This window comes from Pseudomonas sp. DD1 (assembly GCF_044510355.1).
Taxonomy (GTDB): domain Bacteria; phylum Pseudomonadota; class Gammaproteobacteria; order Pseudomonadales; family Pseudomonadaceae; genus Aquipseudomonas; species Aquipseudomonas shahriarae.
In genome coordinates, this window is the sequence record NZ_MSAJ01000033.1 from 341239 (window position 1) to 454733 (window position 113495).

The window sequence follows — 113495 nt, forward strand, 5'->3', positions numbered from 1 at the left end:
GAGCTCGGAGTTCCTATTATATTAGATAGGCAGTTGGAACTCTCGGAGGGTAGTACTTCGTATGTCCGCCTACTAAAAAACGACTCTTCAGGGATGTGTTTCTATCACTACGATAATAATAGCCTGTTCTGCTTCGGCCTCAGATAGACACGTCGACGATGTCGAGCGCCAAGTGTCCTTAGACGCTTGGCGCCCTGAGTGGGCCCAGCGTTTTCCGGCAGGATGCGCTCTACAGGCGGCTACACGCCGAACAGGTCTTCGGTGTACCTCGGGCTCTCGGAGCTAAATAAAAGCCTGAAGACCCGGTGAAGCCAGTCAACGCCTTGTTCCGCAATCTGAGCAGTTATACCTAGTTCTAAAGCGTTTTGCTGCTCAGCCCAAAGAGTCATCTCCATCACTGCCGCTTCCAGAGCCAGTTGATTTTGATAAAGCCGTTCCAGCACGTCCGTCAGTGAGTACTGGCCTGCCATGGTATGCGATTCGTTTTGAAAGAAATCAAGCATAGCAGTGGCAACTCTCGGAATTGCGAAAGCCAGCGAAAAAGGTGCGGGGCGTCAGTACGTGGGAGCAGTGCTGGTATGAAAGTGGTACAGATGGGTGACGAAGGCGCTGCAGTTCCTGTTCTGTAAGGCCTACAGGCTTAGTAGTTCCAATCCATCATGGGGGCGACGGAGAAGCGACGGGAGAAAGCTTGTGGTGGAGCTGTGTGTTGGGGCATGAGGATCTGAGGTGAGCTTTGCGAAGGGGAGCCTCTTGGGGAGGGATTGTTGGAGTTAAATAAATCTGTCTCCTTTCCATGTTCAACGATCAGTATGTAGTCAGTGGTGGGCAGCCGATGGAGGCGTTTGTTCGCGCGATTCGGCAGATCATCCGTGAGACTAAGGCTGACCGCTGATCGTTATCTGCGGGTTTTTTCCCACTCAGTGGGAATCTGGTTTCAGTTAATGGAAAACTCGGTGCACCATGCCCGCAAGAGCATGAGGCCGATATGAACTACAACACGCCCACTGATCGCTTGCTGCAAATCCTCGTCACTCTGGGGCAATCCAGCGAGGCGATCTCCGCCAAAGAACTGTCCGAGCAACTGGCACAGCCGCTCAGCAGCACTTATCGCCATCTCAAGACCCTACTGCGCTGGGGGCTTGCCGAAGAGAACGGTCAGGGTCGCTATTTGCCAGGGCCAACCTGTTTGCAACTGGCCAAGAAATTCGACCGCGAAGCCGTGCTGGTGACCCTCGCCAAGCCGGAACTCAAGCGCCTGGCCGAGCAAAGCCAGGAAAGCGTGGCGTTAATGGTGCCCAGCAATGGCCAGGCGATTTGCATCGAGCTGGTCGATAGCCCACAACCGCTGCGTTGCTGCTACCAAAAAGGGCTGGCCCAGCCGCTGTTGGTCGGTGCATCGGCGAGAGTGCTGTTGGCCTATATGGATGAGGCGCAAAGCCTGTCGGCTCTGTTGGCGCAAGGCGTCGAAAGCGAGGAAGTCGCCACGTACCAGCGCAGTTTTGCCGATATCCGCGCTGCCGGTTATGCCGTGAGTGTGAGTGAAATCGACGACGGCATTTGGGGTATCAGCGCGCCGTTGCTCGACAGCCGCAATCGCCTGCTAGGCGCCATCAGCCTCATGGCTCCTGCCTCCCGGGCGCACACCCGCAGTGAACGCCTGATCCGCTGGACCCAGGACGCGGCCCTGCGCCTGAGTGCTCGGCTCGACTGAATTTGACTGGAGTTTCAAGCATGACTGCTGTTTCTGACATACCCCTGTGGACAGGTCGTATCGACGCTGGCGAAGGGCAGGCTGCGCTGCGCTGGCATCAATGGGTCAAGCCCTTCTGCGAGGGTCAGTCTGCGGGTGCAGCACTGATTGGGCTGGCCTGTGATGAAGGAGTCAAACGTAATCAAGGACGCACCGGCGCCCGTCTTGGCCCGTCAGCACTGCGCAAGGCGCTGGCCAACCTGGCGTGGCATGGCCGGGCGCCGCTGTATGACGCGGGCGATGTGAGTTGCACCGACAGCAACCTCGAAGGCGCGCAGCAGATTTACGCTCACCACGTCAGCTATCTGCTCAACCAGGGGCATTTGCCGTTGGGGTTGGGTGGCGGCCATGAAATCGCCTTTGCCAGCTTTAGCGGCCTGGCCGATCACCTGCGCCAGGCCACCCCGCATGCGCGGATCGGCGTTCTCAACTTTGATGCCCACTTCGATCTGCGCCATGGTGAACAAAGCAGTTCGGGTACCCCTTTTCGCCAGATAGCCGAGTACTGCCAGCGTGCACGGATGCCGTTCACCTATTGCTGCCTGGGTGTCAGCCAGTTGAACAACACCCAGGCGCTGTTTGAGCAGGCGCAGCAACTGAATGTGCGTTACCGCCTCGACCGGCAAATGAACAGCTGGGACATACCCGCCTGCGAAGCGATGATCGATGAGTTCTTGCAAGACGTCGATCACCTCTACCTGACCATCTGCCTTGATGTCCTGCCCGCCAGCCAGGCGCCCGGTGTCAGTGCGCCGTCTGCCCATGGCGTGGACATGCAGATCGTCGAGCATCTGATACGCCATGCCAAGGCCAGCGGCAAATTGCGCATGGCCGATATCGCCGAACTCAACCCCGGCCTGGATATCGACAATCGAACCGCCCGCATTGGTGCGCGTCTGCTTGCCAGCCTGATCGATTAAGTTTTTCCGTAAATCCCTGAAACCGCTTGTTGAATCATAAGAAAAAGAGAAATTCGCCATGCTGACATTCGAACTGGATGCGCTGAGCACCCTCGCTCTCGCGCTGCTCCTGCTGGGCCTGGGTGCCCAACTGAAAAAACGTAGCTACTGGCTGCGTCACCTGTGTGTACCTGCACCGGTGATTGGTGGTTTTGGTTTTGCCTTGGTGATCTGGCTGTTACGTGATCAACAGCTGCTCAACCTGACCCTCGACACCAGCCTGCAAACCCCGCTGATGGTGGCGTTTTTCACCACTGTCGGTTTGGGGGGTAGCCTGGGTTTGCTGCGCAAGGGGGGCAAATTGCTGTTTATCTACCTGGGTGCGTGCTGGGGCCTGGCGCTGGTGCAAAACGTGGTGGGTGTCAGTGTCGCCAAGCTGCTGGGCATCGATCCGTTGCTGGGCATCATGGCCGGCGCGGTGTCACTGGAAGGCGGTTTTGGTGCGGCGGCAGCTTTCGGGCCGATTGCTGAAAACCTCGGTGCGGTCGGTGCGACCACTGCAGCGCTGGCAGCTGCAACTTTTGGCATGGTGGCAGGCGGCTTGCTGGGTAGCCCGCTGGCGCGCTGGTTGATCGAGCGCAACAAACTCGTGGTCAAGGCCGAAGCCGTTGGTAGCCTCAAGGCGTTCGAAGAAGTGGTCCATACCCCGCCGCCCGCGCTGGATGCTGCCACCTTGTTGCGCTTGTTGACCTGCATTGTGGTGATCATGGTGCTGGGATTCTGGCTGGGCTCCAGCTTGCAACAGCATCTGGGTATCGTGCTGCCGAGCTATGTGGGCGCCATGTTCGTCGCGATCATCCTGCGCAACCTCAATGACCGTGCTCAGGTTATCGAGATGCCCGACCAGGCCGTCAGCACCATCGGCGATGTGTGCCTGGGCATGTTCCTGACCATGGCAATGATGAGTCTGAAGTTTTGGGAGCTGGAGAAGCTCGGCTTGCCGCTGCTGGTGATTCTGGTGGTGCAGGTGGTGATCATGATTTTGCTGTGCGTGTTCGTCCTGTTCCGCCTGTTTGGCCGCAACTACGACGCGGCAGTCTTGTGCGCGGGCTTCATGGGGCATGGGCTGGGCGCGACGCCCAATGCAGTGGCCAACATGGGCGCCATTTGTGACCATTACAAGGTGTTCTCGTACAAAGCCTTCATCATCGTGCCGCTGTGCGGTGCCGTGCTGATCGACATTGTGGCTATCCCGATGATCACCTGGTTTATCAACGCATACAGTTGAGAATCACCTGGTTGCTTCATTGCTAAAGCGCGCCGAAGCCATCGCCGGCAGGGCGGCTTCTGTGTTGTGGGAGCCGACTTGCCGGTCAGGCGCCGATTGCCCGGCGTTTGGCCAGCGGCCGGGCCACGCGCATAGACATGCAGGACCCGAGCCCCGGGCCCGAAGCTGCGCCGGTGGTCCACCGAAAAAACCTGGAAGCGCTTCACCCAACGCCTGGCGCAACGGCCCCTGCCAACCAATGCGCGCCCGGAAATTTTCTTCGTTGGCTCCGGTGACTATCATCACCTCACGCTGGCGTTTATTGCCGACTTGAAAGCGCCCATCAGCTTGATCCACTTCGATAACCACCCCGATTGGGTAGGCTTTGCGCCCAAGCGGTATTGTGGTTCGTGGGTCAATCGCGCGCTGAACATGCCGGCGCTCAAGCGCATTGAACCGCCCCGGGGGGCGCGGGGATAACGAAACCCTTCAGAGATGTGGAAATCTTTGGATAAGTCCTGACTCTGTGTTTAACAACGCGGGCCGCTATCCGTAAGGCCTAAGCAACCTGACAGTGCCCCTGGAACACCTGATGGTGGATGACAGCATAGTGCGCGTTCATCAGCATGGTGCGGCAAAAAACCATGTCAGAACGCCGAAGCCATGGGCAAGTCCAGAGGCGGACTGAGCACCAGGATTCATGCTGCCGTCAATGCCCTGGGGAACCCGGTACGCCTGCTGCTGACGCCCGTACAAGGCTCTGAATATGGCCAAGCCGACGCGCTGATCGAAGGTTTACAAGGTTATGACTCAGATGCCTTCGTGGAGTTGATACAGCGCAATGGGGCTGAAGCCGTCATCCCCTCAAGAGGGAATCGTCTGACGCCCCGAAAGCTGGATCGACCTACCTACAAGGCACGTAATCTGGTGGAGCTTTTTTCTGAGGGGAGTACGGTTCCGGTGCCTTCCCACATCACTCGACGCGCCCCGGCATCATCCCCGCCAGTACCTTGTCCTTATCAACAAAATGATGCTTCAGCGCCACCCCCACATGCCCACCTACCAGAGCGCCGCATAACCACGCGCTGTAGGTGTGAATCGCTTTTGCCAGGTCATAGAGGCTTTTATCCGGCTCCACCAGCGGTGGCAGCAGGAATAGGCCCGCCACCAGGATGGGTTTGTCAGCCACCGAGCTCCAGTACCAGCCGGATATCGGCAATCCGAGCAGTGCCACGATGTACAGCAACAGGTGGCCAATAAACGCTGCACGCTTGAGCAGTGGTGTCATCGTATCGGGCATCGCCGGTGCTGCATGGGTCAGGCGCCAGGCGATGCGCAGGACGATAAGCAATAGTAGGGTGCTAGCCATCGCTTTGTGTAAAAACGTGAGTTGATGCTGCGGGTTGAATTCATCGCGCCAGTGAACGGCGACAATTCCCACCAGCCAGGCGGCAATCCAGATGAGTGCCATGCCCCAGTGCAGCCATTTTGCGGTGGCCGTATAGCTTTTTGTCTGTGTCATCTGGATGCGCGCCTGTGTTTTGGGTAGGCGCGATTATCGACAATTGGGCAGGGCGGAAAACCGTAAAAACTCGATGATTCCCATCGGCTTTTCTGATTTTCAGCATTTCTCTCCATCCTGCCGGGACTACAAACGCCGGGTCACAGGATGCCCTATTCCTCCGGTGGCGCTGAACCTGTCGCGAAGACGACCACCAAGTCCAGAACAGACGCCCGATCCCGCCGGAGCATGATATTCTGCGCGCCATCTTGGTCTATCCTTTCTCTGGTACGCACTCCCGAATGCGTACCGGCAGAGAGCTGTCGCCGAGGTAGCTGAAGCCAATAATGATAAAAAGTCAGCGCAGAAGGGACATAAAAGTGAGGTCGATACGTCGGCCTTGTGTGCCCACCCTGCAGTTCTTGCGAGTACGGGACCCAGCCAAGCATTGCCTGATGTTTGGCGCACCACGGTTGCCGGAAGGTCAAGGACGGTAGGGCGGAAGGCGTTTTATCATAGGTGCTACGATGTTTAAAAAAGTGAACACTGCCCTGCTGGGGCTGGCTTTGTCGATAGGGATTACTTCCGTCCAGGCGGAAGAGGCAAAGAAAGTTGATGTGCTATTGATCGGCGGCGGCATCATGAGCGCGACCCTGGGTGTGTGGCTCAATGAGCTGCAGCCGGATTGGTCGATGGAGATGGTTGAGCGCCTGGACGGTGTCGCCGAAGAAAGCTCCAACGGTTGGAACAATGCCGGTACCGGTCACTCGGCCCTGGCTGAGCTGAACTACACCCCGGAAAACAAGGACGGCACCGTTGAGATCCCGAAAGCGGTCGAGATCAACGAAGCGTTCCAGATCTCCCGCCAGTTCTGGTCGTGGCAGGTTCAGCAAGGCGTTCTGAAGAACCCGCGCTCGTTCATCAACTCCACTCCGCACATGAGCTTTGTGTGGGGCGATGACAACATCAAGTTCCTGAAAAAGCGTTACGAAGCGCTGCAGGCGAGCCCGCTGTTTGCTGGCATGGAATACTCCGAAGATCCGGTACAGATCAAGAAGTGGGTTCCGCTGATGATGGAAGGGCGTGACCCGAACCAGAAAATCGCTGCGACCTGGTCTCCGATCGGCACTGACGTGAACTTCGGCGAGATTACCCGCCAGTTCGTCGCTCACTTGCAGACCACGCCCAAGTTCGACCTGAAACTGTCGAGCGAAGTGCAGGACATCACCAAGAACGCCGACGGTTCGTGGCGCGTCAGCTACAAAAACCTGAAAGACGGTACCAAGACCGAGACCGACGCCAAGTTCGTGTTTATCGGCGCGGGCGGCGGTGCCCTGCACCTGCTGCAAAAGTCGGGCATTCCTGAAGCCAAGGAATACGCCGGCTTCCCGGTGGGTGGCTCGTTCCTGGTGACCGAGAACCCAACGATTGCCGAGCAACACCTGGCCAAGGCCTACGGCAAGGCATCGGTTGGCGCGCCACCGATGTCGGTTCCGCACCTGGACACCCGCGTGCTGGATGGCAAGCGCGTGATCCTGTTTGGCCCATTCGCGACCTTCTCCACCAAGTTCCTCAAAGAAGGCTCGTACCTGGACCTGCTGACCAGCACCACCACCCACAACATCTGGCCAATGACCAAAGTCGGTATTCGTGAATACCCACTGGTCGAGTACCTCGCCGGCCAGTTGATGCAGTCGGATGACGACCGCTTCAAGGCGCTGCAAGAGTACTTCCCGAACGCCAAGAAAGAAGACTGGCGCCTGTGGCAAGCCGGTCAGCGTGTGCAGATCATCAAGCGTGACGAAGAGCAGGGCGGCGTCCTGAAACTCGGTACCGAAGTGGTCAGCTCCGCCGACAACACCATCGCCGGCCTGTTGGGTGCGTCGCCAGGTGCGTCCACCGCAGCGCCGATCATGCTGACGGTGCTGGAAAAAGTGTTCAAGGACAAGGTCGCTACCCCGGCCTGGCAGGAGAAGCTTAAGCAGATCGTGCCGAGCTATGGCACCAAGCTGAACGGCAGCCCTGAGCGCGTTGCGCAAGAATGGGCCTACACCGCCAAGGTGTTGCAACTGACGCCTCCGCCAGCCATGCCGCAAATGGCTGCTCCACAGGCGACCGAGGCTGCCAAGCCTGCGGCCGAGCCGAGCAAGCCGGCGGCTGACATTGCGCTGTAAGCGGTTGACGCAGTCCTGAGACAGGATTGAATCGACAGTTAAAAACCCGCTGAACCGGTAACGGTCAGCGGGTTTTTTGATTGTGGCTATTCGGTCTGCTCAAAAGGGCCGAATACTGAACCCTTTTTTGATCTGCTCATGTAGGTGCAATGCCAGATGATTAGCGCTATCAGAAAGTAAATAAAGCTGATGCGGCGGCAGCCCAGGTAACTGTATTCCGGGGATGAGTTTGGTCAGCCCGGTGGGTTTGAAGAGGCAGGCGATGGTGCGTGCGTCGTAAACATCATGCCCAGGTCGCCTGGATAGGGTTCTTCAGGTCGGCTTTTTGGTTCCCAGCAGCCGCACTTCCTTGAGCAACGCCGCGCCCAATTGCTCCGTTCCCAGTTCCTTGTACCCAACCGCCTTGATCTCACCGTTCTCTTCCGCCTGGATGATGATCACCGGCGTTTCCTTGCCTGTGCCCGCTTCGACGTGCATGGCGTATTGGGGGATCTCCAGCTTGATGGGCGTGCCTGCCGCCTTGCCTTTCACATTGATCAGAAACGCCGCACAGCCATTGTCGACATCGTCGTTGGTGGCCGACCGGCCGCTGACGAAACAGGTCTCTGGAAGGTCCGGCCAGGCGATGGTTTCTGCCAGGGCGAGGGTGGGTGTCAGGAGCAGGGCTGCGAGCAGAAGCGTGCGCACGTTGGGCGGTCTCTCAAGGGGCAGTGGAATACAGGTTTTACCAAAGCAGGTCCGTTGCAGCAACGCCAGGATTCAGCCCAGGCGACGCATGCCGACGGCTTTCGCGGCGTCGATATCAAAGGTGGCGGTGTATTCGCACCCGGCAGCGTGGGCACAGCGTTCGATCAAACAGTCGGCGAAGTCAGCCTTGGTCGTGGTAAATCGGCGCACGGCCTGCCAGATGAGTTCGGCATCTTCGATGATCAGTTCACGGGTGCGCAGCAGGGTTTCCAGAACCGCCACCAGTTGCGTCTTGGTGCATTGGTAGCAGCTCTGTAATACCCATACCAGCTCCACGACCGAGACCAGGCTGACGAAGCCCGGTGAAACAACGGTCAGGGATTCGATCAGGTTCGAGGCCGTGGCCGATTGAACCGGATCGTCCTGAGTGACATAGCGCACCAGCACATTGGTATCCAGGCCAATCATCCCGCTTTCGCTCCCTGCGCGGCGATGGCCTGGTTCATTTGTTCAATGCTGACGGCCTTGGCGGGCTTGCGGATCAGGCCCTTGAGGTCCTGGACGCTGTGGTTGGCAGCGATAATGGCAAACTTGCCATCTTCCATTTCGACAAACTCCACCCGGTCTCCAGTGTCCAGGCCCAACGCGCTGCGGACTTGAACGGGGATGGTGATTTGCCCTTTTGAGGTGAGTGTGGCGGTGGCCATAATGAAGATCTCCATCGGGATATTCCTTACCTTAGGGTAAGGAATAATGGAGGACAAGATCCGTTGGTCCATAGGTCGCTCTGCTGGTAGGTGTCGGTGGTCGGAATAGATAAAACCCTAGTCCGCTTTCGCTCCCTCGACACCCCTCAGATGGCTCTAAAGCAATACAACCTATGACCTGGCAATCTGCCTTATTGCACCACGCGATAGCACGGCACATACGCCGCGCCGCCAGGCAGTTTCATCCGGTGCTGCTCCACAAACGCCTTCAACAGCTCATCCAGTGGTTTCATGATGGTCGGGTCGCCGTGGATCTCGTACGGGCCGTTCTGTTCGATCAGGCGGATACCCTTGTCCTTGACGTTACCCGCCACGATCCCCGAGAACGCCCGGCGCAGGTTGGCCGCCAGTTCATGGGGCGGCAGGGCATGGTTCAACTGCAGGCTGGCCATGTTGGCATGGGTTGGGTCGAACGGACGCTGGAAGCCTTCGTCGATCTTCAGCAGCCAGTTGAAGTGGAAGGCGTCGTTGCGCTCGCGGCGGAACTGTTTGACGTCCTTCAGGCCCGCGGTCATCTGCCGGGCGACTTCGGCGGGGTCATCAATGATGATCTGGTAGTGGGCCTGGGCCGCTTCACCCAGGGTCGCGCCGACAAACGCATGCAGCTGTTGCAGGTACGGCGCCGCCTGTTTGGGCCCGGTGAGGATGACCGGGAAGGGCACGTCACGGTTGTCCGGGTGCATCAGGATGCCCAACAGGTACAGGAACTCTTCAGCCGTACCGGCGCCGCCGGGGAAGATGATGATGCCGTGCCCGACACGCACGAAGGCTTCCAGGCGTTTTTCGATATCCGGCAGGATCACCAGTTCGTTGACGATCGGGTTTGGCGCTTCGGCGGCGATGATGCCCGGCTCGGTGAGGCCCAGGTAGCGCCCGCCGGTGATGCGTTGCTTGGCGTGGGAAATGGTCGCGCCCTTCATCGGGCCTTTCATCACGCCCGGGCCGCAACCGGTGCACACGTCGAGGCTGCGCAGGCCCAGTTCGTGCCCGACTTTCTTGGTGTATTTGTATTCTTCGGTATTGATCGAGTGTCCGCCCCAGCACACCACGATCTTCGGCTCGACACCCGGGCGCAAGGTACGCGCGTTGCGCAACAGGTGGAACACGTAGTCGGTGATGCCCTGGGAGGTGCTCAGGTCGATGCGTTGGCTATCGAGTTCGTTTTCGGTGTAGACAATGTCGCGCAGGGCGCTGAACAGCATTTCCCGGGTGCTGGCGATCATTTCGCCATCTACGAACGCGTCGGCTGGCGCGTTCAACAGCTCCAGGCGCACGCCGCGATCCTGTTGATGGATGCGGACTTCGAAGTCCTTGTAGGCGTCGAGGATGGTCTTGGCGTTGTCGATATGGGCGCCGGTATTGAGGATGGCCAGGGCGCACTGGCGGAAAAGCGTATAGATGCTGCCGGAGCCGGCTTCGCTCAGTTGCTGGACTTCACGTTGTGACAGCGTTTCGAGACTGCCCTTGGGGCTGACGGAGGCATTGATGACTTGGCGTTGAGGCATTCTTATTCCCTGAAAACGCAGCCACCGGGCGATGGACAGCCAGTGGCTTGAGGATGACGAGCGCCGAATACGGTCGCACAGGACGGGCATTTTCCCTGCCCTAAAGGCAGGACGCAAACTCTGTCCTGCCTCATCATGCCGCAGAACTTGCTGAATTCGCGCCCTTGTCGGAAAAATATAGTGCCTTTGGCCGGTGTGGATTGGATTTTGCGAACAGAAGAATTGCGACTATCGTGACGCTTCGGTTTTTCGGACGTCATAGACCAGTACGATTGACGCCGTAATGGCCACCATTGGCCATCGGCACCTTGGAAGAGGCAGAAATTTTATGATCATCAAACCGCGGGTTCGTGGCTTTATCTGTGTGACCGCCCACCCTGTTGGCTGCGAAGCGAACGTCAAAGAGCAGATCGACTATGTGACCGAACACGGTGCCATCGAAGGCGGCCCGAAGAAAGTCCTGGTGCTCGGTGCGTCCACCGGTTACGGCCTGGCTGCGCGTATCAGTGCCGCGTTTGGTTGTGGCGCCGACACCCTTGGCGTGTTTTTTGAAAAAGAAGGCGAAGAAGGCAAGCTCAGCTCTGCCGGCTGGTACAACAGCGCCGCTTTCCACAAGTTTGCCGCCGAAAAAGGCCTGTACGCCAAGAGCATCAATGGCGATGCGTTCTCTGACGAGATCAAGCGCCTGACCATCGAAACCATCAAGAAAGACCTGGGCAAGATCGACCTGGTGGTCTACAGCCTGGCCGCGCCGCGCCGTACTGACCCGCAGGGCGTGGTGCACAACTCCACCCTCAAGCCGATCGGCAAGGCTGTGACCCTGCGCGGGATCAACACCGACAAGGGCGTTGTGGTCGACACCACGCTGGAGCCGGCGACCCAGGAAGAAATCGACGGCACCGTCAAAGTGATGGGCGGCGAAGACTGGCAGCTGTGGATCGACGCCCTGCGTGACGCCGACGTGCTGGCCGAAGGCGCCAAGACCACCGCGTTCACCTACCTGGGCGAAAAACTGACCCAGGATATTTACTGGAACGGCTCCATCGGCGAGGCCAAGAAAGACCTCGACAAGAAAGTCCTGACCCTGCGCGACAACCTCGCCGCACTCAAGGGCGATGCCCGCGTCTCGGTGCTCAAGGCCGTGGTTACCCAGGCCAGTTCGGCGATCCCGATCATGCCGTTGTACCTCTCGCTGCTGTTCAAGGTGATGAAAGAGCAGGGCACCCACGAAGGCTGCATCGAGCAGGTCTACGGTCTGTTCAAGGACAGCCTGTACGGCAGCGAGCCGAAGCTTGACGCCGATGGCCGCCTGCGTGCCGACCTGGCGGAGCTGGAACCGAAAGTCCAGGACGCCGTGGCGGCGCTGTGGAACCAGGTGACCGATGACAACGTCAACGAAATCAGCGATTTTGCCGGCTACAAGGCAGAGTTCCTGCGCCTGTTCGGTTTCGAGATTGATGGCGTGGATTACGACGCGGACGTCAATCCGACCGTGAAGATTGAAGGTCTGGTTCAGGCTTAAGCTCTAACAAACGAAGCGAAACCCTTGTGGGAGCTGTCGAGCCCCGGCGAGGCTGCGATAGCGGTGGTTCAGGCAACATAATGTTGCAGTGCCGCTGCTATCGCAGCCTCGCCGGGGCTCGACAGCTCCCACATTTGCTTCATGCTGGGTGTTCCAGTGACCACACTCGGCTAACGGAGGATCTTCATGACGATTCGTGCAGTAGTTTTTGATTTCGGCGGTGTCCTGTTTGATTGGAGCCCGCAGCATCTGTACCGCAAACTGATTACCGGTGACGAGGAGCGCCAATGGTTCCTCGAGAACATCTGTACCCAGGCCTGGAACACCGAACAGGACGCTGGGCGCACCTTGGCTGAAGCCACCCACAGCCTGGTCGCCGAACACCCGCAGCATGAGGCCCTGATCCGGGCCTACTACGACCGCTGGCATGAAATGCTGCGCGGCCCGCTCGCCGACGGCGTAGCGATTCTTGAAGACCTGCATGAGGCCAAAGTGCCGCTGTTCGGCTTGACCAACTGGTCCGCTGAAACCTTCCCCTATGCTCGCGCCAACTACCCCTTCCTGAAGTACTTTCGCAATATCGTGGTGTCCGGCGAGGTAAAGCTGATCAAGCCCGACCCTGCGATCTACCGCGCCAGCCTTGACCAGGTGCGCGCCCATTTGCCGGATATCCGCCCCGAAGAACTGGTGTTTATCGACGATGTGGCTGAAAACGCCCACGCTGCCAGTGCTGTGGGCTGGCGGGGTATTCATCATGTATCACCCGAGCAGACCCGCGGTGAGCTGAAGGCCCTGGGGGTGAATTTCTAACGCGCCCATTGTTCGATCACGAAGTCGACGAAGGCCCGCAGCTTGGGCAGGCGGTAGCGGTCCTGTGCATATAGAAGGTGCATGGAGCGCGAAGGTGACTGATAACCTGGCAGTAGCGCCACCAGTCGGCCCGCCAGCAGGTCGGCGGCCACCAGGGCGTCGGGTAGCATCACGATGCCCATGCCTTCGACGGCCGCGCGCTGCAGGGCCTGGGAGCTGTTGATGGTCATGGGCCCGGACACGGCGACTTCGACTTCACCCTCGGCCCCCCGTAGGCGCCAGAGCTTGTCGGCGTTGCGCCAGTCATCGGTCGATGGGTAGGCGAACGCCAGGCAGTCGTGGTTCTGCAAATCCATGGGTTGCTGGGGTGTACCCCGGCGGGCCAGATAATCCGGCGATGCGCACAGGGTCATGGTGTAGTCCTGCAAGGGCCGGGCGATCAGGCTCGAAGGTTGCAGCTCACCCAGGCGGATCGCGACGTCGAAGCCACTGTCGATCAGGTCCATCGTTTGATTGCTCAACACCACGTACAGCTGGATCAGCGGGTAGCGGCGGGAAAACTCACTGAGCGCGGGTGCCAGGCGCTCGGCCCCGAACGCGGGCGGTGCGGTGATGCGCAGCAACCCTTGGGGCGCCTCGCGGTGGACCTGTTCCGCCAATTGCTCGGAGTTGGCCACCAGCCCCAGGACTTCTAGGCAGCGCTGGTAATACAGGCCGCCGAACTCAGTCAGGCTTTGCTTGCGGGTCGTGCGCTTGAGCAGGCTGACGCCGAGGCGTTGTTCCAGGGCGCGCAGGTGGTTGCCGACCATGGTCGTAGACAGGCCGCAGAGCTGGGCCGCTGCGGTCATGCTGCCGGTTTCTACCACTTTGACGTAGACGCTCATTGCCTGGAACAAGTCCATTATCAAGTCCTGATTTAAAGTCATTGCAGATATGTGCAGTTTATCCAGCTTGAGTGGCTAACGATACTAAGGCCATGACCTTGATGGAGCCCGATGCCATGACCGCCGCTTGCCTGATGACCACCTACCAACCTCTGGCCCTAAGCTTTGCCCGTGGCTTGGGCACCCGCCTGTGGGACCAGCAAGGCCGTGAATACCTTGACGCGGTGGCCGGGGTTGCCGTGACCAATGTCGGTCACTCCCACCCGCGGCTGGTGACGGCAATCAGCGAGCAAGCCGGGTTGCTGTTGCATACCTCCAACTTGTACGGCATCGACTGGCAGCAAAGGCTGGCCCAACGCTTGGCCCGGCTATCCGGCCTGGATCAGGCGTTCTTTAATAACTCTGGCGCCGAGGCCAATGAAACCGCGTTGAAACTGGCGCGCCTGCACGGTTGGAAAAAAGGCATCGAGCAGCCGCTGGTGGTGGTCATGGAGAACGCCTTCCACGGCCGCACCCTGGGCACCATGGCCGCCAGTGACGGGCCATCGGTGCGCCTGGGGTTCCAGCGTTTGCCGGGGGATTTCATCAAGGTCGGCTTTGGCGACCTGACGGCATTGGACGCAGTGACCCGTGAGTTTGGCGCCCGGATAGTCGCGGTATTGCTGGAGCCGATCCAGGGTGAAAGTGGCGTGCAACTGGCCCCGCCGGGCTATCTGAAAGCCTTGCGCGCCCACTGCAGCCAGCACGGTTGGTTATTGATGCTCGATGAGATCCAGACCGGCATTGGCCGTACCGGCACCTGGTTTGCCTTCCAGCAGGAGGGGATTGTCCCGGACGTCATGACCCTGGCCAAAGGCTTGGGCAACGGCATTCCGATTGGCGCCTGCCTGGCCCGTGCCTCGGTGGCCAAGCTCTTCACCCCAGGCAGCCATGGCAGCACCTTTGGCGGTAACCCGCTGGCGTGCCGGGTGGGCTGCACGGTGCTGGATATCATCGAGGAACAAGGTTTGCTGGAGAACGCCGCACGCCAGGGCGAGCGGCTGCTGGCGCGGCTGCGAGTGGAATTGAGTGAGCATCCGCAGGTGCTGGCGATCCGTGGTCGTGGCCTGATGATCGGCATTGAACTGGCCACGCCGCAGCGCGACCTGGCCGAACGGGCCGCACGGGAGCAGGGGTTGTTGCTCAACGTTACGCGGGGCAAGGTCATTCGCCTGCTGCCGCCCCTGACCCTGGACAGCAAGGAAGTGGAGATGATTGTGCGGGCCATCGCTCGGTTACTGTGAAGCGGGTCCGTTCAGCCACTCCTGGTTCAGCGTCTGGCTATCCCCCAGGTAGTCCAGGAGCCAGGCCATGGCGGGTGACAGTTTGTTCTGCGCCCAGGCCACGCAGGACGGGCTGGCCGGGAAGGGCCGGGACAGTTGCAGGGCCGCCAGCTCACCGCTGTCGATCAATGGCTGCACCAGGTGCGCCGGCACCATGCCGACGCACAACCCGTCCTGCAGGCAATCCATGGCCGATGCCCAGTTGGGGACCACCAGGCGCCGCTGGTTATCCAGGGTCCAGGTGTCGCGCTTGGGCAGGTTGCGCGAAGTGTCGGTCATGCACAGCGACGCAAAGGGTCGCAGTTGATCGTCACTGAGCAAACCGTCGAGCTGGGCCAACGGATGCCGGGCGCTGACCACGCACAGCCAGTTCAACAAGCCCATATCACGAAATGTGAAGTGGCTGGCCACCGGCACCGCGCTGGTGGCGCCGATCACGATATCGGTGCGCTCGTCCGCCAGGGCGTCCCACACCCCGTTGTACACCTCGTACTCCAGCAGCAGCTCCACTTCCGGGAACTGGCGATAGAAGTCCAGCACCAGTTGCCGGCAACGCTGCTGTTTGACGATGGAGTCCACCGCCACCTTCAGCTGGCCGCTCCAGCCATTGGCCACCTGCTGGCACAGTCGGCGGGTGCCGAGCATGGTTTTCATCACGCCACGGGCTTCGTCGATAAACAGGCGGCCGGCGGGAGTCAGTTCTACATCGCGGTGGCGGCGGATAAACAGCGGCACTGCCAGCCATTCTTCGATTTGCCGCACGGTGTAGCTGATGGCCGAGGGTACGCGGTGCAGTTCCTGGGCGGCAGCGCTGAAGCTACCGTGACGGGCCACGGCATCCACCACATCCAGGGAGTATTCGGACCACATGAGGGGTGCCTTCAAAAATATTGATAAGAGCGTCCAATTATTATCGCTTCACAGGGCAACTGCCAGCTTCATAATAGGCGCCAGTCAGCAAATTGTTTGATGGCAGTACTTACAAGGCTTCAATGAAAAACTCTTTTGGTTTTACCTGGTACCTGGCGGGGCTGAGCATGCTCGGTTATCTGGCCATGGATATGTACTTGCCCGCGTTCGGCGCCATGGGCGAACACCTGCAAATTTCCCCCGGTGCGGTGGGGGCCAGTTTGAGTATCTTCCTCGCCGGTTTTGCCGTGGGGCAACTGCTCTGGGGGCCGCTGTCGGACCGCCTGGGGCGCAAGCCGATCCTGCTGGCCGGCCTGAGCCTGTTTGTACTCGGCTGCCTGGGGATGTTCTGGGTCGAGACCGCGCCGCAACTGCTGGCGTTGCGTTTTGTACAGTCGATTGGGGTGTGCAGCGCCGCAGTCAGCTGGCAGGCGCTGGTGATTGACCGGTACCCGGCCGACAAGGCGCACCGAGTGTTTGCCAGTATCATGCCGCTGATGTCCCTGTCACCGGCGCTGGCACCGTTGTTGGGGGCGGTGGTGTTGAATCACTGGGGCTGGCAGGCGATCTTTGCCGTGTTGCTGGCCGTCTCGCTGTTACTGCTGTTGCCGACTCTGTTCCTCAAGCCGATGCCCAAGCGCCTGGCCACTGATGGCGAACAGTCGCGGCTGGGTTACGGGCAATTGTTCAAGTCGCGGGTGTTTACCGGCAATGTGATGATCTTCGCCGCGTGCTCCGCCAGCTTCTTCGCCTGGCTCACGGCCTCGCCGTTTATTCTCGGTGGCATGGGCTACAGCCCCAATGACATCGGCCTGAGTTATGTGCTGCCGACCCTGGCGTTTCTGGTGGGCGGCTACAGCTGCCGCAGTGCCCTGCAACGGTTCCAGGGCAAACTCCTGTTGCCGTGGTTGCTGGTGGCCTATTGCGTGAGCATGGTGGCGTTGTATCTGGTCGCGACCTTGACGGTGCCGACGTTGACCACCTTGCTGATTCCGTTCTGCCTGATGGCCCTGGTCAACGGCGCCAGCTATCCGATTGTGGTGGCGAATGCGCTGATGCCGTTTTCGGAAAACTCCGGCAAGGCCGCCGCCCTGCAAAACACCCTGCAACTGGGCTTGTGCTTTGTCGCCAGCCTGCTGGTGTCATCCTTGCTGGAGCAGCCGTTGCTGGTCACGGTGATCGTGATGCTGGCGACCGCGCCGCTGGCGGTGCTGGGTTACTGGCTGGCGCGGACCAAGGCGGATGAGTCGCAGATGGCGCCGGCCTAGCCTAGAAGGTCACTTCCATATTCAATGTCGGTGTCGAGGTGCGGCTGCCACGGCCGCCATCGACCCCGAACTTGTTATGCCAGTATTCGTAGCCTACCCCCAGGTACAGGTTGGGCTTGACGCTTTTGCCCGGCCGTACCGCGACCATCAGCGCGGTGCGCATCAGGGTTTCTGCGGCGGTGTCGCGACTGTTGTAGTCATGGCCTTTGTCACCGACATGGTTGATAAAGCCCTGGAACTTCGCGCCATGGTTGCCGAGTTCGAATGGGCGCATCCAGGTCAGGTTGAGCATGTAGGTGTCGTCGAAGGTGTGGTTCGGATCCTTCGCACCGGGGATGCCGGAATGGTTGTTTTCCTTGTAGTACATCAGGCTCAGGTCCAGCACCCCGACCGTATTGAACTTCACGGTCGGCCCGAGCACCAGGGCGCGTTTTTTCGCGGATGCCAGGTTGTTGTTGCGGTTGGCATCGAACCCCAGGGTCAGCGCGTAATCCTTGATCAGCCCGGTGCCCAGCGGCCTGTCGAAGACCCGTGACGCATACAGCTGATGGCGGTAGACCGCATACACCTCGCTGCCGCCGTGATCGGTGCCCTTGCGCGGGTCACGGCTGTCGGACAGGAAGACGTCGAGGTTGAGGAAGTTGCTACCGTACTGGTAACCACTGGCATGGGTGAAGCTGTAGATGCGCTTGCTGAATTCGTCGGGGTTGTTCGGATTGGTGAACTGTTGTCCGTAGCGAAATCCTACGCTGTTGTTCATCCATTCCACCGCGACAGCCTCCCCGCCGCCGAGGAGTGTGAGTAATACGGTTGCGCCGTGCAGTGCCTTTTTCATTGTTTTAGTTCCTTTGGCGTTTGGCTCGTGGCAGCCGTGCAGGGGCCGCCGGGCGCAGTATCGACACAACCGCCGTGATGCTCAAAGAACAGAATATCGACTGGGCTGCTGCCGAATCGGCAGCACTGAAGCTGGCCTGCAGGTCAGGAAATACGCGGTGTACAGGGCAATTCTTCGCGTTCACGCAAAGCAATTTCCTCGCTGATCAGGTGGGCCATCGACTCGACCGCCGTGGGCAAATCCCGACCTTTGCGCGCATACAGCCCCAGGTCGCTGAACATCCCGCCCTGGTCGCTCAAGGGAATGTGCAGCAACTCACCCCTGGCCAAATCGGCCTCGATCCCGATGCGCGTCTGGAACGCCACCCCCAACTGCTGGCGCGCCAACTGCCGCGCCAGTTCCATGGAATTGCTTTGCAGCAAGGGCTTGTGCGCGGCCGACGAGCGCTTGTGCAGCGGGGCGATCAGGTGATGGATCGACAGCTCGCTGTTGGCCTGGATCACCCCGTGCTCGGCGCACAGGGTGTAGCTGACGCTGGCATGGGAAGCCAGTGGATGCCCCGGCGCTACCAATGCCCCGAGGCGGAAATGGCCGACACACAGTTGCGTGGTTTCCGCGCTGCGCGGCAGGGCAAAGGCCAGCCCTAGGTCTGCCTGGCCATTGATCACCGCCGCCGGAATGGATTGTGAGCCCTGCACGGTCACACCGATGGTCACCGCCGGGTAGCGCTGGCGCATGCGTTTGAGCACGGCGGGCAGCAACTCCACTGTCGCGCCTTCTACCGTGGCGATCTCTACATGCCCGGTCTGTACCTGGTTCAGGCCTTCCAGTTCGCCGCGCACCCGTTCCACATCCTGCAACACCAGGGTCACATGGCGGGTCAGGATTTCCCCGGCCGCAGTCAGGCGCAGCCCACCGGGCAGGCGCTCGAACAGGACTGCGCCGACTTCGTCTTCGAGTTTGAGAATCTGCCGGTTCACTGCCGACGAGGCCACGTTCAGCCGGCGCGCGGCTTCGCGGATCGAATGGCAGCGGCGGACCATATCGAAGTAGCAAATGGCCGCAGAGTGGATACGCAGCGTGCGGTTGAGCATTTTTTTCAGGTCCTTGTGGGCACGGCTTGAGGCCTTTGGGCAGGGCGGCTGAATGGATTTTTGTAACGTCGATAGCGGGCATCTTGTGGAAATGATTGTATACAACTCTATGGACATCCAATCTTTCTATTGCATACAGTGAGCGCACAACAAAAACAGAGAACCCCTCACCATGACTATCCCGAAGGCGTCACCGCAACGGCCAGAAGATGAGAATCTTGGCGTCGCTGCCAACATGGCTTACGGCCTGCAGCATGTACTGACCATGTATGGCGGCATCGTGGCCGTGCCGTTGATCGTCGGCCAGGCAGCCGGGTTATCCCCCGCCGATATTGGCCTGTTGATCGCCGCGTCGCTGTTTGCCGGTGGCCTGGCCACGCTGTTGCAAACCCTGGGCCTGCCGTTTTTTGGCTGTCAGTTGCCCTTGGTGCAAGGGGTGTCGTTTGCCGGTGTGGCGACCATGGTGGCGATTGTCGGCAGCGACGGCGCGGGCGGTGTGCCGGCGATCCTGGGCGCGGTGATGGCCGCGTCGCTGATCGGGTTGCTGATCACCCCGATATTCTCGCGAATTACCAAGTTCTTCCCGCCGCTGGTGACCGGAATCGTGATTACCACCATTGGCCTGACGCTGATGCCGGTCGCCGCTCGTTGGGCCATGGGCGGTAACAGTCGCGCCGCTGACTTTGGCAGCATGCCGAACATCGGCCTGGCGGCCATCACCCTGGTGCTGGTGCTGTTGCTGAGCAAGGTGGGCAGCGCCACCATCTCGCGCCTGTCGATCCTGCTGGCGATGGTGTTTGGCACATTGATCGCGGTATTCCTCGGCATGGCGGACTTCTCCACCGTGACCCAGGGCCCGATGATCGGCTTCCCCACGCCGTTCCACTTCGGCATGCCGACCTTCCATGTAGCCGCGATCCTGTCCATGTGCATCGTGGTCATGGTGACCCTGGTGGAAACCTCGGCGGATATTCTGGCGGTGGGCGAGATCATCGACACCAAGGTTGACTCCAAGCGCCTGGGCAACGGCCTGCGTGCCGACATGCTGTCGAGCATGTTTGCGCCGATCTTCGGTTCGTTCACCCAAAGCGCCTTCGCACAGAACGTTGGCCTGGTGGCGGTGACCGGGGTCAAGAGCCGCTATGTGGTGGCCACGGGTGGTCTGTTCCTGGTGATCCTTGGCCTGCTGCCCTTTATGGGCCGAGTGATTGCGGCAGTGCCCACTTCGGTGCTGGGCGGCGCCGGGATCGTATTGTTCGGCACCGTGGCGGCCAGTGGGATCCGCACGCTGTCCAAGGTCGATTACCGTAACAACATGAACCTGATCATTGTTGCCACCTCCATCGGTTTCGGCATGATCCCCATCGCTGCGCCGAGCTTCTACGATCAGTTCCCCAGCTGGTTTGCGACCATCTTCCACTCGGGGATCAGCTCCTCGGCGATCATGGCGATCCTGTTGAACCTGGCGTTCAACCACTTCACAGCCGGCAACTCGGACCAGCAATCGGTGTTCGTCGCCGGCACCGAGCGCAGCCTGTGCTTCCAGGATGTGGCGGCACTGCGGGATGGGGACTACTTCAGCAAGGGCAAATTGTTTGATGCCGAGGGCAAGGAGATCCCGGTGGTGGATGCATCACCGCAGAAAGCGACGGTGGCGGGGCGGGCTGAAACCAGCGAGGTGTAACGCCACAAAAAACTGAATGTGGCGAGCTTGTGTGGGAGCGGGCTTGCCCGCGATAGCGGTGGGTCAGTTGATCACTATTTGACTGACACTCCGCCATCGCGGGCAAGCCCGCTCCCACATTGGATTTGTGGTGTTTAGAAGACCGTTGGCGAGCACACCTCATCCAAAAATTTCACCACTGTGCCCATGCACGGCTGGCGCTCCTCCACATGGGGCATATGGCTGGAGTCTTCAAACAGCGCTCCGCGCACATCGCCGATTTCATCGAGGAACGCTTTGAACTCCAAGGAAGCGGCCTGGTCGTGGCGCCCGGAAATCACCAGGGTCGGCACCTTGATCTGCGACAACCGGCCAATGTCGAGGGGGCCATGCAAGGCGTTGTACACCGTAGGGTCGGCCGCCATCTGCGCGAAGGTGCGTGCCACTTCTTCGGGCCACGGGTTGATCCGGCACAGGGGCTGGTCATCGAAGCCGGCCGCCAGGTTGGCAGCGATAAAGGCGCACAGGCCCCGGGGTTGGCGAATCGCGTGTTCACTGCCGAGTCTGCCGCCCCAGGCGTGCCCGAGAATCGCGTAATGGTTGTGGATGTGCAGATGGTCGAGCAGGTTGTCCAGCTCCTCGAGAAACAGCTCAAGCGTCCAGAAATCGGCGGGCTGGTGGGGCAGGTGGGTGGAGTGGCCATTGCCCAGTTGGTCATAGTGAATCACCGCATGCCCACTGGCTGCCACGTCCTTGAAGGCTTCCAGATAGTCATGGGTACCGCCGGGGCCTCCGTGGAGGATGACCAGTGGGGCCTTGCCGCTGTCGAGGTTGCCGGTCACGCGATACCACGTCTGGTAACCGCGAAAGGCTGCATAGCCTTGGCGGGTCTGTTCGATGAATTCCATTTCCGGCCCTGCCATCAAAAATTGGTCGGGTACACGATAGTTTGAACAAAACGTTTAAGTAACTGGCAAAACGGCTAGGTTTTCGTGGCGAGTCGGCAAGGCCCTGGCGGGTGTTCATCGACAGGCCCGCTAACAGTGCTGTCAGTCGGACAGCAGTTTGCTCAGGGCGCCTATATCCATCGCTTCATTGATCGTCACAGGGGCCGAAAAGGTAAAGCGCTCCTTATAGAGCGATTCATATTCCATATCGGCAAACACTTCATTCTCTTGCAGGAAAAGACTGAGTTGAAACAGGCAATAGCCCCCAAATAGTGTGCTCTTGGTCGGCGATAGGATGGCTATCTCATTGCCGGGCCTGACAGCCGCACCCTCGGTGGGCCAGCCTTTGGAGAAGCACTCGGGTTTTAGCCGGGCTTTTTTCAACACGGCTGGCCAACGGCTGTCACCCAGACCGTCGAATTGTTCGCCACCCACCCGGATTTTGAATGAGGTGATGATGCCGGGCCCGATACCTTCGTTGGAAAGATACAGGCCTGCTTTTTCTGCGGTCAGGTGGGGGGTGACCATCAGATACGGCCTGACAGACAGCCGGTTGTGCTCTCGCATCAAGTCCAACTGCCAGAAGGAAATCGACGCGGCGGCAATGGAAATCACCACGGCCGCCAGCGAGAGGACTGTGCCGGAGGAGAACCGGGGCTTTTTTGGTGTCAGGGCAGTGGTGGGGCGACGGGGTTTGAAAAGGGGATGGTCATGCTTCTTTTTCACGGGGCGACGTCCTGTCGGGAGGGTTGCAAGATAAATCTCGGGCAAGAAAACCTACATGTCTGCAGGTTGCTGCTGGCGTGGGGCTCACGACCTGAACTCGAATATACAGACAGGGCATTGATGCCCCCCCGGAGGATGAGGTCACAAGCGTTTTTATACCGGCCGGGCCATGGCCGGATCCTTCCCTGGATCTGGCGACAAACGGCTGTTTAGAAGCTGTAGCGGGCGGTCAGTTTCACATTACGGGGGTCGCCGTAGATGTCGTACGGGGTATAGCCGCCATTGGCTACGCTGCTGTAGTAGGTGCGGTCAAACAGGTTGTTGAGGTTGAGTTGCAGGTCCAGTTGCTCGCTGGCCTTGTACCCTGCCACCAGGCCGACCACCGTGTACGAGCCCTGCTGGTTTTTCCAGGCAGCGGCGCCGGTACCGCCCGAGGTGCGGATGCGGCTCTGCTGGTAGACATCACCGCCAACGCGCCAGCGCTGCAGCTCACCGGGCAGGCTGTAGATCGTCGACAGCTTGAACAGTTGGCGCGGTTTAGCGCGGTCGAAGTCCTCGCCCTCGCGGGCGGCGTTGGCGTCGTTGACGTATTTCGTCTGGGTGTAGGTGTAACCGGCGGACAGTTGCAAGTCGTCGGTCAGGGCGCCCTGGATTTCCAGGTCAATGCCCTTGCTGCGCACCAGGCCGGCAGCCTCAGAGCATTCACTGGCGGGGCCCGAACCGCAGCCTTTGAAATCGGGCAGGTCCTGGGCGCGATTCTTCTGATCGACCTGGAAAACCGCCATGCTGGCGTTCAGCGCGCCATCAAAATATTCGCCCTTGATGCCCACTTCGTAGTTCTCGCCCACTATCGGCGCGATCACTTTTCGGTCGAGGCCTTTGTTGCTCTGGGGCTTGAAGATATCGGTGTAGCTGACATAGACCGAGTGATTGGCGTCCAGATCGTAGACCAGGCCGGCGTAGCGGGTCAGATTACGCGTAACCTTATAATTGCCTTCACTGTTGGCGCTGTCTTCGAACGCGTACCAGTCCAGGCGGCTGCCGAGAATCAGCGACAGTGGCTCGGTCAAACGCAGGCGGGTGCTGGCATAGAAACTGTCTTGAGTGGTGGTCTCTGGCAGGCCGTTGTCGCCCCTGACGTAATCGGGTTTGGCGTGACCCCGAGGGTCCCACTCGAAGGGATTGCTGCCCTTGTCGATGAACGCGCTCCAGGCCTTACCGGAACGATAATCCAGCTCGCGCCGACTGAGGCCGACCGTCAGGTCATGCTCTTGGCCGAGCATCTGGAAGGGGCCGCTGAGTGCCAGGTCGTAGCCGGTCTCCTTCTGCTCCATGGCTTCTGTCCATAGATAGTGGCGATCGTAATCCCACACCGAAGAGGCCAGCACGTCAGTGTCGGTCTTGGACTGCATGGCTGCCAGGCGCAGCTTCCAGTCGTTGGCCAAGCCTTGCTCCAGGGTTGCGAAATAGCCAGTGGTGCGATTGTCCGAGTATTCCCAGTCATGCCCCAGGAAGGTGTCGCGCGGCAGCCCCAGATGACCGCCGCCACGTGCCATGGGCAATCCGCCCCAAATATAGTTGGTGTGGTTCTTCTGCCGGTAGGCCCCGAGTGTCAGGGTGGAGTCATCGCTCAGGTCGGCGTCGACCACCCCATAGAACAGATCGGCATCACTCTCCACCGAGTCTCGGAAGCTTTTGGCGTCTTGCCGCGAGACCACGGTACGGGCGCGCAGTGTGCCGTTTTCATCGAGTGGGCCGCCGACATCCAGGGTGCCGGAGTAATCATCCCAACTGCCGGCACTGCCGGTGAGCGTGGCCTGGAATTTATGGGTCGGGCGCTTGCGCACCAGGTTGATGGCGCCAGCAGGGTTGCCCGCGCCCTGGGCCAGTCCGCTGGCGCCACGAACGATCTCGACCCGGTCATACATGGCCAGGTTGGCTTCTCCGCTGGGCAGGTAGGTCAGGAAGCTGGTGGGAAAACCGTCGTACATGATGTTGTCGATGTCGAAGCCGCGCGCACTGAACGTCGGCCGACCAGCCCCGCCGGAGTTATTGAGAAAAATCCCCGGCGCACTTTTGGCGACATCGCTGATGCTGGTCATGGCCTTGTCGTCCATGCGCTTGCGCGTGACCACGCTGACCGACTGCGGTGTTTCGCGCAAGGTCAAGGGCAGCTTGGTGGCAGTCTGCATGGCCCCGGTGGTGTAGGAACCGGTGTTCTCGGTCATTTCGCCCAGTTCCTGACCGACGATTGCCGTTGCCCCCAATTGCAGGGGGCCGCTCGATTCAGAGGCTTTCTCCAGCATCACGCTATTCCCACCGGTAGCCCGCCAGGTCAAGCCGCTGCCTTGCAGCAGTTCAGCCAATGCGGCCTCCGGTTCTTTGGAACCGACGACCCCAGGGCTGTGCTTGCCCAATACCAACGTGCCATCGAATATCACCTGTAAACCGCTTTGAGCGGCCAGGCGGTTCAGTGCGCCTGCCAGGGGTTGCGGTGCGATATCGAATGAGTGGGGGTCGGCAACCGCCAGGCCGGATATCAGCATGCACAGCATTGTCAGTGGGGTTACGAACAAAGATTTGACTCGCAAACCTTTAGGTAACGGATGGTGCATCGGAGCTCTCCCTAATACGAATCATTATCGCTATAGGGAGGGAAGACGGGCGACACGCCCATAACCGTAAAAATAGTTAAGTTTTGGGTGAAACCACCAGCAGGTAGTTCGTGTAGCGCTCGATTTTGAGTGGGAAGACCTTCTCCAACGTGGCCAAGCCCTCGTCCAAATGATCGAGTTGAAAGGTGCCGCTGACCTTGAGCGCGCCCAGACGCGGGTCTCGTATTATGAAAATTCCCGGCCGATAGCGTTCGACCTGCTCCAACACCTGCGCCAGTGGTGTCAGCTCAAATACCAAGCGACCCTGCTCCCACGCCAGACTCTTGTCGACATCCACGCGCTGCTTGGCGCCCAGGCCGTCGGCACGTCCGGCAACGGTCTCGCCAACGCCCAGCGTCAGCGTGTCAGGTCCGTCGGTGACAGCCACACGGCCGCGGCGCACCGTGACATCAACGTGTTCGCCCTCACGGCGCACTGCGTAGATCGTACCCAGGGCCGTTGCGTTGAAGGCACCAGCCTGCACACTGAAGGGGCGCTGCGGGTCCGGCGTTACATTGAACAGGGCCTCGCCCTTGCGCAAGGTAATGCGCCGCCCATCGCCCGTGAGATTCACATCGACAGCGCTGTTGGCATTCAGGGTGATGTGCGAACCATCAGCAAGGACGACCTGTCGACGCTCACCGGTGCCGGTGTAATAGTCCGCATCCAATGCCATGCGTTGCATCCACGCCACGCCAAGACCGAGCACCAACGACGCCGCGATGCCCATCGCCCACATTCGCCGCGAAGACGGCCGTACTGCAGCAGGAGGCTCGGCCAGATACGCACTTAAACACCACACCCGCCGCGCCTCGACAAAAGCCCGCTGATGCTCCGGTGCCTGTTCGCACCACGCCCGTGCCTCTGCCCGATCAGAGGGCAGCGCCGAACCTGAGGTGAGGCGAATCACCCATGCATGGGCAGTGCGCTGAACCTCGGTAACGGACGGGGTGGTGTCGGGCTGATCGTGCATACCGGCTATCGTTGTAGGCATTGGCTGAGAAAGCCGAGCGCAATGGCTAATTGTTTTTCAACCGTACTGGTCGAGACTTGCAGTTGCAAAGCCACTTCTTTGTGGGGCAGGTTTTGCAGCCGACACAACGTAAATATTTGCTGGCACTGGGCAGGTAAACGGTGCAGGGCGTGGGCCATTGCCGCGAGATCTTGTTGTGCAACCACGACATCGAACAGCGCCGGGCTTTCACCTGTCACTTCGTAAAGATAGCCCATGCCTTCGTCGAGGTGCTCTCGGGTTTGTCTGCTGCGTGCATGATCAATGGCCAAGTTTCGAGCAATTTTAAAGATAAAACCGCGAAGATTGAGCACCGGCTTGCGCGGCGGCTGACGGAGCAGGCGGAGGTAGGTTTCCTGAGTCAGATCGGCCGCAGCCTCAGGATTTCGCAACTGGCGATGAAGAAACGAACGCAACTCGCTGGCATGGGCCCGGAAGGCCAGCTCAAGCTCGTCGGTGGTCATGCTCGACATTGGCAGGGGTCACGCAGCGGAAAGTCATGCACTTTAATGATAACGTTTCGTATTAACAATGTTTTTTTGGGGCTGCCATTTGAGTGGCCGGCTACTGAGAGTGGTGGCTTGGGGATGCAGGTGAGGCAGATGATCGGGCTGCGTTGGCGATCAGCTCGTAAGCGCCGCCAGGGGCCTTATGCGTTAAGGCATAAAACGACGACAGCGAAGGCTGGTGATCAAGATCAATGACGAGGGGGCGAAGATCGGATTCAGCGCAGAAAGCGCCTAGATTGGTTGCGACTGTGGTTGAGAGTGCTGTTGCGATATTCGTGGCGCTGGTCTCTGAAGTGCAATTTAGAGACGGCCTGTTGATTACGCTATACCTACATCACCGATTTCAGTGACCCAGTTGAGAGATGGCTCCACGACCTGGACTCGAACCAGGGACCCAATTTATTTATTGAATATAAATATCCGTTCTTTGATCCATTTTATAAGCTCTTCTGCACCCACAGATTGGGGCTTTCTTTTTTTAACTAGAAGACGAGCATAAATGTTTTGGAATAGTGGGTGATCGATTGATCGAGTCACAAGATCTCCGCTGATCATATCGTTAAAGGCGGAAAATTCGCTCATCATCGTTACCGCATCTCCGCTCATCACATAACGTCGGAGGGCGGTGAGAGAGTTCGTTACCATGGCCGGTCGAATGGATAGATTTTCTGTATGGGTTACGAGTTGAATAACCTGGCCTAATCCGTATTGAAGCGGCATCACCGCTAACGGGTAATGCAGTATCTCTTCGAGTTTCAGGGGTTCACTGAGATGCGTAAGCGGATGATCTGATCGCATGAGCAATCGAACAGGTTGCAGTGATGATGCGCGGTAAATGACTTCAGGATGCGCAGGTGGATTGTACGCGAGGCCGATATGGGCAGCGCTCTGAACTACTTCCTCCAGAACGCTCTTGACCGGAAGCACATCTAGACTGATACGAATGCCGGGATAGGTGGCGGTGAAATCCCTCAAAACATTGTCTATCAGCAAGTCGATGAATCCCTCGCTGGTAACGATACGGACTTCACCCTCCCTCAACCCCTTCAATCCTCGCAAGCGGTCTTCAAGATGCTCTTGTTGTGCCTGGCAGCCACGCCAGAACTCCAGGAGAAGGTGGGCTGCTTCGGTAGGAACCACGCCACGTGCTTGCCTTTCGAACAATACAGTTTCCACTTCCTCTTCCAGAAGTTGGATTTGACGGGTAATAACTGAAGGTGCCGTGTTCAGGTTTTCGGCTGCCCCACGAATTGAACCGCTGGACAGAACCTCATAGAAATAGCGCATTCGGCGTTGATTCAGATCTCTCACAAAAAATCCTCCCCCCGCATGACCGTTGCTCTCAGAGCAACGATACCATCAAAAAGTTGCTATTGCTTGCCTTGCCATTCCGCCTGAATATCAATCACACAATAAAAACGCCTATAGCGGAGGCAGTATGCAAAGGTGCATTAATCCATCGACCGAGCTATCGACCATCTATCGAAAAATAGATTGGCGGTTATTACCCTTTTTGCTCCTATGTTATGTGGTGGCGTATCTGGATCGGGTAAATGTGGGATTTGCCAAGCTTCAGATGCAAAGCGATCTAAGTTTGTCTGACGCTGCTTATGGACTGGGTGCCGGATTATTTTTCGTAGGCTATGCACTGTTCGAAACGCCTAGCAATTTGCTATTGCCGAAGATCGGAGCACGCAGGACGCTCAGCCGGGTAATGATTTTGTGGGGTATTACATCTGCATGCATGGTGTTCGTCGAAAGCGAGAGATCATTTTACGTGCTGCGTTTTCTCCTCGGAGTCTTTGAGGCGGGTTTCGCCCCCGGAATGATTTTTTACCTTACCTATTGGTATGGGCGTGAGCGGTTAGGCAGAGTGATGGCAATCGTTATGCTGGCGGGGCCACTGGGCGGCATATTTGGGGCTCCTTTGTCCGCGTGGATAATGACCGCCTTCGCAGGTTTCCACGGCTTGGCTGGATGGCAGTGGATGTTTTTTCTGGAGGCATTACCGGCTGTAGTGTTGGGTCTCATAGCGTTGAAAGTTCTTAGCGATAAACCCTCGGTCGCGCCGTGGCTGAGCGTGCGTGAAAAACAAGTGCTGAATGCGCATATCGGTGAAGGGCAGGGAGCCCACCATTCGTTTGTACAAGTGCTAAAAGACCCCCGTGTGTATCTAATGGCGGCTGGTTATTTCTGCTTGATTTGCGGAATTTACACAATGAGCTTTTGGCTGCCATCCATTCTGAAGGACGCAGGCGTTCAAGGTGTCATGCAGATCGGCCTGTACTCAGCGATTCCATATGTGGGGGCGATGGCAGGGATGTTGGTCTTCGGTCGTACATCAGATTACTTTTTTGAGCGGCGTTGGCATACCGCTGTACCGGCGTTAATTGCAGCCATCTGTTTAATGGGGTCTGTGATTTACAAGAATGAGTTTGTTTTTGCACTCACTTTCTTGACGCTTGCTACGACCATGATGTGGGTTGCTTATACAGTGTTCTGGGCAATTCCTTCGCAATACTTCAAAGGTGACACTGCTGCGGGGGGTATCGCAGTTATTAATACCATTGGGTTAACGGGCGGGTTTCTCAGTCCCACGGTGATCGGTTATACCAAGTCCATCACTGGCAACTCTGATTCAGGTCTTCTGGTCATGGCTGCAATTCTAATACTGGGTTCATTGATACTTGCCGCCAACAAGCCGCAACGTGTTCAGCAAAAAGTTTGCATTACACAGCCTGTCTAAAAATTTCAACGAGGCGTTTAATAGCCATGACATATCGAATTCTGATCGCTGGTTTTCAACACGAAACAAATACGTTCGCGCCCTCTAAAGCTGAATATGAGAATTTTGTCAGGGGTGAAGGTTTTCCTCAGATGGTAAGAGGCGTTGAGATGTTGGAGCTTCGGAATGTTAATATTCCGGCAGGCGGGTTTCTGATTGAAGCAGAGCGCTTGGGCTATGAAGTAGTCCCGGTGATCTGGGCTGGAGCCAGCCCATCCGCGCATGTTACTCGAGAGACCTACGACCGCATTACCGATGAAATCATAAAAGCCGCTGCAAACGAAGCATTCGACGGTATATATCTAGACTTGCATGGCGCAATGGTTGCCGAACATACGGACGACGGAGAAGGAACGCTCCTAGCTCGGCTGCGAGCTGTTGTCGGCCAGGATATTCCGATAGTCATATCTTTGGATTTACACGCTAATGTTACTGAGTTGATGCTCAACCACGCAGATGCAATGGTTGCATTTCGTACTTATCCCCACGTGGATATGGCTGATACTGGCGCACGAGCCGCCAAATTACTTGAATTGCGGCTCCGCTCGGGAAAACTGCATTGCGAGAGCCTGCGACTCCCTTTCCTGATCCCGATAAACGGGATGTGCACGCTCATGGATCCAGCACGAAGCCTTTACGAGCAATTAGAACACCTTGAGTCCGAAGGTCTTTCATTGTCATTTACTCCAGGCTTTCCGGCTGCTGATTTCGAGGAGTGTGGGCCGGTTATCTGGGGTTATGGAACAGACAGGCAAGCGATCAAGGCTGCTGTTGCTGTCCTCTATAAAAAGGTAGTGGGGGAGGAGGATCAGTGGGAAGTACCTTTCCTGCTCCCGGACGAAGCCGTTCTCCGAGCAATGACATTAGCAGAAACCGCCCAGCGTCCAATCGTCATTGCTGATACCCAAGACAACCCGGGAGCAGGCGGGGATTCGAACACAACAGGAATGCTTAAAGCACTCATTAAACACGGTGCTACTAATGCCGCCGTAGGATTGCTTTATGACCCGGCAGCAGTTCAGTCCGCCATTGCAGCCGGGGTAGGCAGTTTCATTGAAATAACGCTGGGAGGACAGTCAGGTGCACTGGGCGATAGCCCTTTGCAGGGTCGCTTTGAGGTAATGCATCTATCCGATGGCCGCTGTCGTTTTGCAGGCCCCATGATGAATGGTATGGAGGTTGATGTGGGGCCTGTCGCATGCTTGAAAATCGGGGGAGTGAAGGTTGCTGTCAGCTCTGGTAAATGTCAGATGCTGGACAGGAATTTGTATCGGATAGCAGGTATAGAACCCGAGCAAATGAGTGTACTGGTTAACAAAAGCTCTGTTCATTTTCGGGCCGATTTCGCGCCGATTGCCGACCAAGTACTCGTTGCTAAAGCGCCTGGGCCCATGACTGCAGATCCTGCGGACATTCCGTGGAAAAGACTTCGTGAGGGAATCCGGCTAAAACCAAACGGGCCTTCATTTATTTGCCAATCGCAACCGTCATCTGACGTTGAACCCAGGTAGACACGCAAGAAAACAAATCCCGGAAAAGCAGGAACCAGGCAGGCGAGATCGCAAAATCCTCGCTTTCAGAAAGCCAGTCTTTCGAGGCGCCTTTCTCAAGTTGCGCTACCGAGGCGAAGAACCCGTCAAGTAGATGCTGGTTATCCGTAGCGGAAATCCATTCTGATGTAATTTCTGCGTGCAGATCAGTGCCCGAGAGTCGAACGACAATGCAGCCAGTCCGGCCGCTTGCACATGGAATGAGGCAACTGCCATGATAACGCCGTGGCCGAGAGCTTTTTCCAACTTCTAAAGCGGGAACGGATCAAGCGAAAAACCTACACCACGCGGGAAGATGCTCGGAATGATGTGTTCGATTACATCGAGATTCTGCTCGACCATCGAAGACTCATGCCTGCGAAAGCTCTGGAAGCCCCCTCCCTCTCAGTGGTTCATTACTCAATAATGCTCTACCGAACTTACATCCATGTCGACTCAAGCGATCTTTTAATTACACTATTCGATCGCAGATTCACTTGAGATACATTGCGATATAATTCGACTGCTCCAGCCACCATGGTGATTTCCATTTGAGTGGCGCCCAATACATCGAGCGCCACGTACAGAAGTGAGTCGCACTTGGTGCGTGAAATGGTGACAGGAGTACCATCAACGGTAATTGACAAGTACTCACACAGTTGGTCATGCGCCACATAGGCTTGCCCAAACTTGCCCCAAGGGGAAACGAAGCTCAGGGCAACCCTAGGGATAGTTCCACCATCAGTCAGAATCCCGTCGGGTATGAAAACCCACTGCCGCTCACTAAGCATTAACCGAAAAGGCTGAAGCACCCGCCAATGATCCCGGCCTAGCAAACTGCTGGCTTCTGCGTCATAGCGTGTGTCCAGTGGAGCATCAAAATATGGATATGTGCGGTTCATAGGCGGCTTGCCCTCTTGAAGAAATGATATGTGAGAGTGCGTATTTTATCGGGTGCTCGCATAAGTCGATTGTCGCTTGGGTGTTTCAATACTTGACTATGGATTGCGTTATTTACATGACCTTTATTCACTAAATGACATCGTAGCCGTCGTCAGAGTATTTCAGGTAGTCGGCTCTGGTTTCAAATTCATCAAATGATGGTGTATTCGTCTAGTGGAGCAGCGGTCTGACATTACCTGCTTGCCAACCCGAGAAGGCATTACAAAGCATCGGCAGAGGGAACAATGGTTGGTACATCATTCGGATAGAGGCAGTATTGCTCGGGGATGTGTCAGCAACTGCATGAGAAACACGGCATCGGAAGTTCAATTACGGACGGCTATGGCTGCAGACAAAACACCATCGCATAGAGGCCAAAGAGATATTGAAGACAGCGCTTATGCTCCAGAGAGCGCAGAATATGATGCAGGCCAGCAGGATGGTGAAGGCGTCGGGGGGATTTATAACGGAGAGAGACCTCACCTGGCGCTGAAATACATAATGCCCGGTGCTGTGCACCGGGCATTGGCGTGAAACTGATTCAGGTGCGGTCAACTCAGCCAGATCAACCGCACCATGTTTTTAGTTGATCATGACACTGTTGTAGTCCTTGGTCAGCACCTCCAGATGAGTTTTGTATCGATTCAGGAATGTGGCCAAATCTGCTTCGCTGTAATCACCGCTTTTCAGCACTGCAAGGTTCGTTGAGAACTCAATCCAGATACCCACTACTATGTCAATCTCCTTACCAGCTACCAAGCGCTTTAGGCTGATCTCTGCAACAGCAGACACGTCGGACAACGTATTCTCTGCACTTTTAAGCTCGCCATTCAGACCCGAAATAGACTGATTGAGTACGTCAATCTCTTTATCCAGATTAGTCCGTGCCGTCGCCAGCTCAATATATTTAATACCGTCCGATACAACGCCAAGGATTTTCTTGAGCAGAGCAATCGCCTGCTTGATAGCCTCTTTTTCAGGAGTAGCCAAATCCAAACTGCTCAGTGCACCGGCGTCAGGCAGGTAAGTTTGAAAGATATCGGCCAAGTTGGTTTGGCGAATCACGTCCTGCGCTTTGATGAGCGTATCGCGCTGTTCCACGCAGGTAGACTTTTTAAGGTTTTGCTCATTTAACTGAGCCAGCACTCTGTCCATCAGATCTCGCGCCAGCTTGAGCGGTTGATCCGTGCGATCGCCAATTTCTACCTTGTAAAGACTGATAACCTCCTTGTCCAGGAGACGAGAACGATCGTTGAATTTTGCCGCAACCTCGTTCAGCATCAACTCGATATTACCTTTGATACTCAAGAATTCTTTGCTGACCAAGTCACGATCACTGTCGCCTAGGTCTTTTCTGTCCAGCGCTCCTTTCAACTCATCAAGAGTATCAAAGAAGCTCTGTCCGTACGAGTTGCTCAGCGCGGTCAACAACATCGGAAAAGACTCCCGCATGGTTGTATCAATGTTTTTCAAATACGCTGCTACTTGCCGCGCTCTTTCATGCAATACGTCGTCAGACAGAGCATTTTTAAAGTTAGCCAACCTTGAAATATCACGACTGGTTTGAACAATTTTATTGACATCAACAGCAGAGATAATGCCGGAGGCGATCGATATTACATTACTCATTGAAACAATCCTTCTATTGGCAAGATAATTAATTAAAGCTTTTTTTGTATTCTTCCAACGCCTCGTTAAACACCTCAACCAATGTGCCAGAGGTGTCTTTTACATCCTGCCATGGGTTAATTACTAGCTTAAACTGGGCAACAAACGAAGTGAGTTTCAGTGCATCATCAATGCGTTCGAACTGTGCAGCCGACCCATCGATCTTAGTCAGCATATTTTGCCACATCGTGTTCAAAATATTGAGTGCCGCTTCGGCACCTAGCATTCGGTTATTGAGGTCCAAGAAATCCGATTTGTTACGATCCAAAGCGTGCTGCAAGTTTTCTTGACCCGCGACGAAGGACTCCAGAGAATCGACTTCTTCTTTCAGTACATTACGCTCTTTCTTTGCGTTTTCTGCTTTCGCGCCAAATATCCCACCGGTAATGGCCAGGCCGATAAGCCCCCCCGCGATCCCGGCGATCGCATTTTTGACATATTGATCGTAGTCCTTATCCAGCTGGACGATTTTTGCCTTTTTTTCAGCGATAATTTCGTTATTATCGGCGATGGACTTGATGAAGCTGTTCTGTTCCATCAGGTCGTACTTCCCGATTAAATCGGGTTGTAACCCATCAACACGCTCACCGGTCGACAGTTCTCCGCCCGACAGTTCGATTTTGAATTTAGAGATGCTGTCTTTGAGTTCACGTGTAGCTGTTTGCTGCGCGTTAATGTCGACCTTCATCAGCTTAATGATCTCACCTACAGCAGAGGCAATCTCACCGTCTTCGGACGTATATTTAATCCCCTCAAGCTCGGCATTAGTCAAGTCCCCCAGAGAACTCCTAACGCGCTCCAAGATAGGCATTTCTTTAATATCGGAGATAATGCTGTTACCGCTGCTGAGGATGCTTTGGGCAGCAGAACCTAAATTAATGCTTTGCTGAATGATTTTACTTTCTACCGCATCCCAGCTGGAGGCATGGAATTTGATTTTTTCGAACAGCACCTTAATATCGCTGGGCTCAAGCCCGGCAATGTTCACAGTTTCGTATCCCAAGAATAGCTTAACCTCCGGCAACTCACTTGGGAGTGCGAGACTTTTTTTCACGTATTGCTTAATCTTGATTACATCTTCTTTGGTAAACACCCCAGCAGCGCGCTCCACTCCGGGAGATGAGCCTCCAATCAACCCCATCACTTCTCGCGGAAAATCATTGGTAAGTTCTGACATTTGCACATTAACAGCCATATCCTTCACCTCAATTTATTAAATTTTACGAATTAAACCGCTATGGTTTTTTACTTCGGTGTAATTAGAGTTGGGTATATCCCCTCATGGTGTTGGAACGTCGTGATAGACTACGGCAGGTGTCGGCTTCAATTCGAATCCACCAAGACCGCTATTTATGGTGGTAACTTATTGGAGCAATGCATCATAGATTCGCAACAACTTTGAATCTTCACAGATCGTAGAGCCAGCACGTCAGCCTATCAACAATAAATACGATTTCAGACCACGGCCCTTATCACCAGGACTTTTTTCATTGCTAACGGGCTTTAGTGCCAATTTGACTTTAATTGAAGTGCTTTGATTTATCGATCCAAAATCCGATTTAAGACTTATACAGTCGGGAGCAACTAGTCTTTCCTGAGCACGCTGACACCACATACAAAAAATTATTTAACGATGCGCTCTTCAACTTTCAAAGCGCCGCCACTACTGGCTAATAATGACTAACGCCTGGTCGCACAAAGCTTGAAAATACCAGGCTGCCGTCAACAAGGATTCTTAAACGTCGCTTAAAATGTTCTGAAGTACCCGCCGCTTTCAGTCCTCGTTGCTTAAGGCTCCAAAAACGTGTGTCTGCCGAAAAACAGACCTTTCCTGTCGTTAATTTATGGTTCTTTCCTTGAGCCAAGCCTGATTTGGTGTCAACGCCGATGTACGTTTTCATCCCGAAGAAATACATGTTTTTTTCTTCGTTTGATGCATTTCAGGGTTGTGTTTGCCGTCCGTGTTATTGGTAGAACTTGACGCATGAATGAAGGTATTTGTTTTTAATCGAGACTCACCGTGGTATTCATGTCGGGCGGAAACTTCAACAGAAATGGGAGTTCTCTTCAGTCCACCAAAAACTATTTTGGTTGTATTGAGTAAGGGCTCCCCGTACAAGGCGAAACTATTTACAGCATGTCCCAAGGGGCATTGAAAACTCTTCGTGCCTCGCTCTCTGATCAAGGAGCGCATGCGGTAAGCATGTAATGGCGAAATGGCTAAGAGTGGGGCTGAACACTCAATGTGTTATATATGTCAACGCGTCTTGCTTTTATTGCTGACGTCTCTGAGAGCAATTGCTATTTACTGCTATTCACCATTTTTAATTTTAAGTTTTTTGTAAATGTAAGATTGTAATAACATTAATGTAGCATCGGCGCCGAGCCAGCCACATAATCCAATTATCACCCCCGAGATTTCTGGAGGAATACCAGCAGATCGACACCCTAACAGTACCAGATACCCAGCAAATGCTGCGCCCACGCCTTGCAACGTCGTCTCACCTATGTGGATTGGTTGTTGAGCTCCTAACCTACGCATCATGTGACCAAGTACTCCTCCAACTGCAGAAATTAAAATATATGCCCAAGACTTAATAAAATCGGATAGCAGATCGTAGTCATTCATACCCATAAAATCCTTATAATACAAAAAGCTCTTCGCCAACACGGCCTACACTACTTGATTAACAATCTAAAAAACGGCGCTGAATGAAATTTGTGTCGCCCCTACAGAACTAAAATATGTCTATAAAAGACATTGGTCACTAATAAAAAGGCGCCAATTCAGAGCGTATTACCGAGGGCATACAATAAAATCTATAAACAGCGCAGCCTACTCAGGTTGTTAAGTTTCAGTATCCATACGCTTTCTGTCATGTATCATGCGGTCATATGCACTACAAACCAGTGGTCGTCAGTATGTCAACACCGAATACACTTTCAGATTATTCGTGATTTTCAATATCCTGGATATTAACGTAAATATAACTGCCGAAAAATCTTAGTCATTGTACTAATCTGGCGCGTGACGATTTCTTGTTTTTGGGCTGTTCCCCGAGAGGCTAAAGTAGTCAGCGATTTTTACAAGCTGTCTACTTGAGATTGAAAATCTCCGGCCACTTCAGCCACTTCTTCATAAGCGCTAGACACTATTATCATAGTGACGTGAGGGCACCTCAAGCAGGTGCAATATATATTTAATGATCCACCGTTTCTTCAATGAGCCAGTGTTGCAAAAAATGTAGATCTCCATAGAGATTCGGTCCAACCTAATAGCCATCAGGTAGTTTTTTTATAATGTGCACAAGATACCCTCCATCCACCTCGATGTACCCTCCTTGTTTCAAGGATTTCATGATTGAAAGTGCATGAGACCTGGAAACCCCCGTGGTGTCTGTGATAAATGATATGGCGGTAAATTTTGTTTTTACTGTCTCGGGCAACACATCCATCCACTCTAATGCATATTTAACCTCGGCATAGCCATCGTTCATGCACTGACCAAGCCATTTATTGGAAATGTTGCTTGCGTTCAATTTCATAAAATCTAAAATACCTTTTAGCAATGACTTGTCGGCAGCAGCCAGATGAATACACTCTTCAGGTAGCTCGTAATAAACAGAGCGCGACACAATTTCACATTTATTTGGAGGGTTGTTATAGTTTTGCGTTGATTTATTTAGCAAAACGACACCTCCTGACCCGACGATGCCTATAACCTTTCGATCGCCTATGAGCAGCCGCCACACACCACTTTCAATTGAGAATATTGAATTATTACTGCTCCTAAAAGGCGTGGCTCCCGCTTCAGCAATTTTTATAGTGCCATTCATTTTAATCCAGTTATGCAGGTAGCTTATATTTGAGCTGCTAACTTTGTCGTTTCCACTGATAAATCCTGACAGACGAAAATTATTCATTCCTTCTCCTTTTTTAAATTAAATGCATCGTTTGTTTTGCTAGCGCATGAATAAATTCCCCTGGGGGTTTTATACTTTGAATTGGTTTTCGGATGCCAGTATTTTTATTTATTTTTGGCAACTCTTTAGAAGGCTTCGATCTAGCACGTTTCTAGTGAATGATTAACTATTCTGTTGAAAATTTACTTTCAGTCAATACAAAGTCTGATTCTGGACAGCTCTATTAGGATTAACTGATTGCCACGACGCGAGTGAGAAACGAAAAGTCACACACCATTGTAAGGGTGCGCTATCTTACAATCAGATGAACGTATGAATAATTGTCGGTTGGCGAACTGAATTTTTTAGCACTGAACTATAGTTTTCTAGTCCGTGGTTATGTTTCTATTGTCAGTTTTCACTCAGCACCAACATACCTTGACTCCGTTGTATTTCATGGTGATTATCGGCAACCGCGGCAGCGTTCCAGCCATGACTGTCTGGGTGGCCAGCAGCCAATCATCCTGCAACTGGATACAACTAAGCGAATCTAAAAGTCGCACTCAAGTGGATAATCCTAAGAAGGGCGATTGCGATGCGTGGCAGCCAAAGCGGGTAGCTTTTCGTGAGGTAATGCCGAGCGAGGTATTCTTCACCTCTGCTGAAATGGTCTGATTGCCCTAATCAAGCGAAATAGCTCTACCGGGTATTGAGCATCATCTAACGCCTCATGGTTTCCCTCCGATTTGGGGTGAAGCCAAGCGGCCATCTGGCTTGAACGCGTTCCGGCCCAACTCGATTCTGTCGCCCCCATATAAAGCGCTTTGATATCCAGTGCGGCGAAGCCAAAAGGGTTCGACTTCAGAAGGTAGTGGAAATAGTAATTGATGAACGACCAGTCAAATGGGGCGTTCAGTCCAACAAACACGGGCACACCGTCTGCACCTGCCGCCCTCTCTACCCAACCCTGAAATTGCATCATTGCAGCTTCTGGGCTTAACCCCTCGAGTTCGAGGGGCTACAGGGACAGCCCTGTTACTGCCAGTGCTTCTTGATCGAGGTTGGCCGAAATTGGCTTCGGTTCACACGAAAAAACTTGTTCTGGATCGTATTCCGTCTAGCAGATTCAGCACAGTGAAAGCCTGCTGGGTGATCTGGGTGGGGGGCGTCGCAAAAATATCGCTGTCCCAATCAGATGGCCGAACCACTACAAAACCAATGCCCCAATCGCTTTGAATGAAGTGGTATTGAGGCATTGCTAGCTCATCGGCTATATCGTGTACCAGGGCTAAAATGTCGCTACGTAAGGCCTTTGGTCTGTCTACAGCGCGTTCGATGGGTGGGATCACCATGTCGGCACCTAAAAGGGCCATTTCCAGGATGATGGATCGTGCGCCTTGTGTGTCGACCAGTACGAGGTCGAAATCTGGTTCAAACGTCGAGATGAGGTTTTTGAGTCGAAGGCGTCCCTCGGCGGCGTGGAGTAACAGAGTGCCTAGCTGGTTGAAGGGATCATTTGAATGAATGAGGGAAAGGTTGGGTATGCAGGTTTGGGAGATGATCTGATCGCGTCGGGTCTCATTGATGGCAATCAGCTCGTAGGCGCCGCCAGGTGCTTCATGCGTTAATGCATAAAACGACGACAGCGAAGGCTGATTATCTAGATCAATGAGCAGGGTGCGAAGACCGGAGTCGGCGCAGAACGCGCCTAGACTGGCTGTGACCGTGGTTTTCCCCGGTCCGCCTTTTGTTGAGAGTACTGCAGCTATTTTCATGGCAATGGTCTCTAAAGTGAAGAATCAGAGACGACGCGTAGATTATGCTATGCCTGGATCACCAGCTTGGGTGATCCGATTGAGATATGGCTCCACGACCTGGACTCGAACCAGGGACCCAATGATTAACAGTCATTTGCTCTACCAACTGAGCTATCGCGGAATGCGGCGTATCTTACTGATTGAAAAGGATAAGTCAAACGTTTTGTATGATTTTCAGCCTGTGCGTGGCAGGGTGTGGAAACGTTTTACTCTTCGCCGAAATGCTATGGATATTGGGCGTTTAAGGAAAAACCATGAATATCAGCTGGTTGGATTTAGCCTTCGGCGCGGTGGTGGTTATCGGTCAGGGGCTGTCGTTCTGGTTCATGTACTGGCTGTTCAAGAAGCTGCGCAAACCCAAGTCGGCAGCTCCTGCCTATGCCCCCGGTACTGGCATTGATGGCAAGGCGATTCCGGTATTGGCCAGTTTTGTCGGGTTGCGCAGGGTGCCTTGGGTGGCGTTGGCCACCAACAGCCTCAACCCGGTATTTCGTCTTGATGGCCAGCAGATGATTTACCGGGTTTTACGTCAGAAGCAACGGCCGTTGTGCGATGTGTCGCGGGTGGATGTGCGCAGTGCTTATGGCACCTTTAATCTGGTGTTTGAGTTCAGCGACTCGCCGTTCACATTGATCGTGAACCTGGGGAGTGCGTCGCGCATGGCTTATGTGCTGTCGTTGCTGCCACCCAGCATGCCGCTATCTGAACGGGCGCAAGCAGCGCGGCTTCCAGGGAATGCTGCCAAATAGAGCTGCCCATACGCCTGCACCAATTGCTCCAACGTAAATGCCAGATTCCGCCCGCTGGGATTGGGCAGTACCCACACGGCAGCATCCCCCAGTGTCTGCGGTTGCAGCCCCCACGCCACCTCGCGCAGCCCCGACAGCGCGCAATAACCCGCCTTGCCCAGGAACGCCACATGGCGCGGTGCATAACGGCGGATCTTGTGTTCAAACCCGTTGGCCGCCGCCTTGAATTCATCCCGCGACAATTGATCGGCCCGCGCCGTTGGCCGTTCCACGACGGTCGTCAGCCCGCAGTGGTACTGCAGCAGCGTCCGGTCATCCTCAGGTAGCACTTGATGCGCAGTGAACCCGGCCAGGTGCAAGGTGCGCCAGAAGCGGTTGCCACGCCCGGCAAAGTGATGGCCCTGCGCGGCCGCCAGCAGGCCCGGATTGATCCCGCAAAAAATCACCGCCAGGCGCTCGGCCAGGATGTCCTCCAGTCCTTCACTCATGTGCGGCACCCTGTGCCAGGTTGTCCAGTAACCACTGGCTGAAGCTGCGCGCCAGTGGGTCGCTTTCGCTGTCGCGGTGGGTCAGCAAGGCCCAGTTGGGGCCGCGAATGGTGGCGTCGACCAAGGGGTGCAGCAGGCCATTTTCGCGTGCGTGCTGGCTCAGTAACTGGCTGACCAGTGCGATCCCCAGGCCACCGCAGGCCGCGTCCAGCAGCAGGCCGGGGTCGGAAAAATTCAGCCCCTGGTCCTGCTGGCCGACATCAATCCCGGCTTCCACCGCCCAATGGCTCCAATCCATTTCCCGCTCGCCATGCAGGGTGGTGCGTTGCTCGCGGGGCAGGGCCAGTACGCTGGGGTGGGCGGCGGGATACAGGCGGTCGGTATGCAGCACTTTGAAGCTGCACTCGGCCTGGGCGCTGATGTCATCGCGCACGGCGAGGTCGATGGTCTGGGTGGCCATGTCGGGTACTTCGTCGGTGCTGAACAGCCACAAATCCACGTCCGGGTGGTGCCGGCGGAAGTCGGCCAGACGCGGCAGCAGCCAGTGGCGAGCAAAGGCTGGGGTGGTGTTGAGCACCAGTTGATTGGCCTTGCGGTACTGCCCCAGCCGGCGCACACCCACGGACAACTGCTGCAACAGGGCCTGGGTGGTGCTGAGGAAATCATGGCCGGCATCGGTCAGGGCGACGCTGCGCCCGTTGCGAAAGAACAGCGGCTGTTCCAGGTACGCTTCCAGGCTACGGATCTGCTGGCTGATGGCCGATTGGGTCAGGTGCAGTTCGTTGGCAGCCTTGTGAAAACTGCCCAGCCGCGCCGCCGCTTCAAAGCCGCGCAGTGCCCCCAGGGGCGGCCAGTGTTTAAGCATGCTGATAAGTTTTTCTAATCATTTATCTGCAAAATCCATCGTTTGTTTGGCGGTTTGGCCAAACGTAGCATGGATCCCCATAGCGTGTACGCCGTTTTTGGTGAACACAAAGGCTTAACTCAGAAGGGGGTTGTCATGCTGCAGAACGAGATGCCACACAGCGGCTGGAGGATGCCGGCGGAATGGGCCAGGCATGCTGCGACCTGGATGGTCTGGCCCCATAACCAGGCGCTCTGGGAGTCGGGATGGCGCGTAACGCTGGCCCAGGTGCAGGCGGATTTTGCCCGGGTCGCCAATGCCATCGCGCGGTTCGAGCCGGTGAAGCTGGTGGTTGACCCTTCTGCACTCGACACGGCCAAAGCCCTGTGCGGCCCCAACATTGAACTGATCGCGCTGGCGGTCAACGACAGTTGGTGCCGCGACTCCGGCCCCAGCTTTATTGGCCACCCGCAATTGGGCTTGGCCGGTGTGAGCTGGCGTTTTAACGCGTGGGGCGGCAAGTCAGCCTATGACCTGGATGAAAGCCTCGCTCGGCGCACCCTCAACCACTTGGGCCTGCCGTGCTTTGGCACGCCGTTGAGCAATGAAGGCGGGGCGATTCATGTGGACGGTGAGGGCACGTTGATCACCACCGAGTCGGTGTTGCTCAACCCCAATCGCAACCCGGGCATGAGCAAGGCCGAAATGGAGGCGATCTTTGCGCGCTGGCTTGGGGTGACAAAAACCATCTGGTTGCCAGGCGACCCGCAGCATGTCACCGGGGATGTGACCGATGGCCATGTCGATGGCGTGTGCGCCTTTGCCCGCCCCGGCGTGCTGCTGGTAGATGCCACGCACGACCAGGGTTCGGTGTACGCCGAGGTCGCACGGGAAAACCGCCGCGCCCTGGAATTGGCCACCGATGCCAAGGGCCGCCGGTTCGAGTTGATCGAACTCTTTGAGGCCAGCGAGGCGGTGGATGCCGACGCCGAGGTGTTTTGCGCCTCCTACACCAACTTCTATATTGCCAACGGCGCGATCATCATGCCCGCCTATGGCATCGCGGCGGACCAGGTGGCTGCCGATGTGCTGGCCCAGGTATTTCCGGATCGTGTGGTGGTGCCGGTGCGCATCAACCACCTGGCCCATGGCGGCGGCGGTGTGCATTGCATCACCCAGCAGCAGCCAGCCTGGCCGGTAAAGGAGTGATGCCATGCGCCAGCTGACCATTGCCACCACCCAGATGCCCTGCACCTGGAACCTGCAACACAACCTTGATCAGGCCGAACAACGGGTGCGTGAAGCGGCGGCCCAGGGCGCGCAGGTCATCCTGCTGCAAGAGCTGTTCGCCACGCCGTATTTTTGCATCGAACAACAACACAAGCACCTGGCCTTGGCTGAAGAGTACCGCCACAGCGCGGTGCTCAAGCGCTTCGCCGCGCTGGCCAGGGAGTTGGGAGTAGTGCTGCCGCTGAGCTGGTTCGAAAAGGCCGGCAACGCCTACTTCAATTCACTGAGTGTGGCCGATGCCGACGGGCAACTGCTGGGGGTATATCGCAAGACCCATATCCCCAACGCTATTGGCTATCAAGAGAAGGAATACTTCAGCCCCGGCGACACCGGCTTCAAGGTCTGGGACACCGCGTTCGGCCGCCTCGGCGTGGGCATCTGCTGGGACCAGTGGTTCCCCGAGACCGCGCGTTGCCTGGCGTTGCTGGGCGCCGAGGTGTTGCTGTTTCCCACTGCCATCGGCTCCGAACCGGGTTGTGCCAGCCTGGACTCCCGTGATCACTGGCAGATGACCATGCGCGGGCATGCCGCTGCCAATCTGCTGCCGGTGGTGGCGGCCAATCGTGTGGGTCGGGAAGTGGCGAGCAGCGACTCAACCTTGCAGATGGAGTTCTACGGCTCGTCATTTATCTGCAACCACAAAGGCGCGTTGCTGGCCGAGGCCGACCGCGCCAGCAGCGGTGTGCTGCTCCAGTGCCTGGACCTGGCGGCCATGGCCGAAGAACGCCTGACCTGGGGCATCTACCGCGACCGCCGCCCTGACATGTATGGCGGTTTACTGACCCAGGACGGTCGCCACCTGCATCCACGCTGGCAGACCCAAGGGGTATGACATGAAGCTGATCCACTGCACCCTGGCCCTGAGCATCGTCATCCCGACGGTACAGGCCGATGAAAAGATCCTGCGCCTGTACAACTGGGCCGACTATTTTGCCGAGGACACCCTGGCGCGCTTTACTGCCGAAACCGGGATCCAGGTGATCTATGACGTGATGGATGGCAGCGAAACGCTGGAGGCCAAGCTGATGGCCGGTGGCAGTGGTTATGACCTGATCTTCCCGGGCGATACGGTGGGCGAGCGCTTGATGCGCGCCGGCAGCCTGCAGCCACTGGATCCGGCAAAACTTGAGGCGCTGGAGGATATCGAGCCGGGCCTGCAACAACTGCGCAGCCATTACCGCGCGTCCAATCAGGCCACAGTGCCCTATACCTGGGGCACGATTGGCCTGACCTATAACGCAGAGCAAATCCTACAGCGCATGCCGAATGCGCCGGTCAATAGCCTGGACCTGTTATTCAAGCCGGAACTGGCTCGCCAATTTGCCGATTGCGGCATCTCGCTGATCGACTCGCCCGACGAAGTACTGGCCGTGGCGCTGATCTACCTGGGGCGCGAACCGCGCAGTGCCAAGCCCGAGGACCTGGCTGCGGCCAGCGCCCTGTTGCTCAAACTGCGGCCGTATATCCGCAAGTTTCAGTCGCAACCGGTGACTGACCTGGTCAATGGCAACCTGTGCCTGTCCCTGGGCTACAGCGGCGACATGACCCAGGCGCAGCGGGCGGCGGATGCGGCGGGTAAAAAGGCGCGCTTCCAATACCACATCCCCCGCGAGGGCACGACGGTGTGGATGGACACCATGGCCATCCCCGTGGATGCACGGCATCCGGAATACGCCTACGCGTTTATCAACTTTGTCATGCGCCCAGAGAACATGGCGGCCATCAGCAATTTCACCGGCTACCCCACGGCCAATGCCAAGGCCCGCGCCAGCGTCGATCCGGCCATGGGCAACAACCCGGACATTTACCCGGACGACGCCACCTTCAAACGACTGGTGGCCGGGCAGGATATTCCCCAGGCCGATATGCGCGCACGCATGCGGGTTTGGACTAAGTTCAAGACGGCCATCGGTCAATGACGGTCAACCCAGAGGTGCACATGAGCACACGTCGCCAATTCATCCAACAGGCCGCGGTGGTGGCCGGCCTGGGCGCCGCCGCGTCCATGGGGCTGCCCGTCTACGCGGCGGTCCAAGGCCGCTGGTTCATGCCCGATGAGGGCGAGAAACACCAGCGCGCCTTTATCGCCTTTGGCGCCCAGGAGGCGATTCACCAGGACTTCACCCCCGCTGTGCAGGACGCCCTGGGCCGTATCGCTCGTACGATTGCCGAGTACGAACCGGTCACGGTGTTCTGCCGCGAAGATGAGCGTGAGCTGGCCGAAGAAAAATGCGGCACCCGTAACATCACCTTCGTACACGCCGAGCTGGATGACATCTGGATGCGTGACACCAGCGCCAACTTTGTCGTGGATGACAATGGCCAGTTGGGCGCAGTGGACTTCAACTTCAACGGCTGGGGTAACAAGCAGCAGCACGCCGACGATGCCGAACTGGCGGCTCACGTTGCCGAGCTGGCAGGCGCAACTTACATCCGCAGCGAACTGGTGGGCGAGGGCGGTGCCATCGAAGTGGATGGCCATGGCACCGGGATCATGACCGAAAGCAGCTGGATCAATGCCAACCGCAACCCCGGCTGGAGCAAGGCCGACGTCGAGGCTGAGCTGAAGAGCCGACTGGGCTTGCGCAAGATCATCTGGTTGCCGGGTATCAAGGGCAAGGACATTACCGACGCCCATGTCGACTTTTACGCACGCTTTGTCTCGCCGGGCGTGGTCATCGCCAACCTGGACACTGACCCTGAATCCTACGACCACCAGGTGACGTTGGCCCACTTGGACATGCTCAAGCAGGCTAGCGATGCCGATGGCCGGCCGCTGCAAATACACACCGTGTCGCCACCGCTGAACCCGCGTCGCAACCGGTTCAGTCGGGATAACCCGGACTATGCCGCCGGCTACATCAACTACTTCGTGATCAACGGCGCAGTGATTGCGCCGCAGTTTGGCGACAAAGTCGCCGACCGCAAGGCCTTTGACTTGCTGTCCAGGCTCTATCCGGGGCGCAAGGTGGTGCAACTGGATATCGACGCGATTGCAGCCGGCGGTGGTGGCATTCACTGCGTGACCAGTCACCAGCCGGCATGACCTTGGGAGTTACAGCGTCTGCACGATGATCTGGCTCTTCAGGTCGTTGACCATGCTTTCGATCACCGGCTTCATCGCCTTGAAGTCCTCGGGGCTGCACACGGTATTGGCATGGGCGAACTTGAAGTGGCGGGTAATCAGCACCGTGTTGCCTTCCTTGGCGTAGGTGGCCTGGTAGTCAAAACCGGCCTGTTGCAGGGACTGTGGCTTGGGCACGGCGAGGACGGTGACTTCCTTGGGGAACTCGAAACGGGCCTGCTCCTGGGTTTCTCCCGAGAGGCAACCGAACTCTTGGGTGCGGTCTTTTTCCGAGGCGAAGGCAAACACGTTCTGTGCAATGCCGCCGACCAGGCTGCTGAGCGCCGGCACGCCGGTCGGGCCTGGCAGGTTGACCAGGTTGTCGGTGCGCCCTTCAAGGGTGTTCTTGAACGGGTTGACTTCATCCTGCAAGGAGTCGCTTTTGAACGTGCCCTGGCCCGTTTGCCCGTACCAGCCGAGGACGTTGCGGATCATCGAGTCGCGGTCAGCCGGTTTCATTGCATTGAGCAGGTAGCGATTGAACTCTGAGCCCCAGCCTTCCACGGTGGTGGCATGCACAAAGTCCGCCGCGCCGTTGCTGTCGACCTTGAACAGCAGGTCGTTGGTGACCTTGCCGGTTTGCGCGGCCGGGGTCTTGGCCATTTCGCCGGACTGCGTCAACAGTACTGGCTTGCCCAGCACCGGGATCGGCAGGTAGCCCGCGGCAATGGCTGTGGCGGTGGAGTCCAGGTACAGATCCAGGGCCGGCACATAAGTGATCGCATGGTTGAGCACACCCAGGGTGGGCACTTTGGCCAGGGTGTAGCTGTTACCCAGGTTGACCAGCACCGGCGAGCTCTCGATCGCTACCGCGCGCAGCATGGCTTCCAGCAGGGCCACATGGTCCTTGCAGTCGCCATAGCGGTTGTCCAGCACGGCCTGGGCCGGATGCGGTACTACGCCGCCCGCGCCGACATACACCGCTACATAACGAATGTTCTTACGAACCCAGTCGCTCAGGGCCAGGGCTTTGCTGCGCGGGGTGCTCAGGTTGGCCGTAAGTTGCTTGGCCAGGGCGGCAATGGCCGGCGTCACTTCGACCTGGGCTCTGGCCTCATAGGCCTGGGCAAAGTCCTTGTAGCTGGCGAACGTCGAGACCGCGAGGAATTGGCCGTAATCGACGTAGGACACGGCGCCGGTTTCCATGCGCGCCTTTTCCTGTGGTACGTAGTCCCAACGGTACACCTTGCGCCCGGCAGCCGCGGCCGGGGTGCTGGCCTTGAAACCCCGGGCATCGACGAACAGCGGCTTGTCGGCTGGCAAGTCGTAGCTCAGGCTCAACTGCTCGGCATCGTAGAAGTCCGGCACGTAGAAGTCTTCGAACTGCTGCGGGAACAGGGCAGTGGTGCGCTGGCGCTGGTAGCGCAGAACCAGCCGGTCACCGACCGCTACCTCTGGAAATATCACCACTTTGACCCGCGAGTCCTGGAACATCGGCGCCTCGGAAGAGGCGGTCTCCTGTTGTTCCTTGATCTGCTCGGCGCCCACCTTCACCTTGCGGCCGTCGGGCTTTTGGGTGAAGGCTTCAAGCACCTCGAGGTTTTCCAGGGAGCGGTTGTAGCTCAGCGAACGCTGTGCGTTGTCTTTGATCGCTCGCTCTTCATTGATCCGCGTGACCAACTCAACCATCTGGACAAAGCTGCCATCGGCATTGATCACGTACGACTGGTGGTTTTTTTCGAAGGTGGCCGAATGGTCGGTTTCATCGGTGGCGGCTTGGGCACTTAGCGTACAGGCAAGCAAAAAAAGTGCGCCCAGCAGGCGCATCGAGTGCAGGTAAAAGCTTTGCATAGAGATCCTTCTGATTAATGCGACGCTCACTCTGCGGGGAAGAGCGCACTGTGATAAACGAAATGTTTAATGCGACTCATTATTATCTATGCGCTCGAAAAATGCAGGCTTTTTAATGGCCCCTGCGAACATCCCCCAACGAATCCCGCTGCATCGACTGCAGGTTTTTCTCGATGGTTTCGCAGATGGCCTCTGTCTGGATCTGGTGCTCGCTGGAGCGAAACGGGCTTTGCAGGTCGGTGCCGATGCGTTCGATGGCCAGCAGCATAAAACCCACCACCGTCGATGCCAGTGGGGTGAACCAGCCCAGGGACTCCACCAGCCCCACTGGCACGATCAGGCAGAACAGCGAAATAAACAGCCGGGGGAAATACACATAGGGGTAGGGCAGTGGTGTGTTGGCGATGCGCTCCATGCCGCCCTGGCTGTTGGACAGATCGACCATGGTTGATTCCAGCCGCGCCAGGCGAATGCTGTCCAGGCGCCCGGCCTTGTATTCGCGGGCCAGCAGGGCCGCGGAGCCGGTGAGGATATCGTTGGCAAAGTTGTTGGTAGCGCCGTTGCGCGCGAACTCATCCCCAGGAATAAATGCCCGCACTTCCTCCGGGCACGGCTCGCCCCGCAGGTGCGACGCCAGGCAATTCACATAGGCCACGTGGCGGCGCAGCAAGGTCGACTTAATCGGATTGACCTCGTTGTCGGGGTCATCCAGCAACGTCAGCACCTGCCGCGCAAAGCTGCGTGAGTTATTGACCATCGCGCCCCACAGCGTGCGTGCCTCCCACCAGCGGTTATAGGCGCTGGTATTACGAAAGCTGATCAGCACCACCAGCGCCGAGCCGAGCAGCGTCAGGGGCATCAGCGGCAGGTTGATCTTGGCGTTGAGGAACAGCATGAAGTCCACGGTGACCGCAATATCCCACAGCAGCAGCCAGAACAGTGCCCAGCCGACATAGCCCATGGTCTTGATAATCAGGCGGTACTTTTTGACGATGGCAGCTTTCAAACACAAACCTCCGAGCGGGCGAAAAGCATCGATGCCCTAGCTCGGACGGTGTTTGCGCGAGAAAGGTTCGCGCCTTATGCGTCGTGCAGGGAAATGCGCGAGGTCTCCGGCAAGGCCAGGCCGCCGGCCAGCGCGAGCAAGGCCACGGCAATCAGGTAAAACGCCGGTGACAGGTTGCTACCGGTGGTGCTGATCAACCAGGTCGCCACCAGCGGCGCGGTGCCGCCGAAGATCGTGTAGGCCATGTTGTAGGTGATCGCCGAGGCGGTGTAGCGCGTGCGGGTCGGGAAGGTCTCCGAGAGCAGGGCGGCCGTGACCACGCCGCACAATACCGCGCCCACCGCCAGCAGCATCACGCCGATGATGGACGCGGCGAACGAGCCGGAACTGGCCATCAGGAACGAGGGGTATACCACCCCCATCAACAGCCCGCAGGCGGTCATTACTGTGACGCGCCGCCCGACCCGGTCGGAATACCAGCCGGCCAGCGGGCATATCGCCGCAGCGAAGATCAGCGCAATCAGCGACACCAGCAACGCCGTCGCCCGGCTCAAACCACCGGCCACCTGCAGGTACGTGGCAAAGTAGGTGGTGAACATATAAAACGACAGCGCCGTCAGCGACACAAAAGCGCCCAGGCAGCAGATTGCCGCGCCATGGTTGCGCAGGGTTTCCTTGAGCGGCGAGTGGGCCACCGCGTGTTCCTGCTTGACCGCCTGGAACGCCGGGGTTTCATCCAGCCGCCAGCGCAGGTACAGGCCCACCAGGCCCAGCGGTGCAGCGATCAGGAATGGCAGGCGCCAGCCCCAGCTGCCCATGGCTTCGGCCGACAGCGAAGCCTCCAATGCATAGGCCACCACCGCCGCTGAGGCAAAGGCGGCAAAGGTCGATACCGGGATAAAGCTGCCATACCACGCCCGTTTATCGCTGGGCGCGTGCTCCATCAGGTAGGCGCAGGCGCCGGCGTATTCACCGCCGGCGGAGAAGCCCTGGGCGCAACGGATCAGCGACAACAGGATCGGCGCCGTGACGCCAATCGCGGCATACGTGGGCAGCAGGCCGATCAGGGTCGTGGCCCCGGCCATCAGCAAAATCGTCATCGCCAGGGTGCGCTTGCGGCCGATGCGATCACCCAGCATGCCAAAGAAAATTCCGCCCAGAGGCCGAAAGGCAAAGGCCACGGCAAACACCGCGAAGGTCTTGAGCAACGCCGCACTGGCATCGCCACTGGGGAAAAACTGCTGGGCGATGGTGGTGGCGAGAAAGCCATACACGGCGAAGTCGAACCACTCGACAAAGTTGCCGATACCGGCGGCGGCGATGACTTTTCTCAGGGTTTGCGGCGGGACCTGTTCGGTGGATGCACGCGTCATGGCGGGGCCTCGGCATTTCGTCAGTAATCGTTCGATTATCAGGAAAGTGCCCAGGGCGGCTTACTTCAAAAGTGTCATCGGCGTAGTCAGCACCGACCTGCCAAGGCAATGAAGATCCAATGTGGGGGGCTTGCCAGCGATAGCGGCGGGTCAGCCGACATCAATCCCAGCAGTACCGCCGCCATCGCAGCCTCGCTGGGGCTCGACAGCTCCCACCTCGATCTTCAGCGGGTGGAAGATTGCATTTCACTACCACCGCAGGATGCATACGGTACTCAATGTACTGAGGATCCAATGTGGGAGCTGGCTTGCCTGCGATAGCGGTGGGTCAGCCAACATCAATCCCAGCAATGCCGCCGCCATCGCAGCCTCGCCGGGGCTCGACAGCTCCCACCTCGATCTTCAGGGGGGGAGGATTGCATTTCACTGCTACCGCAGGATGCAAACGGTGCTCAATGTACTGAGGATCCAATGTGGGAGCTGGCTTGCCTGCGATAGCGGTGGGTCAGCCAACATCAACCCCAGCAATACCGCCGCCATCGCAGCCTCGCTGGGGCTCGACAGCTCCCACCTCGATCTTCAAGGGGTGGAGGATTGCATTTCAGCTGCCACCGCAGGATGCATACGATGCTCAATGTGCTGAAGATCCAAGATGGGAGCTGGCTTGCCTGCGATAGCGGTGGGTCAGCCAACATCAATCCCAGCAATGCCTCCGCCATCGCAGCCTCGCTGGGGCTCGACAGCTCCCACCTCGATCTTCAGGGGGGGGAGGATTGCATTTCACTGCTACCGCAGGATGCGTACGGTACTCAATGTACTGAAGATCCAAGGTGGGAGCTGGCTTGCCTGCGATAGCGGTGGGTCAGCCAACATCAATCCCAGCAATACCGCCGCCATCGCAGCCTCGCTGGGGCTCGACAGCTCCCACCTCGATCTTCAGGGGTTGGAGGATTGCATTTCAGCTGTCACCGCAGGATGCATACGATGCTCAATGTGCTGAAGATCCAAGGTGGGAGCTGGCTTGCCAGCGATAGCGGCGGGTCAGCCGACATCAATCCCAGCAATACCGCCGCCATCGCAGCCTCGCTGGGGCTCGACAGCTCCCACCTCGATCTTCAGGGGGGAGGATTGCATTTCAGCTGTCACCGCAGGATGCATACGGTGCTCAATGTGCTGAAGATCCAAGGTGGGAGCTGGCTTGCCAGCGATAGCGGTGGGTCAGCCAAAATCAATCCCAGCAATGCCGCCGCCATCGCAGCCTCGCTGGGGCTCGACAGCTCCCACCTCGATCTTCAGGGGGTGGAGGATTGCATTTCAGCTGCCACCGCAGGATGCATACGATGCTCAATGTGCTGAAGATCCAAGATGGGAGCTGGCTTGCCTGCGATAGCGGTGGGTCAGCCAAAATCAATCCCAGCAATGCCGCCGCCATCGCAGCCTCGCTGGGGCTCGACAGCTCCCACCTCGACCTTCAGGGGTTGGAGGGTCGCATTTCAGCTGCCACCGCAGGATGCATACGGTACTCAATGTACTGAAGATCCAAGGTGGGAGCTGGCTTGCCTGCGATAGCGGTGGGTCAGCCAACATCAATCCCAGCAATACCGCCGCCATCGCAGCCTCGCCAAGGCTCGACAGTTTCCATCTTGATCTTCAGGGTTTGGAGGATTGCATTTCAGATGCGGCAGCGGCGCGTTCGAGGATCCTCGGCCCCGGTCCTTCCTGGCTCAAGGTATCGCCGGGGTTGCGCAACGGGCAGTCGTTGAGCGACAGGCAGCCGCAGCCAATGCAGTTGTCCAGGCTGTCGCGGAGGGCTTCCAGGGTTCGGATGCGTTCGTTGAGGTTGTCGCGCCAGGCCGAGGACATTTCTCCCCATTGCGCGGCCGTCAATTTGCTGTTCGGCGGATAGCGGCCCATGGCGCGTTTGATCTCTTCCAGCGGAATGCCGGTGCGTTGCGCCACTTTGATAATCGCAATGCTGCGCAGCACCAGCGACGGGAAGCGCCGCTGGTTGCCGGCGTTGCGGGTGCTGGCGATCAAGCCCTTGGACTCGTAGAAGTGCAGGGTGGAGATGGGTACGCCACTGCGCCTGGCCACCTCGCCGATGGTGAGGGAGCGCACACCGTCCGGGTTCTTTTCTGCTGCCATGGGGGTTGCCCTAAAGTTAGGTTGAGGTTTTATAGTCCTGCCCGATCTTTGCTGCAACCGCTTTCTGCGCGAGCTGCTCAGCCTGCGCCAGGCCATTGCCCAGGCGCAGGCCGTGTCCTATGGCAATGCCGTGGACCTGTACAAGGCGCTCGCCTGGCGGGCGCCGACGGCGGTGCTTTACCCTGCGGCGCGCACCGCGCATCATGCGCGCCCGCACTGAGGGCAAAAGTGCCGCGAAAAGGAACAGCAGTTGAACCACAACACATTGTCCAAGCGCCTAGAGCGCGTGGCGGCCCAGGTACCGGCCGGCGCGCGCCTGGCTGATATCGGCTCGGATCACGCCTACCTGCCGGTGGCGTTGATGAACCGTGGCGCGATTGTCGCGGCAGTGGCCGGCGAGGTGGCGTTGACGCCGTTCCGCGCCGCCCAGCGCACGGTGTGCGACAACGGCCACGAACTGCACATCCACGTGCGCCTGGCCGATGGCCTGGCGGCTATCGAACCGGCCGACCTGCTCGACGCGGTCAGCATCTGCGGCATGGGCGGCGAGACCATCCGCGATATCCTCGAGCGCGGCAAGGCGCATCTCAGCGGCCGGGAACGCCTGATCCTGCAACCCAACGGCGGCGAACAACCGCTGCGCCTGTGGCTGATGGACAACGGCTATCGCATCCTCTGCGAGGAACTGCTACGGGAAAACCGCTTCGACTACGAAATCATCGTCGCCGAGCGCAGCGGGCCGGTGAGCTACAGCGCCGAGCAGCTGTACTTCGGGCCCCTGCAGATGCAGGCCCGCAGCCCGGCGTTCCTGGCCAAATGGCAACGCCTGCTGCGCTACAAGCAACGCACCCTGGATCAGCTGGCCCAGGCCCGACAAGCGTTGCCCGAACAGAAAGTGCAGGAACTGGCGCAAGAGGTGCGCTGGATCACGCAGTTGCTGGAGGCGACGAACCCGGTCTAGGGTCTTGCCTGCCGCAAATGTTTCAATGACTCATTTATCCAACCCAGGTGTTCCACCATGCCAGACGCTACCGACCAAGCCTTCTACGACCGCGCCGACGCGCATATCGAACTGTCGAACGAGCAATTGAAAACCCTCGAGAACCTGGGCCAGGTCAGTGCCTCGATGATGTTCGGCACCACCCGTTTCAACGCCTGGGCCAGTGCACGCAACTTCAAGTCCGGCGCGGAAATGGCCGAGGCGCGGGAAGCGATGTTGAAGTACTTCTGTGAGCAGTACCGGATGATGCTGGAAGACAATCTGGATGATCACATCAACAACTTCAGCCAGTACATGACAGCCCCGAAGCCGCAGTGATCCAGGGGCTCGACAGCGCCCACCTTGATCTTCGTCGAAGCCCTGACTAGCGTTTGCTCAATGCCAGGCGGGCCGCGAACAGCACAAAAAGCAGGCCGGTGCTGCGGTCCATCCAGGTGATCACCTTGCTCCGGCGCAGCACTGCGGCCAGTGGCTGGGTGGCGCCGATCAGGGTCAACGACCACGCCATGCCGAGCACCACATGGATGCTCACCAGGCCGAATGTCCAGGCGATCAACGAATGGCCCTGGGGAATGAACTGCGGCAGGAACGACACATAGAAAATCCCGATCTTGGGGTTGAGCACATTGCCCAGCATGCCTTTCAAGAACCAGCGGGTGCCGGGTTGGGCGTGAGCCTCACCGACCGTCAGGGAGGTGCGTGGGCGCAGCAGCATATTCAGGCCCAGCCAGGCCAGATAAGCGGCGCCGCAGTACTTCAAGAGGTTGAAGGCCACCTCCGACACTGCGATCAACGCACCCAAACCAAAGGCCACCGCCGCGCCCCATAAGAAACAGCCCGCATTGATACCCAATGCCGCACGCAATGCCTGCTGCTTGCCTTCCACCGTCGCGGTACGCAACACCAGCGCGGTGTCGAGCCCGGGAGTGAGGGTCAGGAGGGTGGCGGCGAGGGTAAAGGCGAGCAGATTATCGGCGATGGACATGGGGCAAGTGCCTGCACAATGTTGTGTCTGGATAGATGCTATCACGCAGCTAGGTGCCCGGCAGGGCGCTTTCGCCCGTCTATGAGCACAGAGCCTCGATAACGCCGAACCGTAGTCACTTAACCAGCTTGCAAATGAATGCCCGTAGTTGCCATGCCTCGTTTGGTCCCGGCGTCAGCCCAGTGAGCAAAATTTTGAAAGTCATGTATAGACGCATGTTTTATCGGTGGCACCTTGCTATTATGACACCCGTTTAACAAGGAGGGGGCCGCAGGGTTATTTTATGTTTATACATTGATTCCAAGTCGGGAAAAACTATCTATTAGAAAGTCAATGCTGATTTTCATATGGAAATCATTAAGCGGTTGTTAGGGATTTGTATTATGTCTAGAAAATTGTATCGGGAGTGCTACATTCCTGGCGTACTAGTTGTTTTGTTAATGTTGGTGGTGTCATTTTTTATCCGGGTTGGTGATTTTGAAAAAGTTCCGCCCGCACCGAATATGGAGGCCAGCTATCATGTGATTTTGACCATGAGCGCACTTAAAGAGTCTCCAATTGTGAATCATTGGTTTTTGCCGACAGTTTCATTGGGTGGCACTCTGGATAAAAATATTCCTTGGGGGGCAACAATACCGACCAGTACAGGAGACTATGTTTATACGAGCTTTGCCTCGAGCGGATTTTTGGCTCCATATTTTACATTTAGTGCGTTGAATATTGAGTTTTCTCTGGAGAATTTGGCAAAATTTAATTTTGTGATTGGTGCTCTGAGTGCATTGATTATCTATACTTGGCTCAGTCAGTTGTTATTTTTTTGCGGGTTCAGAAAGTGGTCTGCTGTCTCGGGTGGGGTGGTCGGGGCGGCGGTGGCGATCTTTAGTCGTGAAGCGCTCCTTTCGCATGGCGTGCTTTATTGGGTTCATAGTTTTTATCAGATAATTTTAGTACTTTCGTTATTCGTTTTTTTTAAGTACCTATCTTCGGAGAATGAACGAGCGTCACGTGTTTATGGGTGGATTTTAGTTGGCTTGGCATTTTGGGGAGCTTCCACAGAATGGACAGGTTATGTTTTTAATGCTGGGATATTTTTCATCCTGCTGTTTGATAGATTGAAAGTACCCTTTTCGAAGGCGCTTGCAGTCAAGGTTTTCATAGCGACTTTTTTTGCTGGCATATTGACGATTGTGCATTATGGGGTAGTGACGGGATTCGAATCGTCAATCAATTCATTCATAGCGCGCTTTTTTGCAAGAAACACCTCAACAGGTAGCCTCTATAGCCTGTTTGAAGGTTACGCGCTTTCATATGGCCTGTTTTTACTTGTCGTTGCTGTGTTTTTCCCTGTTGTTGCGTTTTTTTCGGCTAAAAAAGATGTGCGCCTCGCAGTGTTCTGGAGCCTGCTGGTGGCGGCCAGCGTACCGCTGATAGAAAATTTGGTAATGCTTCAGCATGCACAGGAGTTTTCTTTCGATCGTTTAAAGATGTTACTGCCCATAGCGATGATTCTGTCCTTTTATTTTGCTTGGCTAGATACTAAATGGCGTAGCGTTTTACTCGCTCTTATCCTGGCTTCAGCAGTGTACGGATTTTATTCATACAAGGTTTACAACGAGCGTTATTCAGCCTGGTCTGCAATGGATGCTGAAAACCAAGATCTTAAAGTGCTTGTACTCAAGGAAGTCGATATTGATTGTGCTGTCTTATCGTCGAACACGCGTGTCCGAGCTTATGCAAATCTGTTGTTTCATCGAGGTATTTATGAGTCTAGCTCTGATCTCGTCGTTAAGGATGATGCAGTAGATTCATGCGCGAGTGTGCATTTGACAGCAAGCGTGCCATTTGTAGATCTCCCTGAGTATCTAAGTGCTTTAGTCTGGAAGGAGGGGGAATATGCCGTAAGGTTTGATAAGGAAGGAGGCGTGTGGAAACGCACCGAAGTGCGGCTTGCTTCGGATAGTATTTTGGCAGCCGATCTTTCAGATGCGAACTGGAAAAAAGGAATATCCACAGCCTTTTCAGGTCTTGTCATTGCAAACACGGTAAGTAATAGGGTTTCTATCGCTGTCGGAAATTATTTGATTTTTGGTGGGGCGAAAGGTCGCCTGATAACAAATATCACCTATACGGGGCCGTATATGAATGTTTTTGTTGAGGGCGGAATTATAAATTCAGATATTGCAGGCTATCCAAATAAGATTCATGTTGTTAAGAAATTGTAAATGCCTCGTTGGAGGAGGCTATTTCCATATACTTACGCCGGGATGTTGGAGTGTACTCTGCGAGGGAAGTACTGGCAGGATGGTGTTTATTCAGAGAGCGAAAGGCGACTGGTCCTACGTTCAGACTTCGTTACTCAAGGCGAACATTCAATGGCCGGGGCAATCCATCTAGAAAGTATGCCACCTGCCGGCATGGGGACATCCCGAAAAAAGCCGGCAATTATGCCGGCTTTGGAAGGGCAGTCAAATGCCCGGTGATTTACTGGGCAAACGCGTATTCCCCACCCTGTTCCAGCGCCTTGCGATAGGCCGGCCGGGCCTGGAACCGCTGGACCCACGCCGCGAGGTTCGGGTACGCCGGCAGCTTGCCCTGGGCCTTGGCGATTTCGCCAATGAAGCTCATCTGGATATCCGCACCGCTCAGTTCCTCACCCAGCAGGTACGGTGACTGCGCCAGGGCGTCGTTCAGGTAACCCAGGTAGTTGGCCAGTTCCGACTCGATCCGCGGATGCAACGGCGCACCGGCATCACCCAGGCGACCGACGTACAGGTTGAGCATCAGCGGCAGCATGGCTGAGCCTTCGGCAAAGTGCAGCCATTGCACGTAGGTGTCGTAGGCGGCCGTGGCCGGGTCGGGTTGCAGGCGACCCTGGCCATGGCGGCGGATCAGGTAGTCGACAATGGCGCCGGACTCGATCACCACGCGGCTGCCATCTTCAAGCACCGGCGATTTGCCCAGCGCGTTGATCGCCTTGAGCTCTGGTGGTGCGAGGTTGGTTTTTGGGTCGCGCTGGTAGCGCTTGAGCGCGTAGGGCAGGCCGAGTTCTTCGAGCAGCCAGAGAATGCGCTGCGAGCGTGAGTTGTTGAGGTGGTGAACAATCATCATGGGAAGCTCCGCCGGGTGAGTGTGGGTGTCTGATAGCAGACTGTTGCGCCGGCGTAGAGTGCCCTGAATCAGTTGGGCGTGTCAGGGGAAATGGTCGGGTCCTGAGGCGGCTGCGCTTCCAGCTTCAAGCGGTCGGCCTTGCTGATGTACTTGTCTTTGCTTTTGGGGGCCAGTTTGGCACTGGCCTTTTTGGCGTTGGCTTTTAATAACTGATTGATCTTTTTACGACGGTTCATGCGGTTTACTCGGCGCGTTGATCTTTCGATGATATCAGCTCAGCAATCGGGCGAGTGGGCTTGGCCAAATGCTTTTACGGGCATGCACCGACCTAAAGCCGGGCAAACTCAAAGGTTGCCCGTAAACCACCCGATGGCCGGTTTTCCAAGCGGACCTGTCCACCCAGGCGATTTGCGATGGATTGCACGATGGTCAGGCCCAGGCCTGCGCCGTGGTCGTTGCCACGGCTGTAGAAGCGCTCAAACAGTCGATCACGTTCTGCTTCATCAATGCCCGGCCCCTGGTCTTCGACACTCAACTCGTAGTGATCGTGGTGTTTGGCCAGCCCGACGGTGATGAGCCCTCCAGGCGGGGAAAAGTTTGCCGCATTGCTCACCAAATTGTTCAAGGCAATCTGGATGATCCCGGTGTCGACTTTGACCAGGCCGACTTCGTCGACAGGGTCGAACACCAGCTCAAGTTCCTTGCTCAAGAGCCAGGGTGTCATCTGCACCAGACTGTCCCGGACTGTCGCCACCAGATCTGTTTTTGGCGCCTCAAGGGCGGAGGTGCGGGGTTCAATACGGGCCATGGTCAGCAGTTGATTGACCAGTCGGGTGGTACGGTCGACACCTGCCATGAGGTGCTCAAGGGACGCGCGTCGATCATCCTCGCTAGCGGCATCCTTCAGGTTTTCTGCGTGAACTTTAAGCACCGCCAACGGTGTGCGCATCTCATGGGCGGCGTCGGCGATAAAACGCCGCTCGCGCCCCATGACCTCCTGGATTTGTGCGAGCACGCGGTTAAGGGCGGCCTGCATGGGCTCCAGTTCAGTGGGCAATGGATTCAAGTGCAAGGGTTCAAGCGAGCCTGGATGCCGCGCGCGCAGGGTTTGCGCCATGTTGACCAGGGGTTTCAAACCCCAGCCAATCGCCAGCCAGATCACTGCGGCAAGCAGCACGCAGCCAATCAGATTGGGCAACACCGTATGGCGGACAATCCGATTCACCAGATCGTCACGCACGTCGTCACGCTCGCCCACCCAAATCTTCAAATTATATTGCGCATCCTCCAAGACAAACGCGCGCCATGCTCGGTTGTTGACGTCCGTGATGGCGCTGAAACCGGCCTTGCTCGGTGGTGAGGTAAACGCGGGTGCGCTGGCGGTGTGAACCAGCAACGTGCCGTCCGAGTTCCAGACCTGGAACGCGATCTTGCTTTCATACGGATGGCCATCGACCTTAGGCACGGCAAGCCCCAGCGCTTGATTGAACGCCTGGTACAGCTCTGCTTGCTCCTTACTGGCCATTGGCATGCGCATCACGCCTTGCAACAGACGCGCGTTTTGCGCCAGTTGGGCGTCGTAGACCTCGTCAATTTCATGATTGCTGTCATGCAGGTTGACGGCGGTCATGATCAGTAGACCGAGGAACAGCAGGCCAAGAATCAAGGTGAGCGTGCGCTGGCGAATGGAGGTCATGGGCGTTCGTCCACCAGATAGCCGACACCACGGATCGTTCGGATCAACTGGCTGGAAAACTTCTTGCGCAGGTGATGGATATGCACTTCCAGCGTGTTGCTTTCCGCCTCCTCGCTCCAGCCGTAGAGTATCTGCATCAGTTGATCGCGGGTCATGACTCGGCCAGGAGGGGAAAGCAGTTCATGGAGTAACTGATACTCCTTGGGGGTCAAGGCCACGGGCTCGCCCAGATAGCTGACTTGCTGGGTACCGGGGTTCAGGCTGATGCCCGCGTGTTCAATCAGCATCTGGGCCCGGCCAGCGCTGCGTCGCAACAAGGCCCGTATCCGGGCTTTGAGTTCTGCGAGGGCGAACGGTTTTATCAGGTAGTCATCCGCTCCGGCATCCAGGCCGGCGATACGGTCCTCGGTGGCGTCCCGGGCCGTGAGGATCAGGACCGGCAGGTTGGAGCCACTGTCACGCAGGCGACGCAGGACGTCGAGCCCGTCCATTCGTGGCAGACCGAGGTCGAGCACGGCCAGATCAAACGTTTCGCTGAGCAGTGCGTGCAAGCCGCTGCTGCCGTCCTGCAACCAGTCGACGGTGTAGCCCTCGCGCGTGAGGGCCTGATGAATACCTTCGCCCAGGCCCATGTCATCCTCGATCAGTAGTAAGCGCACACGGACTCCTGTCAGTCGAGTTTCTGGTTCACTTGCTGCAGTAACGCTTCGATTTCCGCGCGGCGCCCGGCGTCAGCGGTTTCACGGCCTGGCCTCGGGGCTGCCTGCAGGGCTTTTTGTAGCGCCTGTCTGGCTTGGGGGTAGCGTTTTTGACGGTAAAGGTGATCGCCCCAGAAGTACAGACTATCAATGCCGTCTGGGTTCAGTTGCAATGCTTGCTCGAGCAATTGTTGTGCTTTGTCCGAATCGCCGAAACCAATAGGCCAGCCCGGTACCCGATCATACAACGCGGCGAGGCTGGTGTAGGCCGAGCCTTGCAGGGCTTTGGGGTCCAGGGAGAGGGCTTTTTCCAGGTCGATCTTCGCCTCCTTGACCTTGCTCAACGCGCCGAGCCCACCCTGGGCGCCAGCCCAACTGCTGGTGACGATACCGGACCAGATCCAGGCCTCGGCGACGGATTGGCGATCCTGGGTAAACGCGCTGGCTTGGGTGGCGAGTTGCTCGAACTTCGCCGCGCGCTGGTCGGCGGGTAATTCGTATTGAATATGCGCCCAGCGCTGCTGGATGTCGTTGAGGCGTTGCTGGTCAGCGGCGTCCAGGGCCCAGACGGCCGGGCTCAACGCGCCGAGTAATAGCAAGCAGAGGGTGTTTTTCATGGATTGAGGTCCTCGTTGTCAGTCTTTTGGCTCAGGCGACGGATCAGGGGTAGGTGCTTGCGCAAGCTTCGGTCAATCAGGTTGGGCAGCAGGCTGTTGAGGCGTACAAAAAACCGTTCCGGCCAGCCCAGGTACAACTCGCGATGGTCACCGGCAATGGCGCGGATCACGGCCGAGGCCACGGTTTGAGGGTCGTCGACATTCGCGTTGAGGGCGTCGTTGAGCGCCTGCGCGGCCGGACTGTTCATGGGGGTGCTGGTGGCGCGTGGCGCGACATACAACACACCCACGCGGGTGTCTGACAGCTCACGGCGCAAGGCTTCGGAAAATCCACGCAAGGCAAATTTGCTTGCGCAGTAGCTGGCGTAGCCGGGGTAGCCAATCGAGCCATAGGTGGAGCCAACGTTGACGACCATCGCGCTGCTGGCCTGCTTGAGCAGTGGCAGGAGGATTTTCGTCAGGCAGATAGGCGCGCTGATGTTGACTGCCAGCATGGCGTTGATATCGCTGTCCTCGAGCTGCTCCAGCATGGCGAAGTGATTGACCCCGGCGGCGTTGATCAGCAGGTTGATACCGCCCATTGCCTGCGCAGCGGCCAGCACCTTGCGACGGTCTGCCAGGAACGTCAGGTCGGCGCCAATCCAGAACACCTGCTGTGGATAGCGCTCGAGCAGCGGCGCCAACGACTCGCGGTGGCGGGCGACGGCCAGCACCTGGGCGCCGTTGGCGCACAGTGCGTCAGCAATCGCCGCGCCAATGCCGCCGCTGGCGCCGGTCAAGACCACGCGAGCCTCAGACAGGCGCATGCAGGCTCTCCCCGTCACGCGGCAAGCCACGGAACATGTCGGTGTAGAGTTTGTAGACCACTTTGGAGGCATGAATGACTGCCGCCTGATCACTCGGGTCCTGCAGTTTGTCCATCAGTCGGCGGTAAGTCTGCATGTGCCCGATATCCAGGGAACCGTGGGAGCTGAGGTAGCTGAAGGCGGTTTCCGGCAGCTCAAGGCGATCGCGAATGGCCCCGGCGGCGTGGGTGGCAAGGGCGATGCTGGTGCCTTCGAGGACGTTGACCATGCCAAACAGACCTACCGGGTTATCCCGGGCGATCAGGTCGTAGAGGAAACTGGTCATCAACTCGATGGGCAGGGACGGATGACCGTCGCGTACCGCCTCTTTGTCGCCGCCACAGGCCTGGATGTCGTTGAGCACCCATTTTTCATGGCCGTATTCTTCTTCGATGTACTCACAGACTGCTTCACGCAGCCATTCCAGGCGCGTCGGCAGGCGCGCGCCACAGGCCATCATCAACGGCACAGTGTGGCGTACGTGGTAGTACGCCTGGGTCAGAAACGCCCGATAGCTCTCCAGGCTGACCTTGCCCTCAAGGGCATCGCGGATGACCGGTAGGGTGAACAGCTCGTTGCGTTCTGCTTGAGTGGCGATTTGCAGGGTGTCGAAAAAACTCATGATGCGGATACCTCGGAAGGGGTCGATACAGTCAATTGCGCCTGGTAACGCTCAACAATGGCGTCGCGGCGCGGCCTGCCATTGGCGGTCAGCAGACCATTAGCGGGCGTGAACGGTTGAGGCAGCCGGGTCCAGTGATGGACCTGGGCGTATTGGGGCAGGGCCTCGTTGGCCTGGGCCACCGCGGCCGCCAGTTCGTCATCGGTGCAATCGGTGCGATGGGGCCACAGCAGCGCATGGTTGCTTGGCATGGCTTCGCCGTAGACGAAGGCCTGGGCAATATGCCGGCGTTGGGTCAGTTCGGCCTCGACCCATTCCGGATTCACGTTGCGCCCGAAGCTGGTGACAAATTGATGCTTTTTGCGCCCCTTGAGATAGAGGAAACCGTCGGCGTCAAATTCGCCCAGATCGCCGCTGGACCACCATTGGTCGACGCCAGCGGGCTCGCCCAAATAACCGAGCAAGGTAGAACCCTTGATCAGCACTTCGCCATCTTCAGCCAGACGTACCTCTACGTGAGGCAGGGGTTTGCCGACACTGCCGGGACGATGGGCCTCGGGGTGGTTGAGGCACACCACCGACGCACACTCCGACAGGCCGTAGCCTTCGTAGACACGCATGCCGAGGGTGTGCGCACGGTGCAGCAGTTCTTCTGAAACCCGCGCACCGCCCACGGCGGCAAAACGCAGGGTTTGAGGATTGAAGGCTTTTTGTTCGCCAGCGTTGACCAGCAGCAGGAGAAGCTGCGGCACCAGAATCAGGCTTTCGGGGGCGCGAGCGGCCAGGCAGCCGAGCAATTGCGGGACGTCGACGCCGCTGGCCCCTTGAATCCCCAACACGCTCTGGCTTGGCAGGCTCAGGGTGACGCCGGCATAAAGGGCGGCATAACAACCGATATTTTCCAACAGGATTGCCAGGGGCAGCACCGCGAGGTGGTGCCGTGGATCGTTGGGTTGGCTGGCCTGATACAGCTCGCGGGCAACCCTCAAAATACTCTCGGCGCTCAGGCACACGCCTTTTGGGGTGCCGGTGGTTCCTGAGGTAAACGTCAGTTTGGCGGTGTGTTCGGGTAAGCCGGACGCACCGTTGAGGTTTTTGCGCCAGAACTCGCCGGTTTTCTCGAAACCGGCGGTTTGCAGTTCTGCCTCCAGTTGCGGTTCGGCGATCACCAGCTCTGCCTGGCTTTGTTCCAGGCAATGCTTGCGTTGAGCCGGGGTGAAAAACGGCGGTAGCGCCAGGCACGTCAGCCCTTCGAACAGCGTGGCCAGATCCCAGAGCATCGCTTCGACGCCATTGTCCAGCGCCAGCGCGACCACCTTGATCCCCTCATCGCGCAGTCGCTGTTGGCGATAGTTAAGCTCGGCGTACAGGGTGGCGTAGTCCAGCTTCAACTGATCGCCCCACAGGGCGGTGGTGTGTGGCGTGCATTCAGCGTGGCTGCGTAGGATTTCCTTGAAACGCTCCATTTCAGGCGACATAAGTGGCCTCCTCAAGCGATGTGGGCAACCCCAGGCGGTTGAACACGCCGATATTGCGTAGGTGGACAAAGCCTGCGCGGATGTTGCCTACATGCACCCAGGGCTTGCTGTCGTAATAGCTGCCCCAACTGTGGCGGTCAGCGCCTAGCCGCTCGGGGTCGGCGGCGCAGAGCGTCAGCGGTTTTAATCCCAGGCGATGGAAGCTGTTGACCAGCCCGATATTGCCGGTAAAGGCCACCCATTCCAGGCCGCCCATGGCCAGCAGATAAGTGAGGGTAATGATGCTCAGGCGTGCGCTGCCGTTGTCACTGGCCGCCAGATTGCCCACCTCGACGATGCCGGTGCGTTCGACGGGGCGCTCGGCTGCCGTGCCGATCAGCGCTTCAATCGACGCGTCCAGATACCGCTCCAGAAACAAGGGTTCAGTCTTGGCCAGACGCACACCGGCGACGGCGCAAAGTTCGCCAGACGCGCTGCTTACGCCAAACAGTTCCGGCATGAAATAACGAATGTCAGCACCATGTGCCTGGCGAAAACGTTGCTGGACAAAGGTTTCGAAGACCGCGCGCAGCGTGTCGCCGGGCAAGGCCCTGAGCAGATTCATCTGCGAGGACTCGGCTTGGCCGAAGTGAAGCGGTAAAGAGAGGTGCCAGTCGAAATGGGCCATTGGATAACGTCTCCCCAGTAGGTTTGGGCAGAGTATCGAGGGCATTTCTTAACGGAGTCTGAAGGTCGCAGCAGACGGGCTGGCGCTTCTTCAGATTGTATTAAGGCTGGGCGAGCAGGGTGGCGTGGTTCGATCAGGCGTTAAACCGGATCGAGGTCGGGCGAATGACTCGCTCGCCAGAATGACTGCAGAGGCCCAGCATGACCCGAGACTCCTCCACCCAACGTTATGGAAAACTGTCGATTGCATTGCACTGGCTGATGCTGGGGCTGTTTGTCGGTGTCTATGCCAGCATCGAAATCAAAGGCCTGCTACCCCGTGGGGGCACCATGAGAAGCCTATTCCTGGGACTGCACGGGCTTTTGGGGGCAAGCATTTTTCTTCTGGTCTGGGTGCGTCTGCTTGGGCGCCTGACCCCCCGGCCACCCATAACGCCTGCCTTGCCTGTGTGGCAGACCGGCGCTTCGCACCTGATGCATCTGGCATTGTATGGGCTGATGATTGCGCCCCCGCTGCTGGCCTGGCTGATGTTGTCGGCGGCAGGCAAACCGATGCCTTACTTCGGGTTTTTTCTGCCGTCACTTGTGTCGGTCGATCCGGACCTGGCAAAGCAGTTCAAGCATTGGCACGAGTTGCTTGGCAGTAGCGGTTACTGGCTGATCGGTTTGCATGCGGCGGCAGGTTTGTTCCATCACTACTGGGTTCGGGACAACACCCTGGCGCGGATCCTGCCTAAACGCTTCTGAATGGAGCTTGAGAGTCGAGCGAGCCGTCGAGCCCGGGTTCGGCGGCGTTCCCTCTTGTTCTCAGAGGCTGGGATGGCAAGTGCTGCACCGATGTGGTCGCGAAATCAGCCCTTTTTTGTCCATCCCGGTCTACCATGCCCCTCCGGCAGTGGTTCCTCGCGCTATCGGCCCCCAGCCATCAAGGTATCGCACATGACCTCGTTAACCCGCAACACACCGTCCCCAGCCTCATTCGAGGTGCCGCAATGAGCATTGACCAGATCAGCCTGCCCAAGGGCGTAGGCCCACATGCCATCAAGTTGCTGGAGGCGATCACCGGCGCCAGCACGCCTGAAGAACTGAATCGCGCAGGCGGCAAAGCCGAAGGTTTTGTCCTGGGCCTGGAGTCCACCAAAGCCATCAAAAGCCAAATCGCCGAGTCGTTGTATGTGGCTTACGACGACGCTGCCAGCCATCGTGCGGCTGAGTTGAAGGGCTAGTAGCTGCACGCCCCGGCTGTCGAGCAGGGCGTGGTGGCTGGGTTGTCTACACGATCAGACTCAATAACCAGCCCGCTGCGCCGCTGCCTGCAACCACGAGCCATGGCGGCAGTTTGCAGAACATCAGCGCCACCAGGGCGATCAGTGCCAGGCCGAAGTCTTGTGCGGTGAATATCGCGTTGGTCCACACCGGTTGGTACAGCGCTGCCAGTAATAAACCCACCACCGCGGCATTCACGCCGGCCAGTGCGGCCTGTGCGCGTGTGTTTTGGCGCAGGCTTTGCCAAAAGGGCAGGGCGGCGAAGATCAAGAGAAACGACGGCGCGAAGATAGCCAGCAGGCAGATCACGCCGCCGAGCCAGCCGGTGGGGGCCGGGTTCATCGCGGCGCCGAGGAACGCGGCGAAGGTGAACAAGGGCCCGGGCACGGCTTGGGCCGCGCCGTAGCCGGCGAGGAACACGTCGTTGCTCACCCATTGCGGCGGCACTACTTCGGCTTGCAGCAGGGGCAGTAGCACGTGGCCGCCACCGAACACCAGCGAGCCGCTGCGGTAGAACGCGTCTAGCAGCGCCAGGCTCTGGTGGGGCAGCGTCTGGGCGAGGAGCGGCAGGCCCACCAGCAGGATCAAGAACAGCGCCAACCACATCACTCCCGCGCGGCGGCGGATGGGGATGGCGAGTGCTTCGTGGGTGGCGTTGGGGACGGGGCTGAACAGCAGCAGGCCGACGACGCCTGCGCCGGCAATCACCGCGACCTGGCCCCAGGCCGACGGTATCAACAGGGTAATGACGGCGGCCATCAGCATCAGGAGCATGCGCCCCCCGCTATGGCACAGGTTGCGCGCCATGCCCCACACGGCTTGGGCGACGACCGCCACGGCGACGACTTTGAGGCCATGCAGCGCGCCGTTCGGTATGGCCGAGCTATGCTGGGTCAGGCCCAGGGCGAACAGGATCAAGAGCACGGCGGACGGCAAGGTAAACCCGGCCCAGGCCGCCAGTGCGCCGCTGTAGCCTGCCCGTGACAAACCCAGGGCGATGCCCACCTGGCTGCTGGCCGGGCCGGGGAGAAACTGGCAGAGCGCGACCAGGTCTGCATAGCTGCGCTCGCTCAACCAGCGCCGCCGCGTGACGAATTCATCGCGAAAGTAGCCGAGGTGGGCGACAGGTCCGCCGAAGGAGGTCAGACCCAGGCGCAGGAAAATCAGGAAAACCGACCAGGGACTGCTGCGGTGATCAGCGGGGACGTTGGCCAAGCGCTCGATTCTCTAATGAATGGGAAGAATCAACGCACCCTAAACCTTTTATATGACGTGAAAAAGGTGCGGGCTACGCGAAAACCGGTCAATTAAGCGGATTCGTTTCGGGGCCGATTGAATTTATGGCCGCAAGGTTGGGTCATTTGAGAAGTTACGGTGCCAACTGCGTGCGCCATCCATATAGGGACCGACCATGACGTTCTTCATCTTCCTGCTCGCCTGCGCTACCGCTGCCAGCACCGGCATCATGTTCAAGCCCGGCACCTGGTATCAATCCCTGGTCAAACCGCGCTTCACCCCACCCAATTGGTTGTTTCCGGTGGCCTGGACGATCATCTACCTGCTACTCGCCTGGGCCGGTTACCGCCTGAGCCTGATCCCCGGCAGTCAGACGGTGCTGGCCCTGTGGGCGGCGCAGATTGCCTTGAATACGCTGTGGACCCCGGTGTTCTTCGGCGCGCATCGGATTCTTGCGGGGATGCTGATCATCACGCTGCTCTGGCTCACCGTGGCGGCGATGGTGGTGCTGGCGGTGCGCCTGGACCTGATCACCGGGTTAATCCTGTTCCCGTACCTGGCGTGGCTGAGTGTCGCGGCGGCGTTGAATTTCTCGATCCTGCGCAATAACCGTTGATGGCCTACACGCGTTGGCCTGCCAGTGAGCCCGAACCGGCACAACTGCGCCGCTTCAACAAATAGCTCGCTTGGCGGCCGCGCGGTGGAGTTTCTTCAGCCGGTACATATCACCATCGGCATGGCTGAGCAGCGTATCGGCATTGTCCCCGTCAGCCGGGTAACGGGCTACGCCGATGCTGCACGATGGCATTGTCACCGGGCCAAACTCAGGGCCCAGCGGTTCGGCCATGATGGCAAGGATCTGCTGTACCTTCTCGGCCACCGCCTCTTCTGAATGAAGATCGGTCAACAGCACGGTGAATTCATCCCCACCCATCCGCGCTACTGTGTCGGTGTCCCGCACACAGCCTTCCAGGCGTCGTGCAATGGCACATAGCACGCGGTCGCCGGCGGCATGTCCATGCACATCATTGATGCCCTTGAAATCATTGATATCCAGGAACAGCAGCGCCAGTGTGCTGTTCTGGCGGCGCGCGTTGCGCAACGCGGAGTCCAGCCGATCATTGAACAACGAGCGATTGGTCAGGGCGGTCAGTGGGTCGTGGTGGGCGAGAAAGCGCAGTTCCTCCTCGGCCTGGGTGAGGGCGGTGATGTCCCGCGCCACGCCGATCCGGGCGCCCACATCCTCGGACCAGAATGCCGCCCACAGGATATGCACGACACTGCCATCCTTGCGCAGATAGCGGTTGCGGAAATCGACGTGGGGCTGGCCGTTCATCACTCGGATGATCGAGGCTCGGGTGGTTGCCAGGTCTTCAGGGTGCATATAGTCGGTGATCAAGTTGCCGGTCAACTCGTCGGCACGGTAGCCGAGCAGCGTCTCGCAGGCATCGCTGACAAATGCGATCTGATTGTCCCTGTCGACCACGAAAACCGTATCCAGCATCAGATGGATCAGTTTGGGGTAGAGCGCTTGCAGGTCAACGGGCATAGGTCAGTGCAGTCCGGTTCAAATATCGGCCTGATCATATCCCGAACCTGCAGGCTGGCAATGAGCAATCTTGACTATCGGCCTACCGCCGATCTATCCATACCGTCTGCGCATTGCAGAATTCCCGCACGCCGAAATGTGACAGTTCGCGGCCAAATCCACTCTTTTTCACTCCGCCAAACGCCACCCGAGGATCGGACACGCTGTAGGCGTTGATAAAGACCCCGCCGGTTTCCAGCTGGTTGGCGATCTCGCGTGCCTTGGCTGGGTCGCGGGTGAAGAGGCTGGCAGTGAGGCCGAACTCGCTGTCGTTGGCCAGGGCCACGGCATGCTCGGCGTCGCGGGCGCTGATGATCGAGGCGACGGGGCCGAACAGTTCCTGTCTGAACGAGGTCATCTGGTCGGTGACGTTGGCCAGGACGGTGGGGGCGTAATAGTTGCCCGCGCCTTCAATAGGATGGCCGCCCAGCAGCAGGGTGGCGCCTTCGGCCAGGGTCGCCTGGACTTGTGCGTGCAGCTCGTCACGCAGGTCGAAGCGGGCCATGGGGCCAATGTAGGTGTCGCTCGACGTCGGGTCGCCCATCACCAGTTGGCGGCTGGCTTCAAGGAATCTGGCGGTGAACGCCTCGACCACGCCTTGCTCGATGATCAGGCGCTTGGCGGCGGCGCAGACCTGGCCGGAGTTCTGGAAGCGGCCGATCACCGCCGCTTGCACGGCGGCGTCGAGGTCGGCGTCGTTGAGCACGATAAAGGGGTCGGAGCCGCCCAGTTCCAGTACGCACTTTTTCAGCGCGGCGCCGGCTTGCGAGCCGATGGCGATGCCGGCGCGCACGCTGCCGGTCAGGGTCACGGCGGCGATGCGTGGGTCGGCGATGGCCTTGGACACGCCGTCGGGGGTGACGTTGATCACTTCGAACAGGCCATCGGCGAAGCCGGCTTTGTGGAAGGCCTTTTGCATCAGGTAGGCGCTGCCCATCACGTTGGGCGCGTGCTTGAGCACGTAGGTATTGCCGCTGAGCATGGTCGGCACGGCGCCGCGCAGCACTTGCCACACCGGGAAATTCCACGGCATTACCGCGAGGATCGGGCCCAAGGGGCGATATTCGATCTGGGCGCTGCCGTTGTCCACCAGGGTCGGTTCCGGGGCGAGCATGGCCGGGCCGTGGGCGGCGTACCACTCGGCCAGCAAGGCGCATTTCTCGATTTCGCCACGGGCCTGGGCGATGGGCTTGCCCATTTCCAGGGTGATCATTTGCGCCATTTCTTCGGCTTGTTCGCGCAGGGCGCCGGCCAGGGCCAGGAGCAATTCGGCGCGCTGTGCCACTGGCGTATGGCGACCCTTGTGAAAGGCGGTGCTGGCGCGAGTGAGGGCGGCATCCAGTTGCGCGGCGGATTCGTACGGGTAGCTGCCGACGGTTTCGCCATTGGCGGGGTTGATCGACAAGGCATGGGTCTGGTGAGTGATAGCGTTCATGGCACCGTCCTGCGCAGTGTTGGAGAAGGTGTCCAGCGTACGGGGCTGTATCTTTTCCGGGAACTGAATAATATTAAGCAATACGTTCACGATTGGAGAATGACTTGGATCTGGTGCAGTTGGAGATTTTCAAGGCCGTGGCCGAGCAAGGCAGCATCAGCGCCGCCGCACAGCTGATTCATCGGGTGCCATCGAACCTGACCACCCGTATCAAGCAATTGGAGCAGGACCTGGGTGTCGAGCTGTTTATCCGTGAGAAAAGTCGACTGCGCCTGTCGCCTGCCGGCTGGAATTTCCTCGGTTATGCACGGCGCATCCTTGACCTGGTGCAAGAGGCCCGCGCCACCGTGGCGGGTGAGGAGCCCCAGGGCCCCTTCGCCCTGGGCTCGCTGGAAAGCACCGCCGCCGTGCGAATCCCGGCATTGCTGGCGGCCTACAACCAGAAACACGCCAAGGTCGAACTGGACCTGACCACCGGGCCCTCGGGCACGATGATCGAAGGCGTGTTATCGGGGCGACTGGCGGCGGCGTTTGTCGATGGCCCGGTGTTGCACCCGACCCTGGAGGGAGTGGCGGTGTTTGAGGAGGAGATGGTGGTGATTGCGCCCTTGCATCACGCGCCGATCAGCCGTGGGCAGGATGTGAACGGTGAGAACATCTATACCTTTCGCTCCAACTGCTCATACCGGCACCACTTTGAGCGCTGGTTTTCCCAGGACGGCGCGATGCCGGGGAAGATTTTCGAGATGGAGTCGTACCACGGCATGCTCGCCTGTGTCAGCGCCGGCGCCGGGCTGGCGCTGATGCCGCGCAGCATGTTGGAGAGCATGCCGGGGTTTACCACGGTCAGCGTATGGCCGTTGGCCGACGAGTTCCGCCTGCTCAACACCTGGCTGATCTGGCGTCGGGGCACGGTGTCGCAGAGTTTGGACAGCTTTGTGCAACTGCTACAGGAACGCATTCCCCTGTAGGAGTCGGCAAGCTAGCCACCAAACTGCAGGGTGCCCATCGCCAGTTTCGCCATCAGCGCCGTGGCCCCCAGTTGCACCAGCCACAAGGCCAGGCCGCCGAGGAAGACGCCCAGGGCGACTTGCAGCACCAGGCTTTTTTGCCGCTTGGCTGGGGGCGTGCGCGGGGTGAAGTGATCCAGTTCGTCGCGGTCGGCACGCAGGTCCAGGTCGTCGTTTCTCATAAGGCTCTCGCAGCAAAGGGGCAGTCGGTGTTCAGTCTAGGGGTTGGGCGCCGCAAGTGGTGAACTTGTTGTGGCGAGCGAGCTTGCTCGCGTTGGGGCGCATAGCGGCCCCTTGTTCAGGCACCGTGGTGGTCCAGTAAGTTCAGGGTGGCAGGTATTGGGGCTGCTGCGCAGCCCAGCGCGAGCAAGCTTGCTCGCCACGGGGGGCACAAATGGAAAGGGGAAGCCACTGGCTTCCCCCTTCGTACCCCGCGATCAGGCTTACAGCACCTGCACAATCGCCTTGGTCACGGCAGCGATATTCGCCTGGTTCAACGCCGCCACGCAGATGCGGCCGGTGTCGAGGGCGTAGATACCGAACTCGCTGCGCAGGCGGGTGACTTGCTCTACGGTCAGGCCGGAGTAGGAGAACATCCCGCGCTGGCGACCGACGAAGCTGAAGTCGTGGCCCGGAGCAGCCTTGGCCAGGTCGCTGACCATCTGCTCGCGCATGCCGCGGATGCGCAAACGCATTTCGGCCAGTTCTGCTTCCCACTGGGCGCGCAGCTCTGGGTTGTTGAGCACTGCCGCCACAATCGCCGCGCCGTGGGTCGGCGGGTTGGAGTAGTTGGTGCGGATCACGCGCTTGACCTGGGACAGGATGCGCGCGCTTTCTTCTTTCGATTCGCTGACGATGGACAGTGCGCCCACGCGCTCGCCGTACAGCGAGAACGATTTGGAGAACGAGCTGGACACAAAGAAGGTCAGGCCCGACTCGGCGAACAGGCGCACGGCGGCGGCATCTTCGTCGATACCGTCGCCAAAGCCCTGGTAGGCCATGTCGAGGAACGGCACCAGGTTTTTGGCCTTGACCACTTCCAGCACGTCTTTCCAGTCGGCCGGGCTCAGGTCGACGCCGGTCGGGTTGTGGCAGCAGGCGTGCAGCACGACGATGGACTGGGCGGGCAGGGCGTTGAGGTCTTCCAGCAGGCCGGCGCGGTTCACATCGTGGGTGGCCGCGTCGTAATAACGATAGGTCTGTACCGGGAAGCCGGCTTTTTCGAACAGCGCCTGGTGGTTTTCCCAGCTTGGGTCGCTGATGGCAACTACGGCATTGGGCAGCAGTTGCTTGAGGAAGTCAGCGCCGATTTTCAGTGCGCCGGTGCCGCCAACGGCCTGGGCAGTGATCACCCGACCAGCGCTCAACAGCGGCGACTCAGTGCCGAACAGCAGCTTTTGCACGGCCAGGTCGTAGGCGGCAATGCCATCAATCGGCAAGTAGCCACGGGCGGCGTGTTGCGCCACGCGAATGGCTTCCGCTTCGGCAACGGCACGCAGGAGTGGAATCTTCCCCTCCTCGTTGCAGTAAACGCCCACGCCAAGGTTGACCTTGTCAGTACGGGTATCGGCGTTGAATGCTTCGTTGAGGCCCAGGATAGGATCGCGTGGTGCCATTTCGACAGCGGAGAACAGGCTCATTTTTGCGGCAGCTCTATGGGGGAATGGAGGGACGTGTCGCGCTCCAGCCGAATGCACTAGAGCGGTGCACAAACGGGGAGCTAGTATAGAGGCCAACACCGCTCGCGGCGACAGCCGAAATGGCTTTTCGGCCAAGTTTTTCGGTTTATTTATCGACCGTTAGTCTTATTGCAACATTGATGGCCGCAGGCATGCAGGACGATTGCCTTGAAACCCGTCACATTCGCCTCCACTTCTACAGCTATCATGGTTTTTTCCTACGGCTCGCTCTGATATTTAGCAGGCTGTGGTCTTTTTCGTCCCCGACGGGTTTACAGTCTGGGGTGACTTCAAGAGGTACGTTATGTCGGATTTCCAACTAGTCACCCGCTTTGAACCTGCTGGCGACCAGCCCGAGGCCATCCGCCTGATGGTCGAAGGCATCGAGGCTGGCCTGTCCCACCAGACCTTGCTTGGGGTGACCGGCTCCGGCAAGACCTTCAGCATTGCCAACGTGATCGCGCAGATCAACCGCCCGACCCTGGTGCTGGCACCGAACAAGACCCTCGCCGCGCAGTTGTACGGTGAATTCAAGGCGTTCTTCCCGAACAACGCGGTGGAGTACTTCGTCTCCTACTACGACTACTACCAGCCCGAAGCCTATGTGCCGTCCTCCGATACCTTTATCGAGAAGGATGCGTCGATCAACGACCATATCGAGCAGATGCGGCTGTCGGCGACCAAGGCGCTGCTGGAACGCAAGGACGCGATCATCGTCACCACCGTTTCTTGCATCTACGGCCTGGGCAGCCCGGAAACCTATTTGAAGATGGTGCTGCACGTCGATCGCGGCGACAAACTCGACCAGCGCGCCTTGCTGCGGCGCCTGGCGGATTTGCAATACACCCGCAACGATATGGACTTTGCCCGCGCGACCTTCCGCGTGCGTGGCGACGTGATCGACATCTACCCGGCAGAGTCGGACCTGGAAGCGATCCGGATCGAGCTGTTCGACGATGAAGTCGAGAGTTTGTCGGCCTTCGATCCATTGACTGGCGAAGTGATCCGCAAACTGCCGCGTTTCACGTTCTATCCAAAAAGCCACTATGTGACACCCCGTGAAACCCTTTTGGATGCCATGGAGGGGATCAAGGCCGAGCTGGCCGAGCGCCTCGAATACCTGCGCGCCAACAATAAGCTGGTGGAAGCCCAGCGCCTGGAGCAGCGCACGCGTTTTGACCTGGAGATGATCCTCGAGCTGGGCTACTGCAACGGCATCGAAAACTACTCGCGCTACCTGTCGGGGCGCGAATCCGGCGCGCCACCACCGACCCTCTACGACTACCTGCCGGCAGACGCCTTGCTGGTGATCGACGAATCCCACGTCAGCGTGCCGCAAGTCGGTGCCATGTATAAAGGCGACCGTTCGCGCAAGGAAACCCTGGTGGAGTACGGCTTCCGCCTGCCTTCGGCGCTGGATAACCGGCCGATGCGCTTTGACGAATGGGAAAGCATCAGCCCGCAGACCATCTTTGTGTCCGCCACGCCGGGCAACTACGAGGCCGAGCATGCTGGCCGGGTGATCGAGCAACTGGTGCGTCCCACCGGCCTGGTCGACCCGCAAATCGAGATCCGCCCGGCCCTGACCCAGGTCGATGACTTGCTGTCGGAGATCACCAAGCGCGTGGCTCTGGAAGAACGGGTGCTGGTCACCACGCTGACCAAGCGCATGTCCGAAGACCTTACCGATTACCTCGCCGACCACGGCGTGCGCGTGCGTTACCTGCACTCGGACATCGACACGGTGGAGCGCGTGGAGATCATCCGCGACCTGCGCCTGGGCACGTTCGATGTGCTGGTGGGCATCAACCTGCTGCGTGAAGGCCTGGACATGCCCGAGGTGTCGCTGGTGGCGATCCTTGACGCGGACAAGGAGGGTTTCCTGCGCTCCGAGCGCTCGCTGATCCAGACCATCGGCCGTGCGGCGCGTAACCTCAATGGCCGGGCGATTTTGTATGCCGACCGCATCACCGGCTCCATGGAGCGGGCCATCGGCGAAACCGAGCGCCGCCGCGACAAGCAAATTGCGTTCAACCTGGCCAATGGCATCACCCCCAAGGGCGTGTTCAAGGACGTGGCCGACATTATGGAAGGCGCCACCGTACCGGGCTCGCGCAGCAAGAAGCGCAAAGGCATGGCCAAGGCTGCCGAGGAAAACGCCAAGTACGAAAACGAACTGCGCTCGCCGAGCGAAATCACCAAGCGTATCCGCCAACTGGAAGAGAAGATGTACCAGCTGGCGCGGGACCTGGAGTTTGAAGCGGCGGCGCAGATGCGCGATGAGATTGGCAAGTTGCGCGAGCGGTTGCTGACGGTCTGAAGTTGCGTTGATGGGGCGGGCCTCATCGCAGGCAAGCCAGCTCCCACATGTGCAATGCATTTCAACATGTGGGAGCTGGCTTGCCTGCGATGGCGGCGCAGTGTCGGTTACGAAAGGCAATGGAATATAGCCAGCTAACGATCTGCCAAATAGCTATCTCGCGGTTGCAGCCCCAACCTTGGTTTATATGCCCTTTGTTGATCGGCCCACGCTGGAGCCGGGGGGCTTGGGGCTGTTACCATTCGCCCCTTGTTTTATTTTCAGCTTTATTGCCCATTCGAGACCCGCCATGACCACCGTCCGCACGCGCATCGCGCCATCGCCTACTGGGGATCCCCACGTCGGTACTGCCTACATCGCCTTGTTCAACTACTGCTTTGCCAAGCAGCACGGCGGTGAATTCATCCTGCGGATCGAAGACACGGACCAAGTGCGTTCGACCCGTGAGTCGGAACAGCAGATTTTCGATGCCCTGCGCTGGTTGGGCATTACCTGGGCTGAAGGCCCGGATGTCGGCGGCCCACATGGCCCGTATCGCCAGAGCGAGCGCAGCGACATCTATAAAAAGTACACCCAGCAACTGGTCGACATGGGCCATGCCTTCCCGTGCTTCTGCACCGCCGAAGAACTGGACCAGATGCGCGCCGAGCAACAGGCTCGCGGCGAAACCCCGCGCTACGATGGCCGCGCACTGCTGCTGTCGAAAGACGAAGTGGCCCAGCGCCTGGCTGCCGGTGAACCTCACGTCATTCGTATGAAAGTGCCGAGCGAAGGCGTGTGCGTGGTGCCGGACATGTTGCGCGGCGATGTGGAGATCCCGTGGGACCGCATGGACATGCAAGTGCTGATGAAGACCGACGGCCTGCCGACGTACTTCCTGGCCAACGTGGTCGATGACCACCTGATGGGCATCACCCACGTACTGCGTGGCGAAGAGTGGCTGCCATCGGCGCCCAAGTTGATCCTGCTTTACGAATACTTCGGCTGGGAACAGCCGCAGCTGTGCTACATGCCGCTGCTGCGTAACCCGGACAAGAGCAAGCTGTCCAAGCGCAAGAACCCGACCTCGGTGACCTTCTACGAGCGCATGGGCTTCATGCCTGAAGCGATGCTCAACTATCTGGGCCGCATGGGCTGGTCGATGCCGGACGAGCGCGAGAAGTTCTCGCTGCAGGAAATGGTCGATAACTTCGACCTGTCCCGCGTCTCCCTGGGCGGGCCGATCTTCGATATCGAGAAGCTGTCGTGGCTCAATGGCCAATGGCTGCGTGACCTGCCGGTGGAAGAATTCGCCAGCCGTGTGCAGCAGTGGGCGTTGAACCCCGAGTACATGATGAAGATTGCCCCGCTGGTGCAGGGCAGGGTGGAGACGTTCAGCCAGGTCGCTCCGCTGGCCAGCTTCTTCTTTGCCGGGGGCGTGAATCCGGATGCCAAGCTGTTCGAGTCGAAGAAACTCTCGGCCGACCAGGTTCGCCAGTTGATGCAGTTGATCCTGTGGAAGCTTGAAAGCCTGCGCCAGTGGGAGAAGGACGCCATCACCGCAACCATCCAGGCGGTGGTCGAGTCCCTGGAGTTGAAACTGCGCGATGCCATGCCGCTGATGTTTGCCGCGATTACCGGGCAGGCCAGTTCGGTGTCGGTACTTGATGCGATGGAAATCCTCGGCCCTGACCTGACCCGCTTCCGTCTGCGCCAAGCCCTTGATTTGCTGGGCGGTGTGTCGAAGAAAGAAAACAAGGAATGGGAAAAGCTGCTGGGTGCTATCGCCTAGTTAAGCGCTGGTAAGGTCAAAACCCCGGCTTTCCGGGGTTTTGACGGTAAGTGATTGTTATCCCGGCAAAAAACTTTGAAAATTGTTGAAAATAAATTTGACAGCCTTTCAAAGCGCCATTAAGATTCGCCCCGTCCTCACCGATGAGGGGCTATAGCTCAGCTGGGAGAGCGCTTGCATGGCATGCAAGAGGTCAACGGTTCGATCCCGTTTAGCTCCACCAATTTACAGGTTCAAGGTCTGGCCACACCGTCCTTGAATTGATCAGGCCTAGCTTGATCAGGTTGTACAGAAGGTTTTGTCCCCTTCGTCTAGTGGCCTAGGACACCGCCCTTTCACGGCGGTAACAGGGGTTCGAGTCCCCTAGGGGACGCCAGTTTCAACAAGCAGCTCGCAAGGTCTGCTGCGCCGCGAGGCGAAAAATCCGGGGCTATAGCTCAGCTGGGAGAGCGCTTGCATGGCATGCAAGAGGTCAACGGTTCGATCCCGTTTAGCTCCACCAATTTACAGGTTCAAGGTCTGGCCACACCGTCCTTGAACTGATCAGTCTCAGCCTGATCATGTTGTATAGAAGGTTTGTGTCCCCTTCGTCTAGTGGCCTAGGACACCGCCCTTTCACGGCGGTAACAGGGGTTCGAGTCCCCTAGGGGACGCCACGATTACCCGCTCTGCGGGATTTATAAGGGTCATTCGATTATTGAATGGCCCTTTTGTTTGTCTGGCGTTTGGGTTTTCTCCCTCCCTCTACAAAAATCTCTTCTGACCAGCGGTCGAATTCAGCGCTTGCTAAAAAGTATTATGAAGATAATATTTTAACCGTAATATTCGGAGGCCGTCATGAGCGATAAAAAAGCGCAAACCCGTGAACGTATTCTGCAAGCCGCCAGCTCCGCGCTGATTCAGCGTGGCCCGGCCGAACCGAGTGTGGGTGAGGTCATGGGGGCCGCGGGCCTGACCGTTGGCGGCTTCTACGCCCACTTTGAAAGCAAGGACGCCTTGATGCTGGAGGCGTTCGAGCAACTGCTGGCGCGGCGCCGGGCGTCTATCGAAGATATGGACCCTAGCCTGACAGGCGAAGAGCGCCGCGCCCTGGTGGCGGCGTTCTACCTGTCGCGCAAGCACCGCGATTCTACCGCCCAGGCCTGCCCGATCCCGGCCACGGTGGGCGAGATGAGCCGCTTGCCGGATGAGTTTCGCGATGTGCTGAGCCAGCACGTCGAGCTGATGGCTGCGCAACTGGCCGCCAGCCCGGAAGACACCGACAAAGCCCTGGCCGACATGGCCTTGATGATTGGCGGCCTGGCATTGGCCCGGGCCCTGGGGCCGGGCGAATTGTCGGATCGTGTATTGCGCGCCTCCAAGTCGGCAGTGCGCTGAACAAGGCTTGTGAGCCTGGGGAGTGAAGGGATGAGCACCTTGAACTGGATTCGCCGTGTCAACGGCACCGTGGGCAGGCTGGCGCCGCAAACCATCGCCAACCAGATGCGTCGCGCCTTCATGACGCCTCGGGATCTGCCGCCCCGTGCGTGGGAATTGCCGCTGCTGGCGCAGGCCGAGCGCATCACCTTGCGTTTTGGCCTGTCGGCGCTGCGTTGGGGCCAGGGCCCGGCAGTGCTGATGATGCATGGTTGGGAAGGGCGACCAACCCAGTTCGCCAGCTTGATCGACGCATTGGTGGGCGCCGGTTATTCGGTGATTGCCCTCGACGGCCCGGCCCATGGTCGCTCGCCGGGCCGTGAGGCCCACGTGGTGCTGTTTGCCCGGGCGATGCTGGAAGCGGCCGCTGAGTTGCCGCCGCTGCACGCGGTGGTCGGTCACTCCATGGGCGGCGCCAGTGCGATGCTGGCCATCCAATTGGGCCTGCGCACCAATGCGTTGGTGAGCATTGCGGCCCCTTCCCGTTTGCTCGATGTATTGCGCGGCTTTGCCTCGGTGGTCGGCATGCCGGAGCGGGCGCGTGCAGCGTTTATCCAGGAGGTCGAGTACGCCCTGGGCATCCCGCTCAAGCACCTGGATGTGGCCCACTATCAAATGAATATCCCAGGGCTGATCGTGCATGCCGAAGACGACACCTTCGTCCCGGTCAAGGCCTCACAGATGATCCACGAGGCCTGGTTCGACAGCCGCCTGTTGCGCCTGGAGCAAGGCGGGCATCAGAAGGTCCTGGCCGACCCGCGAGTGGTCGAAGGCGTGCTGGCGCTGCTGGCCGGCTGCCGTGAACCGGCGCGGCAAACCGCTTGAGCCAAGCGATGGGTTACACTGCTGCCCGCCGACATTAATCGACCGGGAGCTGGGCATGGGCTGGGACTTGGCAAAGCCGTTTATCATTGATCTGCAGGTGGCCGCTGAGGACATCGACGGCCTGGGGCATGCCAATAATGCCGTTTACGTCTCCTGGTTGGAGCGTTGCGCCTGGCGCCACTCCCAGCGTCTGGGCCTGGATCTTGCCGAGTACCGGCGCCTGGATCGGGCCATGGCGGTGGTGCGCCATGAAATCGACTATCTGGCAGCCGGCTACGAAGGCGATGAGTTGCAACTGGCGACCTGGATCGTCGATTGGGACCAGCGCCTGAAGATGACCCGGCGCTTCCAACTGATGCGCCCCAGTGATGGCGCCACCTTGTTGCGTGCGCAAACCACCTTTGTCTGTATCGAACTCTCCAGCGGCAAGCCCAAGCGCATGCCGGCGGAGTTTATCGAAGGCTATGGCGTGGCGATCCACATCTGACAAGGGGGTTAACGGTTGCTGTGGGAAACCCAGTAAACTGCGCCACGTTTTTCGTTGAGTGTTTTCCATGCAAATTGCCTTGGCGCCCATGGAGGGGTTGGTCGACAACATCCTGCGGGACGTGCTGACCCAGGTGGGCGGTATTGATTGGTGCGTGACCGAATTTATCCGGGTCAACGACCGCCTGCTGACCCCGGCCTATTTCCACAAGCTTGCTCCTGAACTGCTGCACGGTGCCAAAACCGCTGCGGGCGTGCCTTTGCGTGTGCAGTTGCTGGGCTCTGATCCCGTGTGCCTGGCGGAAAACGCCGCGCTGGCCTGTGAGTTGGGGTCTGAGGTGATCGACCTGAACTTTGGCTGCCCGGCCAAGACGGTCAACAAGTCCCGCGGCGGCGCGGTGCTGCTCAAGGAACCGGAACTGCTCAACCAGATCGTCGAGCACGTACGTCGTGCGGTGCCGGCGCATATCCCGGTGACCGCCAAGATGCGCCTGGGCTTCGACAGTCCGGACGGTGCGCTGGTGTGTGCCACTGCTCTGGCGGAAGGTGGTGCGGCACATATCGTGGTGCATGCGCGGACCAAGGCCGATGGCTACAAGCCGCCAGCCCATTGGGAGTGGATCCCGCGTGTGCAGGACGTGGTCAAGGTGCCGGTGTTCGCCAACGGTGATATCTGGAGTGTCGAAGACTGGCGACGCTGCCGCGAGATCAGCGGTGTCGAGGACATCATGCTCGGTCGCGGCCTGGTGGCGCGTCCCGACCTGGCCCGGCAAATCGCCGCCGCAGGTGCCGGTGAAGACGTGGTGGAGATGAGTTGGGAGGAGATGCAGCCCATGCTTCGGGAGTTCTGGACGCAGTCTGTAGCGCAACTGACTGAGCGCCAGGCACCAGGTCGTCTGAAGCAGTGGCTGGCGATGCTGACGCGCAACTACCCGCAAGCTGTAGAGCTGTTTACCGCGCTGCGCCGGGAAACCGACCTTCAGCAGGTCAGCCGTTTGCTCGGAATGCCTCACCCCCAAGGGGTCTGAAAATTTTCTTATGGCCTCTCTTGAAATGTACTTGGCGGTCCTTATCTAGGGATTACACGATGCCGAATTCGGGTCGTGGAGATAAAGAACCTTGCTGATTATTTCAGGAGATTTGACCATGAGTACCGCATTTTCCCTGGCACCGCTGTTTCGCTCTTCCGTGGGTTTCGACCGTTTCAACGACCTGTTCGAAACCGCGCTGCGCAACGAGCCGGGCAGCAGCTACCCACCCTATAACGTCGAGAAGCACGCTGAAGACCAATACCGCATCGTGATCGCGGCGGCCGGTTTCCAGGAAGACGATTTGGAGTTGCAGGTAGAGAAAGGCGTCTTGACCGTCAGTGGTGGCAAGCGTGACACCAAGGCCGAGAACGTCACCTATCTACATCAAGGCATTGCCCAGCGCGCCTTCAAGTTGTCGTTCCGCTTGGCGGACCATATTGAGATCAAGGCCGCAGACCTGAGCAATGGATTGTTGAGCATTGACCTGCTGCGAGTAGTGCCGGAAGAGGCAAAGGCCAAGCGCATCCCGATCAATGGGGGGCAGAAGCCGGCCCTGCAACACTGAGTCTATATTTTTAAGTTTTTCATCTCTTCAAGAAAGGGCGCCTCTGGCGCCCTTTTTTTGTTTAAGGCGCTAAGGGCGGGAGTAAGTGATTTAACCAGTAGCGCTACGGTTGTTGTTTAGTTGAAAAGTGCCGATTGGTTTTTTGTACTAGTGAGTGTGTGTAACTTGTTTTTAGTTTTGCCCAAGTTTGGAAGGTGTGAAGCGGATTGTGTTTTTTGGTTTTACTGTGCGTGACCACTGTATTTTTCGCGCGGGAAATATCACGGGCCGTCCTGTGAAAGATTGAGGAATCATGACGTTTTTTTTCATCGAGGCAGTTTATTAACGGGTATGACGTTGTTTTCCCCAGGAAAAGCGCTGGGAAGCTGATTTTCTGCAGAAGTCCATAGGTAAAAGTCTGAAGTTCTCTATTAGTGTCCTTATGTTTTCAGGGATTTCTGGAACCCGAACGCTTTTTGCTCCACGAAATCATGGACTTTGATTCGGTTGCTACCGTTTCAAGTCATCAGTAAATCGTGTTGATTATGGGTATTTGAATGCCCTGGTGCTTTTCTGAAAAGAGGGATGACTAATGTCTTATCTATCTGTTAATAATCCTCCGAGCGTTAATGTCGGTAATCATCAGCTTGATCGGGCCGCGCCGGTAGCTGCTCAGGTTGGAAGTGTTGACGCAAGTAAGCCGCTGGGGGCTAAGCCGAGTGTTTTGCCAGATTATAACCGTACCGTTGCGAATGGGCGGGAAAGTACAGTCGTCAGTACCGACGCACTTTCAAAACTGCTTGATATGTTTGAACTTCTCTTTAAGGCGATGCGAGATGTGCTGTCTGGCAAAAAACACTCTCCTGATGTTTTGCCGACAATGGACAAGCCGACTGAAGTGAAATCCCAGCCTGGGGATAACCCGGCCCTCCCAGGCAAGGAATTGAAAGCACCGGTTGACGCGGGTAAGCCGGTAATTTCAGGCAAAGACTTAAAAAACCAGCTCGATAGGGACAAACCGGCCGAGAAGAAGCCGCAAGCCGAGAGCCAGCCGGCGGTTCCGGGCAAGGACACCAAAGTGCCGCTCGAGACGGACAAACCGGCCGAGAAGAAGCCGCAAGCCGAAAGCCAGCCGGCTGTTCCGGGCAAGGACGCCAAAGTGCTGGTCGAGGCGGACAAGCAGGCCGAGAGCAAGCCCTTAATCCCGGGCAAGCAACCCGCAGTGTCGCCGGATATCAAGGTCTTGCCCCGGGTTCCAGATACAGACTCCAAAGTGTCCTCCGACTCAGTGGTGCGGGTGAACGTTAATATCAACAACTGCCATTGCCCGGCGGACGCTCATTCGGCGATTGACGTTCGTACGAAGCCTGGTTCGGTACCTGCGTCGCTGGTACCCGTGATCACGGCGAATGTGACACCCGAGTTGGAGCCCCAGCGGCCCGTGCCCATGATCAGCAGTCGTGTGAAACCCGGCGTGGTCCCCCAACCGGCGCCGCCAGTGGTCGATAGTCGCGTGAAGTCTGGCCCGGAACCCAGGGTGGTAGTACCCCAGACCGACGCCCGTGTAGAACCTGATGCCTTGCCACTGCCAACCCCAGCAGTGCAGCCGGACAAGCCGTTGCCAGGGACTGACCTGACCTCCCCGGGCCCAGACTGCGGTCCAGATGAAATGGGTTGGGCTACGGCCTTCTCTCGTCGGCCCTAGTACCTCTTCAGAGCCTGTAAACCTTTAAATTCAACCAGTTGCTTCTCCGGTCAGTGACCGGCCGGAGGGGCACTTAGTGGGGGTCAGAATCATGTCCGTGTTAAACGTTAACAGCGCTGTACACCTCATGTGTGATTGTTCGGGACGGCAGGGGGAGGCGTTTCATGGCGCCACCCAGAGGCCTTCGATACAGCGTTTGGGGGGCAGCACGGCTTCCCGTCAGCACTCGGTAAAAAACTGCTTCAAGCGGGCGACGGGTGAGGTGAAGAAGCCTGCGGTGGACTTGCAGGCTATTATTTCGATGTTCAGCGCTTTCTTGAGCCAGCTTTCAGCATTGCTGTCAGGCCGTAACGAACAAGACACCGTCAAGGTTGTTCCCGAGCCGGTCAGACCAGAGGTCAAGCCAACACCGGTAGTGCCAGAACCGGAGACGGCACCTACACCTCTTCCTGACCTATCGAGTAAGCGCAATGGGGCCAAGTGTGACGATATCTGGGGCGGTTTCCGCCAAGGGCCCGATGGCAATTGCGTGACTGTTTCGGCGATCAAGGCAGCCATGCATAAGTTTGGGCAAAGCCCTACCGATGTTTATAAACGCGTTCGTAAAACCGCCCAGGGCTATGAAGTCACGATGCGCGATGGCTATTACTTGACCGTGAGCCACCAGGAGTTGAAGCAGGCGGCTGCAGGGGCACGGTTTTTTGGACGAGACAAAGGCGCACTCAAGGATGCTGAGTTTATGTTTGCTTGCAGTGTCAAGCGTGCGCATTTGGATAATAACGATGGCAGGGCTGCGAGAAGTTTTAGCGCGGCGATACGCAGTCTCAATAATGGCGAAGATGAAAATGGTCCCGGTGAAGGTTTTCAGCGGCTGGGCTTAATACATTATATGAAACGTGTCCCTGTAAGCACCCTGGCCCGGGGACAGGTAGGGATGGTCAATCGGGCCTTGCATTCGGTTGCAGTGATTGATGGCCGGGAGGAGTTGTGGGGCCGAAAAGGCAGGGCGCCAACGTACGGGGACGCAGTGGCGCTGATCGGTTGAGTGAAGTTGTAGAGGGGGCTGTCGAGTAAGCTTTAAAAATAAGAGTCGTTGTAGTTATCCTGCGCAGGTTTTTGTTATTCATTTTTCTGGCTTTTCAATATCTGGCATTTGTTGTTTTTTAACAATGCGTTTTTGTCGTGTCTTTAATATTGTTGTGGGTAGGGGGTGTCATGAATATAAGTATGTTTAATCCGTTATTTACTGATGGTTATAGGGCAGCTCTTGAGCCGGCCAATAGTTTTTCCTCAGGTGAGTTGTCGACGAAACGTGGCAAGAAACCCGATAATATCTTGAATGCTTTTACCGCCACCCCGCGTGGTTTTGGTGAGTGCTTTGATAGCAGCACCCATGCGGCGGTTATTAAAATGATGATGATGACATTTGGTCAAAACCCACGGGATATGTTTGAGGAAGTGAAAGTCGCGGGGGATGGTTATGACATCACGATGAAAGATGAGTTTAAGGTGCATATTTCCAAAGAGGAACTAAAACTGACGTCGAAGGCATCGCGATTTGCTGGCAATGACAGTTCGGCCATTGCCGATGCCAATGTTGTGCTGGCGGCGTTTGCCAAGCGTAAACAACAAACCGGGGAATATGGCAGTTTCGAGCAGGCCTTACGCAAGAGCCTTGAAGGCGAAACCACGCAGAACTGCCTGCGGGGCATGGGAATGATTGGTTTTGCCCAGTTTGTGCCCACTACTGATATGGCCGCCAGCGGCGCGTTGGGTGTGGTGGAGACACATAATTTTGGCTCGGCCTTTGTCATGGATAGCACCCAGCATAACTACGGACACAAGCAAAGAGTTGATCGAAGTTACGGGTATATGTTGTTCAATGACACGCAGGCGCCGGAGGCATCGCCCGCAAGTCTCGAGACAGGTGCGCTGAAGTTATCCCGTGCGCCCGTGGGTGTCCCCCCCGCTGATATCTGGAGTGGCTTTTATCAAGGGGTAGAAGGCAACTGTGTCACCGTATCAGCGATCAAGGCGGCGATGATGAGGTTTGGGCAACGCCCGCAAGACATCTTTAAAAAGGTCACGGTCACCGCTGAAGGCTATGAAGTGGTCATGAGAGATTCTTATAAGTTGACCCTGACCCATGATGAGCTGAGAAAGGCCCAGGCAGCCTCCAACTTGAAGGGCACCAATCCGTCATTGCTGGCCGATGCCAATTTCTTGTACGCCGCGAGTGCAAAGCGCGCGCAGTGGGAGAACAACGACGGCCGTGCTCGTCAGAGTTTTGAGATGGCCATGGAAACCCTGAACGACGGTGAGTATCCGGGAGCGGCGCTGCGCAGGCTTGGGCTGTCGGCCTATGTCCGTGAAAGCACGGTAAAAGAACTGATAAATGGGGCGATTGGTACCCTGGCCAACTCCCACCACTCGGTGGTGGTCATTGGCGGGATGCTGGATATGTATGGGCAAAAGTGCAATTTGGTCCAATCGCAATGGCAGGACTACTTCCTGCGTGCGTTGAAGTTGGTGTAAGGCAGGTGCAGGGCTGAGGGTATTTGGCGCTCTCCCTGCGCTTACCTCAATAGCAGCGTAAATGCCTCCAGGGGCAATGGCCGGCTGTGCAAATAGCCTTGATACAAATGGCAGCCCAGGCCTTGCAGGAACGCCAGTTGCTCAGGGGTTTCCACACCTTCGGCAATCACCTCCAGGTTCAGGCTGCGCGCCATGGCCACGATCGCGCGGATGATCTCGGCGTCGTTGGGGTCGTGGGTGGCGTCGCGCACAAATGACTGATCGATTTTCAACGCATCGACCGGCAGGCGCTTGAGGTAGGTCAAGGATGAATAACCGGTGCCGAAATCGTCCATGGCAAAGCTGACCCCGAGCTTTTTCAGGCGGCGCATTTTGCTGATGGTGTCGTCCAGATTCTGAATCACAATGCCTTCGGTGATTTCCAGTTTCAGCAAGCTGAACGGCAAGTGATGCTGCGTCAGGCTGCGCTCCACCCGTTCGACAAAGTCGTTCTGGCGAAACTGCCGGGGGCTGATATTCACGCACAGGCTGAAGCCTTCCGGCTCCACCAGGCCTTCGGCGATCAGGCGGGCAAACGTGGCGCAGGCTTCGTCGAGGATCCAGGTGCCGACCTCAAGGATCAGTCCGCTGTCTTCCAGGACCTTGATGAACTCTGTGGGTGACTGTGCCCCCAGTTGCGGATGCTGCCAGCGCACCAAGGCCTCGGCGCCGACAATGCGATTGTCCCGGGCATCCACTTGGGGCTGGTAATGCACGCTGAACTCGCCCCGTGATAACGCCAGGCGCAGATCCGTCTCCATGCGCAGGCGCTCGCTGGCAGTGCGTTGCATGCTGTTATGGAACATCTGCGTGGTGTTGCGCCCCGAGTCCTTGGCCCGATACAGGGCGATATCCGCGCGCTTGAGCAGGTCCGCCGGCGTCGAGCCGTGATCGGGGATCAGCGCCACGCCGATACTGGGGGTGACCTGCAAGCGCTGGCCATCGAGAAACATTGGCTCGGACAGCAACTCGCGCAGGGTGTTGGACAGCAATTGCACCTGTTTACTGACCTCAGTTCGCGAACCCTCCAGGCCGCTGAGCAGCACCACGAACTCATCGCCGCCCAGGCGCGCCACCGTGTCCTCCATGCGCACGCTGGCTTCCAGGCGTGCGGTGACGATTTTCAGCACGGTGTCGCCCACCGGGTGGCCGAGGGAATCGTTGATGTGCTTGAAGTGATCCAGGTCCAGAAACAGCAGCGCGCCCCGCAGGTTGTGGCGTTTGAGCAAGGCGATCTGCTGGCTCAGGCGGTCCATCAGCAGGGCGCGGTTGGGCAGGTTGGTCAGGGGGTCGTGATAAGCCAGGTGACGGATCTGCGCCTGCGCACTTTTCAGCAGGCTCACATCCCGTGCGGTCAGCAGCAGGCACGGCGTTTCATTGAGGGTAATCGGCTCGACCGACACCTCCACCGCCAGCAACTCGCCGCGTTTGTTGTGCCAGAGCATGTCCATGTGATGGATGCGGCCTTTGACCTGTAATTCGGCCAACAGCGTGGTGCGCTGGTTTTCGTCGGCCCAGATACCGATCTGGTAGAGGGTCAGGCCGATCGCTTCCTCGGCGCGGTAGCCGGTCAGGCGGCAGAAACCGTCATTGACCTCCACGTAGCGCCCAGTGTCGCGCTCGGTAATGGACACGGCGTCGGGGCTGGAATGGAAGGCCTTGGCGAACTTTTCTTCGCTGGCCTTGAGCGCCGCCTCCGAGCGCTGTTGCTGGGTGATATCGCGCAGGGTAGTGACCACGCAGCGCTGGTGGCCGACCTTGATCAACCGGCTGGAAATCATGCAGGTCAGGCGCTGGCCATTTTTGTGATGGGCGATGATGGCCACATTGCTCAGCGCCTGTTCGCGAATCACTTGTTCGATGCGCTGCAGGCGTTGGGTCGGCTCATCCCACAAGCCGATCTGCTCGGCGGTGTGGTTGATGACTTCGGCGGCGCTCCAGCCAAAGGTCTGGGTAAAGCTGGGGTTGATTTCAACGAATTCGCCGCTGGCCAGAGTGGTCACGCAAATCGGGTCGGGGCTGGCGAGGAACAGGCTGGCGAACTTTTCTTCGGAGGCGCTCAGGCGCTGTTCACGTTCGACCTGGTCGGTGATATCCAGCAAGGTGCCCGCCATGCGCAGCGGCGCGCCCTGGGCGTCGCGATACAGGCGGGCGCGGCTTTCCAGGTAGCGCGAGCTGCCGTCTCCCAGTTGCACGCGGTAGGTCAACTGGTAGTTGCCGGCCGGCCCTTCACGCAGGGTGCGATAGGCATCGCGCATGCTGGCGCGCTCTTCATCGGGCATGCCTTCAAAAAAAGCATCGAAGGACTCATGGAACGGGTGCGGATCCAGGCCGTGCAACTGTGCGGCCCGCGCCGAGCCATAAAGCATGCCGCTGGGGATATGCCAGTCCCAGGTGCCCAGTTGGGCCGAGTCCAGGGCCAGGTCCAGGCGCTCCTGACTGTCCTTGAGAGCCTGCTCGGCGTTCTTGCGCTCGGTGGTGTCGAGGAAGGTGCTGATGAGGTAGGCCTGGCCGTCGAGTTCGACCTTTTGCGCGCTGAGGGTGCCGTCATGGATTTGCCCATTGCTGGCGCGAAATTGCACCTCCATGGTGATCGGTTCGCCTTTGCGCTGGGTCGCCCTGACCAACAGGGCCCGTTGCTCGGGGTGGACCCATAGCCCCAGGTCGAGGGTGGTGCGACCAATGGCATCGTTGACCGGCCAGCCGAACAGGCTTTCGAAATACTGGTTGGCCTCGCTGATCAGGCCGTCTTCCTGGCGGGTCAGCAGGACCATGTTCGGGCACAGGTGGAACAGCGTGGCGAAGCGTTTTTCCGAGTGGCCCAGGGCATGTTCGCGTTCGCGCTGCTGGGTGGTTTCACGGATCACCCCGATCATCCGGCGGCGCCCCGAGGCATCCGGCTGCAGGCTGCCGTTGATTTCCAGCCAGTGCAGGCTGCCGTCCGGCCACTGGATGCGGTGATGCATGGCTTGCTCGAAGGGCGCGCCGGCCAGGACCGCGTGAAACGCGCGGATCACGCGGCCGCGGTCTTCGGCGGCCAGCAAGTCGAGGTAGTCCAGGTCCTTGGGCAACGGCTGGCGGGGGTCGAAACCGAACAGCGCCTGGGTGCCGCGCGACCAACTGATCCGCCCGCAGTCGATATCCCAGCTCCAGGCACCGAGCCGTGCGGCATTGAGCGCCGCCAACAGCTGCGGGGCATTTTCCCAGCTTTGTTCCGCCTGCTGGGGGTCCAGGGCGTGGATGCGGGGCAGCGGCGGCACGGGATCGACGGGGTTGGGCATTATCAAGGGGCCTTGGCTCGATGGGCATTCGGCGCGGGAACAGGGTCTACAGGCCGCACGGCCTCATGCCGGCGTCGCGGCCGGATCAACCTGTGCATCCAATAGGCTCATGAAAGCCCGCGCAGCGTTCGACAGCGTCCTTTCGGTGTGCACGATATAGCCTAGCTGGCGACTGAGCTGTATGCCCGGTAAAGCGATACTGGCCACTTGATCATCAAGCATGGTGCGGGGCAACACACTCCAGGCCAGGCCGATGGAGACCATCATCTTGATGGTTTCCAGGTAGTTAGTGCTCATGGCGATGTTCGGCGTCAGGCCCTGGGCCTCGAACAGGCGGTGCACGATATGGTGGGTAAAGGTGTTGCCGCCGGGGAATACCGCCGGGTGTCGGGCAATGTCGGTCAGGCTGATGGTGCCGTTACTGGCCAGGCTGTGTTCGGGCGCCACCACGAAATCCAGGGGGTCGTCCCACACCGGGGTGGCCCGCACCAGGCTGTGGGGCTCCGGGGCCAGGGTGATGACCGCCACTTCGGCGCGGCCGTGGAGGATTTCCTCGTAGGCTACTTCCGAGTCCAGGAACTGAATATCCAGGGCCACATTCGGGTATTCCCGGGTAAAGGTGCGCAATACTGGGGGCAGGCGATGCAGGCCGATGTGATGGCTGGTCGCCAGAGTCAGGCGCCCGCTGACTTCGCCGGTCAGGTTGGTCAGGGCGCGGCGAGTGTCGTCCAGCACATTGAGGATCTGATAGGCACGGGGCAGCAGGGCGCGTCCGGCCTCTGTCAGGCCGACCTCACGGCCCAGCCGATCGAACAAGCGCACCTTCAATTGCTGCTCAAGGCCGGCAATGCGCTTGCTGATCGCCGGTTGCGTCAGGTGCAGGCGCTCTCCGGCCCCGGAGAAGCTGCCGGTTTCGGCGATGGCAATAAAGGCATTGAGGTTGGCCAGGTCCATAGTGGTATTCCAGTTGGTTATCCAAAGCATAAAAAATATGAATTTGAGTTATTTAATGTAACGCCATAGCATCAGCCTCACAAGCCAAAGGGTTATTGAATCGGTCAACGCCCAGGGCATAGAAAGACGCTGATGAGGACCGACTGATGGCCGGCAAAACGCTTTACGACAAACTCTGGGATTCCCATGAAGTGAAACGGCGCGATGATGGGTCGTCGCTGATCTACATCGACCGTCACATCATCCACGAAGTGACCTCGCCCCAAGCGTTCGAAGGCCTGCGACTGGCCGGGCGCAAGCCTTGGCGCGTCGACTCGATCATCGCCACCCCGGACCACAACGTGCCAACCACCCCAGAGCGCAAGGGCGGTATCGAAGCCATTGCCGACCAGGTCTCGCGCTTGCAGGTCCAGACTCTCGATGACTATTGCGACGAGTACGGCATCACCGAATTCAAGATGAACGACGTGCGCCAGGGCATCGTCCACGTGATCGGCCCGGAGCAGGGCGCGACCTTGCCGGGCATGACTGTGGTCTGCGGCGACTCCCACACCTCGACCCACGGTGCATTCGGCGCCCTGGCCCACGGCATTGGCACCTCCGAGGTAGAACACGTGTTCGCGACCCAGTGCCTGGTCGCCAAAAAAATGAAGAACATGCTGGTGCGCGTCGAAGGCAAGTTGCCGTTCGGTGTGACCGCCAAGGACATCGTGCTGGCCGTGATCGGCAAGATCGGTACCGCTGGCGGTAATGGGCATGCCATCGAGTTTGCCGGCAGCGCGATTCGCGACCTGTCCATCGAAGGCCGCATGACCATCTGCAACATGTCCATCGAAGCCGGTGCCCGGGTGGGCATGGTCGCGGCGGATGAAAAAACCGTGGAATACGTCAAAGGCCGACCTTTCGCACCGGCTGGCGCCGAGTGGGAGGCTGCCGTCGAGGCCTGGAAAGACCTGGTGTCCGACGCCGATGCGGTGTTCGATACCGTAGTCGAGCTCGACGCGGCCCAGATCAAGCCACAGGTCAGTTGGGGCACCTCGCCGGAAATGGTCCTGGCCGTTGATCAGAACGTGCCGGACCCGGCCCAGGAAGCCGATCTGGTCAAGCGCGGCTCCATCGAGCGCGCCTTGAAGTACATGGGCTTGAAAGCCAACCAGGCGATCACCGACATCCAGTTGGATCGCGTGTTTATCGGTTCCTGCACCAACTCGCGGATCGAAGACTTGCGCGCCGCGGCGGTGATCGCCAAGGGCCGCAAAGTGGCCTCGACCATCAAGCAAGCCATTGTGGTGCCAGGTTCGGGCCTGGTGAAGGCCCAGGCTGAGGCCGAAGGGCTGGACAAGATCTTCCTCGAAGCCGGTTTTGAATGGCGTGAGCCGGGCTGCTCGATGTGCCTGGCGATGAACCCGGACCGTTTGGAGTCGGGGGAGCATTGCGCGTCCACCTCCAACCGTAACTTCGAAGGGCGTCAGGGCGCCGGTGGCCGTACCCACCTGGTCAGCCCGGCCATGGCCGCCGCCGCTGCCGTCAACGGTCGTTTCATCGACGTTCGCGAATTGATCTGAGGAATACCCGATGAGAGCTTTTACCCAACACACCGGTCTTGTCGCGCCGTTGGACCGTGCCAACGTGGACACCGACCAGATCATCCCCAAGCAGTTCTTGAAGTCGATCAAGCGCACCGGTTTCGGCCCGAACCTGTTCGATGAGTGGCGCTACCTGGACGTGGGCTACGCCTACCAGGACAACTCCAAGCGCCCGTTGAACAAGGATTTTGTGCTCAACGCCGAGCGCTATCAGGGCGCCAGCGTGTTGTTGGCCCGGGAAAACTTCGGTTGCGGCTCCAGCCGTGAACACGCGCCGTGGGCCCTGGAAGAATATGGCTTTCGCAGCATTATTGCGCCGAGCTACGCCGACATCTTCTTCAACAACAGCTTCAAGAACGGCTTGCTGCCGATCATCTTGAGCGATGCCGAAGTGGACGAGTTGTTCCAGCAAGTGGAAGCCAATGTCGGCTACCAGTTGACCGTCGACCTCGCCGCACAGACCGTGACCCGTCCGGATGGCAAGGTGTACCACTTTGAAGTGGATGCCTTCCGCAAACACTGCCTGATCAATGGCCTGGACGATATCGGCCTGACCTTGCAGGACGGCGAGGCGATTGCCGCGTTTGAAGCCAAGCACCGGGCCAGCCAGCCTTGGTTGTTTCGTGATGCGTAATTCTATGTAGGCTGGACTGGCCCCTTGGCGAGCAAGCCCGCTCCCACATTCGACCGAGTTCCTTCAGTTGAAATGCGCTCAAATGTGGGAGCGGGCTTGCTCGCGAAAGGGCCTGTATGAACACCACAAAAGCCAGGAACATCACCATGACCAGCACCGCCCACACCCAAGTCGTGCAAAAGCAATTCGGCGAACAGGCCTCGGCCTACCTGAGCAGTGCCGTGCACGCCCAGGGCACCGAGTTCGCACTGCTGCAGGCCGAACTGGCCGGGCAGGGCGCGGCACGCCTGCTGGACCTGGGCTGTGGCGCCGGTCACGTGAGTTTCCATGTAGCGCCGCTGGTCAAGGAAGTGGTGGCCTACGACCTGTCCCAGCAGATGCTCGACGTGGTCGCCGCGGCGGCAGTGGAGCGCGGCCTGGACAACATCCGCACCCTGCATGGCACCGCCGAGCGCCTGCCATTCGCCGATGGCGAGTTCGACTTCGTGTTCAGCCGCTACTCGGCCCATCACTGGAGCGACCTCGGCCTGGCCCTGCGCGAAGTGCGCCGGGTGCTCAAGCCGGGCGGCGTGGCGGCGTTTGTCGATGTCTTGTCACCGGGCAGCCCGCTGTTGGACACTTACCTGCAAACCGTCGAAGTGCTGCGCGACACCAGCCACGTGCGCGATTATTGCGCCGGCGAGTGGATGCGCCAGCTCAACGAAGCCGGCCTGCATGTGCGCAACAGCAGTCGCCAGCGCCTGCGCCTGGAATACACCTCGTGGGTCGAACGCATGCGCACCCCGCCCGTGTTGCGCGCAGCAATCTTGGCGTTGCAGCAGGCGATGGGCCAGGAAGTGCGCGATTACTATGAAATTCAAGCCGACGGCACCTTCAGCACCGACGTGCTGGTGGTGTTCGCTGAGCGCTGATTAATTTTTCCCGACCTGCCCACGGGCGGGTCGCTTGATGAAATGAGGAACTCATGAGCAAGCAGATTCTGATTCTCCCTGGCGACGGTATTGGCCCGGAAATCATGGCCGAAGCGGTCAAGGTCCTGGAATTGGCCAACAGCAAGTACAGCCTGGGCTTTGAATTGAGCCACGACGTGATCGGCGGCGCCGCTATCGACAAGCACGGCGTGCCCCTGGCCGATGAAACCCTCGACCGCGCCCGAGCTGCCGACGCCGTGCTACTCGGCGCCGTGGGCGGGCCGAAATGGGACAAGATCGAACGCGACATCCGCCCAGAACGCGGCCTGCTGAAGATCCGTGCGCAACTGGGCCTGTTCGGTAACCTGCGCCCGGCGATCCTCTATCCGCAACTGGCCGACGCGTCGAGCCTCAAGCCGGAAGTGGTGGCAGGCCTGGATATCCTGATCGTGCGTGAGCTGACCGGTGGCATCTACTTCGGCTCGCCACGGGGCGTGCGTGAGCTGGAGAATGGCGAGCGCCAGGCCTACGACACCCTGCCGTACAGCGAGAGCGAAATCCGCCGCATCGCCCGTGTCGGTTTCGACATGGCCCGTGTGCGTGGCAAGAAGGTCTGCTCGGTGGACAAGGCCAACGTCCTGGCGTCCAGCCAACTGTGGCGCGAAATCGTCGAAGAAGTGGCCAAGGATTACCCGGACGTCGAGCTGAGCCACATGTATGTGGATAACGCCGCCATGCAACTGGTGCGTGCGCCCAAGCAGTTCGACGTGATCGTCACCGACAACCTGTTTGGCGACATCCTGTCCGACCAGGCTTCGATGCTCACCGGTTCCATCGGCATGCTGCCGTCGGCGTCCCTGGACACCAACAACAAGGGCATGTACGAGCCGTGCCACGGTTCGGCGCCGGACATCGCGGGCCAGGGCATTGCCAACCCGTTGGCGACCATTTTGTCGGTGTCGATGATGTTGCGCTACAGCTTCAACCTGAGCGCAGCGGCGGATGCCATCGAGCAGGCGGTGAGCCTGGTGCTGGACCAGGGCCTGCGTACCGGCGACATCTGGTCACAGGGTTGCACCAAGGTCGGGACGCAGGAAATGGGCGACGCAGTAGTCGCCGCGCTGCGGAATCTGTAATCTCTCTGGCCCGCTTGCAGTTGTTGCTGCAAGGCGGCCCACTTTTTAACAAGGTGTAGTTGCGATGAAACGTGTAGGTCTGATCGGTTGGCGCGGTATGGTCGGTTCCGTGCTCATGCAGCGGATGCTGGAAGAGCAGGATTTCGATCTTATTGAGCCGGTGTTTTTCACCACTTCGAATGTCGGTGGCCAAGGGCCGTCCGTGGGCAAGGATATCGCCCCGCTCAAGGACGCCTACAACATTGAAGAGCTGAAGACCCTCGACGTCATTCTGACCTGCCAGGGTGGCGACTACACCAGTGAAGTCTTCCCCAAGCTGCGCGAAGCCGGCTGGCAGGGCTACTGGATCGACGCCGCGTCCAGCCTGCGTATGCAGGACGACGCGGTGATCATCCTCGACCCGGTCAACCGCAAGGTCATCGACCAGCAGCTCGACGCCGGCACCAAGAACTATGTCGGCGGCAACTGCACCGTCAGCCTGATGCTGATGGGCCTGGGTGGCCTGTTCGAAGCCGGGCTGGTGGAGTGGATGAGCGCCATGACCTATCAGGCGGCCTCCGGTGCCGGCGCGCAGAACATGCGTGAGCTGATCAAGCAGATGGGCGCGACCCACGCGGCCGTCGCCGATCAACTGGCCGACCCGGCCAGCGCGATCCTCGATATCGACCGCCGTGTGGCCGAGGCCATGCGCAGCGACGCCTACCCGACCGAGAACTTCGGCGTGCCCTTGGCCGGCAGCCTGATCCCGTGGATCGACAAGGAACTGCCGAACGGCCAGAGCCGCGAAGAGTGGAAGGCCCAGGCCGAGACCAACAAGATCCTCGGGCGCTTCAAGAACCCGATCCCGGTGGACGGTATCTGTGTGCGGATCGGCGCCATGCGCTGCCATAGCCAGGCGCTGACCATCAAGCTCAACAAAGACGTGCCGATCGCCGACATCGAAGGGCTGATCAGCCAGCACAACCCATGGGTCAAGCTGGTGCCGAACAGCCGCGAAATCAGCATGCAGGAGCTGAGCCCGACCAAGGTCACCGGCACCCTGAATGTACCGGTGGGCCGTCTGCGCAAGCTGAACATGGGCACCCAGTACCTGGGCGCCTTCACTGTAGGTGACCAGCTGCTGTGGGGCGCGGCCGAGCCGCTGCGCCGGATGTTGCGGATCCTGCTGGAGCGTTGATCGCTTTGTGGTGTTGAAGAAACCCGCGTTCTGGTGACAGGCGCGGGTTTTTTGTTGCGCCTGGGGCCGTCATCGCGGGCAAGCCCGCTCCCACACTTGAATGCGTTCACAGATCGAAATGTGGGAGCGGGCTTGCCCGCGATGACGGCCTGCGCCACACCACAAACCCCAGGCCAATTGCCTCACTCCCCACCACCCGGTAAAGTGCCGCTCCCCCCGCAATGCCCGAGGCAGCCTCCATGACCCAGACCTTTGATATCGCCGTGATCGGCGCCACCGGTACGGTTGGCGAAACCCTGGTGCAGATCCTCGAAGAGCTGGACTTCCCGGTAGGCACCTTGCACCTGCTGGCCAGTAGCGAGTCGGCCGGCGCGTCGGTGCCGTTTCGCGGCAAAAATGTGCGGGTGCGGGAAGTCGATGAATTTGATTTCAGCAAGGTGCAACTGGCTTTCTTCGCCGCAGGCCCGGCGGTCACCTTGAGTTTCGCCCCCCGCGCCACTGCGGCGGGTTGCTCGTTGATCGACCTGTCCGGCGCCTTGCCGGCCGAACAGGCGCCCCAGGTGGTGCCGGAGGCCAATGCCCAGATGCTGGACGGTTTGAAAAAACCATTCCAGCTCGGTAGCCCAAGTCCTTGCGCCACCCATCTGGCAGTGGTCCTCGCGCCGCTGCGGGGGCTGTTGGATATCCAGCGCGTCAGCGTCACCGCTAACCTGGCGGTGTCCGCCCAGGGCCGTGAAGCCGTCAGCGAACTGGCCCGGCAAACCGCCGAGCTGCTGAATGTACGGCCCCTGGAACCCAAATTCTTTGACCGGCAGATGGCTTTCAACCTGTTGGCCCAGGTCGGCACGCCGGATGCGCAGGGCCACACTGCCCTGGAAAAGCGCCTGGTCCACGAACTGCGCGCCCTGCTTGAACTACCGTTACTGAAAATTTCCGCGACCTGCGTTCAAGCTCCGGTGTTTTTTGGCGATAGCCTGAGCGTGTCCCTGCAACTGGCGGGCGCTGTGGACCTGGGCGCAGTGAATCGCGCGTTGGAAGCGGCGCCGGGCATCGAACTGGTGGAAGAGGGCGATTACCCTACAGCCGTTGGGGATGCGGTCGGTCAGGACGTGGTCTACGTGGGGCGGGTGCGTGCCGGCATCAACGACCCGGCGGAACTAAACTTGTGGCTGACGTCAGATAACGTACGCAAAGGCGCGGCGCTTAACGCCGTGCAACTGGCACAGTTGTTGATAAAACACCTTGTGTAAAAGATACTTGGCGGCAATTTGTAGATTGATTCTAGCCAAGCGCTATGCTTGGCCCCATGCAGGAAAAGTTGCGCGTCGGTGAACTATCGGCTCGCCATGCCGAATGGCAGCGGTACCCAACCTTCTCGCCGGCCGAGGAGTGTTCAAACAAAGGATGAGGCTATGGTTCAAGTTCGCAAACTGGTGTTAGCAATAGCGGCCGCCTCGGCGCTGTCCTCCGGTATGGCGCAAGCGCTGCAACTTGGGGAGATGACCCTCAAGTCGAAGTTGAACCAGCCTCTGTCGGTGGAGATCGAGCTGCTCGACGTGGGCGGGCTGACGGCCTCCGATATCGTGCCCAGCCTCGCGTCTTCCCAGGCCTTTGTGGATGCGGGGGTCGATCGCCAGGCGTTCCTCGATGAGCTGACCTTTACCCCGGTGCTCAACCCGAGCGGTCGCAGCGTGGTTCGTGTCACCTCGAGCAAGCCATTGCCTGATTCCTATGTACGCTTCCTGTTGCAGGTGCAATGGCCGAATGGTCGGTTGATGCGTGACTACAGCGTCTTGCTGGACCCGGCCAAGTTCGAGCAAAAAGCCCCTGAGGCCAGCGCCCCGGCACCCCGTCTTGCGCCGCCTGCTGCTGCCAGTGTGACCAAGGCGGCAGAATACACCACGACTTCCCGCGACACCCTGTGGGAAATCGCCGCAAAAAATCGCAATGGCGGCTCGATCCAGCAGACCATGCTGGCGATCCAGGCGTTGAACCCGGGAGCCTTTGTCGACGGCAACATCAACCGCATGAAGACCGGCCAGGTATTGCGCATGCCGGACCCGGTACAAAGCACCAGTCTGCCGCAGCCCGAGGCGATCGCCGAAGTGACCGCGCAGAATGCGGCCTGGCGCCAGGGGCGCCGTGGCGCTAACAATCAGGCAGCGGGGCGCCAGCAACTGGATGCGACCAAACGCACCCAGGCCGGCGCAGCGCCGTCGCAGACGGCAGCGAAGGACAACCTGAGCCTGGTCTCGGCCGAAGCCGCCAAGGCGGGCGTCAAGGGCGCGGCGGGTGATAGCAAGGCTTTGAACAACAAGCTGGCGGTGACCCAGGAAAGCCTGGATTCGACCCGCCGTGAAAATGAAGAACTGAAAAGCCGCATGACTGACCTGCAAAGTCAGTTGGACAAGCTGCAGCGGCTGATTGAGCTGAAAAACAACCAACTGGCCAAGTTGCAGGCTGAAGGCGGTGCCCCGGCGCAGCCGGCTGTAATCCCTGCCGAACTGGCTGCGGCGCCGACCGCGCCTGCTGCCCCTGCTCCGGCTGCCGAAGCGCCGGTGGTCGCGCCAGTGGAAACCCCGGCTGAGCCTGCGCCAGTGGCCAGCACCGAAGGCAAGTTCAATGACCTGCTGACCAACCCTATCGTCCTCGGGGTGATCGGTGGTGCCGCCGGCCTCCTGGTGTTGTTGCTCCTGCTGCTATGGGCGCGCCATCGCAATGCGCGCCTGGAAGAGGAAAAACACCTGCGCATGGCGCGGGCGCTGGCCGAAGAGCCGGAATTTTCCTCGAATATTGAGCAGGACCTGTCTCTGGACAGTTTCGAGGGCCTTGAAGTCCCGGCGGCAAGCGTCAAGCTGGCTCCAGCTCCAGCTCCAGCTCCGGTTGCCGTGGCGCCGGTGCCAGTGTCTGCCCCGGCGACCAGCATGGCGCCGCCAAGCAAACTGATCATCGAACCCGGTTCCTCCGATGCCCTGGCCCAGGCCCAGTCCCATCTGGACCGTGGTCACTTGAACCAGGCGGCGGCCGTGCTGGAAGAGGCGATCAAGCTGGAGCCCGCGCGCAGTGACCTGCGCCTCAAGCTCCTGGAAGTCTACGGCCAGCAGGGCGACAAGGACGGTTTCGTGACCCAGGAGCGCCAGTTGGTCGCCAATGGCGAGAACCACGCCCAGGTCGAGCTGTTGAAAAATCGCTACCCGGCCATGGCCGTGCTCGCGGCGGGCGTCAGTGCTGCGGTCGCCGCCGCCGCGCTTGATGCGCAGTACGTCAAGGATCTGCTCCAGGAAGAGCCGGCGCCTGCTCCCGCGCCTGAAACCGATGCTTTCGACAATGATTTCGACCTGAGCCTGGATGACCTGGAAGCCGCGTCGCCGGCAGTGGTCGCGCCGGAGCCCGAGGTCGATGACCTGAGCTTTGAGTCGGTGCTGCAGCAGCAAACCGAGGCCAAGGCCAGCCCGGACGATCTGTCCGACTTTGACCTCGACTTGCAGCTGGATGCGCCAGCCTCCCAGTCCGACGATGACTTCCTCTCGGGCCTGGAAGAAGAGATGAAGGACCTGCCGCCGGTCGAGCCGCCCACCCTGACGCCAGCTGCGCTGGATGACTTTGACCTGCCGGAAGACTTCGACCTGTCCCTGGCCGACGAGCCTGCATCATCGAGCAAGCCGGACGCATTCGCCTCGGAGCTTGACGACGTCAACGCCGAGCTGGAACGTCTGTCGCAGAGCCTGGAAAGCCCGTCGATCGAACCGAGCTTCACCGCTGAAGATGCGGCAAAGGGCGACGATGAGCCGGAATTCGACTTCCTGTCGGGTACCGACGAAGTCGCCACCAAACTCGACCTGGCCCAGGCCTACATCGACATGGGCGATGAGGGCGGTGCGCGTGACATCCTGGCCGAAGTCCTCACTGAGGGTGACGACGGCCAGCGTAGCGAAGCCAAGGAAATGCTCAGCCGCCTGGTGTGATTACCGGCAATTAACGCAGCGGCGGCCTTCGGGTCGCCGTTTTGCATTTAAATGGGGGAGTCGGGCTTGCTCGCGATAGAGGCGACTCGGTCCGTCAGTAAAAACGAGGCGCGGCTATCGCAGGCAAGCCAGCGCCCACAAAATGCCCCAGGCCCAGGCCTGGCACTTTATAATGGCCGCCTTTGCGCAACTATCAGGCTCTCAGCTCTTGGCAAATATAGATAACGCGGCCGCCGAAATGGCGGCCGCCGGCTTTTTCAGAATCGCCCTGGGCGTGGAATACAAAGGCTCGCGCTATCGCGGCTGGCAGCGCCAGGCCTCTGGCGTGCCGACCGTGCAGGAAACCCTGGAGAAGGCCCTGTCGAAGGTCGCCGACTCGCCGGTTTCATTGATGTGCGCCGGGCGCACCGACGCGGGCGTACATGCCTGCGGGCAAGTGGTGCATTTTGACACCCAGGCCGAGCGTTCGATGAAGGCGTGGGTCATGGGCGCCAATATCAATCTGCCCCACGATGTCAGCGTCAGCTGGGCCAAGGTTATGCCGGCGCACTTCCATGCGCGGTTCAAGGCGATTGCCCGGCGTTACCGCTATGTGATCTACAACGATCAGATCCGTCCGGCGCACTTGAACGAAGAAATCACCTGGAACCACCGTCCGCTGGACGCCGAGCGCATGGCTGAAGCGGCCCAGCATCTGGTGGGGATCCACGATTTCAGCGCCTTTCGCGCCGGCCAGTGCCAGGCCAAGTCGCCGATCAAGGAAGTCCACCACCTGCGGGTGACCCGTCACGGCAAGATGATTGTCCTGGATATCCGCGCCGGGGCGTTCCTGCACCATATGGTGCGCAATATCGCCGGGGTGCTGATGACCATCGGCACCGGCGAGCGCCCGGTGGAGTGGGCCAGGGAGGTGCTGGAGAGCCGGGTGCGGCGTACCGGCGGGGTTACGGCGCACCCGTTCGGCCTGTACCTGGTGGAGGTGGAGTACCGCGACGAGTTCGAGCTGCCGCAGCGTTTCATCGGGCCACACTTCCTCACTGGTTTCACTGAACTTGGCGGCTGACGCCCGGAAAAGCATTTGTTACCATCCGGGACTTTCCTGGACAGCCCCCTGAGGTTCCGACGATATGTCAGGCGTTCGCAGCAAGATTTGCGGGATTACCCGCATGGAAGACGCGCTGGCGGCAGTCGAGGCGGGGGCTGACGCCATTGGCTTTGTGTTTTATGCCAAGAGCCCGCGGGCGGTAACGGTGCAGCAGGCCCGGGCGATCATTGCCGGCTTGCCGCCGTTCGTGACCACTGTGGGGCTGTTCGTCAACGCCAGCGCCTGCGAGCTCAATGAAACCCTGGATGCGGTGCCCCTGGACCTGTTGCAGTTCCATGGCGACGAAACCCCGGAGGAGTGCGCCGGCTACCATCGCCCGTATATCAAGGCGCTGCGGGTCAAGGCCGGGGACGATATCGCCGCCAGTTGTGCCGCCTACGCCGGGGCCAGCGGGATTTTGCTCGATGCCTATGTCGAGGGCATTCCTGGCGGTACCGGCGAGGCCTTCGATTGGTCGCTGATCCCACAGGGCTTGAGCAAGCCGATCATCCTGGCGGGTGGCTTGTGCGCTGACAATGTGGCGCAGGCCATTGCTCAGGTTCGCCCGTATGCCGTCGACGTCAGTGGCGGGGTGGAGCAGGCCAAGGGCATCAAGGACTCTGGCAAGATTCACGCATTCATGCAGGCAGTGCGCAGCAGCAGTGGCGCGATGTGACGGCTGGCAGTCTGCCGCCGTCAGTAACTACCACTGTGTAAAACAGGCCGGCGTTGCCCTCGGGCGGCGCCAATGAAGTGGCAACCACGCACTGGCGGGTTGTCTGGAAGGCTGAGGGCAGGTGCAGGAAATGGCTGGTCGAACGTCTGACCCCGTCCTGCAGTTGTTATCGCCACATCAATGAATTTAGCTCAAGGGCATACGCGGGGCTGTGTTCAAGCCACCGGTACTGGAGAAAGAAAGCATGAGCAACTGGTTAGTAGACAAACTGATCCCCTCGATCATGCGTTCCGAGGTGAAGAAAAGCTCGGTCCCTGAAGGTCTGTGGCACAAGTGCCCCTCCTGCGACGCGGTGTTGTACCGCCCGGAGCTGGAAAAGACCCTGGACGTTTGCCCCAAGTGCAATCACCACATGCGTATCGGCGCCCGCGCCCGTATCGACATTTTCCTCGACGCCGATGGCCGTGCCGAGCTGGGCGCTGACCTGGAGCCGGTGGACCGCCTCAAGTTCCGCGACGGCAAGAAGTACAAGGACCGCCTGACCGCTGCGCAAAAGCAGACGGGCGAGAAAGACGCGCTGATCTCCGTCAGCGGCAAGCTGCTGGGCATGCCAGTGGTGGTGTCGGCGTTTGAGTTCTCCTTCATGGGTGGCTCGATGGGCGCCATTGTCGGTGAGCGTTTTGTACGCGCCGCCAACTACGCCCTGGAAAACCGTTGCCCGATGATCTGCTTCGCCGCCTCCGGTGGTGCGCGGATGCAGGAAGCGCTGATTTCGCTGATGCAAATGGCCAAGACCTCTGCGGTACTGGCGCGTCTGCGTGAAGAAGGCATCCCGTTCATCTCGGTCCTGACCGACCCGGTCTACGGCGGCGTTTCCGCCAGCCTGGCGATGCTGGGCGACGTGATTGTCGGCGAGCCCAAGGCGCTGATCGGCTTTGCCGGCCCACGCGTGATCGAGCAGACCGTACGTGAAAAACTGCCGGAAGGCTTCCAGCGCAGCGAGTTCCTGCTGGAGCACGGCGCCATCGACATGATCATTGCCCGTTCCGAACTGCGTCCGCGCCTGGGCAACCTGCTGGCACAGATGATGGGTTTGCCGACCCCGGTGTACGTCGCGCCTAAGGTCGAGCCCATCGTTGTGCCGCCGGTGCCTGCAAACCTATGACCCAACGAACCCTGGGCGAATGGCTCGCCTACCTCGAGCAGTTGCATCCGTCAGCCATCGACATGGGGCTGGAGCGCTCGCAACAGGTAGCGGCCCGCCTTGGGTTGGGGCGGCCGGCGCCACGGGTGATCACGGTCACTGGCACCAACGGCAAGGGGTCTACCTGCGCTTTCGTCGCCGCGTTGCTGCAGGCCCAGGGCTTGAAGGTGGGCGTCTACAGCTCGCCGCACCTGCTGCGTTACAACGAGCGTGTGCAGCTCAATGGCGTCGAAGCCACTGACGAGCAGTTATGCGAAGCCTTTGCGGCGCTGGATGCCGGACGTGGCGAAACCTCCCTGACCTATTTCGAGATGGGCACCCTGGCCGCGTTCTGGCTGTTCGAGCGTGAGCAACTGGATGCGGTGGTGCTGGAAGTCGGTCTGGGCGGTCGTCTGGATACCGTCAATGTGGTGGATGCCGACCTCGCGTTGGTGACCAGCATTGGCGTGGATCATACTGACTACCTGGGCGATACCCGCGAATCCGTGGCCTATGAAAAGGCCGGGATCTTCCGCCAGGGCAAGCCGGCGCTGTGCGGTGATGTGGACCCGCCCCATACCTTGCTGGATAAGGTGCGCGAGCTGGATTGCCCGTTTTTCCTGCGGGGCCAGGACTTCGGCCTGGAAGTGGCAGGCGATCGTTGGTCGTGGCACGGGGTCGATGCGCGGGGCCAGGGTGTCGAGCTGCACGACCTGCCGCTGCTGAACCTGCCCATGGAAAACGCCGCGCTCGCCCTGCAGGCCTACCTGTTGCTGGATCTGCCGTGGAATGCCGGGCAGATTGCCGATACCTTGCAGCGTACGCAGGTGGTCGGGCGCCTGGATCGTCGCTCGTTCGAGTGGCAAGGCAAGCGCTTAAACCTGTTGCTGGATGTCGGGCATAACCCCCATGCTGCGCAGTACCTGGCGCGTCGTTTGTCGCTCCAGGCGCCGGCGGGTCGGCGTCTGGCGGTGTTCGGCCTGCTGGCGGACAAGGATCTGGACGGTGTGGTCGCGCCTTTGCTGGGCAGTGTGCAGTCCTGGGCCGTCGCCCCGCTGGATACGCCGCGCACCCGTACCGCGGATGATGTGCAGGCGGTGTTGCAGAACCTTGGCGCGACGGTGACGTCCCATGCAAGCGTAACCGCTGCATTGGAGGCTCAATGCGCGGTGGCAACGGCCGAGGACGAGATTCTGTTGTTCGGATCATTTTATTGTGTTGCCGAGGCGCTTGAGTGGTTGGCCCGGCGCTCCACGGAGGAAGCTGCACATGGCATTACTGGATAGCGCATACAAGCAGCGAATGGTCGGAGCCCTGGTGCTGGTGGCATTAGCGGTGATTTTCCTGCCGATGCTGTTTTCTCGCCAGGACGAGCAGCGCCAGGTTACGGTCGAAGCACCGGCGGCGCCCCAGGCGCCGGTGATGCCGCAGGTCCAGGTCGAGCCGGTAGTGGTGCCTGAGCCGCAGGCGCTGCCCGAGGAAGAACCGGTGCCGACCGATGCGGAAATTGCCGAACAGCAAGCACCTTCGGCGCCGATCCAGCCGAGTGTGCCGGTGGTAAAACCTGCTCCTGCTCCTGCGCCTGTGGTTGCCGCCAAGCCGGCTGCACCTGCTCCTGCGCCGAAACCGGTCGCACCGCAGCCCGCAGCCCCGGGCAAGCCTGATGTGGGGCAAAGCCGTATTGATCCGAATGGCCTGCCGATCAGTTGGTCGGTGCAACTCGCCAGCCTGTCCAATCGCGAAAGCGCCGAAGCCTTGCAGAAAACCCTGCGCAGCCAGGGTTATAACGCGTATATCCGAACTGCCAATGGCAAGAATCGGGTATTTGTCGGTCCGCTGATCGAGCGTGCCGAGGCTGACCGCCTGCGGGACTTGCTGGGTCGCCAGCAGAACCTGAAGGGCTTTGTGGTGCGCTTCCAGCCAGAGCGCGGCTGAAACATCCAAATGTGTATGCAGGCTTGTGTGGGAGCGGGCTTGCCCGCGATGACGGTGGACCAGTCGATAGTTTAGTTGACTGGCACGCCGCTATCGCGGGCAAGCCCGCTCCCACATTGGTTTTTGCCTGACTTGAGATGGCCATGGCTTGCCACAACCCATTGATTTGCAATGGACTGCCAAACACCGCTTACCGATAGCCCAGCGCTCTGCTAAAATGCGCCGCCTTATCCGTCTGTAGGCTGCACTGTGCCATTTACCTGGGTTGATTGGGCGATCGTAGCCATCATCGCCATCTCCGCATTGATCAGTCTAAGCCGCGGCTTCGTCAAAGAAGCATTGTCGCTGCTGACCTGGATCGTTGCAGGAGTCGTCGCCTGGATGTTCGGCGGATCCCTGGCCGTTTATCTGGCCGGTTATATCGAAACACCTTCGGCTCGCGTCATCGCGGGCTGCGCCATCATGTTCATCGCCACGCTGCTGGTGGGAGCAATGGTCAATTATCTTATCGGCGAATTGATACGTGTCACCGGCCTCTCCGGGACCGATCGATTTCTCGGCATGGCCTTCGGTGCCGCGCGTGGCGCGTTGCTGGTGGTCGTTGCGGTCGGGCTGTTGAGCCTGGGTCCGGTACAGCAGGATGCATGGTGGCAGGAGTCGAGTCTCGTGCCAAAATTTCTATTGGTTGCAGATTGGTCCAAGAACCTCATATTGGGGTGGAGCAGTCAGTGGCTGGCCAGCGGTATCAGCGTACCCGCTGATCTTCCGTTCAAGGAACATCTCTTGCCCGGCAACGCGCCGCAGTAAGTAGTGTTCAGTCAAGATTCATTAAGTAGGGGTTGCGTCGCATGTGTGGCATCGTCGGTATCGTCGGTAAGTCGAACGTCAATCAGGCGCTGTATGACGCGCTAACCGTCCTCCAGCACCGCGGCCAGGACGCTGCCGGTATTGTGACCAGCCATGACGGCCGGTTATTCCTGCGCAAGGACAATGGCCTGGTACGTGACGTGTTCCATCAGCGTCACATGCAGCGCCTGGTCGGGCATATGGGCATTGGCCATGTGCGTTATCCGACTGCCGGTAGCTCGACTTCGGCCGAAGCTCAACCGTTTTACGTCAACTCGCCGTACGGCATTACCTTGGCGCACAACGGCAACCTGACCAACGTTGAGCAACTGGCCAAGGAGATTTACGAATCTGACCTGCGCCATGTCAACACCAACTCCGACTCGGAAGTGCTGCTCAACGTGTTCGCCCACGAACTGGCCCAGCGCGGCAAGTTGCAGCCGACCGAAGAAGATGTGTTCGCTGCCGTGACTGATGTGCATAACCGCTGCGTAGGCGGCTACGCGGTCGTGGCAATGATCACCGGCTACGGTATTGTCGGTTTCCGCGACCCGCACGGCATTCGTCCTATCGTGTTCGGCCAGCGTCACACCGACGAAGGCGTCGAGTACATGATCGCCTCCGAAAGCGTATCCCTGGATGTACTGGGCTTTACCCTGGTGCGCGACCTGGCGCCAGGCGAAGCGGTGTACATCACCGAAGACGGCAAGCTGCATACCCGTCAGTGCGCGATCAACCCGAAACTCACCCCATGCATCTTCGAACACGTCTACCTGGCGCGTCCGGACTCGATCATTGATGGTGTTTCGGTGTACAAGGCGCGTCTGCGCATGGGTGAGAAGCTCGCCGAGAAGATCCTGCGCGAACGCCCTGAGCATGACATCGACGTGGTGATCCCGATCCCGGACACCAGCCGCACCGCCGCGCTGGAGCTGGCTACCCGCCTGGGCGTCAAGTTCCGCGAAGGTTTCGTCAAGAACCGCTACATCGGCCGCACCTTCATCATGCCGGGCCAGGCGGCTCGCAAGAAGTCGGTACGCCAGAAGCTCAATGCCATCGAGCTGGAATTCCGCGGCAAGAACGTGATGCTGGTGGATGACTCCATTGTGCGTGGCACCACGTGCAAGCAGATCATCCAGATGGCCCGAGAAGCCGGGGCGAAGAACGTGTACTTCTGTTCTGCCGCGCCTGCCGTGCGGTACCCGAACGTGTACGGTATCGACATGCCGAGCGCCCACGAACTGATTGCGCACAATCGTTCGACCCAGGATGTAGCCGACCTGATCGGTGCCGATTGGTTGATTTACCAGGACCTTCCTGACCTGATCGAAGCGGTTGGCGGCGGCAAGATCAAGATCGAGCAGTTCGATTGCGCGGTCTTCGATGGCAAGTACGTGACAGGTGATGTCGACGAGGCGTACCTGAACAAGATTGAGCAGGCGCGTAACGACTCCTCGAAGATCAAGACCCAGGCGGTCAGCGCGATCATCGATCTGTACAACAACTGAGTAACTACCGGCCCTGAGGGGCCGGTTTTGTATGTTAAATAAAGAATTTGAGTGAAGGAGTGGCAGCATGAGTCAGGAATGGGATGCCGGTCGGTTGGACAGCGACCTCGATGGTGTGGCTTTCGATACCCTGGCTGTGCGCGCCGGCCAGCACCGCACGCCGGAAGGTGAACACGGTGACCCGATGTTCTTCACCTCCAGCTACGTGTTCCGCACCGCGGCGGACGCGGCGGCGCGCTTTGCTGGCGAAGTGCCGGGTAACGTTTACTCCCGCTATACCAACCCGACGGTGCGCGCCTTCGAAGAGCGCATCGCGGCGCTGGAAGGGGCAGAGCAGGCGGTCGCCACAGCTACCGGCATGGCGGCGATCCTCGCCGTGGTGATGAGCCTGTGCAGCGCCGGTGATCACGTATTGGTGTCGCGCAGCGTGTTTGGTTCGACCATCAGCCTGTTCGAAAAGTACTTCAAGCGCTTTGGCATTGAAGTCGACTACGTGCCGCTGGCGGACCTTTCTGGCTGGAATGCGGCCATCAAGGCCAATACCAAATTGTTGTTTGTCGAGTCGCCGTCCAACCCGCTGGCAGAGCTGGTGGACATCGCCGCTCTCGCCGAAGTGGCGCATGCCAAGGGCGCGATGCTGGTAGTGGATAACTGCTTCTGTACGCCAGCCCTGCAGCAGCCACTGAAGCTCGGCGCAGATATCGTGGTGCATTCGGCCACCAAGTTCATCGACGGCCAGGGTCGTTGCATGGGCGGCGTGGTGGCCGGCCGCGGCGAGCAGATGAAGGAAGTGGTGGGCTTCTTGCGCACCGCTGGCCCGACCCTGAGCCCGTTCAATGCGTGGATTTTCCTCAAGGGCCTGGAAACCCTCAGCCTGCGGATGAAGGCCCATTGCGCCAATGCCCAGGCCCTGGCCGAGTGGCTGGAGCAGCAGGACGGCATCGAGAAAGTCCACTACGCCGGCTTGAAGAGCCACCCGCAACACGAGCTGGCTCAGCGTCAGCAGCGTGGCTTCGGGGCCGTGGTCAGTTTCGAGGTCAAGGGCGGCAAAGAGGGCGCGTGGCGCTTTATCGATGCGACACGCCTGATCTCCATCACCGCCAACCTGGGTGATAGCAAAACCACCATTACCCATCCAAGCACCACTTCCCATGGTCGCCTGGCACCGCAGGAGCGTGAAGCCGCGGGTATCCGCGACAGCCTGATCCGCGTTGCCGTTGGCCTGGAAGACGTGACTGACTTGCAGGCCGACCTGGCTCGCGGGCTGGCTGCCTTGTGATCGAGTGGTCCCTGGAGGCGGCTGGCGTCAGTAATGGCCGGGTCGCGTTGGTGACGGGTGCGGCACGCGGTATCGGCCTGGGGATCGCGGCCTGGCTGGTCAGCGAAGGCTGGCAGGTGGTGTTGGCTGATCTGGACCGCGAGCGGGGCGCCAAGGTGTCCAGGGTGCTGGGCGACAACGCCTGGTTTATCACCATGGACGTGGCCGATGAGCAGCAGGTGGCCCTTGGGGTGGCTGAGGTGCTTGGTCAGTTCGGGCGCCTGGATGCCCTGGTGTGTAATGCCGCGGTGGCCGATCCGCGCAATATCACATTGGATAGCCTGGACCTGGCTTACTGGAATCGGGTGCTGGCGGTGAACCTCAGTGGGCCGATGCTGCTGGCCAAGCACTGTGCGCCCTATCTGCGTGCCCATGGTGGTTCGATCGTCAACCTGGCCTCGACCCGGGCGCGGCAGTCGGAAGCGGATACCGAGGCTTACGCGGCGAGCAAGGGTGGCCTGTTGGCCCTGACTCACGCGCTGGCTATCAGCCTGGGGCCGGAGGTGCGGGTCAACGCTGTCAGCCCGGGCTGGATCGACGCCCGTGATCCCGCGGCGCGCCGTGCAGAGCCTTTGAGTGACGCCGATCATGCGCAGCATCCTGCGGGCCGGGTAGGCACGGTTGAGGACGTGGCAGCCATGGTGGCGTGGCTGCTGTCGCGCAGCGCCGGGTTCGTCACTGGGCAAGAGTTCGTGGTGGACGGTGGGATGAGCAAGAAGATGATTTACAGCGAGTAGGGCGGGTCCTGCGCTTGACGTTATTTTGTCTTTTTCAGAAAAACTTCAAGCAGGCTCTTGACTTAGGTCCGCCATCTGCGTAAATTTCGCGGCCTCAACGAAGCAAAGGGTGATTAGCTCAGCTGGGAGAGCATCTGCCTTACAAGCAGAGGGTCGGCGGTTCGATCCCGTCATCACCCACCACTTCTTGAGAGTTTTGCCTTCGGGCAAGACGCAACGTTAAAGGTTGCACCGACGCGCAGCGGTAGTTCAGTCGGTTAGAATACCGGCCTGTCACGCCGGGGGTCGCGGGTTCGAGTCCCGTCCGCTGCGCCATATTTTCCAGGTCCGATGTTTCGGATTTGAGATTGAACAGCCAAGGCTGCTCAGTCAGATGTTTGAAGGCGGTTGAAGGTGACACTTCAGCAGTCTGAGCGATACGCAGCGGTAGTTCAGTCGGTTAGAATACCGGCCTGTCACGCCGGGGGTCGCGGGTTCGAGTCCCGTCCGCTGCGCCATATCTGTTCCAGGGTCCACTGAACACCCTGAGAGCGCCAAGAAAAGCTTTATGCTTGATTGGATCGATAGCAAAGACCCTGGTCGAAAGACCGGGGTTTTTTGTGTCTGCGATTTGATGATTCGACCTGCAGGAGCCAGCAAGCCGGCTCCTACAGGCTGTTGATCAGAAACCCAGCTTGTCCCGCAGCCCGTAGTACCACGCGCCCAGTGCCGCAAATGGCGTGCGCAACAGTTGGCCGCCCGGGAACGGGTAGTGCGGCAGGTCGGCAAACGCATCAAAACGCTCTGCCTGGCCTCTGAGGGCTTCAGCCAGTACCTTGCCTGCCAGGTGGGTGTACGTCACGCCATGGCCGCTACAGCCTTGGGAGTAGTAGATGTTGTCGTCGATGCGACCGACCTGGGGCAGGCGCGAAAGGGTCAGTAGGAAGTTGCCGGTCCAGGCGTAGTCGATTTTTACATCCTTCAATTGCGGAAAAGCCTTGAGCATCTTCGGCCGGATGATCGCTTCGATGTTCGCTGGATCCCGCGCGCCATACACCACGCCACCGCCGAAGATCAGGCGTTTGTCGCTGGTCAGTCGGTAGTAGTCGAGCAGGTAGTTGCAATCTTCGACGCAGAAATCCTGGGGGAGCAGGCGGTTGGCCAGTTCATCACCCAGTGGCGCCGTGGTAATTACTTGGGTGCCGCAAGGCATTGATTTGGCCGCCAACTCGGGCACCAGGTTGCCCAGGTAGGCGTTGCCGGCGACGATGATGAATTTAGCCTTCACCTTGCCTTGCGCCGTGTGGACGACAGGGTTGGCGCCACGTTCGATACGCACGGCGGCGGACTGTTCGTAGATGGTGCCGCCCAGGGACTCCACTGCCGCCGCTTCACCCAATGCCAGGTTGAGCGGATGGATATGCCCGCCACTCATGTCCAGCAGGCCGCCCACGTAGTTCTCGCAGGCCACCACCTCGCGGATGCGCCGCTCGTCGAGCAGCTCCAACTGGGTATGGCCATAGCGTTCCCACAAGCGCTTCTGCGACTCCAGATGGCCCATGTGCTTGCTATTGAGCGCGGCGAATACACCGCCGTCCTTCAAGTCGCACTGGATCTGGTACTTGGCAACCCGCTCACGGATGATCCTGCCGCCCTCGAACGCCATTTGCCCCAGCAGTTGCGCCTGCTGGGGGCCGACGCTGCGTTCGATCACGTCGATATCGCGGCTATAACTGTTGACGATCTGGCCACCATTGCGCCCGGACGCACCGAAACCCACTTTGGCGGCTTCCAGTACCGTTACGCGAAAGCCGTTCTCCAGCAGAAACAGCGCGCTCGACAACCCGGTATAGCCAGCACCGATCACGCACACATCGGTTTCAACCTCACCTTGCAGCACTGGCCGCGGAGGAGCCGCATTGGCGGACGCGGCGTAATACGACTGGGGATAGGGGGTGTTCGCCATACTGGAACCTCTGTTTTATATTTTTTACGAGTGCGCCGATCCTACCTGAGTTGAAAATGCCCTGCCAGCCACTCGAAAAAGCAGCGCTGCTGATAAAAAATAAAAAATTCGCATATTCATAGGCTTAGCTGCAAAAAAGGTGTTGACACCCCTCGGGAATTCCGTAGAATGCCGCCTCACAGCAGGCACGTAGCTCAGTTGGTTAGAGCACCACCTTGACATGGTGGGGGTCGTTGGTTCGAGTCCAATCGCGCCTACCAAACAAAATCCGCTCTGCTGGGCGGTCTAGAAGGGCTCACCGAAAGGTGGGCCCTTTTTTGTTGCGATTTGCAAAGCCCTCACTCAAAACGCCAGTTCCGTACCCGTCTCCAGATATTCTGATTTTCTTTTCGTCGCGCCTTAAGTGTCTTCCTTCGGGAGCCTCTATTGCTCGTACTGTATTTTCGGCGACTTCGAGCCCCCGGCCACCCCTAAACACAGCGCCCAATTCAAGGCCGCAGCCAACTCCAAGGCTTGGCAGCCCTGATCTAGCAGGTTTACCCAAAAGGCCACGTCAGGATTTGAGCCCGCAAATCCTGACGTGACCCTGGTTGGCTTACATCCCCTCACAAACTTTATTGATTTGCAGCAACAATTTTTCTTGTTGGACACCCTCCGCCCCAAGCAGCAAAGATGCCCGCCAGTGACCCTCGACCTACTCGGTCAATAATAAAAATCCGCGTCGGGCTGCCCGTTATCGCTTATCAGCGATGCAGGCGTCGTAGCACGCAATCAAGGACTCAACGCCATGCAAACTGTTGTGAACCTTTGGCCGCTGATTGGCGTGCTCGTCATCGTGGTCGGCTTTGTGTTGCGCTTCAATCCATTACTGGTGGTGACGGCGGCGGCGATTGCCACCGGGTTTGCCGCGCATTTCCCCCTGGAAAAAATCCTCGCCACCATGGGCGATGGCTTCCTGCAGACTCGCGCCTTGCAATTGATCCTGCTGCTGCCCCTGGCCGTTATCGGCCTGCTGGAGCGCCATGGCTTGCGTCTGCACGCACAGAACTGGATTGCACGTTTCGAGCGGGCCACCGTCGGGCGTCTGTTGATCATTTATCTGTTTGTTCGCGAGTCCACGGCGGCGATGGGCCTGACCAGTCTTGGCGGGCACCCGCAGATGGTGCGCCCGTTGCTGGCGCCGATGGCGGAAGGGGCTGCCGAGAAGCGCTTCGGCAAGCTGCCGGACAAGGTGCGGCACAAGGTCCTGGCGATGTGTGCCGCCACGGACAACGTGGGGCTGTTTTTTGGTGAAGATATCTTCGTGGCCTTTGGTGCGATTGCCCTGATGCACACCTTCCTGCTGGGCTCTGGTATTGATGTCGAGCCGCTGCACATTGCGGTCTGGGGCATCCCCACGGCGATTTGTGCGTTCATTGTGCACGCCATCCGTTTACACCGGTTTGACCGAAGGCTGACGCGTGAGCTGACGGCCACTGCGCCCGCCAACGCTCAGCCGGAGGCCGCGCAATGATCATTTCCATTCAATACTTGTACTGGCTTGCCGGCGTTTTGTTGCTGATTACTGCAGGCATGATCCTGGCTGACCGCACCCACCCCAAGCGTTGGTCAACAGCGTTTTTCTGGTTACTGTTCGCCATTCCGTTCCTGGTGGGTGAGCACCTGCCGTCGGTGGTGGTGGGTGTTGGCGTGGTGCTGATGGCGCTGATCGCCGGGCTCGGCGGGGTAGGGCGTGGTACCCATGTCGAGTTGCATGACAAGGAGTCCCGCGCCAGTGCTGGTCGGTTGGGTCATAAACTGTTTATTCCGGCCCTGGCCATTCCGTTGACCACGGTGATCGGCTCGGTGCTGCTCAAGCACACCGAGATTGGCGGCGTGCCGCTGCTGGACCCGAAAAACACCACGTTCGTGTCCCTTGGTCTCGGCTGCCTGATTGCCCTGGGCTTGGCCTGCTGGCTGACTCGCGATACCCCGGTGCAGGCCCTGCGTGAATCGCGACGCCTGACCGAAGCCCTGGGCTGGGCCATGGTGCTGCCGCAGATGCTGGCAATGCTTGGTTTGTTGTTCAACGAAGCCGGCGTTGGCACGGCCGTGGCTCACGTCACCACCACCTACATCAACCTGGATTACAAGCTGGTCGCGGTGATGGTCTATGTGTTGGGCATGGCGCTGTTTACGGTGATCATGGGTAACGGTTTTGCCGCCTTCCCGGTGATGACCGGTGGTGTGGGCGTGCCGGTGTTGGTGGGGATCTATGGCGGCAACCCGGCGGTGATGGCGGCCATCGGCATGTTCTCCGGCTACTGCGGTACGCTGATGACCCCGATGGCGGCAAACTTCAATATTGTGCCTGCAGCGCTCCTGGAATTACCGGACAAAAACGCGGTGATCAAGGCGCAGATACCCACGGCATTGATGATGTTGCTGGTCAATATCGTCCTGCTTTATCTGTTGATGTGAGGTCGAGATGGAAACTGTGTTGCTGTTGGGGTTCGAGCCATTCGATCGAGACCTGATCAACCCGTCCTGGGAGGCGGTGCGCCTGCTGGATGGGGTGCAATTGCAAGAAGGCGTGACCATCGTCGCCCGTCAATTGCCCTGTGCCTTCGCCACTGCCGGCAGCTGTTTGAACCAGTTGCTGGCCGAGCATCAGCCACAACTGGTGATTGCCACGGGGCTGGGGCCTGGGCGCAGTGATATTTCCATCGAGCGGGTTGCGATAAATCTCATTGATGCACGGATCCCGGACAACCTTGGTGCCCAGCCCGTGGATACGGCGGTGACCCCCGAGGGGCCTGCAGCGTACTTCAGCACCTTGCCGGTCAAGGCCATGGTCAGGGCGGTGCGCGAGGCCGGAATCGCAGCCTCGGTTTCGCAAACGGCGGGCACCTTTGTATGTAACCAGGTGTTCTACCGCTTGCAGCATGCCTTGGTTGGATCGGGTGTGCGCAGTGGGTTTATCCATGTTCCGTATCTGCCAGGGCAGGCGGCTGAGCCTCAGCCTTCGATGGCGTTGGCGACAACGGTTGAAGGGCTGAGGATTGCGGTCCTGGCGGCCTGGAATACGCCGCGTGATATTGCCGAGAGTGGCGGCCAGGTGTGCTGATGCGCTGATGCGTCATCGTTCGTTTACAAGCTCGGGGCCGATCCGTAGATTGCATCAGGGCCCGACAACGGGCGACGAGTGCAAGAGGAAACCCTGCAGTGTCCGCCAAAGAATCGGCCGTATTTGATCGTCACTACCGTGCATTCCTGTTTGATATGGACGGCACTCTCCTTAACTCCATCGCCGCCGCAGAGCGGGTCTGGGCCGCCTGGGCGCAGCGCCATGGCCTGGACGTCGAGGCGTTCTTGACCACCATCCATGGCGTGCGCGCCATCGACACCATCACTCGTCAGGCTTTGCCAGGGGTAGATGCGCAGGCCGAGGCGTGGGGTATTACCGAGGCAGAAATCGAGGACGTGGAGGGCGTGGTGGCGATCCCTGGAGCCGTGACGTTTCTACAGAGCTTGCCCGCGCATTGCTGGGCGGTGGTCACGTCCGCGCCCAAGGCCCTGGCGCTGCGCCGTATGCAGGCGGCCGGGCTGGTGCCGCCGGCCGTCATGGTAACGGCTGAGGATGTAACCAATGGCAAGCCGGATCCGGCCGGTTACCTGCTGGGGGCCAAGCGTTTGGGGGTGCCAATAGGCGAGTGCCTGGTGTTTGAGGACGCGTCGGTGGGGATCCGTGCCGGGGAGGCGGCGGGCGCGGATGTGGTGGTGGTGACATCGACGCATTGGGAGCCGATGGCAACGGAACATCCGACGATTGCCAGTTATGACGGTGTGCGGGTGCAGTGTGACGCGGCCGGCCTGTT

Annotated in this window: 103 protein-coding genes, 9 tRNA genes and 3 pseudogenes (2 of these 115 only partly in view); 65 read left to right on the plus strand and 50 right to left on the minus strand. The window is 58.9% G+C overall.

Annotation, left to right across the window (positions count from 1 at the left end; all coding sequences use genetic code 11):
• On the plus strand, window positions 1-147 hold the end of the coding sequence (locus PSFL_RS20685; protein WP_273506554.1) for a hypothetical protein. The gene continues 348 nt to the left of window position 1, outside the view; 147 of the gene's 495 nt are visible here — the last part of the coding sequence; the start codon falls outside the window, past its left edge; the stop codon is at window positions 145-147.
• Between the two features lie 92 nt (window positions 148-239).
• On the opposite strand, the gene PSFL_RS20690 is transcribed toward PSFL_RS20685, so the two are convergent.
• Window positions 240-503, minus strand: coding sequence for a hypothetical protein (locus PSFL_RS20690; RefSeq protein ID WP_057438546.1), 264 nt, complete (start codon window positions 501-503; stop codon window positions 240-242).
• A 485-nt stretch (window positions 504-988) separates the two neighbouring features.
• Between PSFL_RS20690 and PSFL_RS20695 the strand changes: the two genes are divergently transcribed.
• The 4 genes and pseudogenes from PSFL_RS20695 to PSFL_RS20710 form a co-directional block, all read left to right on the plus strand.
• On the plus strand, window positions 989-1714 hold the full coding sequence (locus tag PSFL_RS20695; protein WP_057438547.1) for an IclR family transcriptional regulator: 726 nt from the start codon (window positions 989-991) through the stop codon (window positions 1712-1714).
• Window positions 1715-1734: 20 nt separating this feature from the next.
• Complete coding sequence (hutG, locus tag PSFL_RS20700; RefSeq protein WP_057438548.1) at window positions 1735-2673, plus strand: formimidoylglutamase; 939 nt, start codon at window positions 1735-1737, stop codon at window positions 2671-2673.
• Between the two features lie 58 nt (window positions 2674-2731).
• Window positions 2732-3940 carry a sodium/glutamate symporter gene (gltS, locus tag PSFL_RS20705; RefSeq protein ID WP_057438549.1) on the plus strand — a complete coding sequence of 403 codons (1209 nt, stop codon included), beginning with the start codon at window positions 2732-2734 and terminating at the stop codon, window positions 3938-3940.
• A 59-nt stretch (window positions 3941-3999) separates the two neighbouring features.
• A pseudogene (locus PSFL_RS20710) lies at window positions 4000-4372 on the plus strand (arginase); the annotation flags it as partial.
• 520 nt (window positions 4373-4892) lie between these two features.
• Here PSFL_RS20710 and PSFL_RS20715 read toward each other — a convergent pair.
• On the minus strand, window positions 4893-5441 hold the full coding sequence (locus PSFL_RS20715) for a cytochrome b (protein ID WP_273879320.1): 549 nt from the start codon (window positions 5439-5441) through the stop codon (window positions 4893-4895).
• Window positions 5442-5947: 506 nt separating this feature from the next.
• On the opposite strand from PSFL_RS20715, the gene mqo reads away from it, so the two are divergent.
• Window positions 5948-7594 (plus strand): malate dehydrogenase (quinone), encoded by a 1647-nt coding sequence (gene mqo, locus PSFL_RS20720; RefSeq protein ID WP_170044378.1) that lies wholly within the window; start codon window positions 5948-5950, stop codon window positions 7592-7594.
• A 312-nt stretch (window positions 7595-7906) separates the two neighbouring features.
• Here mqo and PSFL_RS20725 read toward each other — a convergent pair whose 3' ends face one another.
• From PSFL_RS20725 to ppnN, 4 genes are all read right to left on the minus strand, one after another.
• Complete coding sequence (locus PSFL_RS20725; RefSeq protein WP_057960278.1) at window positions 7907-8281, minus strand: hypothetical protein; 375 nt, start codon at window positions 8279-8281, stop codon at window positions 7907-7909.
• A gap of 72 nt (window positions 8282-8353) precedes the next feature.
• Entirely contained in the window at window positions 8354-8749 is a 396-nt protein-coding gene (locus PSFL_RS20730; RefSeq protein WP_115128667.1) for a PIN domain-containing protein, read from the minus strand.
• Complete coding sequence (locus PSFL_RS20735; RefSeq protein ID WP_057438553.1) at window positions 8746-9003, minus strand: AbrB/MazE/SpoVT family DNA-binding domain-containing protein; 258 nt, start codon at window positions 9001-9003, stop codon at window positions 8746-8748. Before PSFL_RS20735 ends, PSFL_RS20730 begins: the two co-directional genes overlap by 4 nt.
• Before the next feature lie 176 nt (window positions 9004-9179).
• Window positions 9180-10553, minus strand: coding sequence for a nucleotide 5'-monophosphate nucleosidase PpnN (ppnN, locus tag PSFL_RS20740; protein WP_169960249.1), 1374 nt, complete (start codon window positions 10551-10553; stop codon window positions 9180-9182).
• Window positions 10554-10881: 328 nt separating this feature from the next.
• On the opposite strand from ppnN, the gene fabV reads away from it, so the two are divergent.
• Together fabV and PSFL_RS20750 are read left to right on the plus strand one after the other, a co-directional pair.
• Window positions 10882-12075 carry an enoyl-ACP reductase FabV gene (fabV, locus tag PSFL_RS20745; RefSeq protein WP_029293964.1) on the plus strand — a complete coding sequence of 398 codons (1194 nt, stop codon included), beginning with the start codon at window positions 10882-10884 and terminating at the stop codon, window positions 12073-12075.
• Window positions 12076-12261: 186 nt separating this feature from the next.
• Window positions 12262-12885, plus strand: a complete 624-nt coding sequence (locus PSFL_RS20750) for an HAD family phosphatase (RefSeq protein ID WP_057438555.1) — start codon at window positions 12262-12264, stop codon at window positions 12883-12885.
• Here the strand turns inward: PSFL_RS20750 and PSFL_RS20755 are convergent.
• Window positions 12882-13787: a LysR family transcriptional regulator gene (locus PSFL_RS20755; RefSeq protein ID WP_397470429.1), complete on the minus strand. Its 906-nt coding sequence runs from the start codon at window positions 13785-13787 to the stop codon at window positions 12882-12884. The genes PSFL_RS20750 and PSFL_RS20755 overlap by 4 nt on opposite strands.
• A gap of 98 nt (window positions 13788-13885) precedes the next feature.
• Here PSFL_RS20755 and PSFL_RS20760 point away from each other — a divergent pair, with 98 nt between their 5' ends.
• Complete coding sequence (locus PSFL_RS20760) at window positions 13886-15052, plus strand: aspartate aminotransferase family protein (protein WP_128592933.1); 1167 nt, start codon at window positions 13886-13888, stop codon at window positions 15050-15052.
• On the opposite strand, the gene punR is transcribed toward PSFL_RS20760, so the two are convergent.
• Window positions 15044-15961 (minus strand): DNA-binding transcriptional activator PunR, encoded by a 918-nt coding sequence (gene punR / locus PSFL_RS20765; RefSeq protein WP_057438557.1) that lies wholly within the window; start codon window positions 15959-15961, stop codon window positions 15044-15046. The genes PSFL_RS20760 and punR overlap by 9 nt on opposite strands.
• Window positions 15962-16083: 122 nt before the next feature.
• Here punR and punC point away from each other — a divergent pair, with 122 nt between their 5' ends.
• Window positions 16084-17268 carry a purine nucleoside transporter PunC gene (gene punC / locus PSFL_RS20770; protein ID WP_057438558.1) on the plus strand — a complete coding sequence of 395 codons (1185 nt, stop codon included), beginning with the start codon at window positions 16084-16086 and terminating at the stop codon, window positions 17266-17268.
• A 1-nt stretch (window position 17269) separates the two neighbouring features.
• Here punC and PSFL_RS20775 read toward each other — a convergent pair whose 3' ends face one another.
• Window positions 17270-18103, minus strand: a complete 834-nt coding sequence (locus tag PSFL_RS20775; RefSeq protein ID WP_273867267.1) for a nucleoside-binding protein — start codon at window positions 18101-18103, stop codon at window positions 17270-17272.
• 143 nt (window positions 18104-18246) lie between these two features.
• Window positions 18247-19197 carry a LysR family transcriptional regulator gene (locus PSFL_RS20780; protein WP_057438560.1) on the minus strand — a complete coding sequence of 317 codons (951 nt, stop codon included), beginning with the start codon at window positions 19195-19197 and terminating at the stop codon, window positions 18247-18249.
• 172 nt (window positions 19198-19369) lie between these two features.
• Here PSFL_RS20780 and PSFL_RS20785 point away from each other — a divergent pair, with 172 nt between their 5' ends.
• Window positions 19370-20881 (plus strand): nucleobase:cation symporter-2 family protein, encoded by a 1512-nt coding sequence (locus tag PSFL_RS20785; protein WP_057438561.1) that lies wholly within the window; start codon window positions 19370-19372, stop codon window positions 20879-20881.
• Window positions 20882-21015: 134 nt separating this feature from the next.
• Here PSFL_RS20785 and PSFL_RS20790 read toward each other — a convergent pair whose 3' ends face one another.
• The 6 genes from PSFL_RS20790 to PSFL_RS20815 all read right to left on the minus strand — a co-directional run bounded on the left by PSFL_RS20790 (window position 21016) and on the right by PSFL_RS20815 (window position 28019).
• Window positions 21016-21768, minus strand: coding sequence for an alpha/beta fold hydrolase (locus PSFL_RS20790; RefSeq protein ID WP_057438562.1), 753 nt, complete (start codon window positions 21766-21768; stop codon window positions 21016-21018).
• Between the two features lie 141 nt (window positions 21769-21909).
• Window positions 21910-22533 carry a hypothetical protein gene (locus tag PSFL_RS20795; protein WP_120733667.1) on the minus strand — a complete coding sequence of 208 codons (624 nt, stop codon included), beginning with the start codon at window positions 22531-22533 and terminating at the stop codon, window positions 21910-21912.
• Between the two features lie 209 nt (window positions 22534-22742).
• Window positions 22743-25079: a TonB-dependent siderophore receptor gene (locus PSFL_RS20800; RefSeq protein WP_397470430.1), complete on the minus strand. Its 2337-nt coding sequence runs from the start codon at window positions 25077-25079 to the stop codon at window positions 22743-22745.
• A 145-nt stretch (window positions 25080-25224) separates the two neighbouring features.
• On the minus strand, window positions 25225-26160 hold the full coding sequence (locus tag PSFL_RS20805) for a FecR family protein (protein WP_170060397.1): 936 nt from the start codon (window positions 26158-26160) through the stop codon (window positions 25225-25227).
• Window positions 26161-26165: 5 nt separating this feature from the next.
• Window positions 26166-26663 carry an RNA polymerase sigma factor gene (locus PSFL_RS20810; protein WP_225923810.1) on the minus strand — a complete coding sequence of 166 codons (498 nt, stop codon included), beginning with the start codon at window positions 26661-26663 and terminating at the stop codon, window positions 26166-26168.
• Between the two features lie 444 nt (window positions 26664-27107).
• The gene (locus PSFL_RS20815) at window positions 27108-28019 is read right to left on the minus strand and encodes a LysR family transcriptional regulator (RefSeq protein ID WP_057438565.1); all 912 of its coding nucleotides are present in this window, start codon (window positions 28017-28019) and stop codon (window positions 27108-27110) included.
• 127 nt (window positions 28020-28146) lie between these two features.
• Here PSFL_RS20815 and PSFL_RS20820 point away from each other — a divergent pair, with 127 nt between their 5' ends.
• The 3 genes and pseudogenes from PSFL_RS20820 to PSFL_RS20830 all read left to right on the plus strand — a co-directional run.
• A complete protein-coding gene (locus tag PSFL_RS20820) occupies window positions 28147-29454 on the plus strand; it encodes an MFS transporter (protein ID WP_057444899.1) in 1308 nt (435 codons plus the stop codon).
• Window positions 29455-29480: 26 nt separating this feature from the next.
• Window positions 29481-31004 carry a M81 family metallopeptidase gene (locus tag PSFL_RS20825; RefSeq protein ID WP_397470431.1) on the plus strand — a complete coding sequence of 508 codons (1524 nt, stop codon included), beginning with the start codon at window positions 29481-29483 and terminating at the stop codon, window positions 31002-31004.
• Window positions 31005-31247: 243 nt separating this feature from the next.
• Window positions 31248-31523, plus strand: a pseudogene (locus tag PSFL_RS20830) (IS3 family transposase); the annotation flags it as partial.
• Here PSFL_RS20830 and PSFL_RS20835 read toward each other — a convergent pair.
• From PSFL_RS20835 to PSFL_RS20875, 9 genes and pseudogenes are all read right to left on the minus strand, one after another.
• Window positions 31463-31924 (minus strand): DUF1353 domain-containing protein, encoded by a 462-nt coding sequence (locus PSFL_RS20835; RefSeq protein WP_170060399.1) that lies wholly within the window; start codon window positions 31922-31924, stop codon window positions 31463-31465. The pseudogene PSFL_RS20830 and the gene PSFL_RS20835 sit on opposite strands and share 61 nt — an antisense overlap.
• A 622-nt stretch (window positions 31925-32546) precedes the next feature.
• The gene (locus tag PSFL_RS20840; protein WP_170060400.1) at window positions 32547-33593 is read right to left on the minus strand and encodes an alpha-xenorhabdolysin family binary toxin subunit B; all 1047 of its coding nucleotides are present in this window, start codon (window positions 33591-33593) and stop codon (window positions 32547-32549) included.
• Between the two features lie 28 nt (window positions 33594-33621).
• Entirely contained in the window at window positions 33622-34827 is a 1206-nt protein-coding gene (locus PSFL_RS20845) for an alpha-xenorhabdolysin family binary toxin subunit A (protein ID WP_397470432.1), read from the minus strand.
• Window positions 34828-35494: 667 nt separating this feature from the next.
• Window positions 35495-35628 (minus strand): annotated as a pseudogene (locus PSFL_RS20850) (IS5/IS1182 family transposase); the annotation flags it as partial.
• Window positions 35629-35943: 315 nt separating this feature from the next.
• Window positions 35944-36261 carry a phage holin family protein gene (locus PSFL_RS20855; protein ID WP_157717226.1) on the minus strand — a complete coding sequence of 106 codons (318 nt, stop codon included), beginning with the start codon at window positions 36259-36261 and terminating at the stop codon, window positions 35944-35946.
• Between the two features lie 643 nt (window positions 36262-36904).
• Window positions 36905-37555: a helix-turn-helix domain-containing protein gene (locus PSFL_RS20860; RefSeq protein WP_397470433.1), complete on the minus strand. Its 651-nt coding sequence runs from the start codon at window positions 37553-37555 to the stop codon at window positions 36905-36907.
• Window positions 37556-38186: 631 nt separating this feature from the next.
• On the minus strand, window positions 38187-38516 hold the full coding sequence (locus tag PSFL_RS20865; RefSeq protein ID WP_397470434.1) for a hypothetical protein: 330 nt from the start codon (window positions 38514-38516) through the stop codon (window positions 38187-38189).
• A 100-nt stretch (window positions 38517-38616) separates the two neighbouring features.
• A complete protein-coding gene (locus tag PSFL_RS20870) occupies window positions 38617-39309 on the minus strand; it encodes a ParA family protein (protein WP_258558636.1) in 693 nt (230 codons plus the stop codon).
• Window positions 39310-39396: 87 nt separating this feature from the next.
• A tRNA-Asn gene (locus tag PSFL_RS20875) sits at window positions 39397-39472 on the minus strand.
• 133 nt (window positions 39473-39605) lie between these two features.
• Between PSFL_RS20875 and PSFL_RS20880 the strand changes: the two genes are divergently transcribed.
• Window positions 39606-40100: a hypothetical protein gene (locus PSFL_RS20880; protein ID WP_057438569.1), complete on the plus strand. Its 495-nt coding sequence runs from the start codon at window positions 39606-39608 to the stop codon at window positions 40098-40100.
• On the opposite strand, the gene mug is transcribed toward PSFL_RS20880, so the two are convergent.
• Window positions 40016-40588: a G/U mismatch-specific DNA glycosylase gene (mug, locus tag PSFL_RS20885; RefSeq protein WP_169989660.1), complete on the minus strand. Its 573-nt coding sequence runs from the start codon at window positions 40586-40588 to the stop codon at window positions 40016-40018. The two genes, PSFL_RS20880 and mug, sit on opposite strands and share 85 nt — an antisense overlap.
• Window positions 40581-41453, minus strand: a complete 873-nt coding sequence (locus tag PSFL_RS20890; protein ID WP_057438570.1) for a LysR substrate-binding domain-containing protein — start codon at window positions 41451-41453, stop codon at window positions 40581-40583. Before PSFL_RS20890 ends, mug begins: the two co-directional genes overlap by 8 nt.
• A 135-nt stretch (window positions 41454-41588) precedes the next feature.
• On the opposite strand from PSFL_RS20890, the gene PSFL_RS20895 reads away from it, so the two are divergent.
• The 4 genes from PSFL_RS20895 to PSFL_RS20910 are packed head-to-tail and all read left to right on the plus strand — an operon-like array spanning window position 41589 to window position 45768.
• Window positions 41589-42641 (plus strand): agmatine/peptidylarginine deiminase, encoded by a 1053-nt coding sequence (locus PSFL_RS20895; RefSeq protein ID WP_115128655.1) that lies wholly within the window; start codon window positions 41589-41591, stop codon window positions 42639-42641.
• Between the two features lie 4 nt (window positions 42642-42645).
• Window positions 42646-43554 (plus strand): N-carbamoylputrescine amidase, encoded by a 909-nt coding sequence (gene aguB, locus PSFL_RS20900; protein WP_057438572.1) that lies wholly within the window; start codon window positions 42646-42648, stop codon window positions 43552-43554.
• Window position 43555: 1 nt separating this feature from the next.
• Window positions 43556-44641: an extracellular solute-binding protein gene (locus PSFL_RS20905; protein ID WP_170044371.1), complete on the plus strand. Its 1086-nt coding sequence runs from the start codon at window positions 43556-43558 to the stop codon at window positions 44639-44641.
• Between the two features lie 20 nt (window positions 44642-44661).
• Window positions 44662-45768 (plus strand): agmatine/peptidylarginine deiminase, encoded by a 1107-nt coding sequence (locus PSFL_RS20910; protein ID WP_057438574.1) that lies wholly within the window; start codon window positions 44662-44664, stop codon window positions 45766-45768.
• 9 nt (window positions 45769-45777) lie between these two features.
• Here PSFL_RS20910 and PSFL_RS20915 read toward each other — a convergent pair whose 3' ends face one another.
• From PSFL_RS20915 to PSFL_RS20925, 3 genes are all read right to left on the minus strand, one after another.
• Window positions 45778-47637: a DUF3857 and transglutaminase domain-containing protein gene (locus PSFL_RS20915; protein WP_115128653.1), complete on the minus strand. Its 1860-nt coding sequence runs from the start codon at window positions 47635-47637 to the stop codon at window positions 45778-45780.
• A gap of 112 nt (window positions 47638-47749) precedes the next feature.
• Complete coding sequence (locus tag PSFL_RS20920) at window positions 47750-48643, minus strand: bestrophin family protein (protein WP_057960253.1); 894 nt, start codon at window positions 48641-48643, stop codon at window positions 47750-47752.
• Window positions 48644-48717: 74 nt separating this feature from the next.
• On the minus strand, window positions 48718-50016 hold the full coding sequence (locus PSFL_RS20925; protein WP_397470435.1) for an MFS transporter: 1299 nt from the start codon (window positions 50014-50016) through the stop codon (window positions 48718-48720).
• A 984-nt stretch (window positions 50017-51000) separates the two neighbouring features.
• On the opposite strand from PSFL_RS20925, the gene PSFL_RS20930 reads away from it, so the two are divergent.
• A complete protein-coding gene (locus PSFL_RS20930; RefSeq protein WP_397470436.1) occupies window positions 51001-51372 on the plus strand; it encodes a hypothetical protein in 372 nt (123 codons plus the stop codon).
• A gap of 294 nt (window positions 51373-51666) precedes the next feature.
• Here PSFL_RS20930 and soxR read toward each other — a convergent pair whose 3' ends face one another.
• Together soxR and PSFL_RS20940 are read right to left on the minus strand one after the other, a co-directional pair.
• On the minus strand, window positions 51667-52161 hold the full coding sequence (gene soxR / locus PSFL_RS20935; RefSeq protein WP_120733650.1) for a redox-sensitive transcriptional activator SoxR: 495 nt from the start codon (window positions 52159-52161) through the stop codon (window positions 51667-51669).
• Window positions 52162-52177: 16 nt separating this feature from the next.
• Entirely contained in the window at window positions 52178-52420 is a 243-nt protein-coding gene (locus PSFL_RS20940) for a hypothetical protein (RefSeq protein WP_305461097.1), read from the minus strand.
• Between PSFL_RS20940 and PSFL_RS20945 the strand changes: the two genes are divergently transcribed.
• Window positions 52412-53122, plus strand: a complete 711-nt coding sequence (locus PSFL_RS20945) for a tRNA (adenine(22)-N(1))-methyltransferase TrmK (RefSeq protein ID WP_128592911.1) — start codon at window positions 52412-52414, stop codon at window positions 53120-53122. The two genes, PSFL_RS20940 and PSFL_RS20945, sit on opposite strands and share 9 nt — an antisense overlap.
• 57 nt (window positions 53123-53179) lie before the next feature.
• Complete coding sequence (locus PSFL_RS20950) at window positions 53180-53479, plus strand: DUF3144 domain-containing protein (RefSeq protein ID WP_057438578.1); 300 nt, start codon at window positions 53180-53182, stop codon at window positions 53477-53479.
• A 46-nt stretch (window positions 53480-53525) separates the two neighbouring features.
• On the opposite strand, the gene PSFL_RS20955 is transcribed toward PSFL_RS20950, so the two are convergent.
• Window positions 53526-54146, minus strand: a complete 621-nt coding sequence (locus tag PSFL_RS20955) for a LysE family translocator (protein WP_397470437.1) — start codon at window positions 54144-54146, stop codon at window positions 53526-53528.
• A gap of 347 nt (window positions 54147-54493) precedes the next feature.
• Here PSFL_RS20955 and PSFL_RS20960 point away from each other — a divergent pair, with 347 nt between their 5' ends.
• Window positions 54494-56368, plus strand: a complete 1875-nt coding sequence (locus PSFL_RS20960) for a hypothetical protein (protein ID WP_315492561.1) — start codon at window positions 54494-54496, stop codon at window positions 56366-56368.
• A gap of 259 nt (window positions 56369-56627) precedes the next feature.
• On the opposite strand, the gene PSFL_RS20965 is transcribed toward PSFL_RS20960, so the two are convergent.
• The 9 genes from PSFL_RS20965 to PSFL_RS21005 form a co-directional block, all read right to left on the minus strand.
• On the minus strand, window positions 56628-57254 hold the full coding sequence (locus PSFL_RS20965; RefSeq protein WP_057438581.1) for a glutathione S-transferase family protein: 627 nt from the start codon (window positions 57252-57254) through the stop codon (window positions 56628-56630).
• A gap of 68 nt (window positions 57255-57322) precedes the next feature.
• Complete coding sequence (locus PSFL_RS20970) at window positions 57323-57490, minus strand: DUF2986 domain-containing protein (protein ID WP_169960220.1); 168 nt, start codon at window positions 57488-57490, stop codon at window positions 57323-57325.
• A 92-nt stretch (window positions 57491-57582) separates the two neighbouring features.
• The gene (locus PSFL_RS20975; protein WP_057438582.1) at window positions 57583-58950 is read right to left on the minus strand and encodes an ATP-binding protein; all 1368 of its coding nucleotides are present in this window, start codon (window positions 58948-58950) and stop codon (window positions 57583-57585) included.
• Complete coding sequence (locus tag PSFL_RS20980) at window positions 58947-59609, minus strand: response regulator (protein ID WP_120733641.1); 663 nt, start codon at window positions 59607-59609, stop codon at window positions 58947-58949. Before PSFL_RS20980 ends, PSFL_RS20975 begins: the two co-directional genes overlap by 4 nt.
• Window positions 59610-59620: 11 nt before the next feature.
• A complete protein-coding gene (locus PSFL_RS20985) occupies window positions 59621-60265 on the minus strand; it encodes a tetratricopeptide repeat protein (protein WP_397470438.1) in 645 nt (214 codons plus the stop codon).
• The gene (locus PSFL_RS20990; RefSeq protein WP_057960196.1) at window positions 60262-61071 is read right to left on the minus strand and encodes an SDR family oxidoreductase; all 810 of its coding nucleotides are present in this window, start codon (window positions 61069-61071) and stop codon (window positions 60262-60264) included. The genes PSFL_RS20985 and PSFL_RS20990 overlap by 4 nt, the downstream gene beginning before the upstream one ends.
• A complete protein-coding gene (locus tag PSFL_RS20995; protein ID WP_057438586.1) occupies window positions 61058-61732 on the minus strand; it encodes a TenA family transcriptional regulator in 675 nt (224 codons plus the stop codon). Before PSFL_RS20995 ends, PSFL_RS20990 begins: the two co-directional genes overlap by 14 nt.
• Window positions 61729-63210, minus strand: a complete 1482-nt coding sequence (locus PSFL_RS21000) for an AMP-binding protein (RefSeq protein ID WP_397470439.1) — start codon at window positions 63208-63210, stop codon at window positions 61729-61731. The genes PSFL_RS20995 and PSFL_RS21000 overlap by 4 nt, the downstream gene beginning before the upstream one ends.
• Window positions 63200-63877, minus strand: coding sequence for a thermostable hemolysin (locus tag PSFL_RS21005; RefSeq protein ID WP_057438588.1), 678 nt, complete (start codon window positions 63875-63877; stop codon window positions 63200-63202). The genes PSFL_RS21000 and PSFL_RS21005 overlap by 11 nt, the downstream gene beginning before the upstream one ends.
• Window positions 63878-64077: 200 nt before the next feature.
• On the opposite strand from PSFL_RS21005, the gene PSFL_RS21010 reads away from it, so the two are divergent.
• Both PSFL_RS21010 and PSFL_RS21015 read left to right on the plus strand, forming a co-directional pair.
• Entirely contained in the window at window positions 64078-64623 is a 546-nt protein-coding gene (locus tag PSFL_RS21010; RefSeq protein WP_397470440.1) for a cytochrome b, read from the plus strand.
• A gap of 245 nt (window positions 64624-64868) precedes the next feature.
• Window positions 64869-65102 carry a hypothetical protein gene (locus tag PSFL_RS21015; protein WP_397470441.1) on the plus strand — a complete coding sequence of 78 codons (234 nt, stop codon included), beginning with the start codon at window positions 64869-64871 and terminating at the stop codon, window positions 65100-65102.
• Window positions 65103-65148: 46 nt separating this feature from the next.
• Here PSFL_RS21015 and chrA read toward each other — a convergent pair whose 3' ends face one another.
• Window positions 65149-66357, minus strand: coding sequence for a chromate efflux transporter (gene chrA / locus PSFL_RS21020; RefSeq protein WP_397470442.1), 1209 nt, complete (start codon window positions 66355-66357; stop codon window positions 65149-65151).
• A gap of 196 nt (window positions 66358-66553) precedes the next feature.
• On the opposite strand from chrA, the gene PSFL_RS21025 reads away from it, so the two are divergent.
• Window positions 66554-66994 (plus strand): TspO/MBR family protein, encoded by a 441-nt coding sequence (locus PSFL_RS21025; RefSeq protein WP_170059680.1) that lies wholly within the window; start codon window positions 66554-66556, stop codon window positions 66992-66994.
• 54 nt (window positions 66995-67048) lie between these two features.
• On the opposite strand, the gene PSFL_RS21030 is transcribed toward PSFL_RS21025, so the two are convergent.
• Both PSFL_RS21030 and PSFL_RS21035 read right to left on the minus strand, forming a co-directional pair.
• Window positions 67049-67927 (minus strand): sensor domain-containing diguanylate cyclase, encoded by an 879-nt coding sequence (locus PSFL_RS21030; protein WP_170044362.1) that lies wholly within the window; start codon window positions 67925-67927, stop codon window positions 67049-67051.
• Between the two features lie 82 nt (window positions 67928-68009).
• Window positions 68010-69401 (minus strand): aldehyde dehydrogenase family protein, encoded by a 1392-nt coding sequence (locus tag PSFL_RS21035; protein WP_198849257.1) that lies wholly within the window; start codon window positions 69399-69401, stop codon window positions 68010-68012.
• A 104-nt stretch (window positions 69402-69505) separates the two neighbouring features.
• On the opposite strand from PSFL_RS21035, the gene PSFL_RS21040 reads away from it, so the two are divergent.
• The gene (locus PSFL_RS21040; protein WP_057438593.1) at window positions 69506-70372 is read left to right on the plus strand and encodes a LysR family transcriptional regulator; all 867 of its coding nucleotides are present in this window, start codon (window positions 69506-69508) and stop codon (window positions 70370-70372) included.
• 11 nt (window positions 70373-70383) lie between these two features.
• On the opposite strand, the gene PSFL_RS21045 is transcribed toward PSFL_RS21040, so the two are convergent.
• A complete protein-coding gene (locus tag PSFL_RS21045) occupies window positions 70384-70593 on the minus strand; it encodes a hypothetical protein (RefSeq protein ID WP_057438594.1) in 210 nt (69 codons plus the stop codon).
• Between the two features lie 261 nt (window positions 70594-70854).
• Entirely contained in the window at window positions 70855-72051 is a 1197-nt protein-coding gene (locus tag PSFL_RS21050; RefSeq protein WP_057960189.1) for an amino acid aminotransferase, read from the minus strand.
• Between the two features lie 343 nt (window positions 72052-72394).
• Between PSFL_RS21050 and uvrB the strand changes: the two genes are divergently transcribed.
• The 14 genes from uvrB to PSFL_RS21120 all read left to right on the plus strand — a co-directional run bounded on the left by uvrB (window position 72395) and on the right by PSFL_RS21120 (window position 84723).
• On the plus strand, window positions 72395-74410 hold the full coding sequence (gene uvrB, locus PSFL_RS21055; protein ID WP_057960188.1) for an excinuclease ABC subunit UvrB: 2016 nt from the start codon (window positions 72395-72397) through the stop codon (window positions 74408-74410).
• A gap of 289 nt (window positions 74411-74699) precedes the next feature.
• On the plus strand, window positions 74700-76181 hold the full coding sequence (gltX, locus tag PSFL_RS21060) for a glutamate--tRNA ligase (RefSeq protein ID WP_397470443.1): 1482 nt from the start codon (window positions 74700-74702) through the stop codon (window positions 76179-76181).
• A gap of 147 nt (window positions 76182-76328) precedes the next feature.
• A tRNA-Ala gene (locus tag PSFL_RS21065) sits at window positions 76329-76404 on the plus strand.
• A 77-nt stretch (window positions 76405-76481) separates the two neighbouring features.
• Window positions 76482-76557 (plus strand) — tRNA-Glu (locus PSFL_RS21070).
• 50 nt (window positions 76558-76607) lie between these two features.
• Window positions 76608-76683: transfer RNA gene (locus tag PSFL_RS21075), tRNA-Ala, on the plus strand.
• A 78-nt stretch (window positions 76684-76761) separates the two neighbouring features.
• Window positions 76762-76837 (plus strand) — tRNA-Glu (locus PSFL_RS21080).
• A gap of 181 nt (window positions 76838-77018) precedes the next feature.
• The gene (locus tag PSFL_RS21085; RefSeq protein WP_057438596.1) at window positions 77019-77558 is read left to right on the plus strand and encodes a TetR/AcrR family transcriptional regulator; all 540 of its coding nucleotides are present in this window, start codon (window positions 77019-77021) and stop codon (window positions 77556-77558) included.
• Between the two features lie 30 nt (window positions 77559-77588).
• On the plus strand, window positions 77589-78422 hold the full coding sequence (locus PSFL_RS21090) for an alpha/beta hydrolase (protein ID WP_115128640.1): 834 nt from the start codon (window positions 77589-77591) through the stop codon (window positions 78420-78422).
• Between the two features lie 55 nt (window positions 78423-78477).
• Window positions 78478-78909 carry a thioesterase family protein gene (locus PSFL_RS21095; protein WP_057438598.1) on the plus strand — a complete coding sequence of 144 codons (432 nt, stop codon included), beginning with the start codon at window positions 78478-78480 and terminating at the stop codon, window positions 78907-78909.
• A gap of 67 nt (window positions 78910-78976) precedes the next feature.
• The gene (locus PSFL_RS21100; protein ID WP_397470444.1) at window positions 78977-79936 is read left to right on the plus strand and encodes a tRNA dihydrouridine synthase; all 960 of its coding nucleotides are present in this window, start codon (window positions 78977-78979) and stop codon (window positions 79934-79936) included.
• Between the two features lie 118 nt (window positions 79937-80054).
• Window positions 80055-80504, plus strand: coding sequence for an Hsp20 family protein (locus PSFL_RS21105; RefSeq protein ID WP_057438600.1), 450 nt, complete (start codon window positions 80055-80057; stop codon window positions 80502-80504).
• A 571-nt stretch (window positions 80505-81075) separates the two neighbouring features.
• On the plus strand, window positions 81076-82188 hold the full coding sequence (locus PSFL_RS21110) for a hypothetical protein (protein WP_397470445.1): 1113 nt from the start codon (window positions 81076-81078) through the stop codon (window positions 82186-82188).
• Between the two features lie 262 nt (window positions 82189-82450).
• Window positions 82451-83233: a hypothetical protein gene (locus tag PSFL_RS21115; protein WP_258558635.1), complete on the plus strand. Its 783-nt coding sequence runs from the start codon at window positions 82451-82453 to the stop codon at window positions 83231-83233.
• Window positions 83234-83415: 182 nt separating this feature from the next.
• Complete coding sequence (locus tag PSFL_RS21120; protein ID WP_397470446.1) at window positions 83416-84723, plus strand: hypothetical protein; 1308 nt, start codon at window positions 83416-83418, stop codon at window positions 84721-84723.
• 41 nt (window positions 84724-84764) lie between these two features.
• On the opposite strand, the gene PSFL_RS21125 is transcribed toward PSFL_RS21120, so the two are convergent.
• Both PSFL_RS21125 and PSFL_RS21130 read right to left on the minus strand, forming a co-directional pair.
• On the minus strand, window positions 84765-88043 hold the full coding sequence (locus PSFL_RS21125; protein ID WP_397470447.1) for an EAL domain-containing protein: 3279 nt from the start codon (window positions 88041-88043) through the stop codon (window positions 84765-84767).
• A 63-nt stretch (window positions 88044-88106) separates the two neighbouring features.
• Entirely contained in the window at window positions 88107-88997 is an 891-nt protein-coding gene (locus tag PSFL_RS21130; protein ID WP_057438603.1) for a LysR family transcriptional regulator, read from the minus strand.
• 146 nt (window positions 88998-89143) lie between these two features.
• Between PSFL_RS21130 and leuC the strand changes: the two genes are divergently transcribed.
• The 19 genes from leuC (at window position 89144) to PSFL_RS21225 (ending at window position 108190) form a co-directional block, all read left to right on the plus strand.
• Window positions 89144-90562: a 3-isopropylmalate dehydratase large subunit gene (gene leuC, locus PSFL_RS21135; protein ID WP_057438604.1), complete on the plus strand. Its 1419-nt coding sequence runs from the start codon at window positions 89144-89146 to the stop codon at window positions 90560-90562.
• Between the two features lie 10 nt (window positions 90563-90572).
• A complete protein-coding gene (leuD, locus tag PSFL_RS21140) occupies window positions 90573-91217 on the plus strand; it encodes a 3-isopropylmalate dehydratase small subunit (RefSeq protein WP_057438605.1) in 645 nt (214 codons plus the stop codon).
• Window positions 91218-91363: 146 nt separating this feature from the next.
• Window positions 91364-92128: a class I SAM-dependent methyltransferase gene (locus PSFL_RS21145; RefSeq protein WP_198792583.1), complete on the plus strand. Its 765-nt coding sequence runs from the start codon at window positions 91364-91366 to the stop codon at window positions 92126-92128.
• 53 nt (window positions 92129-92181) lie between these two features.
• On the plus strand, window positions 92182-93264 hold the full coding sequence (gene leuB, locus PSFL_RS21150) for a 3-isopropylmalate dehydrogenase (protein ID WP_057438607.1): 1083 nt from the start codon (window positions 92182-92184) through the stop codon (window positions 93262-93264).
• 64 nt (window positions 93265-93328) lie between these two features.
• Window positions 93329-94441, plus strand: a complete 1113-nt coding sequence (gene asd / locus PSFL_RS21155) for an aspartate-semialdehyde dehydrogenase (RefSeq protein WP_057444111.1) — start codon at window positions 93329-93331, stop codon at window positions 94439-94441.
• A 239-nt stretch (window positions 94442-94680) separates the two neighbouring features.
• Entirely contained in the window at window positions 94681-95691 is a 1011-nt protein-coding gene (locus PSFL_RS21160; protein WP_397470448.1) for an aspartate-semialdehyde dehydrogenase, read from the plus strand.
• A gap of 162 nt (window positions 95692-95853) precedes the next feature.
• The gene (locus PSFL_RS21165; RefSeq protein ID WP_397470449.1) at window positions 95854-98406 is read left to right on the plus strand and encodes a FimV/HubP family polar landmark protein; all 2553 of its coding nucleotides are present in this window, start codon (window positions 95854-95856) and stop codon (window positions 98404-98406) included.
• A 238-nt stretch (window positions 98407-98644) separates the two neighbouring features.
• The gene (gene truA / locus PSFL_RS21170) at window positions 98645-99469 is read left to right on the plus strand and encodes a tRNA pseudouridine(38-40) synthase TruA (protein ID WP_057438609.1); all 825 of its coding nucleotides are present in this window, start codon (window positions 98645-98647) and stop codon (window positions 99467-99469) included.
• A 64-nt stretch (window positions 99470-99533) separates the two neighbouring features.
• Entirely contained in the window at window positions 99534-100166 is a 633-nt protein-coding gene (locus PSFL_RS21175; RefSeq protein WP_057438610.1) for a phosphoribosylanthranilate isomerase, read from the plus strand.
• Between the two features lie 244 nt (window positions 100167-100410).
• Complete coding sequence (gene accD / locus PSFL_RS21180) at window positions 100411-101331, plus strand: acetyl-CoA carboxylase, carboxyltransferase subunit beta (protein WP_038442050.1); 921 nt, start codon at window positions 100411-100413, stop codon at window positions 101329-101331.
• On the plus strand, window positions 101328-102635 hold the full coding sequence (gene folC, locus PSFL_RS21185) for a bifunctional tetrahydrofolate synthase/dihydrofolate synthase (RefSeq protein WP_397470450.1): 1308 nt from the start codon (window positions 101328-101330) through the stop codon (window positions 102633-102635). The genes accD and folC overlap by 4 nt, the downstream gene beginning before the upstream one ends.
• Window positions 102619-103284 (plus strand): SPOR domain-containing protein, encoded by a 666-nt coding sequence (locus PSFL_RS21190; protein ID WP_057438612.1) that lies wholly within the window; start codon window positions 102619-102621, stop codon window positions 103282-103284. The genes folC and PSFL_RS21190 overlap by 17 nt, the downstream gene beginning before the upstream one ends.
• A gap of 249 nt (window positions 103285-103533) precedes the next feature.
• Complete coding sequence (locus PSFL_RS21195; RefSeq protein WP_057438613.1) at window positions 103534-104091, plus strand: CvpA family protein; 558 nt, start codon at window positions 103534-103536, stop codon at window positions 104089-104091.
• Window positions 104092-104132: 41 nt separating this feature from the next.
• Window positions 104133-105638: an amidophosphoribosyltransferase gene (purF, locus tag PSFL_RS21200; RefSeq protein WP_057438614.1), complete on the plus strand. Its 1506-nt coding sequence runs from the start codon at window positions 104133-104135 to the stop codon at window positions 105636-105638.
• A gap of 67 nt (window positions 105639-105705) precedes the next feature.
• Complete coding sequence (locus tag PSFL_RS21205) at window positions 105706-106917, plus strand: O-succinylhomoserine sulfhydrylase (RefSeq protein WP_057438615.1); 1212 nt, start codon at window positions 105706-105708, stop codon at window positions 106915-106917.
• 11 nt (window positions 106918-106928) lie between these two features.
• Window positions 106929-107693 (plus strand): SDR family oxidoreductase, encoded by a 765-nt coding sequence (locus PSFL_RS21210; RefSeq protein ID WP_115129422.1) that lies wholly within the window; start codon window positions 106929-106931, stop codon window positions 107691-107693.
• Window positions 107694-107800: 107 nt separating this feature from the next.
• Window positions 107801-107876, plus strand: a tRNA-Val gene (locus tag PSFL_RS21215).
• Between the two features lie 55 nt (window positions 107877-107931).
• A tRNA-Asp gene (locus PSFL_RS21220) sits at window positions 107932-108008 on the plus strand.
• A 105-nt stretch (window positions 108009-108113) separates the two neighbouring features.
• Window positions 108114-108190: transfer RNA gene (locus PSFL_RS21225), tRNA-Asp, on the plus strand.
• A gap of 164 nt (window positions 108191-108354) precedes the next feature.
• Here the strand turns inward: PSFL_RS21225 and PSFL_RS21230 are convergent.
• The gene (locus PSFL_RS21230; protein ID WP_397470451.1) at window positions 108355-109638 is read right to left on the minus strand and encodes an NAD(P)/FAD-dependent oxidoreductase; all 1284 of its coding nucleotides are present in this window, start codon (window positions 109636-109638) and stop codon (window positions 108355-108357) included.
• Window positions 109639-109821: 183 nt separating this feature from the next.
• On the opposite strand from PSFL_RS21230, the gene PSFL_RS21235 reads away from it, so the two are divergent.
• From PSFL_RS21235 to PSFL_RS21255, 5 genes are all read left to right on the plus strand, one after another.
• Window positions 109822-109898, plus strand: a tRNA-Val gene (locus tag PSFL_RS21235).
• Window positions 109899-110425: 527 nt separating this feature from the next.
• Complete coding sequence (locus PSFL_RS21240) at window positions 110426-111151, plus strand: DUF969 domain-containing protein (protein ID WP_115128630.1); 726 nt, start codon at window positions 110426-110428, stop codon at window positions 111149-111151.
• Window positions 111148-112098, plus strand: coding sequence for a DUF979 domain-containing protein (locus PSFL_RS21245; RefSeq protein WP_057438618.1), 951 nt, complete (start codon window positions 111148-111150; stop codon window positions 112096-112098). Before PSFL_RS21240 ends, PSFL_RS21245 begins: the two co-directional genes overlap by 4 nt.
• A gap of 7 nt (window positions 112099-112105) precedes the next feature.
• Complete coding sequence (pcp, locus tag PSFL_RS21250; RefSeq protein ID WP_057438619.1) at window positions 112106-112744, plus strand: pyroglutamyl-peptidase I; 639 nt, start codon at window positions 112106-112108, stop codon at window positions 112742-112744.
• Between the two features lie 98 nt (window positions 112745-112842).
• Window positions 112843-113495, plus strand: the 5' portion of a protein-coding gene (locus tag PSFL_RS21255; protein WP_397470452.1) for an HAD family hydrolase. It continues 28 nt past the right edge of the window; 653 of the gene's 681 nt are visible here — the first part of the coding sequence; it begins with the start codon at window positions 112843-112845; its stop codon lies off the right edge, out of view.

What these genes read in the sequence shown, in the direction of transcription:
- PSFL_RS20690 (WP_057438546.1), bottom strand. Translation starts at nt 503, where the DNA reads ATGCTTGATTTCTTTCAAAACGAATCGCATACCATGGCAGGCCAGTAC.
- PSFL_RS20695 (WP_057438547.1), top strand. Translation starts at nt 989, where the DNA reads ATGAACTACAACACGCCCACTGATCGCTTGCTGCAAATCCTCGTCACT.
- hutG (WP_057438548.1), top strand. Translation starts at nt 1,735, where the DNA reads ATGACTGCTGTTTCTGACATACCCCTGTGGACAGGTCGTATCGACGCT.
- gltS (WP_057438549.1), top strand. Translation starts at nt 2,732, where the DNA reads ATGCTGACATTCGAACTGGATGCGCTGAGCACCCTCGCTCTCGCGCTG.
- PSFL_RS20715 (WP_273879320.1), bottom strand. Translation starts at nt 5,441, where the DNA reads ATGACACAGACAAAAAGCTATACGGCCACCGCAAAATGGCTGCACTGG.
- mqo (WP_170044378.1), top strand. Translation starts at nt 5,948, where the DNA reads ATGTTTAAAAAAGTGAACACTGCCCTGCTGGGGCTGGCTTTGTCGATA.
- PSFL_RS20730 (WP_115128667.1), bottom strand. Translation starts at nt 8,749, where the DNA reads ATGATTGGCCTGGATACCAATGTGCTGGTGCGCTATGTCACTCAGGAC.
- PSFL_RS20735 (WP_057438553.1), bottom strand. Translation starts at nt 9,003, where the DNA reads ATGGAGATCTTCATTATGGCCACCGCCACACTCACCTCAAAAGGGCAA.
- ppnN (WP_169960249.1), bottom strand. Translation starts at nt 10,553, where the DNA reads ATGCCTCAACGCCAAGTCATCAATGCCTCCGTCAGCCCCAAGGGCAGT.
- fabV (WP_029293964.1), top strand. Translation starts at nt 10,882, where the DNA reads ATGATCATCAAACCGCGGGTTCGTGGCTTTATCTGTGTGACCGCCCAC.
- PSFL_RS20750 (WP_057438555.1), top strand. Translation starts at nt 12,262, where the DNA reads ATGACGATTCGTGCAGTAGTTTTTGATTTCGGCGGTGTCCTGTTTGAT.
- PSFL_RS20755 (WP_397470429.1), bottom strand. Translation starts at nt 13,787, where the DNA reads ATGGACTTGTTCCAGGCAATGAGCGTCTACGTCAAAGTGGTAGAAACC.
- PSFL_RS20760 (WP_128592933.1), top strand. Translation starts at nt 13,886, where the DNA reads ATGACCGCCGCTTGCCTGATGACCACCTACCAACCTCTGGCCCTAAGC.
- punR (WP_057438557.1), bottom strand. Translation starts at nt 15,961, where the DNA reads ATGTGGTCCGAATACTCCCTGGATGTGGTGGATGCCGTGGCCCGTCAC.
- punC (WP_057438558.1), top strand. Translation starts at nt 16,084, where the DNA reads ATGAAAAACTCTTTTGGTTTTACCTGGTACCTGGCGGGGCTGAGCATG.
- PSFL_RS20775 (WP_273867267.1), bottom strand. Translation starts at nt 18,103, where the DNA reads ATGAAAAAGGCACTGCACGGCGCAACCGTATTACTCACACTCCTCGGC.
- PSFL_RS20780 (WP_057438560.1), bottom strand. Translation starts at nt 19,197, where the DNA reads ATGCTCAACCGCACGCTGCGTATCCACTCTGCGGCCATTTGCTACTTC.
- PSFL_RS20785 (WP_057438561.1), top strand. Translation starts at nt 19,370, where the DNA reads ATGACTATCCCGAAGGCGTCACCGCAACGGCCAGAAGATGAGAATCTT.
- PSFL_RS20790 (WP_057438562.1), bottom strand. Translation starts at nt 21,768, where the DNA reads ATGGAATTCATCGAACAGACCCGCCAAGGCTATGCAGCCTTTCGCGGT.
- PSFL_RS20800 (WP_397470430.1), bottom strand. Translation starts at nt 25,079, where the DNA reads ATGCTGATATCCGGCCTGGCGGTTGCCGACCCCCACTCATTCGATATC.
- PSFL_RS20805 (WP_170060397.1), bottom strand. Translation starts at nt 26,160, where the DNA reads ATGCACGATCAGCCCGACACCACCCCGTCCGTTACCGAGGTTCAGCGC.
- PSFL_RS20810 (WP_225923810.1), bottom strand. Translation starts at nt 26,663, where the DNA reads ATGACCACCGACGAGCTTGAGCTGGCCTTCCGGGCCCATGCCAGCGAG.
- PSFL_RS20820 (WP_057444899.1), top strand. Translation starts at nt 28,147, where the DNA reads ATGCAAAGGTGCATTAATCCATCGACCGAGCTATCGACCATCTATCGA.
- PSFL_RS20825 (WP_397470431.1), top strand. Translation starts at nt 29,481, where the DNA reads ATGACATATCGAATTCTGATCGCTGGTTTTCAACACGAAACAAATACG.
- PSFL_RS20835 (WP_170060399.1), bottom strand. Translation starts at nt 31,924, where the DNA reads ATGAACCGCACATATCCATATTTTGATGCTCCACTGGACACACGCTAT.
- PSFL_RS20840 (WP_170060400.1), bottom strand. Translation starts at nt 33,593, where the DNA reads ATGAGTAATGTAATATCGATCGCCTCCGGCATTATCTCTGCTGTTGAT.
- PSFL_RS20845 (WP_397470432.1), bottom strand. Translation starts at nt 34,827, where the DNA reads ATGGCTGTTAATGTGCAAATGTCAGAACTTACCAATGATTTTCCGCGA.
- PSFL_RS20855 (WP_157717226.1), bottom strand. Translation starts at nt 36,261, where the DNA reads ATGAATGACTACGATCTGCTATCCGATTTTATTAAGTCTTGGGCATAT.
- PSFL_RS20860 (WP_397470433.1), bottom strand. Translation starts at nt 37,555, where the DNA reads ATGAATAATTTTCGTCTGTCAGGATTTATCAGTGGAAACGACAAAGTT.
- PSFL_RS20865 (WP_397470434.1), bottom strand. Translation starts at nt 38,516, where the DNA reads ATGATGCAATTTCAGGGTTGGGTAGAGAGGGCGGCAGGTGCAGACGGT.
- PSFL_RS20870 (WP_258558636.1), bottom strand. Translation starts at nt 39,309, where the DNA reads ATGAAAATAGCTGCAGTACTCTCAACAAAAGGCGGACCGGGGAAAACC.
- PSFL_RS20880 (WP_057438569.1), top strand. Translation starts at nt 39,606, where the DNA reads ATGAATATCAGCTGGTTGGATTTAGCCTTCGGCGCGGTGGTGGTTATC.
- mug (WP_169989660.1), bottom strand. Translation starts at nt 40,588, where the DNA reads ATGAGTGAAGGACTGGAGGACATCCTGGCCGAGCGCCTGGCGGTGATT.
- PSFL_RS20890 (WP_057438570.1), bottom strand. Translation starts at nt 41,453, where the DNA reads ATGCTTAAACACTGGCCGCCCCTGGGGGCACTGCGCGGCTTTGAAGCG.
- PSFL_RS20895 (WP_115128655.1), top strand. Translation starts at nt 41,589, where the DNA reads ATGCTGCAGAACGAGATGCCACACAGCGGCTGGAGGATGCCGGCGGAA.
- aguB (WP_057438572.1), top strand. Translation starts at nt 42,646, where the DNA reads ATGCGCCAGCTGACCATTGCCACCACCCAGATGCCCTGCACCTGGAAC.
- PSFL_RS20905 (WP_170044371.1), top strand. Translation starts at nt 43,556, where the DNA reads ATGAAGCTGATCCACTGCACCCTGGCCCTGAGCATCGTCATCCCGACG.
- PSFL_RS20910 (WP_057438574.1), top strand. Translation starts at nt 44,662, where the DNA reads ATGAGCACACGTCGCCAATTCATCCAACAGGCCGCGGTGGTGGCCGGC.
- PSFL_RS20915 (WP_115128653.1), bottom strand. Translation starts at nt 47,637, where the DNA reads ATGCAAAGCTTTTACCTGCACTCGATGCGCCTGCTGGGCGCACTTTTT.
- PSFL_RS20925 (WP_397470435.1), bottom strand. Translation starts at nt 50,016, where the DNA reads ATGACGCGTGCATCCACCGAACAGGTCCCGCCGCAAACCCTGAGAAAA.
- PSFL_RS20930 (WP_397470436.1), top strand. Translation starts at nt 51,001, where the DNA reads ATGCTCAATGTGCTGAAGATCCAAGGTGGGAGCTGGCTTGCCAGCGAT.
- soxR (WP_120733650.1), bottom strand. Translation starts at nt 52,161, where the DNA reads ATGGCAGCAGAAAAGAACCCGGACGGTGTGCGCTCCCTCACCATCGGC.
- PSFL_RS20950 (WP_057438578.1), top strand. Translation starts at nt 53,180, where the DNA reads ATGCCAGACGCTACCGACCAAGCCTTCTACGACCGCGCCGACGCGCAT.
- PSFL_RS20955 (WP_397470437.1), bottom strand. Translation starts at nt 54,146, where the DNA reads ATGTCCATCGCCGATAATCTGCTCGCCTTTACCCTCGCCGCCACCCTC.
- PSFL_RS20960 (WP_315492561.1), top strand. Translation starts at nt 54,494, where the DNA reads ATGGAAATCATTAAGCGGTTGTTAGGGATTTGTATTATGTCTAGAAAA.
- PSFL_RS20965 (WP_057438581.1), bottom strand. Translation starts at nt 57,254, where the DNA reads ATGATGATTGTTCACCACCTCAACAACTCACGCTCGCAGCGCATTCTC.
- PSFL_RS20970 (WP_169960220.1), bottom strand. Translation starts at nt 57,490, where the DNA reads ATGAACCGTCGTAAAAAGATCAATCAGTTATTAAAAGCCAACGCCAAA.
- PSFL_RS20975 (WP_057438582.1), bottom strand. Translation starts at nt 58,950, where the DNA reads ATGACCTCCATTCGCCAGCGCACGCTCACCTTGATTCTTGGCCTGCTG.
- PSFL_RS20985 (WP_397470438.1), bottom strand. Translation starts at nt 60,265, where the DNA reads ATGAAAAACACCCTCTGCTTGCTATTACTCGGCGCGTTGAGCCCGGCC.
- PSFL_RS20990 (WP_057960196.1), bottom strand. Translation starts at nt 61,071, where the DNA reads ATGCGCCTGTCTGAGGCTCGCGTGGTCTTGACCGGCGCCAGCGGCGGC.
- PSFL_RS20995 (WP_057438586.1), bottom strand. Translation starts at nt 61,732, where the DNA reads ATGAGTTTTTTCGACACCCTGCAAATCGCCACTCAAGCAGAACGCAAC.
- PSFL_RS21000 (WP_397470439.1), bottom strand. Translation starts at nt 63,210, where the DNA reads ATGTCGCCTGAAATGGAGCGTTTCAAGGAAATCCTACGCAGCCACGCT.
- PSFL_RS21005 (WP_057438588.1), bottom strand. Translation starts at nt 63,877, where the DNA reads ATGGCCCATTTCGACTGGCACCTCTCTTTACCGCTTCACTTCGGCCAA.
- PSFL_RS21010 (WP_397470440.1), top strand. Translation starts at nt 64,078, where the DNA reads ATGACCCGAGACTCCTCCACCCAACGTTATGGAAAACTGTCGATTGCA.
- PSFL_RS21015 (WP_397470441.1), top strand. Translation starts at nt 64,869, where the DNA reads ATGAGCATTGACCAGATCAGCCTGCCCAAGGGCGTAGGCCCACATGCC.
- PSFL_RS21025 (WP_170059680.1), top strand. Translation starts at nt 66,554, where the DNA reads ATGACGTTCTTCATCTTCCTGCTCGCCTGCGCTACCGCTGCCAGCACC.
- PSFL_RS21030 (WP_170044362.1), bottom strand. Translation starts at nt 67,927, where the DNA reads ATGCCCGTTGACCTGCAAGCGCTCTACCCCAAACTGATCCATCTGATG.
- PSFL_RS21035 (WP_198849257.1), bottom strand. Translation starts at nt 69,401, where the DNA reads ATGAACGCTATCACTCACCAGACCCATGCCTTGTCGATCAACCCCGCC.
- PSFL_RS21045 (WP_057438594.1), bottom strand. Translation starts at nt 70,593, where the DNA reads ATGAGAAACGACGACCTGGACCTGCGTGCCGACCGCGACGAACTGGAT.
- PSFL_RS21050 (WP_057960189.1), bottom strand. Translation starts at nt 72,051, where the DNA reads ATGAGCCTGTTCTCCGCTGTCGAAATGGCACCACGCGATCCTATCCTG.
- uvrB (WP_057960188.1), top strand. Translation starts at nt 72,395, where the DNA reads ATGTCGGATTTCCAACTAGTCACCCGCTTTGAACCTGCTGGCGACCAG.
- gltX (WP_397470443.1), top strand. Translation starts at nt 74,700, where the DNA reads ATGACCACCGTCCGCACGCGCATCGCGCCATCGCCTACTGGGGATCCC.
- PSFL_RS21085 (WP_057438596.1), top strand. Translation starts at nt 77,019, where the DNA reads ATGAGCGATAAAAAAGCGCAAACCCGTGAACGTATTCTGCAAGCCGCC.
- PSFL_RS21090 (WP_115128640.1), top strand. Translation starts at nt 77,589, where the DNA reads ATGAGCACCTTGAACTGGATTCGCCGTGTCAACGGCACCGTGGGCAGG.
- PSFL_RS21095 (WP_057438598.1), top strand. Translation starts at nt 78,478, where the DNA reads ATGGGCTGGGACTTGGCAAAGCCGTTTATCATTGATCTGCAGGTGGCC.
- PSFL_RS21100 (WP_397470444.1), top strand. Translation starts at nt 78,977, where the DNA reads ATGCAAATTGCCTTGGCGCCCATGGAGGGGTTGGTCGACAACATCCTG.
- PSFL_RS21105 (WP_057438600.1), top strand. Translation starts at nt 80,055, where the DNA reads ATGAGTACCGCATTTTCCCTGGCACCGCTGTTTCGCTCTTCCGTGGGT.
- PSFL_RS21110 (WP_397470445.1), top strand. Translation starts at nt 81,076, where the DNA reads ATGTCTTATCTATCTGTTAATAATCCTCCGAGCGTTAATGTCGGTAAT.
- PSFL_RS21120 (WP_397470446.1), top strand. Translation starts at nt 83,416, where the DNA reads ATGTTTAATCCGTTATTTACTGATGGTTATAGGGCAGCTCTTGAGCCG.
- PSFL_RS21125 (WP_397470447.1), bottom strand. Translation starts at nt 88,043, where the DNA reads ATGCCCAACCCCGTCGATCCCGTGCCGCCGCTGCCCCGCATCCACGCC.
- PSFL_RS21130 (WP_057438603.1), bottom strand. Translation starts at nt 88,997, where the DNA reads ATGGACCTGGCCAACCTCAATGCCTTTATTGCCATCGCCGAAACCGGC.
- leuC (WP_057438604.1), top strand. Translation starts at nt 89,144, where the DNA reads ATGGCCGGCAAAACGCTTTACGACAAACTCTGGGATTCCCATGAAGTG.
- leuD (WP_057438605.1), top strand. Translation starts at nt 90,573, where the DNA reads ATGAGAGCTTTTACCCAACACACCGGTCTTGTCGCGCCGTTGGACCGT.
- PSFL_RS21145 (WP_198792583.1), top strand. Translation starts at nt 91,364, where the DNA reads ATGACCAGCACCGCCCACACCCAAGTCGTGCAAAAGCAATTCGGCGAA.
- leuB (WP_057438607.1), top strand. Translation starts at nt 92,182, where the DNA reads ATGAGCAAGCAGATTCTGATTCTCCCTGGCGACGGTATTGGCCCGGAA.
- asd (WP_057444111.1), top strand. Translation starts at nt 93,329, where the DNA reads ATGAAACGTGTAGGTCTGATCGGTTGGCGCGGTATGGTCGGTTCCGTG.
- PSFL_RS21160 (WP_397470448.1), top strand. Translation starts at nt 94,681, where the DNA reads ATGACCCAGACCTTTGATATCGCCGTGATCGGCGCCACCGGTACGGTT.
- PSFL_RS21165 (WP_397470449.1), top strand. Translation starts at nt 95,854, where the DNA reads ATGGTTCAAGTTCGCAAACTGGTGTTAGCAATAGCGGCCGCCTCGGCG.
- truA (WP_057438609.1), top strand. Translation starts at nt 98,645, where the DNA reads ATGGCGGCCGCCGGCTTTTTCAGAATCGCCCTGGGCGTGGAATACAAA.
- PSFL_RS21175 (WP_057438610.1), top strand. Translation starts at nt 99,534, where the DNA reads ATGTCAGGCGTTCGCAGCAAGATTTGCGGGATTACCCGCATGGAAGAC.
- accD (WP_038442050.1), top strand. Translation starts at nt 100,411, where the DNA reads ATGAGCAACTGGTTAGTAGACAAACTGATCCCCTCGATCATGCGTTCC.
- folC (WP_397470450.1), top strand. Translation starts at nt 101,328, where the DNA reads ATGACCCAACGAACCCTGGGCGAATGGCTCGCCTACCTCGAGCAGTTG.
- PSFL_RS21190 (WP_057438612.1), top strand. Translation starts at nt 102,619, where the DNA reads ATGGCATTACTGGATAGCGCATACAAGCAGCGAATGGTCGGAGCCCTG.
- purF (WP_057438614.1), top strand. Translation starts at nt 104,133, where the DNA reads ATGTGTGGCATCGTCGGTATCGTCGGTAAGTCGAACGTCAATCAGGCG.
- PSFL_RS21205 (WP_057438615.1), top strand. Translation starts at nt 105,706, where the DNA reads ATGAGTCAGGAATGGGATGCCGGTCGGTTGGACAGCGACCTCGATGGT.
- PSFL_RS21230 (WP_397470451.1), bottom strand. Translation starts at nt 109,638, where the DNA reads ATGGCGAACACCCCCTATCCCCAGTCGTATTACGCCGCGTCCGCCAAT.
- PSFL_RS21240 (WP_115128630.1), top strand. Translation starts at nt 110,426, where the DNA reads ATGCAAACTGTTGTGAACCTTTGGCCGCTGATTGGCGTGCTCGTCATC.
- PSFL_RS21245 (WP_057438618.1), top strand. Translation starts at nt 111,148, where the DNA reads ATGATCATTTCCATTCAATACTTGTACTGGCTTGCCGGCGTTTTGTTG.
- pcp (WP_057438619.1), top strand. Translation starts at nt 112,106, where the DNA reads ATGGAAACTGTGTTGCTGTTGGGGTTCGAGCCATTCGATCGAGACCTG.